Annotated in this window: 101 protein-coding genes (2 of these 101 cut by a window edge); 51 read left to right on the plus strand and 50 right to left on the minus strand. The window is 61.3% G+C overall.

Features of this window, described 5'->3' with window-relative positions; genetic code table 11:
• A protein-coding gene (ttcA, locus tag MLD24_RS04690; RefSeq protein ID WP_425562296.1) for a tRNA 2-thiocytidine(32) synthetase TtcA crosses the window boundary here: on the plus strand, positions 1 to 500 show its 3' portion. It extends 421 nt beyond the left edge of the window; 500 of the gene's 921 nt are visible here — the last part of the coding sequence; its start codon lies off the left edge, out of view; it ends in the stop codon at positions 498 to 500.
• Positions 501 to 575: 75 nt separating this feature from the next.
• Here the strand turns inward: ttcA and MLD24_RS04695 are convergent, their stop codons facing one another.
• The 9 genes from MLD24_RS04695 to ccoN form a co-directional block, all read right to left on the minus strand.
• A complete protein-coding gene (locus tag MLD24_RS04695; protein ID WP_248164627.1) occupies positions 576 to 1259 on the minus strand; it encodes a sulfite exporter TauE/SafE family protein in 684 nt (227 codons plus the stop codon).
• Positions 1259 to 1504: a cbb3-type cytochrome oxidase assembly protein CcoS gene (gene ccoS, locus MLD24_RS04700; RefSeq protein ID WP_248164628.1), complete on the minus strand. Its 246-nt coding sequence runs from the start codon at positions 1502 to 1504 to the stop codon at positions 1259 to 1261. Before ccoS ends, MLD24_RS04695 begins: the two co-directional genes overlap by 1 nt.
• Before the next feature lie 38 nt (positions 1505 to 1542).
• Positions 1543 to 3990, minus strand: coding sequence for a heavy metal translocating P-type ATPase (locus MLD24_RS04705; RefSeq protein ID WP_248164631.1), 2448 nt, complete (start codon positions 3988 to 3990; stop codon positions 1543 to 1545).
• A complete protein-coding gene (locus MLD24_RS04710; RefSeq protein WP_227175634.1) occupies positions 3987 to 4505 on the minus strand; it encodes a FixH family protein in 519 nt (172 codons plus the stop codon). The genes MLD24_RS04705 and MLD24_RS04710 overlap by 4 nt, the downstream gene beginning before the upstream one ends.
• 96 nt (positions 4506 to 4601) lie before the next feature.
• On the minus strand, positions 4602 to 6035 hold the full coding sequence (gene ccoG / locus MLD24_RS04715; protein WP_227175636.1) for a cytochrome c oxidase accessory protein CcoG: 1434 nt from the start codon (positions 6033 to 6035) through the stop codon (positions 4602 to 4604).
• A gap of 148 nt (positions 6036 to 6183) precedes the next feature.
• Positions 6184 to 7074: a cytochrome-c oxidase, cbb3-type subunit III gene (gene ccoP, locus MLD24_RS04720; protein WP_227175637.1), complete on the minus strand. Its 891-nt coding sequence runs from the start codon at positions 7072 to 7074 to the stop codon at positions 6184 to 6186.
• Positions 7071 to 7256 carry a cbb3-type cytochrome oxidase subunit 3 gene (locus MLD24_RS04725; RefSeq protein ID WP_227175639.1) on the minus strand — a complete coding sequence of 62 codons (186 nt, stop codon included), beginning with the start codon at positions 7254 to 7256 and terminating at the stop codon, positions 7071 to 7073. Before MLD24_RS04725 ends, ccoP begins: the two co-directional genes overlap by 4 nt.
• A gap of 5 nt (positions 7257 to 7261) precedes the next feature.
• Positions 7262 to 7870 (minus strand): cytochrome-c oxidase, cbb3-type subunit II, encoded by a 609-nt coding sequence (gene ccoO / locus MLD24_RS04730; protein WP_227175641.1) that lies wholly within the window; start codon positions 7868 to 7870, stop codon positions 7262 to 7264.
• 17 nt (positions 7871 to 7887) lie between these two features.
• A complete protein-coding gene (gene ccoN / locus MLD24_RS04735) occupies positions 7888 to 9318 on the minus strand; it encodes a cytochrome-c oxidase, cbb3-type subunit I (protein WP_227175643.1) in 1431 nt (476 codons plus the stop codon).
• 358 nt (positions 9319 to 9676) lie between these two features.
• Between ccoN and MLD24_RS04740 the strand changes: the two genes are divergently transcribed.
• Positions 9677 to 10357 carry an alpha/beta family hydrolase gene (locus MLD24_RS04740; protein WP_427902071.1) on the plus strand — a complete coding sequence of 227 codons (681 nt, stop codon included), beginning with the start codon at positions 9677 to 9679 and terminating at the stop codon, positions 10355 to 10357.
• Here the strand turns inward: MLD24_RS04740 and MLD24_RS04745 are convergent.
• The gene (locus tag MLD24_RS04745) at positions 10338 to 12221 is read right to left on the minus strand and encodes a sensor domain-containing diguanylate cyclase (protein ID WP_248164639.1); all 1884 of its coding nucleotides are present in this window, start codon (positions 12219 to 12221) and stop codon (positions 10338 to 10340) included. The genes MLD24_RS04740 and MLD24_RS04745 overlap by 20 nt on opposite strands.
• 93 nt (positions 12222 to 12314) lie before the next feature.
• Between MLD24_RS04745 and rlmM the strand changes: the two genes are divergently transcribed.
• Positions 12315 to 13391: a 23S rRNA (cytidine(2498)-2'-O)-methyltransferase RlmM gene (gene rlmM, locus MLD24_RS04750; protein ID WP_248164641.1), complete on the plus strand. Its 1077-nt coding sequence runs from the start codon at positions 12315 to 12317 to the stop codon at positions 13389 to 13391.
• A 40-nt stretch (positions 13392 to 13431) separates the two neighbouring features.
• On the opposite strand, the gene MLD24_RS04755 is transcribed toward rlmM, so the two are convergent.
• Positions 13432 to 13716, minus strand: a complete 285-nt coding sequence (locus MLD24_RS04755) for an antibiotic biosynthesis monooxygenase family protein (RefSeq protein WP_227175651.1) — start codon at positions 13714 to 13716, stop codon at positions 13432 to 13434.
• A 147-nt stretch (positions 13717 to 13863) separates the two neighbouring features.
• Between MLD24_RS04755 and tusA the strand changes: the two genes are divergently transcribed.
• Positions 13864 to 14103 carry a sulfurtransferase TusA gene (tusA, locus tag MLD24_RS04760; RefSeq protein WP_425562294.1) on the plus strand — a complete coding sequence of 80 codons (240 nt, stop codon included), beginning with the start codon at positions 13864 to 13866 and terminating at the stop codon, positions 14101 to 14103.
• A 27-nt stretch (positions 14104 to 14130) separates the two neighbouring features.
• Here the strand turns inward: tusA and dsbD are convergent, their stop codons facing one another.
• Positions 14131 to 16041 carry a protein-disulfide reductase DsbD gene (gene dsbD / locus MLD24_RS04765; protein WP_248164647.1) on the minus strand — a complete coding sequence of 637 codons (1911 nt, stop codon included), beginning with the start codon at positions 16039 to 16041 and terminating at the stop codon, positions 14131 to 14133.
• Between the two features lie 206 nt (positions 16042 to 16247).
• Between dsbD and MLD24_RS04770 the strand changes: the two genes are divergently transcribed.
• From MLD24_RS04770 to pdxB, 3 genes are all read left to right on the plus strand, one after another.
• Positions 16248 to 16775, plus strand: a complete 528-nt coding sequence (locus MLD24_RS04770) for an elongation factor P hydroxylase (RefSeq protein ID WP_425562293.1) — start codon at positions 16248 to 16250, stop codon at positions 16773 to 16775.
• A 77-nt stretch (positions 16776 to 16852) separates the two neighbouring features.
• The gene (locus MLD24_RS04775) at positions 16853 to 18202 is read left to right on the plus strand and encodes a DEAD/DEAH box helicase (protein WP_227175658.1); all 1350 of its coding nucleotides are present in this window, start codon (positions 16853 to 16855) and stop codon (positions 18200 to 18202) included.
• A gap of 20 nt (positions 18203 to 18222) precedes the next feature.
• Complete coding sequence (gene pdxB / locus MLD24_RS04780) at positions 18223 to 19368, plus strand: 4-phosphoerythronate dehydrogenase PdxB (RefSeq protein WP_248164661.1); 1146 nt, start codon at positions 18223 to 18225, stop codon at positions 19366 to 19368.
• Between the two features lie 41 nt (positions 19369 to 19409).
• Here the strand turns inward: pdxB and MLD24_RS04785 are convergent, their stop codons facing one another.
• The 4 genes from MLD24_RS04785 to MLD24_RS04800 form a co-directional block, all read right to left on the minus strand.
• On the minus strand, positions 19410 to 19592 hold the full coding sequence (locus MLD24_RS04785) for a PA1571 family protein (protein WP_227175660.1): 183 nt from the start codon (positions 19590 to 19592) through the stop codon (positions 19410 to 19412).
• A gap of 125 nt (positions 19593 to 19717) precedes the next feature.
• Positions 19718 to 20602: a protease HtpX gene (gene htpX, locus MLD24_RS04790; RefSeq protein WP_227176091.1), complete on the minus strand. Its 885-nt coding sequence runs from the start codon at positions 20600 to 20602 to the stop codon at positions 19718 to 19720.
• 180 nt (positions 20603 to 20782) lie between these two features.
• Positions 20783 to 21244 (minus strand): hypothetical protein, encoded by a 462-nt coding sequence (locus MLD24_RS04795; protein WP_248164663.1) that lies wholly within the window; start codon positions 21242 to 21244, stop codon positions 20783 to 20785.
• Positions 21245 to 21254: 10 nt separating this feature from the next.
• The gene (locus MLD24_RS04800; RefSeq protein WP_227175662.1) at positions 21255 to 22469 is read right to left on the minus strand and encodes a pyridoxal phosphate-dependent aminotransferase; all 1215 of its coding nucleotides are present in this window, start codon (positions 22467 to 22469) and stop codon (positions 21255 to 21257) included.
• A 252-nt stretch (positions 22470 to 22721) separates the two neighbouring features.
• Between MLD24_RS04800 and MLD24_RS04805 the strand changes: the two genes are divergently transcribed.
• Positions 22722 to 23207: a glutathione peroxidase gene (locus tag MLD24_RS04805; protein WP_248164666.1), complete on the plus strand. Its 486-nt coding sequence runs from the start codon at positions 22722 to 22724 to the stop codon at positions 23205 to 23207.
• A gap of 92 nt (positions 23208 to 23299) precedes the next feature.
• Complete coding sequence (locus MLD24_RS04810) at positions 23300 to 23683, plus strand: MarR family winged helix-turn-helix transcriptional regulator (RefSeq protein ID WP_248165025.1); 384 nt, start codon at positions 23300 to 23302, stop codon at positions 23681 to 23683.
• Positions 23684 to 23929: 246 nt separating this feature from the next.
• Here the strand turns inward: MLD24_RS04810 and MLD24_RS04815 are convergent, their stop codons facing one another.
• Entirely contained in the window at positions 23930 to 26167 is a 2238-nt protein-coding gene (locus MLD24_RS04815; protein WP_427902072.1) for a hybrid sensor histidine kinase/response regulator, read from the minus strand.
• A gap of 114 nt (positions 26168 to 26281) precedes the next feature.
• A complete protein-coding gene (locus MLD24_RS04820) occupies positions 26282 to 27052 on the minus strand; it encodes a hypothetical protein (protein ID WP_248164672.1) in 771 nt (256 codons plus the stop codon).
• Between the two features lie 251 nt (positions 27053 to 27303).
• Between MLD24_RS04820 and MLD24_RS04825 the strand changes: the two genes are divergently transcribed.
• Positions 27304 to 28299 (plus strand): LysR family transcriptional regulator, encoded by a 996-nt coding sequence (locus MLD24_RS04825; RefSeq protein ID WP_248164674.1) that lies wholly within the window; start codon positions 27304 to 27306, stop codon positions 28297 to 28299.
• Between the two features lie 18 nt (positions 28300 to 28317).
• On the opposite strand, the gene MLD24_RS04830 is transcribed toward MLD24_RS04825, so the two are convergent.
• From MLD24_RS04830 to MLD24_RS21525, 8 genes are all read right to left on the minus strand, one after another.
• Positions 28318 to 29283, minus strand: a complete 966-nt coding sequence (locus tag MLD24_RS04830; protein ID WP_248164679.1) for a GNAT family N-acetyltransferase — start codon at positions 29281 to 29283, stop codon at positions 28318 to 28320.
• Entirely contained in the window at positions 29280 to 30431 is a 1152-nt protein-coding gene (locus MLD24_RS04835; protein ID WP_248164681.1) for a cupin domain-containing protein, read from the minus strand. Before MLD24_RS04835 ends, MLD24_RS04830 begins: the two co-directional genes overlap by 4 nt.
• 3 nt (positions 30432 to 30434) lie before the next feature.
• Positions 30435 to 31802, minus strand: coding sequence for an adenylosuccinate lyase (gene purB / locus MLD24_RS04840; RefSeq protein ID WP_227175669.1), 1368 nt, complete (start codon positions 31800 to 31802; stop codon positions 30435 to 30437).
• 79 nt (positions 31803 to 31881) lie between these two features.
• The gene (gene hflD, locus MLD24_RS04845; protein WP_248164684.1) at positions 31882 to 32523 is read right to left on the minus strand and encodes a high frequency lysogenization protein HflD; all 642 of its coding nucleotides are present in this window, start codon (positions 32521 to 32523) and stop codon (positions 31882 to 31884) included.
• Positions 32520 to 33662, minus strand: a complete 1143-nt coding sequence (mnmA, locus tag MLD24_RS04850) for a tRNA 2-thiouridine(34) synthase MnmA (protein WP_227175671.1) — start codon at positions 33660 to 33662, stop codon at positions 32520 to 32522. Before mnmA ends, hflD begins: the two co-directional genes overlap by 4 nt.
• Before the next feature lie 48 nt (positions 33663 to 33710).
• Positions 33711 to 34160 carry an NUDIX hydrolase gene (locus MLD24_RS04855; protein ID WP_248164687.1) on the minus strand — a complete coding sequence of 150 codons (450 nt, stop codon included), beginning with the start codon at positions 34158 to 34160 and terminating at the stop codon, positions 33711 to 33713.
• Positions 34157 to 34813, minus strand: coding sequence for a pseudouridine synthase (locus MLD24_RS04860; protein ID WP_248164689.1), 657 nt, complete (start codon positions 34811 to 34813; stop codon positions 34157 to 34159). Before MLD24_RS04860 ends, MLD24_RS04855 begins: the two co-directional genes overlap by 4 nt.
• Before the next feature lie 424 nt (positions 34814 to 35237).
• Positions 35238 to 35537 carry a cold shock domain-containing protein gene (locus tag MLD24_RS21525; protein ID WP_282450458.1) on the minus strand — a complete coding sequence of 100 codons (300 nt, stop codon included), beginning with the start codon at positions 35535 to 35537 and terminating at the stop codon, positions 35238 to 35240.
• A gap of 415 nt (positions 35538 to 35952) precedes the next feature.
• Here MLD24_RS21525 and clpS point away from each other — a divergent pair, with 415 nt between their 5' ends.
• The 3 genes from clpS to MLD24_RS04880 all read left to right on the plus strand — a co-directional run bounded on the left by clpS (position 35953) and on the right by MLD24_RS04880 (position 39879).
• Positions 35953 to 36312: an ATP-dependent Clp protease adapter ClpS gene (gene clpS / locus MLD24_RS04870; protein WP_227175674.1), complete on the plus strand. Its 360-nt coding sequence runs from the start codon at positions 35953 to 35955 to the stop codon at positions 36310 to 36312.
• Between the two features lie 18 nt (positions 36313 to 36330).
• Positions 36331 to 38601 (plus strand): ATP-dependent Clp protease ATP-binding subunit ClpA, encoded by a 2271-nt coding sequence (clpA, locus tag MLD24_RS04875; RefSeq protein WP_227175675.1) that lies wholly within the window; start codon positions 36331 to 36333, stop codon positions 38599 to 38601.
• Positions 38602 to 38847: 246 nt separating this feature from the next.
• Positions 38848 to 39879, plus strand: coding sequence for a putative solute-binding protein (locus MLD24_RS04880; protein WP_248164692.1), 1032 nt, complete (start codon positions 38848 to 38850; stop codon positions 39877 to 39879).
• A gap of 87 nt (positions 39880 to 39966) precedes the next feature.
• Here MLD24_RS04880 and infA read toward each other — a convergent pair whose 3' ends face one another.
• From infA to MLD24_RS04925, 9 genes are all read right to left on the minus strand, one after another.
• Positions 39967 to 40185, minus strand: a complete 219-nt coding sequence (gene infA, locus MLD24_RS04885) for a translation initiation factor IF-1 (RefSeq protein WP_014421226.1) — start codon at positions 40183 to 40185, stop codon at positions 39967 to 39969.
• Between the two features lie 155 nt (positions 40186 to 40340).
• Positions 40341 to 41057, minus strand: coding sequence for an arginyltransferase (locus tag MLD24_RS04890; RefSeq protein ID WP_248164694.1), 717 nt, complete (start codon positions 41055 to 41057; stop codon positions 40341 to 40343).
• Positions 41058 to 41771 (minus strand): leucyl/phenylalanyl-tRNA--protein transferase, encoded by a 714-nt coding sequence (gene aat / locus MLD24_RS04895; protein ID WP_227175678.1) that lies wholly within the window; start codon positions 41769 to 41771, stop codon positions 41058 to 41060. It lies immediately after the preceding gene.
• Between the two features lie 80 nt (positions 41772 to 41851).
• Positions 41852 to 42805 (minus strand): thioredoxin-disulfide reductase, encoded by a 954-nt coding sequence (trxB, locus tag MLD24_RS04900; RefSeq protein WP_227175679.1) that lies wholly within the window; start codon positions 42803 to 42805, stop codon positions 41852 to 41854.
• Between the two features lie 193 nt (positions 42806 to 42998).
• A complete protein-coding gene (locus MLD24_RS04905) occupies positions 42999 to 43910 on the minus strand; it encodes an AAA family ATPase (protein WP_227175680.1) in 912 nt (303 codons plus the stop codon).
• Positions 43911 to 43962: 52 nt separating this feature from the next.
• Positions 43963 to 44898: a carbon-nitrogen hydrolase gene (locus MLD24_RS04910; RefSeq protein ID WP_248164697.1), complete on the minus strand. Its 936-nt coding sequence runs from the start codon at positions 44896 to 44898 to the stop codon at positions 43963 to 43965.
• Positions 44899 to 44900: 2 nt separating this feature from the next.
• Positions 44901 to 45944, minus strand: coding sequence for an agmatine deiminase family protein (locus tag MLD24_RS04915; RefSeq protein ID WP_227176093.1), 1044 nt, complete (start codon positions 45942 to 45944; stop codon positions 44901 to 44903).
• Between the two features lie 95 nt (positions 45945 to 46039).
• Positions 46040 to 46351, minus strand: coding sequence for a hypothetical protein (locus tag MLD24_RS04920; RefSeq protein ID WP_227175682.1), 312 nt, complete (start codon positions 46349 to 46351; stop codon positions 46040 to 46042).
• 34 nt (positions 46352 to 46385) lie between these two features.
• A complete protein-coding gene (locus tag MLD24_RS04925; protein ID WP_227175683.1) occupies positions 46386 to 46961 on the minus strand; it encodes a PilZ domain-containing protein in 576 nt (191 codons plus the stop codon).
• A 115-nt stretch (positions 46962 to 47076) separates the two neighbouring features.
• Between MLD24_RS04925 and MLD24_RS04930 the strand changes: the two genes are divergently transcribed.
• Complete coding sequence (locus MLD24_RS04930) at positions 47077 to 48318, plus strand: lipoprotein-releasing ABC transporter permease subunit (RefSeq protein ID WP_248164699.1); 1242 nt, start codon at positions 47077 to 47079, stop codon at positions 48316 to 48318.
• Entirely contained in the window at positions 48311 to 49021 is a 711-nt protein-coding gene (locus tag MLD24_RS04935; RefSeq protein WP_248164701.1) for an ABC transporter ATP-binding protein, read from the plus strand. Before MLD24_RS04930 ends, MLD24_RS04935 begins: the two co-directional genes overlap by 8 nt.
• Positions 49022 to 49036: 15 nt before the next feature.
• Here MLD24_RS04935 and MLD24_RS04940 read toward each other — a convergent pair whose 3' ends face one another.
• A complete protein-coding gene (locus MLD24_RS04940; RefSeq protein ID WP_227175686.1) occupies positions 49037 to 49555 on the minus strand; it encodes a DUF2062 domain-containing protein in 519 nt (172 codons plus the stop codon).
• Positions 49556 to 49661: 106 nt separating this feature from the next.
• Between MLD24_RS04940 and MLD24_RS04945 the strand changes: the two genes are divergently transcribed.
• The 9 genes from MLD24_RS04945 (at position 49662) to murB (ending at position 58513) form a co-directional block, all read left to right on the plus strand.
• A complete protein-coding gene (locus MLD24_RS04945; protein WP_345799671.1) occupies positions 49662 to 52022 on the plus strand; it encodes a DNA internalization-related competence protein ComEC/Rec2 in 2361 nt (786 codons plus the stop codon).
• Between the two features lie 82 nt (positions 52023 to 52104).
• Entirely contained in the window at positions 52105 to 52731 is a 627-nt protein-coding gene (locus MLD24_RS04950; RefSeq protein WP_227175688.1) for a MotA/TolQ/ExbB proton channel family protein, read from the plus strand.
• Between the two features lie 5 nt (positions 52732 to 52736).
• On the plus strand, positions 52737 to 53159 hold the full coding sequence (locus tag MLD24_RS04955) for an ExbD/TolR family protein (protein WP_227175689.1): 423 nt from the start codon (positions 52737 to 52739) through the stop codon (positions 53157 to 53159).
• Complete coding sequence (gene msbA, locus MLD24_RS04960; RefSeq protein ID WP_248164705.1) at positions 53146 to 54915, plus strand: lipid A export permease/ATP-binding protein MsbA; 1770 nt, start codon at positions 53146 to 53148, stop codon at positions 54913 to 54915. Before MLD24_RS04955 ends, msbA begins: the two co-directional genes overlap by 14 nt.
• A complete protein-coding gene (gene lpxK / locus MLD24_RS04965) occupies positions 54912 to 55937 on the plus strand; it encodes a tetraacyldisaccharide 4'-kinase (RefSeq protein WP_248164715.1) in 1026 nt (341 codons plus the stop codon). The genes msbA and lpxK overlap by 4 nt, the downstream gene beginning before the upstream one ends.
• A 16-nt stretch (positions 55938 to 55953) precedes the next feature.
• Positions 55954 to 56142 (plus strand): Trm112 family protein, encoded by a 189-nt coding sequence (locus MLD24_RS04970; RefSeq protein ID WP_227175692.1) that lies wholly within the window; start codon positions 55954 to 55956, stop codon positions 56140 to 56142.
• Positions 56143 to 56173: 31 nt separating this feature from the next.
• On the plus strand, positions 56174 to 56935 hold the full coding sequence (gene kdsB, locus MLD24_RS04975; protein ID WP_248164717.1) for a 3-deoxy-manno-octulosonate cytidylyltransferase: 762 nt from the start codon (positions 56174 to 56176) through the stop codon (positions 56933 to 56935).
• A gap of 52 nt (positions 56936 to 56987) precedes the next feature.
• Positions 56988 to 57485 carry a low molecular weight protein-tyrosine-phosphatase gene (locus MLD24_RS04980; protein WP_227175694.1) on the plus strand — a complete coding sequence of 166 codons (498 nt, stop codon included), beginning with the start codon at positions 56988 to 56990 and terminating at the stop codon, positions 57483 to 57485.
• Positions 57482 to 58513, plus strand: coding sequence for a UDP-N-acetylmuramate dehydrogenase (gene murB, locus MLD24_RS04985; protein WP_248164722.1), 1032 nt, complete (start codon positions 57482 to 57484; stop codon positions 58511 to 58513). The genes MLD24_RS04980 and murB overlap by 4 nt, the downstream gene beginning before the upstream one ends.
• 90 nt (positions 58514 to 58603) lie before the next feature.
• Here murB and MLD24_RS04990 read toward each other — a convergent pair whose 3' ends face one another.
• Positions 58604 to 60340 (minus strand): proline--tRNA ligase, encoded by a 1737-nt coding sequence (locus tag MLD24_RS04990; protein WP_248164725.1) that lies wholly within the window; start codon positions 60338 to 60340, stop codon positions 58604 to 58606.
• A 235-nt stretch (positions 60341 to 60575) separates the two neighbouring features.
• On the opposite strand from MLD24_RS04990, the gene MLD24_RS04995 reads away from it, so the two are divergent.
• Together MLD24_RS04995 and MLD24_RS05000 are read left to right on the plus strand one after the other, a co-directional pair.
• Positions 60576 to 61007 (plus strand): PaaI family thioesterase, encoded by a 432-nt coding sequence (locus MLD24_RS04995; RefSeq protein WP_228752869.1) that lies wholly within the window; start codon positions 60576 to 60578, stop codon positions 61005 to 61007.
• Positions 61008 to 61017: 10 nt separating this feature from the next.
• Positions 61018 to 61635: a TetR/AcrR family transcriptional regulator gene (locus tag MLD24_RS05000; protein WP_248164728.1), complete on the plus strand. Its 618-nt coding sequence runs from the start codon at positions 61018 to 61020 to the stop codon at positions 61633 to 61635.
• 36 nt (positions 61636 to 61671) lie between these two features.
• Here the strand turns inward: MLD24_RS05000 and MLD24_RS05005 are convergent, their stop codons facing one another.
• Positions 61672 to 62169, minus strand: a complete 498-nt coding sequence (locus MLD24_RS05005) for an Lrp/AsnC family transcriptional regulator (RefSeq protein WP_227175699.1) — start codon at positions 62167 to 62169, stop codon at positions 61672 to 61674.
• 204 nt (positions 62170 to 62373) lie between these two features.
• Here MLD24_RS05005 and MLD24_RS05010 point away from each other — a divergent pair, with 204 nt between their 5' ends.
• Complete coding sequence (locus tag MLD24_RS05010) at positions 62374 to 64053, plus strand: 2-isopropylmalate synthase (RefSeq protein WP_248164731.1); 1680 nt, start codon at positions 62374 to 62376, stop codon at positions 64051 to 64053.
• A gap of 106 nt (positions 64054 to 64159) precedes the next feature.
• On the opposite strand, the gene MLD24_RS05015 is transcribed toward MLD24_RS05010, so the two are convergent.
• The 3 genes from MLD24_RS05015 to xseA all read right to left on the minus strand — a co-directional run bounded on the left by MLD24_RS05015 (position 64160) and on the right by xseA (position 68170).
• Positions 64160 to 64369 (minus strand): cold-shock protein, encoded by a 210-nt coding sequence (locus MLD24_RS05015; RefSeq protein ID WP_227175701.1) that lies wholly within the window; start codon positions 64367 to 64369, stop codon positions 64160 to 64162.
• Between the two features lie 315 nt (positions 64370 to 64684).
• Positions 64685 to 66559 (minus strand): propionyl-CoA synthetase, encoded by a 1875-nt coding sequence (locus tag MLD24_RS05020; RefSeq protein WP_248164734.1) that lies wholly within the window; start codon positions 66557 to 66559, stop codon positions 64685 to 64687.
• A gap of 249 nt (positions 66560 to 66808) precedes the next feature.
• Complete coding sequence (xseA, locus tag MLD24_RS05025; RefSeq protein ID WP_248164736.1) at positions 66809 to 68170, minus strand: exodeoxyribonuclease VII large subunit; 1362 nt, start codon at positions 68168 to 68170, stop codon at positions 66809 to 66811.
• Between the two features lie 216 nt (positions 68171 to 68386).
• Here xseA and guaB point away from each other — a divergent pair, with 216 nt between their 5' ends.
• The 5 genes from guaB to MLD24_RS05050 all read left to right on the plus strand — a co-directional run bounded on the left by guaB (position 68387) and on the right by MLD24_RS05050 (position 75591).
• Positions 68387 to 69850, plus strand: coding sequence for an IMP dehydrogenase (gene guaB, locus MLD24_RS05030; RefSeq protein ID WP_248164739.1), 1464 nt, complete (start codon positions 68387 to 68389; stop codon positions 69848 to 69850).
• Between the two features lie 80 nt (positions 69851 to 69930).
• Positions 69931 to 71508: a glutamine-hydrolyzing GMP synthase gene (guaA, locus tag MLD24_RS05035; RefSeq protein ID WP_227175705.1), complete on the plus strand. Its 1578-nt coding sequence runs from the start codon at positions 69931 to 69933 to the stop codon at positions 71506 to 71508.
• 168 nt (positions 71509 to 71676) lie between these two features.
• Positions 71677 to 72024, plus strand: coding sequence for a hypothetical protein (locus tag MLD24_RS05040; RefSeq protein ID WP_248164742.1), 348 nt, complete (start codon positions 71677 to 71679; stop codon positions 72022 to 72024).
• Positions 72025 to 72225: 201 nt separating this feature from the next.
• Positions 72226 to 73500, plus strand: a complete 1275-nt coding sequence (locus MLD24_RS05045) for an ATP-grasp domain-containing protein (protein ID WP_248164744.1) — start codon at positions 72226 to 72228, stop codon at positions 73498 to 73500.
• Between the two features lie 75 nt (positions 73501 to 73575).
• Positions 73576 to 75591 carry a hypothetical protein gene (locus MLD24_RS05050; protein ID WP_248164746.1) on the plus strand — a complete coding sequence of 672 codons (2016 nt, stop codon included), beginning with the start codon at positions 73576 to 73578 and terminating at the stop codon, positions 75589 to 75591.
• A gap of 27 nt (positions 75592 to 75618) precedes the next feature.
• On the opposite strand, the gene MLD24_RS05055 is transcribed toward MLD24_RS05050, so the two are convergent.
• Positions 75619 to 76563 (minus strand): DUF4880 domain-containing protein, encoded by a 945-nt coding sequence (locus tag MLD24_RS05055; RefSeq protein ID WP_248164749.1) that lies wholly within the window; start codon positions 76561 to 76563, stop codon positions 75619 to 75621.
• Positions 76560 to 77078, minus strand: coding sequence for a sigma-70 family RNA polymerase sigma factor (locus MLD24_RS05060; protein ID WP_248164752.1), 519 nt, complete (start codon positions 77076 to 77078; stop codon positions 76560 to 76562). Before MLD24_RS05060 ends, MLD24_RS05055 begins: the two co-directional genes overlap by 4 nt.
• 246 nt (positions 77079 to 77324) lie before the next feature.
• On the opposite strand from MLD24_RS05060, the gene MLD24_RS05065 reads away from it, so the two are divergent.
• The 4 genes from MLD24_RS05065 (at position 77325) to MLD24_RS05080 (ending at position 82645) form a co-directional block, all read left to right on the plus strand.
• A complete protein-coding gene (locus MLD24_RS05065; RefSeq protein ID WP_248164755.1) occupies positions 77325 to 78479 on the plus strand; it encodes an efflux RND transporter periplasmic adaptor subunit in 1155 nt (384 codons plus the stop codon).
• Positions 78476 to 80422, plus strand: a complete 1947-nt coding sequence (locus tag MLD24_RS05070; RefSeq protein ID WP_248164758.1) for a MacB family efflux pump subunit — start codon at positions 78476 to 78478, stop codon at positions 80420 to 80422. The genes MLD24_RS05065 and MLD24_RS05070 overlap by 4 nt, the downstream gene beginning before the upstream one ends.
• A gap of 3 nt (positions 80423 to 80425) precedes the next feature.
• Positions 80426 to 81823 (plus strand): efflux transporter outer membrane subunit, encoded by a 1398-nt coding sequence (locus tag MLD24_RS05075; protein ID WP_248164761.1) that lies wholly within the window; start codon positions 80426 to 80428, stop codon positions 81821 to 81823.
• Positions 81824 to 82051: 228 nt separating this feature from the next.
• Positions 82052 to 82645, plus strand: coding sequence for a PEP-CTERM sorting domain-containing protein (locus MLD24_RS05080; protein ID WP_248164764.1), 594 nt, complete (start codon positions 82052 to 82054; stop codon positions 82643 to 82645).
• Between the two features lie 101 nt (positions 82646 to 82746).
• Here the strand turns inward: MLD24_RS05080 and MLD24_RS05085 are convergent, their stop codons facing one another.
• Both MLD24_RS05085 and MLD24_RS05090 read right to left on the minus strand, forming a co-directional pair.
• Complete coding sequence (locus tag MLD24_RS05085) at positions 82747 to 84714, minus strand: methyl-accepting chemotaxis protein (protein WP_248164766.1); 1968 nt, start codon at positions 84712 to 84714, stop codon at positions 82747 to 82749.
• A 105-nt stretch (positions 84715 to 84819) separates the two neighbouring features.
• Positions 84820 to 86715 (minus strand): ATP-binding protein, encoded by a 1896-nt coding sequence (locus MLD24_RS05090; RefSeq protein WP_248164767.1) that lies wholly within the window; start codon positions 86713 to 86715, stop codon positions 84820 to 84822.
• A 497-nt stretch (positions 86716 to 87212) separates the two neighbouring features.
• Here MLD24_RS05090 and MLD24_RS05095 point away from each other — a divergent pair, with 497 nt between their 5' ends.
• Positions 87213 to 89321, plus strand: a complete 2109-nt coding sequence (locus MLD24_RS05095) for a putative bifunctional diguanylate cyclase/phosphodiesterase (protein WP_248164769.1) — start codon at positions 87213 to 87215, stop codon at positions 89319 to 89321.
• Here the strand turns inward: MLD24_RS05095 and MLD24_RS05100 are convergent.
• Genes MLD24_RS05100 through MLD24_RS05110 form a run of 3 tightly spaced genes read right to left on the minus strand, consistent with a single transcriptional unit; the run spans position 89302 to position 94075 of the window.
• Positions 89302 to 90864 carry an FGGY-family carbohydrate kinase gene (locus MLD24_RS05100; protein ID WP_248164772.1) on the minus strand — a complete coding sequence of 521 codons (1563 nt, stop codon included), beginning with the start codon at positions 90862 to 90864 and terminating at the stop codon, positions 89302 to 89304. The genes MLD24_RS05095 and MLD24_RS05100 overlap by 20 nt on opposite strands.
• Positions 90861 to 92465, minus strand: coding sequence for a glycerol-3-phosphate dehydrogenase/oxidase (locus tag MLD24_RS05105; protein WP_248164775.1), 1605 nt, complete (start codon positions 92463 to 92465; stop codon positions 90861 to 90863). The genes MLD24_RS05100 and MLD24_RS05105 overlap by 4 nt, the downstream gene beginning before the upstream one ends.
• Positions 92462 to 94075 (minus strand): FAD-binding oxidoreductase, encoded by a 1614-nt coding sequence (locus tag MLD24_RS05110; RefSeq protein ID WP_248164777.1) that lies wholly within the window; start codon positions 94073 to 94075, stop codon positions 92462 to 92464. Before MLD24_RS05110 ends, MLD24_RS05105 begins: the two co-directional genes overlap by 4 nt.
• Before the next feature lie 177 nt (positions 94076 to 94252).
• Between MLD24_RS05110 and recC the strand changes: the two genes are divergently transcribed.
• The 3 genes from recC to recD are packed head-to-tail and all read left to right on the plus strand — an operon-like array spanning position 94253 to position 103778.
• The gene (gene recC, locus MLD24_RS05115) at positions 94253 to 97837 is read left to right on the plus strand and encodes an exodeoxyribonuclease V subunit gamma (RefSeq protein WP_248164780.1); all 3585 of its coding nucleotides are present in this window, start codon (positions 94253 to 94255) and stop codon (positions 97835 to 97837) included.
• On the plus strand, positions 97834 to 101571 hold the full coding sequence (gene recB / locus MLD24_RS05120; protein ID WP_248164782.1) for an exodeoxyribonuclease V subunit beta: 3738 nt from the start codon (positions 97834 to 97836) through the stop codon (positions 101569 to 101571). The genes recC and recB overlap by 4 nt, the downstream gene beginning before the upstream one ends.
• The gene (gene recD / locus MLD24_RS05125; RefSeq protein ID WP_248164785.1) at positions 101568 to 103778 is read left to right on the plus strand and encodes an exodeoxyribonuclease V subunit alpha; all 2211 of its coding nucleotides are present in this window, start codon (positions 101568 to 101570) and stop codon (positions 103776 to 103778) included. Before recB ends, recD begins: the two co-directional genes overlap by 4 nt.
• On the opposite strand, the gene MLD24_RS05130 is transcribed toward recD, so the two are convergent.
• Both MLD24_RS05130 and MLD24_RS05135 read right to left on the minus strand, forming a co-directional pair.
• A complete protein-coding gene (locus MLD24_RS05130) occupies positions 103729 to 104385 on the minus strand; it encodes a transglutaminase-like cysteine peptidase (RefSeq protein WP_248164788.1) in 657 nt (218 codons plus the stop codon). The two genes, recD and MLD24_RS05130, sit on opposite strands and share 50 nt — an antisense overlap.
• Positions 104386 to 104394: 9 nt before the next feature.
• Entirely contained in the window at positions 104395 to 105060 is a 666-nt protein-coding gene (locus MLD24_RS05135; protein ID WP_227175726.1) for a type II secretion system protein N, read from the minus strand.
• Positions 105061 to 105345: 285 nt separating this feature from the next.
• Between MLD24_RS05135 and gspE the strand changes: the two genes are divergently transcribed.
• The 11 genes from gspE to gorA form a co-directional block, all read left to right on the plus strand.
• Positions 105346 to 106848: a type II secretion system ATPase GspE gene (gene gspE / locus MLD24_RS05140; RefSeq protein ID WP_248164792.1), complete on the plus strand. Its 1503-nt coding sequence runs from the start codon at positions 105346 to 105348 to the stop codon at positions 106846 to 106848.
• 6 nt (positions 106849 to 106854) lie between these two features.
• On the plus strand, positions 106855 to 108066 hold the full coding sequence (gene gspF, locus MLD24_RS05145; RefSeq protein ID WP_227175728.1) for a type II secretion system inner membrane protein GspF: 1212 nt from the start codon (positions 106855 to 106857) through the stop codon (positions 108064 to 108066).
• Between the two features lie 68 nt (positions 108067 to 108134).
• A complete protein-coding gene (gspG, locus tag MLD24_RS05150; protein ID WP_227175729.1) occupies positions 108135 to 108587 on the plus strand; it encodes a type II secretion system major pseudopilin GspG in 453 nt (150 codons plus the stop codon).
• A gap of 18 nt (positions 108588 to 108605) precedes the next feature.
• Positions 108606 to 109187 carry a type II secretion system minor pseudopilin GspH gene (gene gspH / locus MLD24_RS05155; RefSeq protein ID WP_282450460.1) on the plus strand — a complete coding sequence of 194 codons (582 nt, stop codon included), beginning with the start codon at positions 108606 to 108608 and terminating at the stop codon, positions 109185 to 109187.
• A complete protein-coding gene (gene gspI / locus MLD24_RS05160) occupies positions 109187 to 109588 on the plus strand; it encodes a type II secretion system minor pseudopilin GspI (RefSeq protein ID WP_248164808.1) in 402 nt (133 codons plus the stop codon). The genes gspH and gspI overlap by 1 nt, the downstream gene beginning before the upstream one ends.
• Positions 109588 to 110349 (plus strand): type II secretion system minor pseudopilin GspJ, encoded by a 762-nt coding sequence (gene gspJ / locus MLD24_RS05165; RefSeq protein ID WP_248164811.1) that lies wholly within the window; start codon positions 109588 to 109590, stop codon positions 110347 to 110349. The genes gspI and gspJ overlap by 1 nt, the downstream gene beginning before the upstream one ends.
• The gene (gspK, locus tag MLD24_RS05170; RefSeq protein WP_248164814.1) at positions 110346 to 111344 is read left to right on the plus strand and encodes a type II secretion system minor pseudopilin GspK; all 999 of its coding nucleotides are present in this window, start codon (positions 110346 to 110348) and stop codon (positions 111342 to 111344) included. Before gspJ ends, gspK begins: the two co-directional genes overlap by 4 nt.
• A 35-nt stretch (positions 111345 to 111379) precedes the next feature.
• Positions 111380 to 112687 carry a type II secretion system protein GspL gene (gene gspL, locus MLD24_RS05175; RefSeq protein WP_248164817.1) on the plus strand — a complete coding sequence of 436 codons (1308 nt, stop codon included), beginning with the start codon at positions 111380 to 111382 and terminating at the stop codon, positions 112685 to 112687.
• A gap of 3 nt (positions 112688 to 112690) precedes the next feature.
• A complete protein-coding gene (gene gspM, locus MLD24_RS05180) occupies positions 112691 to 113215 on the plus strand; it encodes a type II secretion system protein GspM (RefSeq protein WP_227175735.1) in 525 nt (174 codons plus the stop codon).
• Positions 113216 to 113304: 89 nt separating this feature from the next.
• Positions 113305 to 113970, plus strand: a complete 666-nt coding sequence (locus MLD24_RS05185; protein ID WP_227175736.1) for a GNAT family N-acetyltransferase — start codon at positions 113305 to 113307, stop codon at positions 113968 to 113970.
• A 46-nt stretch (positions 113971 to 114016) separates the two neighbouring features.
• Positions 114017 to 115343, plus strand: partial view of a glutathione-disulfide reductase gene (gene gorA, locus MLD24_RS05190; RefSeq protein WP_248164829.1) — the 5' portion only. 38 nt of this gene lie beyond the right edge of the window; 1327 of the gene's 1365 nt are visible here — the first part of the coding sequence; it begins with the start codon at positions 114017 to 114019; its stop codon lies off the right edge, out of view.

Raw genomic sequence — 115343 nt, forward strand, 5'->3', positions numbered from 1 at the left:
GGCTTCGGCGCGGCATTCTCTATAATTTTGCGGAAGAGCACGGCGTTACCAAGATCGCCCTCGGTCACCATCGTGACGACATGCTGGAAACCCTGTTCCTCAACATGTTCTACGGCGGCAAGCTGAAGTCGATGCCGCCGGTGCTGCACAGCGACGATGGCCGCAATATGGTGATCCGCCCCTTGGCTTACGCTCGAGAGAAGGACATCGCCCGTTATGCCGCATTGCGGGAGTTTCCCATCATTCCCTGCAACCTGTGTGGTTCCCAGGAGAACCTGCAGCGTCAGGTGATCAAGGACATGCTGCAGGGCTGGGACCGGCAGCATCCCGGCCGGCTGGAGACCATGTTCCGGGCCCTGTGCAACGTTGAGCCGTCCCATCTGGCGGATACCGAGCTGTTTGATTTCCGGAACGGGGAGCGCCGGACAGGATCGGCTGCGGTTGGCAACGTTGAGCCGGAAGCACCAGACTTCGGTCGCCTGGACGTGCTCAACATCTGATTGTGCTGCCGTTTCGCTGGCGAAGTAACGGCAGCACTGAGTGGAAATGCGGAATAGCCGCTGAACGGTAGTTATCTAGACCAGGCCAGCCAGTGGCAGTGTCCAGACTCCGAAAGCAATCAGCAGGATGCCGGAGAGCTGGCGGAAGGTGCGTTGTTGTTTCAGTCGTCGCAGGCTGTTGGCGGCAAAGCCCGTCGCCAGCATGGAAGGCAGTGTCCCCAGACCGAAACAGGCCATGGTCAGTGCCGCGGTGGTAACTGTCGGTTGCAAGGCCGCCCAACCCAGAGTGCTGTAGACCAGGCCGCAGGGCAGCCAGCCCCACAGTGCGCCAAGAGCCAGGGCCTGGCCGGGGTGATGAACTGGCAGGAAGCGCTTGGTCAGCGGCGACAGCCGGTTCCAGATCGGTCCTCCGAGTCGTTCGACGTAGCGGATGCCCTGCCACCATTGCCCCATCGACAACCCCATCACGATCAGTAGCAGCCCCGCCAGGGTTCGCAGGACCGGTGCCAGCTGTGCCCACTGGGCGGCGGCGTTGGTGCTGAGCAGCGCGATCAGTGTGGCCAGCAGCATGTAGCTGCCGATGCGGCCTGCGTTGAATGCCAACAGCATCAGGGTCTGCCGCCAGCGAAAGCCCTGGCCCACGGGCAGCGCCATGGACAGGGACGCACTGATTCCCCCGCACATGCCCAGACAGTGGGTGCTGCCCAAAAAGCCGATCAGAAAGGCGCTGGAATAGCTGAGGTACAACTCTGCCGCCATCAGCTTTTCGGTTCCTCCTCGGAGGAGTCGGTGGCATCGTCCCTGGCCTCTCGCTTGGCGGCCTGGCTCTTGTCGTCGGGACGGACATCCTCGGGAATCATATCGCGGTCGTCATCGTAGAGTATGCGGTGGGCGGGGCCCTCCAGATCGTCGTACTGACCGTTCTTGACCGCCCATGAGAACAGGATCGCGCCCACGGCGACGATGATCAGGGTCAACGGCACCAGTATCAGCAGGATTTCCACACTATCACCTCGTATTCAAAGCCTCTTCCGGGACGGTATCAGGCTGCAGGGTTAACGCCAACCAGCGTGGTTTCGGTGTTGCCGGAATCGTCCTGGCGGCCCAGTCTCAGGGCATTCATTACCACCACCAGTGAACTCAGGGACATGCCAATGGCGGCCAGCCAGGGTGGAATCAGACCGGCGGCCGCCAGTGGCAGGGCACACAGGTTGTAGCCAAGGGCCCAGGCCATGTTCTGACGGATTACCCGACGGGTCTTGCGACTGGTATCGATGGCCTGCTCCAACTGGCTGAGCTGGCCGTTCAGCAGCACAGCGTCTGCCCGCAGTTGGGTGAGGTCGGCGGCATTGCCCATGGCGACAGCCACTCCGGCGCCGGCCATGGAAGGCAGATCGTTGAGACCGTCACCCACCATCATGATGTTGTGGCCGTCGGCGCGCAGTTGCTCCAGGCGGGCCAGCTTGTCCTCAGGTGTGGCCTGGCCCTGGGCTTCATCAATGCCCAGCAATTGGGCGATATGCTCGACATGGCCGGAGCGGTCCCCGCTCAGCAGCAGGGTGCGAATGCCCCGTCGCTGCAGGCTGGCGATGGCGGCACGGGCGTCATCACGGGGCTGGTCGTCCAGCACGAAGCGCCCCAGCACCTGGGTGTCTGAGGCCAGCCAGATCTCGATGCCCTGGTGGGAAGCAACTTCCGGCAAAGGGGCCGATGTGTGGTCCTGTACGAACTCGCGATGGCCGATGGCGACGGACTGCTGTTGCCATTGGCCGGTCAGGCCGCCGCCGACGTGGTTGCGGATGTCGGTCACGGGATACGGGCGGAAGCGGTGGAACACCTTGGCAATGGGATGCTCTGAGGCCTGCTCCAATCCGGCGGCGACACCGTTCAGGGTATCCCGGTCCAGGGCGGCCATGGTTTCGCTGTGTACCAGTGACAGCTCGCCCTGGGTGAGGGTGCCGGTCTTGTCAAAAACAACGGTATCGATGTTGTTCAGGGATTCCAGGGTGTGTCCCCGGGTGGGCAGGAATCCCAGCTTGCGAAGTTTGACCGTTGCACTGGTAATGGCGGTCGGTGTCGCCAGTGAGAGGGCACAGGGGCAGGTTACCACCAGCACCGACAGGGTGATATCGAAGGCCCGGTCTGAACCGGCCAGCCACCAGCCGATCCATACCAGTGGCGATATGATCAGGATGCGGCTGACAAAAACGCCGGCCACCCGGTCAGCCATGCGGGCAATGGCCGGCTTCTCTGACTGAACCCGGTCGAGAATGCGCAGTATGCCCGACAGACGGGTATTGGCGCCGGTTTTCTCGACCCGCACGGTCAGCGGATTCTCGCCATTCACGCTGCCGGCATGGACCGCATCACCCGGCTGACGGGTTTCCGGCAGATACTCGCCGGTGAGCGCGGCTTCGTTGAGGGTGGAGTGGCCGCTGACGATGACGCCGTCCACCGGCAGGGTTTCGCCGGGCTTCAGCCGAATGATGTCGCCGGTGGTCAGGTCATGGGTGGCCACCAGTTCGCTCTGGCCATCCGCTTCGCGGGTAGCGACGGACGGCTGGACCCCGGCAAGGGCATTGCCGGTGAGACCGGCCCGGTAGCGCGCCTGCATTTCAATGTACCGTCCCAGCGACAGCAGGAAGGTAAACATGCAGACCGACTCGAAATACACTTCCTCACCGCCGACTACCGTTACCCAGGCGCTGGCGGAATAGGCCAGGCCGATGGCGGTCGCAACGGGCACGTCCATGGTCAGATGGCGACTGCGGATGTCCCGCAGGGCATTGCGAAAGAACGGGCGGGCACTGTAAAAGACGACCGGCGTGGCGACCAGCAGACTGAACCAGCGGAAGAACTGGACAAACTCGGGAGAGAGGTTGTTGATCAGCTCAAAGTAGAGCGGGAAGGCCAGCATCATGCTTTGCATGGTGGCGATGCCAGCGACACAGAGCCGGATCAGGGCGGAGCGCTTTTCCGCCTTCAGGGCCTGTTCGGCCTCGTCAGCCTGGTAGGGGCGGGCGCGATAGCCCAGCTCGTTGATGGCAATCAGCAGATCGCTCAGCGAGGCCTGGTCGGGGGACCACACCAGCCGGGCACGTTGGGTGGTGTGGTTGACGGTGAAGGACTGCACCCCCGGCCGCTGGCCAAGGTGGTTCTCCAGCAGCCAGATGCAGGCGGCACAGGTGATCCCTTCGATCAGCAGCTGAGCCTCGCGCCCCGCCTTGACCGAAGCGACAAAGCTTTGCTGCACCAGCGGGTGATCAAACTCCCGCAACTGGGCAAGCTCGGTCTGAGACAGAATCCGTGGTGTGACGGCGGGCGCGGTCCGGTGCTGATAGAAGCCGTCCAGACCCTCCGCACGGATGGTCTGGCAAACCGATTGGCACCCCAGGCAGCAGAAGTGCTGGGTCTCACCGTCCAGTTCGAGGGTGATCGGCGGGTCGCCATCAGCTGGCTCGCCGCAGTGGAAGCAATCCAATGGAATCACCCGTCCTCGCTGGCTGCCGTCCCCAGGGCCATTGGCATTGCGGCGGGCAGCAGAATCTCACCCTTCAGGCGCCAGTCGTTATCCGGGCTGCGCAGGTCGAGGTACCAGCGACCGTTGATGTCGCGAGGCATGGCGGTGGTGTAGGCATGCTCAGACACCGGGTTGAGCTGAATGGTGCGGTCTTTCTCTTCCAGTGTTGGGTGAAACAGCTTGAGGATCAGATAGGGGTAGGACACCGCTGACTTGTCGCTGGACATGGTTACCCGGATCTCCTGCTCGCCGGAGAAATCGAGAACTGCGCCCAGGCCCAACTCCACCGCCTTGGTGTCGCGGGCCAGTTCCAGGTTGATGCTTTTTCCTTCCTTTGAGTAGTCATCCGTCACCATGGCGTTTTCACTGGTAATTGCCATGGTGATCATGAATATGCACCAGATGATGGCGGCGGCGGGGAAGAAAAGAAGGAACCAGAGCCAGGGTTGGCGGTACCAGGGGGCGACTGGGGTGTCATTGCTCATAACGAATTCTCTGTAGTGACGCGTTTACCGGTAAAAATCAGGCCGCCGGCACTAAGGCCGGCGGCGGTGTGACCAGGATTCTACCGGAAGGTTCGATTACTGGCTGGGTCCAACGAACCGGCTCTCGGTTTCAATGGTCAGCGATTCGTCCGTGAGCGACCGCATGGTGAAGGTGATGGTGCTGTTGGTGTCGTGGATGGATTCAGGGTCCACTTCCACGACCGCAGGCAGCGACAGGTGTTCACCACTGGCGACGTTAACTTGTGCCTTGCTGGTCAAGGTCAGGGTGTCCAGCCCGCTGACCGACAGTTGGTAGGTTTGGGGAACCTCCGACATATTGGCTATTTTCAGGGTATAGGAATTCTCGATCAAACCCCGGCCGTTGTAATTGAACAGGGCCCCGCGATCACGCAGTACGTCGAGTTCCGCCGGTACCCGTGTGGACAGGGTAAAGATAATGGCGGAAACCATCAGCGAAAGCACAATGCCGTAACCGAAGGTCCGGGGACGGAGCAGCTTGGAGGTTTTGCCCTCCAGCTCATTTTCGGTGGTATAACGGATCAGCCCGCGGGGGTAGTTCATTTTGTCCATGACGTTATCACAGGCGTCGATACACAGGGCGCAGCCGATGCACTCGTACTGCAGGCCGTCGCGGATATCGATGCCAGTGGGGCAGACCTGTACGCACAGGCCGCAATCGATGCAGTCGCCAAGCCCCAGTTCCTCTTTGGCCGCGGTTTTCTTGCGGCCGCCGCGGGGTTCACCCCGGCTCGGATCGTAAGACACGATGCGGGTGTTGGGATCAAACATCACGGACTGGAAACGGGCGTACGGGCACATGTAGAGGCACACCTGCTCCCGCAGCCAGCCGGCGTTGAGGTAGGTGGCGACCGTGAAGAAGGCCACCCAGAAGTAGGCCCAGCCGTTGGCCTGCAGGGTAAACAGGTCTGCAATCAGCTCGCGGATGGGGTAGAAGTAGCCCACAAACGTCAGGCCGGTTGCCAGGGCAATTAACAGCCATGCGGTGTGTTTCAGGCTTTTCTTGACCACCTTCTCACGGGAGTTCTCGGACTTGTCCAGCTTCATCCGCTTGTTGCGGCTGCCTTCAATCCGCTCTTCCACCCACATGAAAATGAAGGTCCAGACGGTTTGCGGGCAGGTGTAGCCGCACCAGACCCGGCCAAACAGTGTGGTAATGAAGAACAGCCCAAAGGCGCAGATGATCAGCATCCCCGAGAGCAGGAAGAAATCCTTCGGATAGAAGGTGGCGCCGTAGAGGTGGAACTCGCGGGCGGGCAGGTCGAAGTGGATCAGGGGCTGCCCGTCAATGGTGATCCAGCAGAACAGGAAATACATCCCCATCAACCCCATCAGGCTGAAGAAGCGTATTCGCTGGAACAGGCCCTTTACTTCTTTGACGTAAATTTTCTTACGTTCGGCGTATAAATCGACGGTCTCTGCTTTTTTCTTGTTGTTGTCGGAGGCATCAGTCGAAGGATCGATTTGCTTAACCGGAATCTGACTGCTCATCATGACCTCCCAATCAGGGGCATGCCTCTTTTGGGCATTCTGTGGAATCCTCTCAAGCCTGGGCCTGCGATCGCCGGACTCAGGGTTCAAAAGACTCGGAAGGAGGGGAGGGCGCTGCCCCTGGGATCAGGGACAGCGACCGTTAGCCTTAGTTCGACAGGCTGTAGACGTAAGCGCCCAGAATATGGATCTGGTCTTCGCTCAGACGTCCTTTCTGGGCCGGCATCTGGTTCTGGCGACCGTAGAGCACGGTCTCCTCAATACGGTCATAGGTGCTACCGTAGAGCCAGGTATTGTCGGTCAGGTTGGGGGCGCCCATGGCCTGCATGCCTTTGGCATCCTGGCCGTGACAGGCGGCACAGGCTTGCATGAAGACCTGCTCGCCAGCCTTGGCGGCTTCCGGATCGCGGGCGCGATCACTGAAGCTCAACACGTAGTTGACCACCTGGTCGACCTGCTCGGAGTCCATATTCGGCATCATGCCCTTCGCTGGCATGGCGCCCTGGCGGCCGTGAGTCAGGGTCTGGACGATGGTGTCAGGATCGCCACCGTACAGCCAGTCGTCGTCGGTCAGGTTGGGGAAACCAACCGCGCCGCGGGCGGCGGAACCGTGACAGACTGCGCAGTTGTTGGCGAACAGACGCTGACCCATCTTCATGGCATCTTCGTTCTGGGCCAGTTCGACGATCGGGGTGCTGCCGTACTGGGCGTAGATCTCGCCGTACTTGGCTTCCGCGACCTGAACTTCCTTCTCCCACTGGTTGTGTTGCGTCCAGCCGAGCAGACCCTTGAAGTTACCCAGGCCGGGGTAGAGCGCCAGGTAGCCAAGGCTGAAGACACAGGTGCCGACAAACAGGTAGAACCACCACTTCGGCAGAGGGTTGTCGTACTCTTCGATGCCATCGAAAGAATGGCCGGTGGTACGCTCGGTTTCGGTGTCGGTGGTCTGGCTCTTGCGTGTTGCCCAAAGCAGCCACCAGCACCCAAAGATGGTACCGAGCACGATCGCACTGATCCAGATGCTCCAGAAGGTACTCATTGTTTCTTCTCCGTTCTGTCTTTCTCAAGGGTACGGCGATCGATCTCATCATCGTCGAAGGGCAGGTGTGCCGCTTCGTCATTCGACTTCTTGCGGCGGGCGCTGTACGCCCACCAGCAGATGCCGAGGAAAGCGATCAAGACCAGCAACGTATGGATGCCGCGTACCTCGTTAATATCCATCGGGATCACCGTTTGGTTGAAATCACAGTGCCGAGCTGCTGCAGATAGGCGACCAGCGCTTCGATCTCGAACTTGCCTTGTACCTGGTCAGCCGCGTTGGCGATCTGCTCATCGGTGTAGGGCACGCCCAGAGTCTGCATGGTCGTCAGCTTGGCTGCAGTGCCTGTGTGGTCGACCTTGTTCTCAAACAGCCAGGGGAATGCCGGCATGTTGGATTCAGGTACCACGCTGCGCGGATCAAACAGGTGCATCCGCTGCCAGGCGTCGGAGTAACGACCGCCAACCCGGGCCAGGTCCGGACCAGTCCGCTTGGAGCCCCACAGGAAGGGACGCTCGTAGACGAACTCGCCAGCCACGGAGTAGTGGCCATAGCGCTCGGTCTCGGCACGGAACGGACGGATCTGCTGGGTATGGCAGACGTGACAGCCTTCACGGATGTAGATGTCACGGCCTTCCAGTTGCAGCGGCGTCAGCGGTTCCAGGCCAGCCACGGGCTCGTTGGTTTCCTTGAGGAAGAACAGGGGCACAACCTCGACCAGGAAGCCGCCGCTGATCACCAGTACGATCAGCAGGGCCATCAGGCCGACGTTCTTTTCAATAATGTCGTGTCTCATTGGTCTCTCTACTCCTCTCAGGCAACCTGGGCCGCAGCGTTATCCAGGGCAACCGCGTCTTTCTGCTTGATGGTCTTGCGTACGTTGTAGGCCATGACCAGCATGCCAGAGACGAAGATCACACCACCCAGCCAGCGCACGAAGTAACCCGGGTAGGAGGCTTCCAGGGACTCGACGAAGCTGTAAGTCAGAGTGCCGTCGGCGTTTACCGCGCGCCACATCAGACCCTGCATGATGCCGTTGACCCACATGGCAACGATGTACAGAACGGTGCCGACAGTGGCCAGCCAGAAGTGCAGGTTGATCAGGGCGGAGCTGTACATTTCACGAACGCCCCACAGTTTCGGGATCAGGTGGTACATGGCACCGATACTGATCATCGCAACCCAACCCAGCGCACCGGAGTGTACGTGACCGATGGTCCAGTCAGTGTTGTGGGAGAGGGCGTTGACGGTCTTGATAGCCATCATCGGGCCTTCGAAGGTAGACATACCGTAGAAGGACAGGGAAACCACCAGGAAGCGCAGGATCGGATCGGTACGCAGTTTGTGCCAGGCACCGGAGAGGGTCATCATGCCGTTGATCATGCCGCCCCAGCTCGGAGCCAGCAGAATCAGGGACATAACCATGCCTGCGGTCTGTGCCCAGTCAGGCAGGGCGCTGTAGTGCAGGTGGTGACCACCGGCCCAGACGTAAGTGGCAATCAAAGCCCAGAAGTGAACGATGGACAGACGGTAGGAGTAAACCGGACGGTTGGCCTGCTTGGGAACGAAGTAGTACATCATGCCCAGGAAGCCGGCGGTCAGGAAGAAGCCTACCGCATTGTGACCCCACCACCACTGGATCATGGCGTCGGTGACACCCGCGTAAGCGGAGTAAGACTTGAAAGCGCTGACCGGAAGCGCCAGGTTGTTACCAACGTGGAGTACCGCAACCGTGATGATGAAGGCTCCGTAGAACCAGTTGGCCACGTAGATGTGAGGCGCTTTGCGCTTCATCACCGTGCCGAAGAAGACCGCGGCATAGGCCACCCAGACCAGGGTGATCAGGATGTCGATCGGCCATTCCAGTTCGGCGTATTCCTTGGTGGAGGTCAGACCCTGGGGCAGGGTAATAACCGCCGCCACCATAACAGCCTGCCAGCCCCAGAACGTGAACTGTGCAAGGCCATCCGAGAACAGGCGTGCCTGACAGGTCCGCTGGACCACGTAGTAGGAAGTTGCAAACAACGCACAACCACCAAAGCCGTAGATTACAGCGTTGGTATGCAGCGGCCGTAGACGGCCGAAGTGGGTAAAGGGCAGATCCAGGTTAACAGAGGGCCAGACGAGTTGTGCTGCAATCAGCACACCCAGGCTCATCCCGATAATACCCCATACCACTGTCATGATGGCGAACTGTCTCACCACCTTGTAGTTGTATGTCAGGTTTGGATTTACTGTGCTCATAGCCTTACCAATGGGTTTAGAGTGGGGAAGTATGCGGGCGCAAGTATGGAGAAAGCATGACATCATTGCAATGACTCAGGTCAAGTCACGACAGGCTGCCAAAGGTCTCTCAAATCAGCCACATGGCCGAATATTGCCAACCGGTATCGGCAAAAATCCGGACCTGTGAAAGCACCCCCTATATAGATGCACTACGGATTTAATCCGGTGATCTACAGGTTCGTTCTGGAGCCCATAAAAAAACGGCCCTAAGCCTTTGAAAACACAAAACAGCTCCATCTGGTCGAACCCGGTGGGCCGCCATGGGGCGCGTTTTCAAAAGCGGGGCGTTATTCTTAGGCTCCTTATTAGAACCCACATGATAGTCGCTAATGGAGGTCAGGTGAACTCTACTGAAGCATATACAACCCGCGGCCGTGGCCCGAACTGCCATGGTACGCTGCTGTTGGCTCACGGTGCTGGAGCACCCGCTGACTCCTCTTTTATGACTACGCTGGCTGAGGCGATGGCGGATCAGGGGGTTACCGTCGTGCGGTTCGATTTCCCGTATATGCAACGGCGCAAGGCCGATGGTCGCAAGCGGCCGCCGGATCGGGCAGAGAAGCTGCTGACGTTCTTCAGGGAGCAGGTTGACCTTGCTCGGGAGGTTTCGAAGGGCGGTCCATTGTTTATCGGGGGCAAGTCCATGGGTGGGCGGATGGCCAGCCTGTTGGCCAGCGAACCTGAGATGGAGGGCGCGTTCAGCGGAGCAATCGGTTTTGGCTATCCATTCCATCCTCCGGGCAAGCTGGATCGCTGGCGAACCGATCACTTCCCGGCGCTTTGGACGAAGCTGTGCATCATCCAGGGTACACGGGACCCGTTCGGCAAGTTGGACGAGGTGGTGGAACATCTTGGCCGGAATCTACCGCTGGTGTTGCATTGGCTCGATGGCGGTAACCACGATTTTCAACCGCTCAAGTCGTCCGGGCGAACGCAGCAGCAATTGATCGAAGAGGCAGCGAGCCACGCTGCCCGCTTTATTCGTGGCTGCGATTAGTTGCCCTGTCGATCGATGACGGTGTGTTATCGGCGACCGCCAGTTGGTTTCGGCCGGCAGCCTTGGCCTGGTACAGAGCGTCGTCGGCCCGCTGGAACAGTTGTGCCGGTGTCTCGTCGTCTTGCAGCACGGCGACGCCGGCGCTCAGTGTCAGTTGAATGTGCAAGCCTTCCCGCTGGCCGGCGGGGCAGGATGCCAGACGTTGCAGGAACTGGTTGGTCACCTGCTGAGCGCCGGCAAGGTTGGTGTCGGGAAGCAGCAGCGTGAACTCCTCCCCGCCAAAGCGGGCAACCACATCCTGGGGCCGGTGGACGGCGTGCTTCAGTTCATCTGCAATGTGGCGAAGGCAGAGATCACCCACCGCGTGGCCATAGTGGTCATTGATGCGCTTGAAGTGGTCTGCATCCAGCACCACCAGCGCCAGCGGGCGGAGGTGCCGGTGAGCCTCGCGTATCAGTTCAGTGAGGCGCCCGTCGAGGTAGCGGCGATTGTGCAGGCCGGTAAGACTGTCCCGGGTAGACAGTGCCTCCAGTCGCTGATTGGCGGCCTCTAGGTCACGCATGGCTTCCTGCAGTTGGGTCGTGCGTTCGGCAACCTCCCGTTCCAGGCGCATCTTGGCACGGTTTTCCGCAAGCCAAAGGCGTTTTTGCATATCACGCCAGCGCTGCACAATGGCGTAGTTCAGCAGCAGTACCTGGCCGCCTATCGCACTTTGCATGATCATCTCGTGCTGCAGGAAATCCGGGATATAGCCAAACGCCGCGAGGGCATAGGTGAGGGTGCCAAGCACCATCAGCGACCAGGACAACACATACCATTTGGCGTGGCTGTGGCCCTGCCGCCAGCGAATAACGCCGATAAAGAACAGACTGAAGATCAGTGCCAGGGCTGCAACCGTTATAATGGCAATGGCGTGGTTGTAGGGCAGAACCAGAGCCAGCACCAGCAGAGCACAGGCGATGCCGGTCTGGGCGGTCATCAGCCGCGAGGTAAGCGGGCTTTGCCGACGCACCTGCAAAAAGGAGCGCCCGAACAGATTGATCGCCAGGGCGCACAAAGCCATGGACAGGGGGATGGCGGTATTGGCCAGCCAGGGACTGCCGGGCCACAGGTGCTGGTAAGCAAACCCGCCCATGGCAAACAGGAAAAGCCCCAGGGATGCCATATAAAAGGCGTTGAAAAAGTAGTAGCGGGTACCGGAGCTGATAAACAGCAGCAGGTTAAACAGGGCGAAGATAATCAGGGCGCCGTAGAACAGCCCATGTGTGAGAGTCAGCGTGTTGCTCTGCGCCACCAGTTCGTCGGGGGTAAGCAGTGACAACGGCAGGTTCAGTGCGCCCTGGCTGCTCAGTCGGACGTAGAGCGTAGCGGCTTCGCCCGCGTTGAGGCTGATCGGTACCAGGTAGTAACGGTAGTTGATGCCCCGGGCGTCAAAGGGGCGCTGGTCACCGGTTTCAATGATTGATCTGCCATTGGCTTTGTGCAGGGTGAAGGAGACATAATCCACCGGTGCATAGTCCAGTGCCAGGTACCAGAAGCCAGGGGTTGGGCCATCATTCCTCAGGTTCAGCCGAATCCAGTATTCCAGTTGTGAGCGGGGGAATGCCAACTGCTCACCATTGGACGCTTGCCACTGCAGTTGGGCGGGGAGTTGGGCGGGCGTGATTTGCCGCCAGTCGCCCAGATCTGTCGGTTGAGACAGATAGCAGGTATGGTACAGCAGCCGATCACGCTGGACCGGATCGTTGACCGACAGCAGGGGGCAGGGCGTGCTCTGGTTCCCTGTCGATAAAGGGTGATTGCCGGCACTTTGGCCGGATACCAGGCAGAGGCTGAGCAGGACCAGCCCGCGTAGTAGGGTCATAGCGGAAATGCCGTCGAGCAAAAACGCGCAGCGTATCAGGCGACCGTCAGCTTGTTCTGTTGCGCAGTATTCAATTATCAACATAGGTATGTCATGGGCCGCTTAGTATTGTTTTGTCGACCGGGTTTCGAGACCGATGCCGGACGTGAATTGACGGACATGGCCGCCCAGCGCGGTTGTTACGGTTACTTCAGTGTAGGCCCTGCCGGCGGCATCGTGGAGTTCCATCTGTCCGGTGGGGAGCGGGCGTCGGATCTGATGGCGCGGGTGTCGATTGACGAGCTGGTGTTCACCCGGGACTGGATCGAGGTGTTGACCGTGCTGGAGTTGCCGGCGGAGGATCGTGTCGGCGCGGTGATTGAGGCCCTGCGCTTGCCGGATGTGGCACTGCCACCCTGTGGGCGGCTGGAAGTGCGCTTGCCCGAAGGCCACGACGATGGTGATCTGGGGCGGTTTGCCCGCAAGTGGGTGGCGCCGCTGTCCAAAGGGTTGCGTGGTGCCGGCCTGATGCCCGCCGACCAGGACGGCCATGGTGACTACCGTCTGGAGATTCTGCTAACCGGCTTTGACCTGGCATGGGTGGGCATCAGCCGTGCCGCCAATCGGTCCCGCTTTCTCGGCGGTATTCCGCGCCTGCGGTTGCCGGCGTCTGCCCCCAGCCGGTCTGCATTGAAGCTGGAAGAAGCCTGGAAGGTTTTCTTTCCTGAGGAGCAGGCGCTGTTCTACCTGGGGGGAGGCAAGAAAGCGGTGGATCTCGGGGCCGCCCCGGGAGGTTGGAGCTGGCAGCTGGTCCGCCAGGGCATGATGGTGACTGCCGTGGACAATGGTCCGATGCAGGCGGAGTTGATGGCCACCGGCCAGGTTCAACACGTTGAAGCCGACGGCTACACCTGGCGACCTAAGCGGGGTGTGGACTGGATGGTCTGCGACATCGTTGACCATCCACGGCGAACCGCCAAAATGGCCGTTTCCTGGATCGTGGACCGGATGTGCCGTTACACCATCTTCAATCTCAAATTGCCGATGAAGAAGCGCTACGACGAGTGGCTGATCTGCCGTGAGCTGATTGAAGAGGCGTTATCGGAAACCGAGTTGAACTGGTTCTTCAAAGCGAGCCATCTGTATCATGACCGTGAGGAGATCACCTGTTTCATCGAGCGGCGGGACTGATTGCCTGGGTGGCGACGGGGAGGAGCCCCCTGAGGGCTCCCTAGCTTTGCATCAGGATGGTAATCTTTTCGTCCTGATCCATCATCGGGATAATCTCCGCCAGTAGATCCTTGCGTTCGTCGGAGTGGTACCAGCGGTCCCAGTCGGCGACCGAACGCCAGTTGGCCAGGGTGAGGCGATGATTGGGGTCGGTGGCATCGACCAGGGTCTCCCCGGAAATAAAGCCCGAGGCTCCGACGGCGTGTTGCAGGATTCGGCGGGAGCGTTCTTCGTAGGCGTCTTCGAGCGATTCAGCGATGTGGCGTTCAATGATGACTCGTATCATGGGCGTACCTCAGGTCTGGCCAACAAAAAAGAACCTATACCTCTAACTTAGCACGGATTTTCTGCCTCAGCCCGGGAGCTTGGGCCAACCTGCCGGCGGTGGGTTGTGGGCATGACGGCTCGCTGGCAGATCAATGGGAGAACTCACTTGGAAACACCAGCCTTTGCCGCTGAACTCGATGCACGCGGACTGTTCTGTCCTGAGCCGGTCATGATGCTGCACAACCGTATCCTGGACGTCGCTGCCGGCGAGGTTCTGAAGGTAGTGGCCACGGACCCGTCGACCACCCGGGACATACCCCGCTTTTGCCAGTTCCTGAGCCACGAACTGGTGTTGCATCAGGAACTGGGCGGGGAATATGTCTATTTCATCCGTCGGGGGCAGTAGTTGGTTCCTGATTCCAACCGCTGGCACCTAGCCCTGCCGGGCTAGGCGAACCTTCTGCAGGTGAGCCAGGAACTGGTCCCGGTCCATTTCACCCAGTACGCGAAGGGACTGGGACTCCTCGCCGCTGGCTTCGTAGAACAGGATCGCTGGCGGACCAAACAGCCCCAGTTCGTTCAGCAGAGCCTGCTGTGACGGAGTGTTGTCGGTCAGGTCAATCTGCAGCAGGGTGTAGTCCGCCATGGCGCGGTGCACTGCGGGATCGCTGAACACTTCCCGCTCCATGACTTTGCAGGAGATACACCAGTCGGCGTAGAAATCCAGAATCACCGGGCGATCGCTGGCTGCAGCCGAGGCCAGCGCCTGACGAATGGCATCGGGGTCTTCCATGCGTTGGAAGCTGGATTCGGCCGGAGCTTCGATGGTGGTAGTCGCAGCGCTGGCGGTGAATGGCGACAGCGGCTTCAGGGGATCATGGGCGCCGGCCAAAGCGCCCGCCAGCAGTGCAATGCCATAGCTGAACAGGATCAGGCCGCAGCCTTTCCAGGTGCGCTGCCAACCGGCTTTGGCGCCATCGAAGGCCCCCAGTTGCACGCCTGTTACCGCTGCCAGAGCGCCCCACAGTGTCAACGTCAGCCAGGCTGGCACCAGTCGCTCGACCAGCCAGATGGCAACCGCCAGCAGCATGATGCCATAGAACGACTTCACCACATTCATCCAGGGCCCAGTTCCGGGCAACAGGCGGCGACCGCCGACGGCGACCAGAATCAGTGGTACGCCCATGCCCAGGCCCAGCGCGAACAGCGCCAGCCCACCGACCACCGCGTCCTGGGTGGTGCTGATGTAGAGCAGGCTGCCAGCCAGGGGAGCCGATACGCAAGGTGAGACCACCAGGGCCGACAACGCGCCAATACCGAAGATGCTGGCGACCCGGGACCCGGTCAGACGATGGCTGGCCTGATTCAGACGATCGCGGATGACAGCCGGCAATTGTAGGTCGTAGAGGTTGAACATGGACAGTGCAAACAACACAAACAGGGTGGCGAACACCCCGAGTACCCAAGGCGACTGCAGTTGCGCCTGCAGATTGAAGCTGGCGCCAAGCAGCCCAGTCACCACGCCGGCGGCGGCGTATGTCAGCGCCATCCCCAGCACATAGCTCAGTGACAACAGCAGGGCATGTAGGGTGGTCTGGGTGTTCTGGCTGGAGACCAGTGATGAGATGATCGGCACCATTGGCAGCACGCAGGGCGTGAAGGTCAGCCCCAGTCCCAATAGCAGGAACAGTCCGGCAATGGCCCACAGCGGCTGGTTGGCCAGTACGCTGGCGAGTCCGGCCGCCGATTCGGTATCGCTGGCGCTCGGTTGAGGGGGCGTGGGCACCGCTGTTGAGGCCGCGGTGCTGGTTGCACCGCCGGGGTAGTAGAGCACGTCCTGGGTTTGCGGAGGATAGCACAGGCCTGCCTCGGCACAGCCCTGGTAGCTGACCTTGAGGTTAGCTTCCTGCCGGCCTGCCGGCAGCGTGACCGGAACGGTCACCGTAATCGGCTGGTAGAAGACGGTGACCTCGCCGAAATACTCATCCTCGGTGGCGGTGCCAGGCAGCGAGTAGCTCGGCTCGCCCAGAATCACACCGTCCTCCACCGCCTGGATGCTGATTCGATCCTTGTACAGATAATGCTTGGGCGCGATGTCCCATTGCAGGGTGATAGCGCCTCTTTCGCTGGAAAACCCGAACGGCAGCGCTTGATCGACCGGGAGGAAATCCTGGTTGCTGGTTTCGAACAGGGACGAGCCTCCCAGATCCAGCGCCCGAACCGGCAGTGACGCCAGTAAAAGCATAAATGCCAGAGTCAGGGTGCGGGTGAGCGAATGGGTCAGCGTCCGAAAGCCGGTTGCTGTGGCGGTGCCTGTGTTGATTGAAGGAGTTGCCGGGGACATATCAGCTGCTTAGTCTGCCTGTTCCATGAATGTAGGGGCGTCAGGGTGGGCCTGCCCATGGGAATCGACCGGTGGACCCGGTGCCGGTCGGAAAGTTCCGCGCGGGGATTGTTGCGGGTTTCGGTGTTGCTGTCGAGGCACTGGTATTGTGTCGGTTAAAGTCGCACAATAGCCGTCGCATGAATCACCACCCGAACGATCTTATCATGCTGTTCAACGACCTGTTCCGGGAAACTTACCGGACAACCCTGGTCCGGGGCAGCGACGAACCCGAATACCTGCCGGCCACCGGCTCTGATCAGCCGGCCCAGGTTATCTTTGCCCATGGCTACTTCGCCAGTGCGCTCCATGAAATCAGTCACTGGTGTATTGCCGGCGAAGAACGTCGCAGACAGGTTGACTACGGCTACTGGTATTGCCCTGATGGGCGCACTGCCGAACAGCAACAGGCGTTCGAAAAAGTGGAGATCAAACCCCAGGCGCTTGAGTGGCTGTTTTCCGTGGCCGCCGGATTCCGCTTCCACATCAGTGTTGATAATCTGTCAGGAAATGGCGCCGCGGATGAGCTGGGGTTTCAGCGCAACGTAAGGGAACAGGCCAATCGCTACCTGATCCACGGCCTGCCTCGAAGGGGCGCGGCCTTTTTCGACACACTTTTGAACTTCTACGGTACCCGACCGACGTTTGACGCCGCCTGGGAGGCGGCTCTTCCTGAGCGGTTGCGGGATGCCTGAGACCCGACCTCCAACAGGCGCGGCCAACAGGCCGGCGCTGGCCCGGGTTCTCCCGACTGCAAGGTATTAGTACGCATATGACAACATCCAATCCGCAACCGGCCGCTGAGGCCAGTGTTGAACCTGAAACGACAACCCCGGCCAAACCCGGTAGCGACAAAGGCATTGCCTTCAAGGATCTCAAGCTTGATCAGCGCCTGCTGGATGCCATCACCGAAATCGGCTTCTCTCACTGTACCCCGATCCAGGCCGAAACCCTGCCGTTTACCCTGGCCTGCGAAGACCTGATCGGTCAGGCGCAAACCGGCACCGGCAAGACCGCCGCCTTCCTGATTACCGCGATCCAGAGCATGCTGGAAGTACCCATCGACAAGAAAGACCGCTTTGCCTCCGAGCCCAGGGTGCTGGCGCTGGCACCCACCCGGGAGCTGGCAATGCAGATCGCCAAGGACGCCGAGCAGTTGTGCGCCCATACCGGCCACAATGTGGTGACGGTGGTCGGTGGTATGAACTACGACAAACAGCGGGATCAGCTGCAGAACGAGATTGTCGATATCCTGGTGGCAACGCCGGGGCGGTTGATCGACTTTCTGGGTTCCCAGGATGTGTTCCTGGACCAGCTTGACCTGCTGATTCTGGACGAAGCAGACCGCATGCTGGACATGGGGTTCATCCCGGATGTGAAACGCATTATCCGCAAATGTACGCCGAAGGAAGAGCGCCAGACCCTGTTGTTCAGTGCCACCTTCAACCAGGATGTGCTCAACCTGGCGTCGATGTGGACCCGCAACGCCGAGTTCGTCGAGATTGAGCCGGAGCAGAAGACTGCGGAGCGGGTCAAGCAGACCGTGTACCTGGTGTCGGAAGATGAGAAGCTCACCGTGCTGGTGAATTACTTCAAGCGGGATGGCGTTGACAAGGCCATTGTGTTTGCCAACCGCCGTGACCAGTGTCGGGATCTGGAAGAGAACCTGCGCAATCAGGGTGTGAAAGTGGCGATGATGTCGGGCGAGATTGCCCAGAACAAGCGCCTGAAAACACTGGACCAGTTCAAGCGTGGCGCGATCCAGGTGCTGGTCGCGACCGATGTCGCAGGCCGGGGGATTCACGTCGATGGGGTTACCCACGTGTTCAACTACAACCTGCCGGAGAACGCCGAGGACTACGTTCACCGCATTGGCCGCACCGGTCGGGCGGGGCAACACGGCATCTCCGTCAGTCTGGCGGGGGAGGACGATTCCTTCTCGTTGCCGGCCATTGAAACCTACATCAGTCAGAAGCTGACGGCGACCGTGCCGGAAGAGGATCTGACCACGCCACTGGAGAAGCCGCCGCTGGCGAAACGTCGAGGTCGTCGACCATCCGGAGGTCGCCCCTCGGGCGGACGCTCGTCCGGTGGCCGTAACTCGCGTCCACGCAGGAACTGAGACCCAGGGAAGACCATCGCATGTTGATCGTAGCCGACGAGAATATTCCGTTACTCGACTCGTTTTTCGCCGAGGTCGGGGAGATCCGCCCGGTGGCCGGTCGGGCCATGACCGCCGACGATGTGCGGGATGCCGACATCCTGCTGGTGCGTTCGGTCACCCAGGTCAATGAGGCATTGCTCGCTGGCAGCCGGGTGAAGTTTGTCGGTACGGCAACCATCGGCACCGATCACGTTGATATTGACTGGTTGGCGTCCCAGGGCATTGCGTTCTGTGCCGCGCCAGGGTGCAACGCCAACAGTGTGGTGGAGTACGTGCTCAGTGTAATTTCCCTTCATGCCGAGCGGCGGGGTATGGCGAACTGGTCTGACCTGAGTGTGGGCATTGTCGGTGTTGGCAATGTTGGCGGTGAGCTGGCCCGCAAGCTGGAACGGCTGGGGTTCTCGGTCAAACGCTGTGATCCGCCCCGGGCGGAACAGGAGGAGGGGGATTTTGACTCCCTGGAGGAAGCTCTGGCCTGTGATGTGGTGAGTCTCCACACGCCACTGACGGACCAGGGCAAGCACCCGACCTGGAAACTGATTGATCGAGCGCGTTTGAGCCTTCTGGCTGAGCATCAACTGTTGATCAACAGCGGCCGTGGCGAAGTCATTGATGGTGAGGCGTTGCTTGAGTGTCTGGATCGGAGTGAGGCGCCGACCGTGGTTCTGGATGTCTGGCCGAATGAGCCGCGGATTTCCGTTGAGCTTGCCAAGCGCGTATGGCTGGCAACGCCTCACATCGCGGGCTATAGCCTCGAAGGTAAAGTTCAGGGCACCGAGACCATCTATCGGGCTGTCTGCCGTTTCCTGGGTCTGCCTGCCCGCAAGAAAGCGGGGCAGTTCCTGCCCGAGCCGGCCATGAACAAACTGGCTTTCACCAGTTCCGCAGAGGCAGTGCCGGCGGCCTATACCGCGATCCGTGCCTGCTACGATCCACGCCGGGATGATGCCAATCTCCGCCGAGCCCTGGCGTTACCGGAGAGTGAGCGTGCGGTGGCATTCGACAACCTGCGCCGGGACTATCCGGTGCGGCGGGAATTCTCCAGCGTTAAAATCCAGCTCAAAGGCACCAGTAAATCCCTGCAGGACACCTTCAAGGGATTGGGCTTCAAGCTGAAGCTGTGATGGACGCTCCCGATACCGAGAGCGTTTCAGATCCCCGGCCCTCAGGCGCTTTTTCGGGGGCGGTGCAGGGTGGCCTCGGCCGATTGCAGGAGGGTTTCCAGTGCGCGCTGGACCATGCGATCAGTGATGGGCACTTCGCGTCCGTCTGACAACACCAGTGCCGCGCCATTCATCCAGGGTTCCGGATTCTGTTTCTGCTGTATCACCGTTTTGCCCTCTCTCATCGTGGTGTCTACCGACAACCTATCGAGGCAAGATGACGTTGTTATGACGGCATGACTGTTTTGGCGGTTATGACGGGCGCCGGGCCGACGCCGTTGCCGCCGGGGCGGCAACGGCTCAGATGAGGTTACAGTTTGGCGTTCTGCAACGCCGCGATGCGTTCCTCCAGTGGCGGGTGCGTCATGAACAGGGCCGAGAGGCCGCCGCGCTGCCCCTTGTTGATGGCAAAGGCCTGGAGCGAATCCGGCATCTGGTCCGGTACTTCGCTGTCGCGTTTCAGCCGGTTGAGGGCGTTGATCATGGCCTGGCGTCCTGCCAGTTGGGCGCCCGCAATATCGGCCCGGAACTCCCGCCGTCTGGAGAACCAGAACACAATGGTGCTGGCGAGAATACCCAGCACCACCTCAGCAATCATGCTGACCACGAAAAAGCCAATACCATGACCGCCTTCGTTGCGGAACACCACCCGGTCCACCACCGAGCCGATGACCCGGGCGGCGAAGATCACAAAGGTGTTCACCACTCCCTGAATCAGTGCCAGGGTCACCATGTCGCCATTGGCCACGTGGCCAATCTCGTGACCGAGAACGGCGCGAATCTCATCCTGATCCATGCGTTGCAACAAGCCCTGACTTACCGCCACCAAGGCCTGGTTGCGATTCCAGCCAGTGGCAAAGGCGTTGGCCTGACTGGCCGGAAAGATGGCAACTTCCGGCATGCCGATGCCGGCTTTGCGGGACAGCTCGGCGACGGTCTCTACCAGCCAGCGTTCGGCCGGTGAGCGGGGCTGTTCAATCACCTTGGCGCCGGTGCTCCATTTTGCCATGGGCTTTGAGATCAGCAGTGACACGATCGAGCCGGCAAAGCCGAACACGGCCGCAAACGCCAGCAAAGAGCCGTACTGAATGCCGTTGTGGGCCAGGTAGCTGTCGACCCCAAGCAGTTTCAGGGTGATGCTCGCCACCACGATGACCGCCAGGTTGGTCGCCAGGAACAACAGAATTCTCATCAGGATTTCCTCAATAGGACAGATCGTTTCTCTGACCGGATATCGGGGTCCGGGTTTCCGGCTTCAAGGGGCCTTACGGGAATTTAAGCAGTGTTTCGCAAGAGGAGCGGGGAGCCGGGGAAGGACTCCCGGAGGGGCTGGTGTAATTCGCTCAATAGATCGGCGAATAAGCCGCAAGGGACACTAGTGGCTGTCCTGGAAAAAAACAGCCTGCATCACCTGGCTGACCTGGGCGGAGTTACCGCCGCGGATGGTTTCGCGAATGATGTGGACGTGGGTGGAAAAATCCTCCCGCACGGACGGGGGGATGGATTCGTCAGCCACCTGTTGCGGGGCAAACCGGTCGATCAGCTCGGCACTGGCCTGGGCGGTCAGCCGGGTGAAGGCCCGGTGACTGAGTACTGCCTGATCCAGGGCTTCCTGGCGGATGGTGTCGACGTAGCGCAGGTAGCCCTCTTCCGCCAGCCACAGCAGGCTGCCGAAGCAGGCCATGTGGCGGCGGCTGTGAAGCCCGAATTCATCGGCCTGGTCCGGCCCGGCAATGTCTTCGACAAACAGGTTCACCCGTCGCGGGAAGGCATTGTAGAGCTGGACCAGCGCAATCGCGGTGTCTTTGTAGAATTCCTCGATGTGAATATCTGCCATGCCGAATCCGTTACTGGCTGTATTTGGACAGGAAGTTCGCCAGCCGCGTCATGGCATCTTCCAGCGCATCGGCCCGGGGCAGGAACACGACACGAAGGTGCTGCTTGTCGTCGACATTGAAGGCGGAACCCTGCACCAGCAGGATACGTTCCTGCAGCAGCAGGTCCAGGACCAGCTTCTCATCGTTGGCAATCGGGAACCGCTTCGGGTCCAGTTTCGGGAACAGGTAGAGCGCGCCCATCGGTTTGACGCAGCTGACGCCGGGAATGTCGTTGAGCATGCGCCAGGCGATTTCCCGTTGTTCGTAGAGCCGGCCACCAGGCACCACCAGATCGTTGATCGACTGGTAGCCGCCGAGGGCGGTCTGGATGGCGAGTTGTGCGGGTACGTTCGAACACAGCCGCATGTTGGACAGCATGTCGATGCCTTCGATCAGATCCTTGGCCCGGTGTTTGGCGCCGGAGATGATCATCCAGCCGGAACGATAGCCTGCAGCGCGGTAGTTCTTGGACAGGCCGTTGTAGGTGAAGAACAGGACGTCGTCGGCCAGCGAGGCGGGTGATACATGGACGGCGTCGTCATAGAGGATCTTGTCGTAGATCTCGTCACACAGCACGATCAGGTTGTGCTGGCGGGCCAGCTCGATCACCTGTTCCAGCAGCTCGCGGGAGTAGACCGCCCCGGTAGGGTTGTTGGGGTTGATCAGAACGATTGCCCGGCTGCGGGGAGTGATCTTTTTCTTGATATCGTCGATGTCCGGGAACCAGTTCTGGGACTCATCGCAGTGGTAGTGTACCGGTTTGCCGCTGGACAGGGTCACGGCTGCGGTCCAGAGCGGGTAGTCCGGCGCCGGAATCAGGACCTCATCACCAGTATTGAGCAGCGCCTGCATCGACATCACGATCAGCTCCGACACGCCGTTACCCAGGTAGATATCGTCAATATCGACCTTGTCGATGCCGCGCTGCTGGCAATAGTGCATCACCGCCTTGCGAGCGGAGAACAGCCCTTTGGACTCCACGTAGCCCTGGGCCTGGTGCATGTTGTAGATGACGTCCTGCTGGATTTCCTCCGGTACGTCCAGTTCGAAGGTGGCCGGGTTGCCAATGTTGAGTTTCAGTACCCGGTGGCCTTCTTCTTCCAGTCGACGCGCTTCACGCAGAACCACGCCACGAATTTCATAACAGACATTATCGAGCTTGGCGGATTTCTGGTAGTTCTGCATAGCGATCGGATTCCCGTTGCTGAGAGTGAAAGTATCTATTCTATCGGAGCGGAACAGCCCGGCAATAGGGGGATAGTGATCAATTGTGGCAAAAAAAGTACAGATGCCAGGAAGTTAACCGGAACAGTCGGCAAAACTGGCCCAAAATGCATTGTGCGCAATATAATAGTGCGTAATATGGGCGTGGAGTTGCCGGGTACTCCGGTTGTCTGCCGGAGCGCCTGACACATCAAAACCAACAAGGAGGCCGCCATGGGCGTCGCATCGATCTACGATATTGAAGTACAGGACATCAAGGGCCAGAGCCATGCCATGTCTGAGTTCGAAGGCAAGGTAATGCTGATCGTCAACACCGCCAGCAAGTGTGGTTTCACGCCCCAGTTTGAGGGACTGCAACAGTTGCATGATGCCCTGGCGGACCGGGGGCTGGTGGTACTGGGCTTTCCCTGCAACCAGTTCCGCAACCAGGACCCCGCCGATAACGACGCCATCAGTCAGTTCTGCAGCCTCAACTACGGTGTCGATTTTCCGATGATGGCGAAGATTGACGTCAATGGACCCGATGCCCACCCGCTGTACCAGTTCCTCAAGTCCGAGGCCAAAGGTTTGCTGGGGTCGGAGCAGGTGAAGTGGAACTTCACCAAGTTCCTGGTGGATCGCAAGGGCCGGGTGGTTAACCGTTATGCGCCAACCACCAAGCCGGATGCCATTCGCCAGGACATTGAGAAGCTGCTGTGAGTGAGCCGCCAGTTACGCCCGAGGGGGTCGAGAACACCGTGCTGGCGCTTGATAATCAGCTCTGCTTTGCACTCTACGCCGCCAACCGGGCCATGACCTCGCTCTACCGGCCGCTGCTGGCGGAGCTGGGCCTGACCTACCCGCAATACCTGGTGATGCTGGTGCTTTGGGAGGCGGAAGCGGCAGGGCAGGAGGTGAGTGTCAGCTGGCTGGGCCAGCGTCTGCGGCTCGACAGCGGAACCCTGACGCCCTTGCTGAAACGTCTAGCGGCGGCGGACCTGGTGACCCGCCAGCGTTCCGGGGCGGATGAGCGTGTGGTCACCATTGCCCTGACCACCCAGGGACGAGGCCTGAAAGCCCGGGCGAAGGATGTGCCGGTACGACTGCTGTGCCAGTCCGGCATGGCCCCGGAGCGGCTTCAGGCGTTGCGGGAGGAGCTGAAGACGTTGCTCAGCCTGATGACGCATGGTGGCTAGTGTCCCGTCTGGTTAATTCGTTGACTTACTGCTTGTCTCTGAGGGTTCTGACCAAGGCGCCGCTGTGCCGATGTGGTGGTTCCACATCAAACAGTGGCAACACAGGCTCAGAGCCCTCAGAGACAAGCCCTTCGGGAGCCACTGACAACCCGAATAGCGTCGTTGTACTGTCTCGATTTGGAACCACCAAACCGTCACCAGTACGCCTAGCTCTTCGGGTTGTCAGTGGCTCAGTAAGTCAACGAATTACCCAGACGGGACACCAGTCCAGCGACGAATGACGGCTTCCAGGTCTTCTCGGTTGTAGGGTTTGGAAATGTAATCGTTCATCCCCGCCGCCAGGCAGTCGTCTCGGTCACCCTGCATCACGTTCGCGGTGACCGCGACAATAGGCAGCTCCCGCCACGCCGGCACTTCCCGGATACGGCGGGTTGCGGTGTAGCCATCCATCACCGGCATCTGACAATCCATCAACACCAGATCAAAGCGTTGGGCTTCCAGGGTGCTCAAAGCGGCCTGGCCATTCTCCGCGACGGTCACCTGGTGCCCCAGCTTCTTGAGAATCGCGCTGGCGACCAGCTGGTTGACCTGGTTGTCCTCCACTAGCAACAACCTGAGTCCATGTCGGGATGGTTGGAGCTCTGGCCTTGCGGCTGGGCGGTGCTGCATCTGGGTGGGTTCACGTAGTCGCTTGCGCAGAACCTCCCGCTGCAGGGGAAGGGTGAGCGTGACCGGGTATTGCGTTGGTGGCAGGTTGCCACTGCGATCAAGCCAGATCACGCCAAGGCCCTCCCAGCTCTGGGCTGTCGCTCGGATGGTGCTGTCTTCCGGAGCGGCGAGAAGAATGCCGGTGCGGTGGACGAAATCATTGTGGACCGGAATGCCCCAGGCCAGCAGCTGGTTCTCAATGGCCGATTGATGGGGGTATCCTTCCGGGATCAGCAGTGTGACGCCCTGTTGGAGCAGATGTTCGGGGAAGTGTGTCTCCGGTTCAGCGGCTTCCTGGGCGGCCAGTGGCAGCTGTACGGTGAAGTGGGTGCCCTGGTTGGGCTCCGATTCCAGCTTGATATGGCCATGCATGCGCTCTACCAGCTGCCGACACAACGTAAGGCCAAGCCCGGTGCCACCGTATAGGCGAGTGGTGTCGTCATCGGCCTGGGAGAAGGGGGAGAAGATCCGGTCCAGGCCCTCGGCGGACATGCCAATCCCGGTGTCGATAATGTCCAGTTGGACCTTGCCTTTGCCCTGATGCGCACTGATCCGCACGCTACCGGTTTCGGTGAACTTGATGGCATTGGACAGCAGGTTGTTGATCACCTGGCGGGTGCGGGTGGGGTCGCCCAGAAACTGCTCGGCCAGCGCCGGCTCGATTTCCGCTACCAGGTCGATACCCTTGCGGCGTGCCTGCTCGGCATGCAGGGTGGCGCATTCCTCAATCAGCCGCCGAAGGTTGAAGGGGATAATCTCCAGGTTCAGCTTGCCGGCTTCGACCTTGGAGATATCGAGGATGTCGTTCAGCAGTCCCAGCAAGCTGGCACCGGCGTTATGGGCGATCTCCAGGCGATCCCGCTGACTGTGCTCCAGCTCTCCTTCCAGCGCCAGGTCCAGCATGCCTAGCACGCCGTTGAGCGGTGTGCGGATTTCGTGGCTCATATTAGCGAGGAAGCTGGCGCGGGACCGGGCCCGGCGGACAGCATCCTCCTTGGCCTTGATCAGCGCCCGGTTGCTGCGCTGGAGTGCTTCGTTCTTCTCGGATATCTCCCGGGTGCGGGCGTCCACTTCGGATTCCAGCTGGCTGGAGTAGTTCTTCATCGCGCTTTCGGCGGCCTTGAGCTGCGCCAGGCTGTGGTCGATGGTGTCCAGATGCTGGTTGATGATTGACACCATCAGACCGATCTCGTCCTCATTGTGCTTAGGCGGTACCGGCAGGCGGACCTTCTCCGGTGAGTCGGTGTCCACGCGCCCCAGGGCATTGACCACCCGCAACATCGGCTTGGTGAGCATGAAATAGAACACGAACAGCAGGATGACTGACAGCACCAGGCTCTTGATAAACCCGCTGATCACCGTGTAACCCGCGCGCTCCAGGAAGCCCAGGCCGTAATGGTAGGTGTCGATGGTGATGGCAAGCTGGCCCAGGGGGATTTCGGCCAGTTGGGGAACGCTCAGGTCGCTGGCGTAGAAGCGGCTGGCTTCGAACAGACTGTCACTGAGCCACCGGTACCCTGAATCCGGGCTGCTGCGGCTGGAGGCGGCCAGGGTGAAGCCTTCCGGGTCGATGATGCGGGCATCGATGATGGCGGGATGCTCCAGCAGGCCATCGAGCAGTTCCTCCGCCAGGCGAACATCCAGATTGTAGGCGATCTGGGAAGCCGGGCTGCGACTGATCTCCAGCAGCGCGCGAATATCCTCATCCATGGCCTCGCGGGCGTTGAAGTAGTCCAGAGTCACATGGGCAAGATTCAGCACCAGCCCCAACGCCATCGCCAGCAACACAGTGTTGCGGGTGAGGCGAAAGGAAAGGCGTTTGGTTAGCTGGGTGCTCAAAACCTGATCATTCCCTGTGCTCGACGTTCCATGGCACTGCGCGGGCCGGTATCAGTCGTAGTCGGTGCGTTTTTTCCAGCTGTCGTCGTCGAGGAAGGAGTCCCACTCTTTGTCCAGGCGGTGCTGCTCCTCGGTGCTTTGTTTGGCCTGACCCTCGGTGGCCATACTCTCCAGTTCCTTGATCCGGGTGCGCAGGCTCTTGATGACCTTGGCGGCCAGGGGGTTGTCTTTGGACTTACCCATCTCGGTACTGGCCATGTGGTACTCGTGGATGGCCTTGCGGAGTTCATTCTGGCGGATGTATTCCCGGGCCCGGAAAATGTGCAGGTCCGCATGGGTCTTGTGCACCAGAAACAGAACGTACTTGAGTTGTTTCTTTGCAATTTTGCCATCGACCTGACCAGCTTTATGCATGATTTCAATCAGTTTGAACAGGTTCTTCAACTGTTCTCTGATCTGCTTGGATTTGTCGGGAGAGTCAATCTTGACCGGTGGGCGCTTGTCCTGATCCGACTGGATTTTGGGCTTGAGCTGTTCCAGTTCCTGCAGCCATTCCTTTACCGGTTTCTCGGACTTCATTGCTACTAGCTGCTTGCAGGCGCTCTCCATCCGCTGCACCAGCAACAGTTTCAGTTCTTTGGTCAGATACTGTCCGGGCAGCTCATGGAACAGGGCATTGGCCCGTTTGTAGCTGTCCTCCAGGGCGGTCATCCTGCGGGCCCGTTCAATCCTCGCCCGTTCGCGCATCTGGGAAATGACGATGGCAACAATGGAAAGCGCGACGACACCGGCCAGGACAATAACGATGGTGGTGGTATCCATGGTGACTGACGATACTCCTGCAGTTGGCAACGTTGGCGGTGTCAGTGAAAGCAGGGCTTTCAAAGCGCCCCTCAACTTACCGGAAGATTAGCAGAAAAGACATTCCCGGTGGGGCTGGTGTCAGAGGATTTCGAAGCCTTATCATTGGCTGTTATCGCCATTCGCCATTTCATTTAGTTTGTGAATGGTTGAATATTGCATGAGATGGGCTGGTTGCTCCGGGCCCGGGGCGGAAACCTGAGGTGTGTTAGATGAATATTTCCCGTGTTGACCTGAACCTGCTGGTGTATCTGGATGTGCTGCTGCGGGAGCGAAATGTCACCAAGGCGGCCAATCACCTGGGGATCACCCAGCCGGCGATGAGCAATGGTTTGCGGCGGTTGCGGGATCTGTTTGGTGATCCACTGTTGGTGCGCACCAGCGAAGGCATGACCGCGACGGAACGGGCAACGGAGCTGCAGCCTCTGGTGCGGGCAATACTGTCTGACATCGAACAGGCGGTGCAGGAAAAAACGCCATTCTCGGCAGCGGACAGTCAACGGGTGTTCCGCATCATGGCCAGTGACTACGCCGAGTCCTGCCTGATGCCGCGGGTGTTACGCCGTATCCGTCAGGAAGCGCCCCATGTCACGCTCGATGTGCTGACCCCAAGTGACGTCAGTTTTCTCGATGTCGAGCAAGGGCGGCTCGATATGGCTATTAACCGGTTCGACAAACTGCCTCAGTCGTTCCACCAGAAAACCCTCTGGACTGAACACTTCGCCTGCCTGATGAACGCCCGCAACCCGATCCTGCGGGAGCCGTTCACGTTGTCGACCTATCTCGATGCCAGTCACATCTGGGTCAGCAAGACCGGATTTGGCGTGGGTGTGGGGGTGAACCCGAAGGACGTCCAGCGCCTGGGTTGGGTGGATGAGGCACTGGATCTGATTGGTCACAAGCGCCAAATATCGGTGTTCACCCGTCACTATCAGGTGGCCATGCTGCTGGCCGAGCAGCACGATCTGATTGCCACCCTGCCGTGCCGGGCGGCGTGGCTGCAGAAGGACAACCCCAATCTGGTGGTCAAGGTGCCGCCCTTCGATATCCCGGCCTTTGAGCTCAAGATGGCCTGGAGTCCGCTATTGCAGCACAACTCCGATCATCAGTGGCTGCGTCGCCTGATCATCGAAGTTGCCCAGGAAGTGGACACCGAATTCGCGCCGTTCGGACGGCAGTTTGAGGCCGAGGAGGAGGCCTCCGGGTAAGCGGAGGCGCTGACAGGGTCAGATTGACAGCTGACGGAATTCTTTGGATGGGATGGCGTTCTCCCACATCCTCAGAAAGCTCTCGGACAGCAGCTTGTTGCGGCGGGCGCTGGCGAACTGGGCATAACCTTGGGGCTTGTCGAACTCGTGACGGACCAGCACGCCCTGGCGCTCGGCCAGCAGGAACGGGAAGTCTTCGATCGGATAATCCTGGTTGACCAGGCGCAGTTCGATCTTGCTGGGCAGGCGCTTCATCAGTTCGACAATCTGGTGACGTTTCTTGACCAGCGGCCGGTCGTCGTGGACTAGCAGGCGGATGTCACAGTGGCGATGCCCCCGTGCCAGCGCGGACACAATCTCGCGGAATCGCAGGCGGTCGTAGAGATCGTGCTCCAGCTCCCGGTCGTAGAGCCAGAGTTGCTTGCGGGCCTGATTGGCCAGGGTGTCGAGGTTGGCCACCAGATCCGCTTCGGTACCGATCAGCCAGCGTTCCTCGTCCTGGCCCAGCACCATCGGTGTGGCGCGCTGACTCAGTTGGTCCGAGACCTGGCGGGGGGCCAGACAGCGCATGTCCACATGGGGGATGCCGACGTCGTCGTAGGGCTCCGAGCACACATGGAAGCCACAGCGCTGATAGAAGGGAATGGCGTACGCCTGCGCCGACAGGTATAGGTCCTGATACTGGTCGGCAGCTTCCTCGACCATGTGCTCCAGCAGGCGGGCGCCGACGCCCTGACCCCGGAATTCCGGCAGCACCGCCATGCGGCCGATGTGGGCGGTATCGGTCACCGACGGAAACAGCCGGGCCACGCCGGCGGGGCGGTTGTCATGGCTGACCGCGAGGTAGTGATCGGCGATCTCGTCGGTATCATCCCACTCTTCGTCCGCCGGCACGCCCTGTTCGTCAATGAACACCTGCTGGCGTATCTCCCGCACGCTGTTGGGAGCCAGCTGCCAACTGTATTTACGGACTCTGAAACTCATTCGAAATACAGGCTGCCCTGGTTGTAGAGTACCGTCACCAGATCGGCGAGGGCCTCATCGGCCAACAATCTGATCAGTGCCTCGCTGTCGATACGGGCGCCCTGGCACAACAGGGGTGCCAGGCTCTGGGCATCGCCTTTGAGCAGGTAGCGCTCGCCGTCCACGAACAGGGCGGTCTCGTCGTTGAGGGTATGGAACGCAAACCGTGAGCCTTCATTCCAGCGCAGTGATGAGCCCTGCTTCAGGGTGGCCAGCACGGTGGCGGTATCCAGGGGCTCTTCCGCGGGCACCACGATATCCAGGCTTTTGGGCGCCGTGGTGTACTGACCAAACCAGAACGCCAGTTGACGCCGGTCACCGATGCGTTCGCGAATCAGCTGGTCGAGCTGATCAATAACAGCCGGCTGGATGGCGCCGGGATTGTCCTGGCGCTGAAGATCCGGGTCGGTCAGGTGCTGGCTGGCATCGGTCTGGCTGCACAGGTGATCGGTGAAGCCGGTGAGAATGTCGTCAACCGTCGGTGCTCGAAAACCGACCGACAGGGTGATGCAGTCATTCCTGGCGACACCGTGATGGCCTACGCCTGGCGGCAGGTAGAGCATGTCGCCGGGCTCCAGCACCACGGTTTCCTCGCCTTCCCAGTGACTGAGAATGCGCAGCGGTGTGCCTTCAACCCGCGGTGAGGTGTGGTCGCACTGGCCACCGAAGGTCCATTCGCGCTGACCCAGGCCCTGGATCAGGAAGACGTCGTACTGGTCGTAATGGGGACCGACACTGCCGCCCTTGGGGGCGTAACTGGCCATGATGTCATCCAGCCGCCAGTTGGGAATGAAGCGGAACGGCTCAAGCAGATCGGCAATCTCCGGAACCCAGTGGTCCAGACCCTGCACCAGCAGCGTCCAGTCCTGGCCGGGCAGGCTCTGGAAGCGGTCCGGCGCGAAGGGCCCGTTGTAGAGCTGCCAGGGCTTGCCGTCCTCGTTCTCGAGGATGATGCGTGATTCCACCGCTTCCTCGCAGGCCAGCCCCGCCAGTTCATCTGGCGATACCGGGCACTCGAACCCCGGCAGGGCCTGGCGGATCACCAGTGGCTTCTTCTGCCAGTAGTCCCGCAGGAACTCATCGACACTGAGACCGCCTAGTAGGTTCATGGGTCAGATGGCTCCCGCCTGATCGCTGGCATTGCCGATGTAGCTGGCGGGTGTCAGCGCCCGCAGTTCGGCTTTTGCCTGTTCTGGAATATCGAGGGTTTCCACGAACTGCTGGATCACCTCGGGGGTCATTGCCTTGCCGCGGGTCAGCGCCTTGAGCTTCTCGTAGGGCTTCTCGATGTTGTAGCGGCGCATCACTGTCTGGATCGGCTCGGCCAGTACTTCCCAGGCCTGGTTCAGGTCGTCGGCCAGCCGGGCCGGGTTCACTTCCAGCTTGCCGAGGCCTTTGAGGGTAGCCTCGTAGGCGATCAGGCTGTGGGCGAAGCCGACACCCAGGTTACGAAGTACGGTGGAGTCGGTGAGGTCGCGCTGCCAGCGGGAGATCGGCAGTTTGGCCGACAGGTGGCTGAACAGGGCGTTGGCGATGCCGAGGTTACCCTCGGAGTTCTCGAAGTCGATGGGGTTGACCTTGTGGGGCATAGTGGAGGAACCCACTTCGCCTTCGACGGTCTTCTGCTTGAAGTAGCCCAGTGAAATATAACCCCATACGTCCCGGTCGAGATCGATCAGGATGGTGTTGAAACGCGCCACGGCGTCGTAGAGTTCGGCGATGTAATCGTGGGGTTCAATCTGGGTGGTATACGGGTTCCAGCTCAGGCCCAGGCTCTCGACGAATTCTTTGGCGTTGGTCGCCCAATCAATGGTGGGGTAGGCGGACAGGTGGGCGTTGTAGTTGCCAACGGCACCGTTGATCTTGCCCAGTAGTTCGACATTCTGGATCTGCTTCAGCTGGCGGCGAAGACGATGCACCACGTTGGCCAGTTCCTTGCCAACCGTGGAGGGCGACGCGGTCTGTCCGTGGGTGCGGGACAGCATTGGCAGGTCAGCATGTTCGCGGGCCAGTTCGGCCAGCTTGTCGATCACCCGCTCAATCGCCGGCAGCAGGCCTTCGTGCAGCCCCTCGCGCAGCATCAGGGCGTGGGACAGGTTGTTGATGTCCTCGGAGGTGCAGGCAAAGTGCACAAACTCGGTGACCGCGTGCAGTTCGGGGACCTCGGCGATCTTTTCCTTGATGAAGTATTCCACCGCCTTGACGTCGTGGTTGGTGGTGCGTTCGATGTCCTTGATGCGTTCGGCGTCGGCGACACTGAACTCGTTCACCAGGGCGTCTAGGAACTGATGTCCCTGCTCGGAAAAGGCGGGGACCTCGTCGATGGCCGGGTGCTCGCTGAGTTTCTGCAGCCAGCGGATTTCGACGGTGACTCGGTTCCTGATCAAGCCGTATTCACTGAAAATGTTACGGAAGACGCTGACTTTGCTGCCATAGCGTCCGTCGACCGGTGAAATGGCGGTCAGGGCATTGAGTTCCATCGAAAACCTCACAAGTGATCAAAGATAACGAAACAGTTTGAATGGGGATGATTCATGGTACACCAGCTGGGGTGATGAATCAGTCGTAAACCGAGCGGTTCGCCTGTTCAGCCAGCAGCCGGGCGCTGTGTACGGTCTTCCGCCGTGTGAATATCAGATGCCAGCGGCGGCCGCCGGTTTGTCGCCACAGAACGGCGGCCCGAATGCCGGCCAGCAGTAGCGCACGGATGCGGGCGGCGTTCTCATCCTGCTGCAGGATGGCGGGATCGCCGACCACCTGAATCCGGGGCTTCAGAGTGCTGATGGTGTCGCTGTAAATCGACGCCAGGTTGCTGACCAGATTGCCGTGGGTGTAACCAAAGTGCTGGGCCGTGTGGCGGGCCTGATCGATTCGGCTGCCGATGATGTCGAGCATGTCGCGGTTGCGGTTCAGCCGGCTCTCAAGGTGAATCAGGTTGAGGGCGTACTTGAGGATCTCCAGATCCTGCGGCTTGCTTTGGTCGTTGAGCACGCTGGCCAGAGTTGCCAGGCCCTCACGAAGATCCTTCAGCTCGCCATAGACCGCCAGAGTGGAGTTCGGGTTGGTTGCGAACAGCGAGCGGATGCAGGTCTCAAAGCTGGAGTCCTCGCACCGCCCACTGTGGGCAATCTGCTGGACCAGGGCGGTGCACTGGAACACGCCGGCCAGTGCCAGGGTTTGATCCTGCCGGGACTGGCTCATTCTGCCGGCTCCGTTTCCGGGGCTTGCTGGTCGTCGCGCCAGGTCTGCTCGATCACGCCGCCGCCCAGGCAGTTGTCATCGATGTAAAACACCACGGATTGGCCCGGGGTCACCGCGCGTTGCGGATCGTCGAACACCACGGTCACCCCGCCGTTCCGGTTCACGACAACGTCACAGTCCTGATCGGGCTGGCGATAGCGGGTCTTGGCCTTGCAGCGGAAAGTGCCGGCCGGCGGTTCGCCCGCCACCCAGTCGATTGGGCCGCTGACCAGGCCTCGCGAGAACAGCAGCGGATGGTGCTTGCCCTGAACTGCGATCAGCACGTTGCGGTCCAGATCCTTGCTGGCGACATACCAGGGGTCGTCATTGAAATCTTTCAGGCCGCCAATCCCCAGCCCCTGGCGCTGACCGATGGTGTGGTACATCAGCCCCTGATGGCGGCCAATGACCTGGCCGTCCGGGGTTTCGATGTTGCCCGGTTGGGCCGGCAAGTATTGTTGCAGGAAGTCCCGGAACTTGCGTTCACCGATGAAGCAGATGCCGGTGGAGTCCTTCTTGTCATGGGTGACAAACGCCTGCTCTTCGGCAATGCGACGGACTTCCGGCTTCTCCAGCTCGCCCACGGGGAACAGCGTGCGGTTAATGCGTTCGCCGGAGACCGCATGAAGGAAATAGCTCTGGTCCTTGTTGGGGTCCAGGCCCTTCAGCAGTTTTGCCGGCTGGTCATCGCTGGCGGCGGCGCGGCGACAGTAGTGGCCGGTGGCAATGTAGTCGGCTCCCAGGGTAATGGCGTAGTCGAGGAAGGCGCGAAACTTGACTTCCTTGTTGCACAGGATGTCCGGGTTCGGCGTACGGCCGGCACCATACTCGGAGAGGAAATGCTCGAACACCCGGTCCCAGTACTCCGCCGCAAAACTGGCGGTGTGCAGGGTAATGCCAATCCGGTCGGCGACAGCCTGGGCATCGGCGAGGTCGGTCATGGCCGTGCAATACTCGGTGCCATCGTCCTCGTCCCAGTTCTTCATGAACAGGCCTTCGACCTGGTAGCCCTGGGATTTCAACAGCCAGGCCGCTACGGACGAGTCTACGCCGCCGGACATGCCGACGATGACGCGGGTGTTTTCAGGTACTTGGGTCATGTCTGTGCCGATTTCGGTAAAGCCCGCCATTCTACCACTGATGCCCGCTTACGTCTGCGCATCGGCAATGATATCAAGCGGGAATCGCCGCCCCTCGCGGTAATCCTCTATGCATTGCAGAACCAGCGGGCTGCGCAGTTGCTGGTGGCGGCGATGGATCTCCTCCAGGCTCAGCCAGTGGGCGGCGATAATGTCGGCATCCAGTTCGTCGGTAACCTTGCGCAGGCCCTTGGCTGCAAAGCAGAAGCGGTAATAGGTCACCTGGTTGGCGGGCGCCTTGTAAACGTAAAACCCGACCAGGGCGGTCAGTTCAACTTCCCAGCCGGTTTCTTCCAGGGCTTCCCGCAGGGCGGCAGCGGGAATGGATTCGCCTTCTTCCACATGGCCTGCGGGTTGGTTGAAGACGATCTCGCCGTGACTGCGTTCCTCTACCAACAAGAACCGGCCCAGGTCATCTTCGACGACGACAGCCACGGTGGCATGGGGTGTCCAGGTCATGATTGCGGGTTTCCTTTCTGCCCGGGATTTCGGCACTGATGGCGTTTCTGGCCAAGCGGGTAGCGGCGGTTGTCCGCAGGGGAGGGCCGGCGATTGGGGGTGCTCTGGGGCAGGTGAACCACCTGACTGCTGGCTTGTCCAGGCCCCAGCCCCTCCAGACTCCACTCGCCAATCCGGACCCGGATCAGTCGCAAGGTGGGGTGCCCCACAGCGGCAGTCATCCTGCGTACCTGTCGATTGCGTCCCTCGGTGAGGGTGAGTTCGAGCCAGGACGTTGGTTGCTGGGCGCGATCGCGAATGGGCGGGGTGCGGGGCCAGACGTCGGGGGAGGCGATGGCCGATACCTTGGCCGGCCGGGTCAGTCCGTCCTTTAGGTGGACGCCTTGCGCCAGTTGCTCCAAGGCGTCTGCCGGCGGTTCTCCCTCCACCTGGACCCAGTAGGTCTTTGGCATTTTGTTGCGGGGAGAGGCAATACGGTGTTGCAGTTGTCCGTGATCGGTCAGCAACACCAGTCCCTCGGAGTCGTAATCCAGGCGGCCGGCCGGGTAGACGTTGGGTGAATCGACATAATCCGCGAGGGTGGCTCGTCCCTGATCATCGGTAAACTGGCACATTACCTGAAAAGGTTTGTTAAGCAGTATGAGTCTGGCCATGATCCCTTTGCTGTATGTTGCAGCGTCCATGGGGTGCTGCGTGAGGAATGGATAGCGTGGCGCCACTATAACCCAGCTCATTGAGTGGTAAAAAGGTGATCGGCATGGAGCCCCAGGCGTCGTCGTTGGTGACCGGTGGTTGAATTACCGAACGGACCCCTGAGCTGTCGGGGTGGGGGCAAATGGAATACCGGGGAATTATGATAAATCGAAAGGTTATATGAAGTGCTGGACGTGCTTTTTACGGGCAACGCATTGCACGCACCCGGTGTGTTGTTCAAAACAGGCTGCAAAGCCTCTCAGTATTAGTGAGATGGCAGCATTAGTGAGCTGGCAGCAGCGCCGCCCATCTGACATCAGAGCCGGCGAGTGGTCCGGTACCGGTAACGCCAGCAACCACTGCCTGACCCTGGGGCAGCCCTGGTCAGGCGTTGACTGCCCGCGGGTGGTGGTGATCGGCGTCCTGATCCTGAGATTCGGATGCGGCCTGAGTCTCGCCATCCGCCTGCTTGGCAGGCTGATCAACCGGTACGATATTGACCGCGTGGATGCCTTTGTCACTTGGCTTCTTGTCGAAGGTGACGGCCTGACCCGCCTTCAGGGTCTTGTAGCCCTCCATCTGCACAGAGGAAAAATGTGCAAACAGATCATCGCTGCAGCCTTCTTCGATAATAAAGCCGTAGCCTTTGGCGTTGTTAAACCACTTCACTTTGCCTTTAGGCATTTTGAACTCCCCTGTTCCGTCATTCTGTGCCGTTATTTTTAGGTACCGCGCACCCGATCCAGCCAGTCCATTTTCCCCCTGAGCGCGTCCTTCGTTCTCTGCGGAAGGCCGGGAATCAGGGGCTCCAGATACCACTGCGGTGCGCCGGTTACATTATTTACTCGGCGTAACATATTTTTACATAGCAGGGGATACTCTCGTCCAATATTCGGTCATAGTCAATAGTCAAGGGGCAGGAATGACTGGTTGCGGAAGGCGTGTCAGCGTTATTATGCGGGTATTGATAACCAGCTCACGCTGTCTTCGAGACCATCATCCGGATCGGCCCGGGTGGCCGTATCTTGGCAGGTCTGCCTTGAAAAGCGCGTGAGGCGAATCCACCTACTATCAAGGCATCGATTTCCGGATACGAATCATGCGGACTATCCAAGATTCTCTACTAGTATTAAATCAGGGGGAGGACGAAGAACCTGGGCGTCAGGATGACCTCAGTGTCGCTCCCGAGAAACCCGCCCTTAAGCGCCCCGCGCGGTTTCGGGTGGTGCTGTTGAACGACGACTACACCCCGATGGACTTTGTGGTGGATGTGTTGATGAAGTTCTTCGGTATGAATGAGGAAAAGGCGACGCAGGTCATGCTGCTCGTCCATACACAGGGAAAGGCGGTGTGCGGGGTCTATACCCGTGACATCGCGGAAACCAAAGCTGCACAGGTGAACCAGTATTCCTCGGAATGCGAGCATCCGCTGCTGTGCGAGATTGAACGTGCGGACTGATAGACCTTGGGGTGGCCCATGCTGAGCAAAGACCTTGAACATACGCTGAATACGGCCTTTAAGAACGCCCGCGACAAGCGCCACGAGTTCATGACTGTGGAGCACCTGTTGCTTGCCCTGCTGGATAACGATTCGGCGGTCAATGTCCTCAAGGCGTGCGGTGCGGACCTGCAGCAGCTGCAGGACGAACTGGTCGAATTCGTCGACTCCACAACACCGCTGATTCCCAGCTCCGACAGTGAGCGGGAGACTCAGCCCACCCTGGGATTCCAGCGCGTGCTCCAGCGCGCGGTCTTCCATGTGCAGTCCTCTGGCAAGAAAGAGGTAACCGGCGCCAATGTGCTGGTGGCCATCTTCAGCGAGCAGGAAAGCCAGGCGGTGTATGTACTGAAGAAGCAGAACATCGCCCGAATCGACGTGGTCAACTATGTGTCCCATGGCATCTCCCGTGTCCAGGGCGCGGAAGACCAGGAGGGAGGTGAGCAGGGAACTCATGAGGAGTCCTCGGAGGAGGGCGGCTCCAACAAGCCTCTGGAGAGCTACGCCACTAACCTCAATGAGCAGGCGCGGCAAGGGCGTATTGATCCGCTCATTGGTCGCGAACATGAGGTGGAGCGGGTGGTCCAGATTCTGGCCCGCCGCCGCAAGAACAACCCGTTGCTGGTGGGTGAGGCTGGGGTTGGCAAGACTGCCATCGCCGAAGGTCTGGCCCGTCGCATCGTTGATGGCCAGGTGCCGGAGATTATCTCCGACGCGGTGGTTTATGCGCTGGACCTGGGGGCACTGCTGGCCGGCACCAAGTATCGGGGCGACTTTGAAAAGCGCCTCAAGGGCCTGCTGGCCGAACTCAAGAAAGAGAGTCACGCCATCCTGTTCATTGACGAGATCCACACCATCATTGGTGCCGGATCAGCGTCTGGCGGGGTTATGGATGCCTCCAACCTGCTCAAGCCAATGCTGAGTTCCGGGGAAATCCGCTGCATCGGTTCCACCACCTTTTCCGAATTCCGCGGCATCTTCGAAAAGGACAGCGCCCTGGCGCGGCGTTTCCAGAAGATCGATGTCAACGAGCCAAGTGTGGAGGATACCTATCAGATCCTCCGCGGCCTGAAGCCGCACTTCGAGAAGCATCACGATCTCAAGTACACCGACAAAGCCCTGCGGGTGGCGGCAGAGCTGGCGGATCGCTACATCAGCGACCGTCACCTGCCGGATAAGGCGATAGATGTAATTGATGAAGCCGGTGCCCGCCAGCGCCTTCAGCCTGCTACCAAGCGCAAGAAAGTGATTGGTGTGTCGGCGATTGAGGATGTGGTGGCGACCATTGCCCGCATTCCACCGAAGAACGTGTCCACCTCCGACAAGGACCTGCTGCGCAATATGGAGCGGGACTTGAAGATGGTGGTGTTTGGCCAGGATCGGGCGATCGAGTCGCTGTCGACAGCGATCAAGCTGGCCCGTGCCGGCCTCAAGGCGCCGGAGAAGCCTGAAGGGGCGTTCCTGTTCGCCGGCCCGACCGGGGTCGGTAAGACTGAGGTGACCCGTCAGTTGGCCAAGGTGCTGGGCATTGAATTGGTGCGCTTCGACATGTCCGAGTACATGGAGCGGCATACCGTGTCCCGCCTGATCGGTGCGCCTCCCGGCTATGTTGGCTATGACCAGGGTGGTCTGCTGACCGAAGCGGTCAACAAGCATCCACACTGCGTGTTGCTGCTGGACGAGATCGAGAAGGCCCACCCGGAGGTGTTCAACCTGCTGCTGCAGGTGATGGACCACGGCACGCTGACGGACAACAACGGCCGCAAGGCTGACTTCCGTCACGTCATCCTGGTGATGACCACCAACGCCGGAGCGGAGAACATGGCCCGCCGTTCCATTGGTTTCAGTGAGCAGGATCACAGCACCGATGGCATGGAGGTCATCAGCAAGACCTTTACTCCGGAATTCCGCAACCGTCTGGATGGCATCATCCAGTTTGGCGATCTGGAGCAGGACACCATCACCTATGTGGTGGACAAGTTCCTCACCGAGCTGCAGGCCCAGCTCGACGAGAAACACGTGGTTCTGCATGTGGATGACGCAGCGAAGCGCTGGCTGGCAGAGAAAGGCTATGACGTCACCATGGGGGCCCGCCCAATGGCCCGTCTGATCCAGGACAAGATCAAGCGTCCGCTGGCGGAGCAGATCCTGTTTGGCAGCCTTTCCGAGAATGGGGGCGAGGTGAACGTCCACCTGGAAGGCGACGAGCTGGTCTTTGAGTACGAGGACGAGCCCGCCGAAGCCGTCTGATTCAACCTTCAGGCCTGTCAAAGCCGCGCCGGGAAACCGGGGCGGCTTTTTTTATGGCTGCGGCACTGCGGTTTGGCACTGGGGTTCCTTTCCCCCGGGGCTGGTGGTGGCCTGTTGACCGGTCAGCGTCATACGCCGGTTCCTGCTGTCAATTTCTTTCGTCGGACAATCTGCCAATGTGGGATCGATCCTGAGATCCCTTACACAATCCCCGAAACGCCTGACAACAATAAGGAGATAGGTCGAATGAGAGGGTTAATCCTGCTGGTGCTGCTGTTCGCGTGGCCCTCATTCTCAACCCCTGCGCTTGCCGCTGAGCGCAAGGAATTCTGTGTCTTCGACGTGGCTGGTGCCAATGGCTTTGTCTACAAGACCCTGGAAATCTACAAACGCCAGGCGGTGGCCAAAGGCGTACAGCTCCATATGCGCCCCTACAATAATGAGCAGAAGGCGGTTGAGGACTTCGAAGCCGGTGACTGCGACCTGGTGGCTGTCACCGACATGGGGGTGCGCCGCTACAACGATTTTACCGGCTCCATCAGCGCGATCGGCGCAGTTCCCCGGTACGAGGACCTCAAGGTGCTGATGTACATTCTGGCGAGTCCCCGGGTGGCCGATCACCTGGAGACTGAGGCCTATCAAATCCTGGGGGTAGCGCCGATGGGGGCTGCCTACCTGTTCGTCAATGATCGCCAGATCAATCATGTCGACGCCCTGAAAGGCAAGCGAATCACGGTGTTTGATGGTCATCACGACGCCCGCCACATGATCGAATATGTGGGGGCTGAGCCCGTGGATGCGCGCATCTCCAATTTCCATACCCTGTTCAATCGGGGTGATGCCGACATCAGTTACGCACCAGGAGCGGCTTACGAGGTGCTGGAAATGTTCCGTGGCATGGGCGAGAGCGGTGGCATTGTCCGTTACCCGGTGGGACAGGTGACCATTCAATTGGTGGCCCGTAAGGGCGCGTTCGAGGAGCGCTTTGTGCGTCAGTCGCGGCGGTTGATCAGTCGCTTGTACCCTGAAGCCATGCGGGTGATCCGCCAGTACGAAGACGCAATTCCGGAGTCCCGCTGGATCGACATTTCGACCGACGATGTGCGGGCCTACCAGGCCATGCTGCGTGGCGTGCGGCTGGATATGCAGTCATCGGAAGACGCGCAGGTTCAACTCGCAGCCCGCGCCTACAACGATGACATGATGACGATTTTGCGCAAGGTGCGTTGTTACACCAATCCCGGGGCGGACGAGTGTTCGGCCGTTGATAGGGAGTGACTGATCCTGGCCCGGCGATCCGTACTGGTCGTCGGGCCAGAAACGTAAAAAGCCCCGCGAGCGGGGCTTTCGGAAGTCACTGAAGGCTTAACGGGCGCGGTAGACGATGCGGCCCTTGCTCAGGTCGTAAGGAGTCAGTTCGACCTTGACCTTGTCGCCGGTGAGGATGCGGATGTAGTTCTTGCGCATTTTGCCAGAGATGTGGGCGGTGACAACGTGACCGTTGCTCAGCTCAACCCGAAACATGGTGTTGGGAAGGGTGTCGATGATAACGCCTTCCATTTCAATGACATCTGACTTCGCCATTCAGTAGAAACCTCGTTTGGATGGACTTTCCGTAATTTGAAAATGGCGCAATTCTGCCTGAATTATAGTCGTTTGGCAAAGTCAGCCGGGACAAATCGATAAAAATAGCCATTTTGGCGTGTGTGGCCGCCGTTTTGAGGGCCGGGCGCGGGATGCTAGCGGGTCTCTGGCAGTTCCTGCCAATGGCCGTCCACCAGCGCCTCAATGGGGCGGAACCGGGTCTTGTAGTTCATCTTGCGGCATGCCTTGATCCAGTAGCCAAGGTAAAGGTAGGCCATGTCGCGGCGACGGACTTCCTCGAGCTGCCAGAGGATCGCAAAGCTGCCCAGGCTGCGGTGGTCCTGGTCTGGATCAAACACCGTGTAGATCGCCGAGAGGCCGTCTTCCAACGCATCAACCACCGCCAGTCCGATCAGCTGGTTGTCCAGTCGCATTTCCAGGAACCAGGTGTCGGTTGCACCCTCCACCAGGAAGGAGGTGAACTGCTCCCGGGAGGGCGGGTACATGTCGCCGTCGGAATGGCGCAGTCGGATATAGCGTTCGTAAAGGGCGTAATACTCTTCGGAGTAGCGTCCGGGCACCAGTTCGCACTGCAGGTCGCTGTTGCGCTTCCAGACCCGTCGCTGGCTGCGGTCCGCCACGAAGCGTTCGGCATTGAGGCGTACCGGTACACAGGCTGAGCAGGCCTCACAGTGTGGCCGGTAATAGTGGGAGCCGCTGCGGCGGAAGCCCAAGGTGGTGAGTTGGCTGTACAGCCGTTTGCTAATATCCGCCCGCGGGTCAACGAACATCGTCGTTGCTTCCCGGTCAGGCAGGTAGCTGCAATCGTGTGGTGGCGTGGCGAAAAACGCCAGGGTTCTGAGATTGGTCATTCACACCTCCGGCCCCGGCCAGCGCCACTGGAAGTTCCAGTCCCCGTGGTCTGGCGGTCTGTCGACACTTGCTCCCAGTATAGATAAAAACGCCTGTCTTGAAATGCAGCGTGCGCCCATTCGTAACAGGTGTCCACTTTCAACCTGACAGTCCATGATCCGGTAGCCCCAGGCGCCGAGCTGATTGGCCAGATGTACCATCAATACCTTGGAGGCGTTGGTTTGTGCCGAGAACATGGATTCGCCGAAGAAACAGCGCCCCAGGGCGATGCCATACATGCCGCCGGCCAGGTTTCCGTCGCGGTCCCAAGCCTCGATGGAGTGGGCGACGCCGAGGTCGTGCAGGCGCCGGTAGGCCTGGATCATGTCGCTGGTAATCCAAGTGCCTTCGCTGCGGCTGTGGGCGCATTGGCGGATGACAGCGTCAAAGTTGTGGTCGGCTGTGATGGAAAAGCGCTGTTGGTTCAGCGTTCGGCGCAGGCTGCGAGAAACATGAACTTCGTCGGGAAACAGCACGCAGCGCGGGTCCGGTGACCACCACAGGATCGGCTGTTCGTCGCTGTACCAGGGGAAGATGCCATTCCGGTAGGCCAGGATGAGACGCTGCGTGGACAGGTCGCCACCGAGGGCAAGCAGGCCATCGGGGTCATCCAGGGCCTGATCGGCGGGAGGGAACCACAGGTGGTCCGGGTCAATCCAGGGAAGTGAGGCCATCCGGTTCTTCAAGCGGGTTGCGTGGACGGGGCGATCTCAATGACCGGCCCCGTCTGACAGTGTAGTTGTTCCCGGGCGCCCTAGTCCTGCTGATCCAGGAAGCGTTCTGCGTCCAGGGCCGCCATGCAGCCGAAGCCGGCGGAAGTAACCGCCTGACGGTATACGTGGTCAGCCACATCGCCGGCGGCGAACACGCCCGGCACGCTGGTTTCGGTGGCCATGCCTTCAAGCCCGGAGCGAATCTTCAGGTAGCCGTTTTCCATATCGAGCTGATCAGTGAACAGGTCGGTGTTCGGCTTGTGGCCAATGGCAATGAAGACGCCCGCCAGATCGATGTCCTGGGTGCTGTCGTCCTTGGTGCTCTTGATGCGCATACCGGTGACACCGGTGTTGTCGCCAAGGACCTCGTCCAGGGTGTGATCCCAGACAATCTTGACGTTGCCGTTCTTGGCTTTCTCGAACAGTTTGTCCTGGAGGATTTTCTCGGCCCGCAGGGAGTCCCGGCGATGAACCAGAGTGACTTCCTCGGCGATGTTGGAGAGGTACAGCGCCTCTTCAACGGCGGTATTGCCGCCACCGATCACCGCGACTTTCTGTTTGCGGTAGAAGAAACCGTCACAGGTGGCGCAGGCGGATACACCCTGACCCTTAAACGCTTCTTCGGATTCCAGTCCCAGGTACATGGCGGAGGCGCCAGTGGCGATGATCAGGGCATCACAGGTGTACTCACCGCTGTCACCCTTGAGGCGGAAGGGGCGGCTGCGCAGGTCGGCTTCGTTGATGTAGTCATACACTACGTTGGTCTCGAACCGCTCGGCGTGCTTGAGCATGCGCTGCATCAGTTCCGGCCCCTGAACACCATCATTGTCGCCTGGCCAGTTGTCGACGTCGGTGGTGGTGGTGAGCTGGCCGCCCACTTCGATGCCGGTGATCAGGGTCGGGTTCAGGTTGGCGCGCGCGGCGTACACGGCGGCGGTATAGCCGGCCGGGCCGGAGCCCAGAATAATCAGGCGGGAATGCTTGGTTTCACTCATAGCGCATCTCTCGGTAACGGTACGTGCAAAGTCGTTGGTGGTCAGGGAGCCCCTGCATCAAACAGGTTGTGGGGGCGGGCTGACGTATTTAAAGGCGCCAGCCTACCATGTTCCTGTTCGGGCGCCAGTCGAATCCCCCAATCCTGCTGATTGCGGGTGACTATGGTGAGGGCTGTTGCGGTCAGGTTGGGGCCTAATCCAGCACCGACACGCTGGTCAGCAGTTCCCGTACCCGCTCGGTGCCCTTGCCGGCCTCTCCCTGTTCCAGTCGGTGCCCTGCGACCGCGGGGAACACCGCCTGAATGTCATCGGGCAGGACATGATGACGTCCTTCCATCAGTGCCCAGGCTTTGGCGGCACGCAGTAAGCCCAGCCCGGCTCTCGGCGATAGACCGTACATCAGTCCGGGTGTGCGCCGGCTCTGTTCCAGCAGGCGCTGAATGTAGTCCAGCAGCGCCGGGCTGGTGCTGACCCGCTCGACCCCGTCCTGCAGGGTCTTCAGATCGCGTTCGGTAAGGTGTGGGGTCATGCGATCGGTCAATGCACGACGATCCTCACCTTCCAGCAGCTCACGCTCGGCCCGCGGATCGGGATAGCCAAGGTGGAGGCGCATCAGGAAACGGTCAAGCTGGGACTCCGGTAGCGGGTAGGTACCCCCTTGTTCCACCGGATTCTGGGTGGCAATGACAAAGAAGGGCTTTGGCAGCGGCCGGGTTTCCCCTTCAATGGAGACCTGGCGCTCCTCCATGGCTTCCAGCAGTGCGCTCTGGGTGCGTGGCGAGGCGCGGTTGATTTCGTCCGCCAAAACCAGCTGGGCGAACACCGGGCCAGGATGAAACACCAGGGTGCCTGCCTCTTTGTCGTACATCGAAAAGCCCAGTACATCGGCGGGCAGCAGGTCGTTGGTGAACTGGATGCGCTGGTAGCTCAGTCCCAGTGCCTGGGCGAGGGCGTGGGACAGGGTGGTCTTGCCCATCCCGGGAATGTCTTCGATCAGCAGGTGACCACGGGCGAGCAGTCCGCAGAGTGCCAGGCGTACCTGATGCTCCTTGCCCAGCAGGATGTTGTTAAGTTCGCCCACAACACTGTCGATCAGTTTCTTCATGCCTTGAAGGGGTCCTTGTGGCTGGCTGGTTTAAGTGGCGGTGATGCCGGGATCAGTCCCGGACGCGCTTGAGCAGGTCGCCGTAGGCATCAATCCGTCGATCTCGCAGGTACGGCCAGATCCGGCGGATGGCTTCGCTGCGCTGTCGGTTGATGGTGGCGGTCAGAACGGCCTCGTCGCTGTCCCCGGCACGGGCCAGAATTTCGCCCTGCGGTCCGCAGATGAAACTGTTACCCCAGAAGCGGATGCCGTCGCTGTGACCCGACGGATCGGGTTCAGTTCCCGTTCGGTTGGGCGCGATGACCGGCAGGTTGTTGGCGACCGCGTGTCCCCGTTGCACGGTGACCCAGGCGTCAAGCTGACGGCTGCGCTCGTCGTCATCGTCGGTCATGTCCCAGCCAATGGCGGTGGGGTAGATCAGCAGTTCCGCACCGGCCAGCGCCATTAGGCGGGCTGCTTCGGGGTACCACTGGTCCCAGCACACCAGCACGCCGAGGGTGCCGACGGAGGTGTGGATTGGCGTAAAGCCGTTGCGGCCATCATTGAACTCGGCATCGCCAGGAGTGAAATAGAACTTCTCGTAGAACCCCGGGTCGTCCGGTATGTGCATCTTGCGATACAGGCCGGCCAGACTGCCGTCGCGCTCAAAGACCAGTGCGGTGTTGTGGTAAACCCCGTTCATGCGGCGCTCGAACACCGATCCGACCAATACAATGCCGAGTTCCCGGGCCAGGGCGGACAGCCGCTCACTGGTTGGTCCGGGAATGGGTTCTGCCAACTCGAACACCGCAGTGTCCTCGGTCTGACAGAAGTACAGGGTGGCGTGCAGTTCCTGCAGAACCACCAGTTCCGCGCCGTCGGCAGCGGCCTGGCGGATCAGCCGTTCACTGGTGTCCAGGCTGGTGGTCTTGTCGGCACTGCAGGTCTGTTGGATGGCGGCGACGTGGAGTGATGCAGTGTTCTGGCTCGACGTAGTGGTCTGGATCATTGTCAGGCGACTCCGCCGGACGGCAGGTCGTCCGGAATTTGCATGGTTACGCAGTGCAGGCTGCCGTGCTGCCGGATCAGCGCCCGGCAATCAATCGGGACGACCTCTCGCTGCGGAAACAGGTCCGCCAGGGTCTTGATGGCGGTGCCATCCTGAGGTACGCCGTATACCGGCAGGAGCACCGCGTCATTGATGATCAGGAAGTTGGCGTAGGTCGCCGGCAGCCGGTTGCCGTCCTCGTCGTGAATCGGGTCGGGCCAGGGCAGGGGAGTCAGGCGATAGGGCTCGCCATTGCTCTGACGGAACTCGCGAAGATCTTCCTCCATTGCCTTGAGGGCCGGATAGTGCTCGTCGTCCGGGTCGTTGCAGGCAACGTAGCAAATGCTGTCTGGCGCACAGAACCGGGCCAGGGTATCGACGTGGCTGTCGGTGTCGTCACCGGCCAGATAGCCGTGGTTGAGCCAGAGAATGCGCTTGGCGCCCAGATGCTGACACAGCGCCTCTTCCAGGCCGGTGCGGTCCAGTGAGGGGTTGCGGGTAGGAGTCAGCAGACATTCGCTGGTGGTCAGCAGGGTACCGGCGCCATCCGATTCGATGGACCCGCCTTCCAGTACCAGGTCAATTGGTACCAGCGGCAGGTCGCCAAAGCCGCCGGCTTCGACCAGTCGCTGGTTCAGCTGATCGTCGTTGTGGTAGTCGAATTTGCCGCCCCAGGCGTTGAAGCGGAAATCCAGCAGTCTGGTCTGGCCGTCAACGACAACGGTAATGGGGCCGTGATCCCGCGCCCAGGTATCATCCGCAGGCGCTTCGATCACGGTTACCTTGCCGATCAGACCGTGGTCTGACCCGGCCTGACTCAGCTGATGTCGAAGCTCCTCAGCCCGTTGGCGGTCCTGACAGCTGATCAACAGATCCTGGCGTTGCAGAACAGCTCTGGCGATGGCCAGGAAAACCGAGTCTGCCTCTTCCAGCTGGGTCTGCCAGTCAGTTCCGGAATGGGGCCAGGTCAGCATGACGGCCCGTTGACGGGCCCACTCGGCAGGCATCAGGACAGATGTAGAGCTCAAGGTTTCGCGACCCCCATGGGTTGTTCGTCAGAAAGTGGCCATTCTAGGCGCGGCGCCCGGCAATTTCATTACTGTTACTTGCTTTTGGGCTTAAGCACGGCGTGAATTACGTGATCGCCCTCAAAGTAGATGACCATGGTTGGATAGTGCCACTGACTGATCGGGGGATTGCCAACCGGGCCCCGTACCTGTCGCGGGTCGCCCAGACGGGAACGGACGTCGGCCTGGCTCTGCCCGGTGCGGGGCAGTTCTGCCTGGGCCCGGTCGGCCTGGTTCATGACCGGGACGACGACCTGATCGGCGGCAGCGCCGGTCGCCAGGGTGAGTCCGAACAGGGCTGAGAGCGCCAATACGGCGGGCCGGAAGGCAAGTGAAGGTTTGGTCATCGCGGTACTCCTTGGGTCAATGATATGTTTCCGTTCAGTTTTTCTGACGTTGTCGAACCTGCCAACGCATGACGTGGCGGGCAATCTGTTGGCGGTCACTGTCGTGGATGCTGGTGAATTCGGCGTGGACCCGCCAGTTGCCTGCGTCATCGGCTTTGGCGTCGACCACCTCGGCGATGGCCTGGGGGCGGAACAGCTCTGGTGGCAGCGTCATGCGTACGGCCAGGCGGTCACCACGCTGATAGCTGGCGGTGGGCGTGACGAAGGCGATACCGCCCTCGCTCAGGGTCACCTGCTGCCACTGGTCCTGTTGCAACGGATTTTGTTCAAAGGCCATAATGCGCGCCAGCGTATCGAGCTTCCCATTCAGGGATTTGATCAGGGTTGTCATCAGGCGGTCCCGCTCCGCCAGGCTGGCCAGGTGCAGGCGTATGTCCTGATCCAGCCGTCTCAGCTCGGCTCTCAGGTCGTCCAGATGATCGCCATTGAAGGGATCGTTGGGCGTTGGGGTGTCGGCGTCCAAGCGGCGGATTTCCAGCCCAATCCTGTCTTCGATGCGAAAGTAGTCGCGTCGATCGGGCGGGTTAGCAGATGATGGCTCCAGGGCCATGATGTCTCCGTCAGTCACGTGTTTTTTGTTATGTTACACAAGTTTAGCAGCTTCCTGCCGGTCTGTGAGCCGTCAGCAGGTTTGGCCCACTGAAGGTTTAGGCAGACTCGCCCCCATGTTCAGACCCCTATCGCTCTATATCGGCTTGCGGTACACCGCCGCCAAGCGCCGCAATCACTTTATCTCGTTCATTTCCATGACTTCCATGATCGGCCTCATGCTGGGGGTGGCTGTCCTCATTATTGTGCTGTCGGTCATGAACGGTTTTGACCGGGAGCTGAAACAGCGCATCCTCGGCATGGTTCCCCACGCCGTCATTCGAGGCGATGGCCCGATTGATGACTGGATGGCGGTCGACCAGCAGGTGACGGATCATCCCCACGTGCTGGCTGCTGCGCCTTTCATCCAGGGGCAAGGCATGGTAACCGGCGGCGGCAACGTTCGCGGCGTCATGCTTAACGGTATCCTGCCGGATCAGGAACGGGAAGTCTCCATTATCGAAAACCACATGAAAGTTGGTGCTCTGGAAGACCTTCACAGTGGTGAGTTCGGCATCATTATCGGCCAGTTGATGGCCAGCAGCCTGAGGCTCCAGGTGGGTGACCGGGTTACGGTTGTGCTGCCGGAAGCCTCGGTGACCCCAGCCGGCGTGTTGCCGCGACTCAAGCGGTTTACCGTTAAGGGAATATTCAGTGTGGGAGCGGAGCTGGATGCCAGTTACACCCTGATCCACATGGACGATGCCGCCAAGCTGATGCGCACCAATGGTCGGGCAGAAGGCGTACGGCTGCTGGTGGACGATCTGTTCAAGGCTCCTAAGGTGGCCGAGGAGGCTGCCATGCAGCTGAACGGCCGCTACTACATTTCCGATTGGACCCGCACCCACGGCAACCTGTTCCAGGCCATTCGCATGGAGAAAACCATGATCGGCCTGCTGCTTATGTTTATCGTGGCGGTCGCCGCGTTCAATATTGTCTCCACCCTGGTGATGGTGGTGACCGACAAGACCTCGGACATCGCCATTCTGCGGACCATGGGGGCCACGCCCGGCCGGATCATGCGGATCTTTATTGTCCAGGGGGCCGTCATCGGCATGGTGGGTACCCTTGTCGGTACCACCCTGGGTGTATTGGGGGCCTGGAACATCAGCGCCTTCATCAGCTGGCTGGAAGGGGTGCTGGGGCACCAGTTCCTGAATGCCAATGTCTATTTCATCAGCTACCTGCCGTCCCAGCTGCAGTGGTCTGACGTGTTTGTTATCAGTGGCTGCGGGCTTGCCATGAGCCTGCTGGCAACCATCTATCCGGCATGGCGGGCGTCCCGTGTCGATCCTGCGGAGGCGCTGCGCTATGAGTAATTCGGCCAACGGAAACGGTTCGGTACCGGTCATTCACTGTGAACAGATTACCCGCACCTACAGTGAGGGACCGACCGAGCTGACTATCTTCTCGGACATCTCGCTCACCGTCGATGCCAGCGAAACCGTCGCCATTGTCGGCAGCAGCGGGGCCGGCAAAACGACCCTGCTGAACCTGCTCGGTGGCCTGGACCGGCCGTCCTCCGGGCACATCGCCATCTGTGGTGAGGAGATTCATCGCATGGGGGAGGCGGCCCGGGCCCGCTTCCGCAACCACCATCTGGGGTTTGTCTACCAGTTCCATCACCTGTTGCCGGAGTTCAGTGCCCGCGAAAACGTCATGCTGCCGTGTACCCTGGGCGGGCTGTCGGTAAAGCAGGCGGCTGCCAAGGCGGATGCGCTGCTGGAGCGGGTGGGCCTGAAGGAGCGGTTGGGGCACAAGCCCGGGGAGCTGTCTGGCGGTGAGCGTCAGCGCGTTGCCATCGCCCGGGCGCTGGTCAACGAGCCAAACTGTGTGCTGATGGATGAGCCTACCGGTAACCTGGATGAGCAGACCGCCGGCGGCGTGCGGGAGCTGATCGAATCCCTGCGGGACCAGTTGGGAATTGCCTTTGTGATGGTCACCCACGACATGGGCATGGCGCGGAGTCTGGGCCGGGTCCTACGGTTGGAGCAGGGTCGCCTGCATCCGGAAGCTGGCTAGCCTTTGGCGCTGGCGTCAGCTGCTGCGTTCGAGTTGCCGCTGGCGCCAGCTGATCCGTACCCGGCGCCGCCACAGGTACTGGATCGCGAGATAGCACAACACGCTGGAAACGGTGGCGACAACCACGGAGCCGAAATACAGCGGAATGCCGATATCGACCAGGCGCTCGCTGAGCCAGTCGATGGACAGCTGGAACTCGAAATCCAGCACCGGCCGGTCCAGTAACCAGGCCCCCACCTTGTAGTTGAAGTAGAACATGGGCGGCATGGTCAACGGGTTGCTGATCCACACCAGGGCCACCGACAACGGCAGATTGGCATTCATCCAGATGGCACAGAAGGCAGCGGCCACCATCTGCAGCGGCATCGGAATACAGCACAGGAAAACCCCAACCAGCACTGCCCGGGCGACGCCGTGGCGATTGATGTGCCAGAGGTTGGGTTCATGCAGAATGTCACCCATGAAGTGCAACGCCTTGATAGACCGGATCTTGTCCGGCGTGGGCAGGTGGCGTTTCATGAACTTCTTGGGCATTGGGACGTTCTGCCTGTTGCTGTTTAGAGGCTGATGGAGTCCGGGGCCTGTGGCTGACCGGGCCTTTCAACGTCTGTTACGGACAAGGATTGTCCGGGGAGTCATTGTGCGGGCAGGGATTACCGCTTTTTCATGCGGCGTTATCTTACTGTATAGCGTCGGAACCATTCCAGCGCTTCCATGGCTTGTAAGTGGAATTGCGGTTGTCTGGGGCGTGGCCTGGTTCACATCCCGGGCGCTGATTGCCCGAATTGGGGTGCTGGCCGGCTGGTTGCTGTTGGGATTGGCCTGGTCCGGTGGCTGGTCCGAGGAGCGTCTGGCGACGGTCCTGCCGGCTGCGCTGGAAGGGCGAGAGCTCACCGTTCTTGGCCATCTCTGCGAGTTGCCTGCGCCCGGCAGTTACCACAGCGTACGCTTCAGCCTCTGCGTTCAGCAATGGGGGGCGTCGGTTTCCCCGAAACCTGAGGTGTTACCCACCCGTCTGCGTCTGGCCTGGTATGGCGACAACGCCACGCTGGACCTTCCTCATCGATTGCAACTGACGGTCGTACTCAAGCAGCCCCATGGTTCGCTCAATCCGGCCGGGTTTCGCTATCAGTCCTGGTTGTTCCGGCACGGTTATGGCGCAACCGGCACCGTTCGTTCGGTTGCTGCAGCGCCCCAACTGGAGTGTGATCTGGGCTGTCGATTTCACCGCTGGCGTGGCGGCATCGCCCGTGCCCTTGGGGCCGCGCTTGAGCCGGGCGACTATCGACGCCTGGCCAAGGCACTGCTGCTGGGGGATCGGGGTGAGCTGACTCCGGCGGACTGGCAGGTGCTGGAAGCCACCGGCACCATTCACCTGATGGCGATCTCCGGTCTGCATCTGGGCCTGATCGCGGCCGTCGTCGGCCTGCTGGTGCGCTGGTTGCTGCTGGCGCTGCCGTTGCACTGGCTGTCTCCCCGGCAACACCGGCTGCTGGTTGCCGCCTCGGTGGCTTCTGCCAGTCTGGCCTACAGCCTGCTGGCGGGGTTCACCGTACCGACCCGGCGGGCTCTGATCATGGTGCTGGTCGGCTGCTGGTTTCTGGTGCGGGTGCGGCAGACCGGGCTCTGGCTGGCCTGGGTGATCGCCCTGGGGCTGGTGTTGCTGCAGGACCCGTTCTCGCCGCTGGATCGCGGCTTCTGGTTATCCTTTTTGGCCGTAGCGGTGCTGATTCTGGTGTTTGCCCGACGGCAGCGTCCACCCGGGGTGCTGACCGCTCTGGTGCTGGCGCAGGTGGCGGTGTTTTCTATGTTGTGGCCGGTGCTGCTGTGGCTGGGGGAATCGCCGTCGTTGGTAGGCATGGCGGCCAACCTGTTGGCGATTCCCTGGCTGTCTTTGGTGGTGATGCCAGCGTTGTTGTTCTTGGGGCTGGTACTTTGGCTGTTTCCGGTGTCCTCAAGTTGGGCGGTGGCAGGCATTGATGTGGTATTGATGCCGCTCTGGTTGACGCTGGAGAGCATGGCCGCCTGGCCTGTTCCGGAGCTGCCGGAGGTCGGCTGGCCAGGGGCGTTGGGCCTGGCGTCAGTGGTGTTTGTCTGCCTGCTGCTGCCGGTACGCCGGTTGCGGCTCGTTGGTGGCCTGATCATCGTGGTGTCGGTTGCGGCCGGTGCATGGCCTGGCCCTTCCCACAACCGCGCGGTGGCAACGCCTGAAGTGTGGATCTGGGATGTCGGGCAGGGCTTGTCGGTGCTGGTACGGCACCAGGATCAGGCGCTGTTGTACGACACCGGGCCGGCGACCCCGTCAGGGCTGTCAGCGGTCGATAGTGTGGTGCTGCCCAGTCTGCGCCGATTGGGCGTTGCTCGATTGGGCGTTGCTCGATTGGATCGGTTGCTGCTCAGTCATGGTGACAGCGATCACGCCGGCGGGCTGCCTCAGTTGTTTGCGGGCATTGAGGTTGCTTCGGTTTACAGTGGCGAGCCGGCCCGGGTTGCCCGCCGCTTGCCCCCAGCGGCGCCGGCGGTACAGCGCTGTGAGGTGGGTCAGGTATGGCAGGTCGGCGAGCTGGAAGTCGCATTCTGGCGGGCGCCGGGTGAGCTGGCGGGAAACGATGCATCCTGTGTGGCGACAGTGTCCTGGCAGGGGCAGCAAGTGGTGTTGCCGGGCGACATCACCACAGAGGTTGAGGCTCGTTGGCTGGCAGAAGGTGGTCCGGCGCCGGCCCGGTGGCGCGCGGTGGTGGCTCCTCACCACGGCAGCCGCACGTCTTCCGGCCCGGAATGGGTGAGCGCGCTGGCGCCGGAGTTGGTGGTGTTCAGTGCGGGTTATCGCCACCGCTTTGGCCATCCACACCCTCTGGTCGAGACCCGCTACCGGGAGGCGGGCAGCCGGGTGCTCAATACGGCCCATCACGGCGCCATCACCATACGCTTCTCAGCGTTCGGCCCGACGGTGGAGTTCCAGCGGGCAGACGCGCCGTTCTGGCTGCGTCAGCAACTGTAAAATACCGTGACATTCCCGCTGTAGCCCACCTCCCCAGCTATGCTAAAGTAGCGCGGCTTGCAAACAATCAGGGAGATCAAGCGTGTTCGAGCTGTTAAAAGCCGGTGGCATCCTGATGGTGCCGATCGTTGCCTGTTCCATTCTGGCGCTGGCCATCATTCTGGAACGTTTCTGGACGTTGCGGGAGTCGCGCATCGCACCGGAGCACACCATCAACGAACTCTGGCGTTGGATCAAGAAGAAAGAGCTGAATAGCAAAAAGCTCAAGGTCCTGCAGGGATCATCCCCCCTGGGTCGCATCCTCGCGGGTGGCCTGATGAACGCCAAACATGGTCGCGAGATCATGAAGGAAAGCATCGAACACGAAGCCAGCCAGGTGATCCATGAGCTGGAGCGCTTCCTCAACCCACTGGGAACCGTCGCCACCATCACGCCGCTACTGGGTCTGCTGGGAACGGTCATCGGGATGATCAAGGTGTTCGCCGAAATCCAGGTTGCCGGTGTCGGCAATGCGGGTAATCTCGCCGGAGGTATTTCCGAAGCGCTGATCACCACCGCTGCCGGCCTCAGTGTCGCCATTCCCGCGCTGATCTGTCACCGCTACTTTATCCGCCGCGTGGACGCTCTGGTGGTCAACATGGAGCAGGAGGCGATCAAGCTGGTGGAAGTGGTCCACGGTGATCGCGAAATCGACGTCGAAGGAGCCTGAGCGTCGTGAAATTCCAACGTCAGCGCAGCCAGGAAGTCGGGGTCGACCTTACACCGTTGATCGACGTGGTGTTCCTGCTGCTGATCTTCTTCATGGTGTCCACCACCTTTACCCGGGAAAGTCACCTCAAGGTGGAGTTGCCTGAGGCCAACGGTGTAAAGGCGGAATCGGCTGTTGAACAGATTGATGTGGTGATCAATGCCCAGGGTCAATACACCCTGAATGATCGCGCCCTGGTCAACAATCGTCTGGAGACGCTGGAGCGTGCCGTGCGGGAACTGGCAGCCGGCGACAGCAGTCTGCCGTTCGTCATCACCGCGGATGCCAACACCGCCCACCAGTTCGTGGTGCGGGCGATGGACGTCGCGGGCCGTCTCGGCTTTGCCAAACTGAGCATTACCACCGAGCAGAGCAGTGAAGACAACTGATCCGGCGGAGACGTCGCAACCGGAATCGAACTGGCAGACCTACAAGCGGCTGCTGGCGTATGTCAAACCATTCTGGCTGGCATTCTCCATGGCCGTTATTGGAAACGTCATCTACGCGGCCGCCTCCACCGGGATGGCGGCCGCGATGGAATACGTCATCGAGGCCATTGAAAATCCCACCGACCAGAACCGTGTTCTGCTGACCCTGCTGATCGTGGGGGTCTTTGCGTTCCGTGGTCTGGGCACCTTCATGAGTCAGTACTTCATCAGCTATGTGGGGCGGAACGTGATTCACGCCCTGCGTATTGAACTGTTTGATCGTCTGCTGACCCTGCCATCTCGGTATTTCGACGACAACGCCTCCGGGCGCCTGGTGTCGAAGCTGACCTTCAATGTGGAGCAGGTGGCCGAGGCTACCACCAACGCGGTGACCATCACTCTGAGGGAAGGGCTGACCATTGTCGGGCTGCTGGGCTTCATGTTGTACACCAACTGGAAGCTGACCGCGGTGTTCCTGGTTGTCGGCCCGCTCATCGGCGCGGTGGTCAGCTACGCCAGTAAGCGGTTTCGTCGTCTCAGCCAGCGTATCCAGGGCTCGATGGGGGACATTACCCATGTCGCCTCAGAAAGCATCTCCGGCTACCGGGTCGTGCGCACCTTTGGCGGTGAGGATTACGAACGGGACCGGTTTCATCAGGTCAGTCGCCATAACCTGACCCAGAGCCTGAAAATGGCCTCCACCCAGGCCATCAGTGTGCCGGTGATCCAGGTACTGGTTGCCATCGCCATTGCCACCCTGGTGTGGCTGATGCTGGCGCCTGAGATTCGTGGCGCCATGAGCACCGGCGAGCTTATTGCCTTTATCACCGCGGCCACCACCATGGCCAAACCCATTCGGCAGGTGACGTCTGTGCACGCCAAGATCCAGAAAGGGGTGGCGGCGGCGCTGGATGTGTTCAGCACCATGGACGAAGAGACCGAGCGTGACCGGGGCACGTTCGTGCCGGAGCGGGTCAAGGGTGACATCCGCTTTGATGGTGTCTGTTTCCGGTATCGCGATCAGCTTGATAACGTCCTGGAGCAAATCTCCCTGAGTATTCCGGCCGGCCAGAGTGTCGCGCTGGTGGGGCGCTCCGGCAGCGGCAAGTCGACACTGGTAAGCCTGTTGCCCCGGTTCTACGACTACCACGACGGCAATATTCTGATTGATGGCCATTCGCTGATGGATTTCCGCCTGGATGCCCTGCGGGCCCAGATTGCGCTGGTCACCCAGAATGTCGTGTTGTTCAACGACACCATTGCGGCCAACATTGCCTATGGCTCCCTCAAGGACTGCAGTCGGGAAGCGATTCGGGAGGCGGCTGCCAAGGCCCACGCCCTGGAATTCATCGACCGCATGCCGGATGGCCTGGATACGGTGATCGGCGACAATGGCGTGATGCTGTCCGGTGGTCAGCGTCAGCGACTGGCGATTGCCCGGGCCTTGCTCAAGGACGCGCCGATCCTGATTCTGGACGAGGCCACCTCGGCCCTGGATACCGAATCCGAACGCCATATTCAGGAAGCCCTGGAAACCGTCATGCAGGGACGGACCACTTTGGTCATCGCCCACCGCCTGTCAACCATCGAGAAGGCTGACCGGATACTGGTGATGGAGGCCGGACAGATCGTGGAATCCGGGGCACACGATGAGCTGCTGGCCGCCGGCGGTGCCTATGCCCAGTTGCATCAGAAACAGTTCAGCGAGGTGGAATGACGGCCCCCGTTGAGCGGCTGTGGTATGGCCAGGGCCGCCCGCTCTGGCCGCTGTGGCCGCTGGCCTGGCTCTATCGCTCCATTGCCCGTCGGCGGCGTCTGAACGCCCGGGGTGAGGGGGCCAATCCCTCCCTGTCGCAGCCGGTGATCGTGGTTGGCAACATCACGGCCGGCGGTACCGGCAAGTCGCCGTTGACGGCGTGGCTGGTGGCGTTCCTTCGTGATCAGGGCTGGTCCCCGGTGATCCTTACCCGCGGCTACGGCGGACGCAGCAAACACCATCCGCTGACGGTTCAGCCTGACAGTGATGTCCAGCTGGTGGGTGATGAGCCGTTGATGCTGGCGCAGCAGTGCGGTTGCCCGGTGGTGGTCGACCCCAAACGGTGCCGTGGCGGGCAATGGGCCATTGATCAGAAGCTCGGCGATATTCTGGTGTGTGACGACGGCCTGCAGCATTACGCCTTGCCCAGGGATCTGGAACTGGCGGTGTTCGATGGTGAGCGGGGTATGGGCAACGGTGCGCCGATTCCGGTCGGGCCGCTGCGGGAGCCGCCGGAGCGGCTGGCCACGGTGGATGCCGTGGTGACCAATGGCCATGCGCCCCTGGAGCTGGACCACCCCCATCAGTACTGCATGACCCTGGCGCCAACCCGGGTGCGTCATCTCCATTCCGGCCAGTGTCACGACGTCGCCTGGCTGGCGGGTAAACGGGTGCGCGCCGTCGCCGGCATTGGCAATCCCGAGCGCTTTTTCAACACCCTTCGCCATCTGGGCGCAAAGGTACGTGGCCAGCCATTTGGCGACCATCACCATTTTCACGCCGGGGATCTGGCGGTTGAGCCGGGCGAGGCTTTGCTGATGACCGCCAAGGACGCCGTCAAGTGCCGCCAGCTGGCGCCGGAGGAAAGCTGGGTGCTGGATGTCGAGGCCCAGTTGCCGGAGGCCTTCGGCGAGTTTCTGCTTAAACGGCTGGCAGGGTTGCAGGCTTGCACCTCTGGCACCAGAATTAACCCTTCCGATTAACCTGTGAGACATCAAGATGGACAAGAAACTGCTGGCGATGTTGGCCTGCCCGGTGTGTAAAGGCGACCTCAAGCTCGACTCCGACAAGCAGGAGCTGATCTGTTACAACGACGCCATGGCCTTTCCCATCCGTGAAGGCATTCCGGTGATGCTGGCGGTGGAGGCTCGTACCCTGACCACCGACGAGCGCCTTCACAAGGCCTGATTACCTGATCCACCACCGCGACGAATAAATCATGTCCTTTACTGTTGTCATTCCTGCCCGCTATGCCTCCACCCGCCTGCCGGGAAAACCGCTGGCGGATATTGCCGGCAAACCGATGATCCGTCATGTCCATGAGCGCGCCTGCGAAAGTGCTGCCGACCGGGTCGTGGTGGCGACTGACGATAATCGCATCCGCCAGGCCTGTGAGGCGTTTGGGGCCGAGGTGGTGATGACCTCCCCGGACCACGCCAGTGGTACCGATCGCCTGGCAGAAGTGGTGGCGACGCTGGGGCTGTCGCGGGAGCACCGGGTGGTGAATGTTCAGGGCGACGAGCCGCTGATTCCCGCCGCCCTGATTGATCAGGTCGCCGCTAATCTCGATGCCCATCCCGAGGCTACCATTGCGACCCTGTGCGAACCGATTGATGACGTCGCCAGTGTCTTCAATCCCAATGTGGTCAAAGTGGTGTTCGACCAAGTGGGCATGGCGGGCTATTTCAGTCGGGCGCCGATTCCCTGGGCCCGGGATCTTTGGGCGGCGGGGCAGGCGGGTGAGGCATTGCCCACAACCACCCGCTATTTCCGCCACATCGGCATCTATGGTTACCGGGTAGGGCTGTTGCAGGACTTTGTTACCTGGCCGCCGGCGCCAGCCGAGCAGACCGAGTCGCTGGAACAGCTGCGGGCACTGCACCATGGTTCCCGCATTCATGTCGAGGAGGCCGTGGAGCCACCGCCGGCGGGTGTTGATACCGAGGCGGATCTGGATCGCCTGCGGCGACAGATGGCGTGACGAACGACATCCGCCGTCAGCAACCAACAGGATAGGGAGCAGCAGAATCGTTATGGCAGCCAACCAGGAAGAAAACAGGGTATCGGTGTTGTTTGTGTGTCTGGGCAACATCTGCCGTTCGCCCACCGCTGAAGGCCTGTTTCGTGCCTGTGTGCAAAGGGCGGGGCTGGAGGACCGGATTGAAATCGACTCCTGTGGTACCGGCGGGTGGCACGTGGGTAAATCGCCGGATGAGCGTGCGACGGCTGCCGCGGCCCGCCGCGGCATCGATCTGACGCCCTTACGGGCCCGCCAGTTTAACGCCGGCGATCTCGATCGGTTCGATTTCATCCTGACCATGGATCGCCAGAATCTCGCGGACATCAAGGACTTCTGGCGCCAGAACGGTGGCACCGAGCCGGCGCTGTTTCTCGACTACGCGCCTGAAGCCTCCGTTCGCGAGGTGCCCGATCCCTACTACGGCGGTGACCAGGGGTTTGAACACGTTCTGGATCTCATTGAGGCGGCAAGCGACGGCTTGTTGGCGACGATCCGGGAGCAGCTCCGGTGAGCCTTTCGCCGGTGATCGAAGAACACGTCGAGTTATCTGCCTACAACACCCTGAAGGTGTCTGCTCGAGCACATCATTACACTGAGGCGGCCAGCGTTGACGAGCTACGGGTGGCCCTTGGCTGGGCGCGTAACCAGGGGCTGGATACGCTGGTGCTGGGTGGTGGCAGCAATCTGGTGATTGCCGGTGATGTGTCCGCCCTGGTCATTCGGATGACCATTCGCGAGCGCAGCTGGTGTGATGTGGCGGGTGATGAGGCAACCCTGGTATTGGGCGCCGGAGAGAACTGGCACGAAGCGGTGCTGTACGCCGCCGCTGCCGGCTATCGGGGCATTGAGAATCTGGCGCTGATTCCCGGCACGGCCGGGGCCGCGCCCGTTCAGAACATCGGTGCCTACGGCGTTGAGCTGGCAGATACGCTGGTATCTCTTGCGGCGCTGGATACCCGCACGGAGGAAGTGGTTGAGCTGCAAGCCAGCGATTGCCGCTTCGGTTATCGGGACAGCCTGTTCAAGCAGCAGCCCGGTCGTTATATCATTCTGGAGATTCGTCTGCGGCTTGGTCGCAGTTATCCCTTCTCGTTGGTCTATGGTGAGCTGGCAAACTACTTCCCCGACCAGCCCGGGTCTGAGCCGTTGACACCCCTGGCGGTGGCCCATGGTGTCGAAGCCATTCGCCGTCGCAAGTTGCCTGATCCGTCGCAGCTTCCGAATGCTGGCAGTTTTTTCAAGAACCCCGTGGTTGATCGTGATACCTGGCAGCGCCTGCGGGCGTCTCATCCGCAGTTGGTTGCCTACCCGGCTGGTGATTCGATGAAGCTGGCCGCCGGCTGGCTGATTGATCAGTGCGGCTGGAAAGGGTACCGCAACACCCACGTGGGCGTGCACAATCACCAGGCTCTGGTGCTGGTCAATCATGGCGGCGGTTCCGGGCGTGATGTGCTGGAGCTGGCGGAAAGAATCCGCAGCGATGTGCGGGAGACATTTGGCGTCGATCTGGAAGTGGAGCCGAGGATCGTCTCGGCTTAAGACTCGCGGTGGGTCAGGCTGGTGCGGCCCGCCCGTGACGATGCGATGACTGGAGCAGCCCCCGACTATGCGGGGGCTGCGGTTTTGCGGTCAGTGGCTGTTGCGGGGCGCGGCGTTGGCCAGGAACGGCAGCGCCTCTTCGATGTTCAGGTCCTGCTTGTCGGCATCGCGACGGCCCTTGTACTCCAACGTGCCGGCGGCGAGGCCGCGGTCGGAGACCACAAACCGGTGCGGGATGCCGGTCAGTTCCATGTCCGCGAACTTCACGCCCGGGCGTTCGTTGCGGTCGTCCAGCAGGACGTCGTAGCCGGCCTGGCGCAGCTGGTCATACAGCGTCTCTGCCGCTTCCATAACGGCGGGGGATTTGTGGGCGTTTAGGGTCACGATGGCCACCTCGAACGGCGCAATCGCTTCCGGCCAGATGATGCCGCGATCGTCGTGATTCTGCTCAATGGCGGCAGCCACGATCCGTGACACGCCAATGCCGTAGCAGCCCATTTCCAGCACCGCTTTCTTGCCATTCTCGTCCAGTACGGTGGAGTCCATCGCCTGGCTGTATTTGTTACCCAGCTTGAAGATGTGGCCGACCTCAATGCCGCGACGGATCTCCAGGGTGCCCTGGCCGTCAGGGCTGGGGTCGCCTTCTTCAACGTTGCGCAGATCTTCGACGCGGGGCAGTGGCAGATCGCGTTCCCAGTTAACGCCAGTCAGGTGGAATCCCTCACGGTTGGCGCCACAGACGAAATCCGCCAGATGGGCCGCGCTGCGATCAACAATCACGGGCAGATCCAGTTTGACCGGACCGATGGAGCCGGCCTTGCAACCAACCGCCTGCTCAATCTCTTCGTCACTGGCCATGGTCAGCGGAGACGCTACCCCGGGCAGGTTCTCGGCCTTGATCTCGTTGAGGGTGTGGTCGCCGCGCAGGACCAGGGCCACCAGGCCGCCGTCTTCACCTTCCTCTGTGGCTTCGGCCTTGACGATCAGCGTCTTGACGGTCTGGCTGGGCGCCAGGCTGAGGAACTGGGCCACAGCATCGATGGTGCGTTGCTCCGGGGTGGCCACTTCGGCCATCTCCGCGCCGGGAGCGGGTCGATCGCCAGTTGGGGCAACCGCTTCGGCCTTCTCGATATTGGCGGCGTAGTTGCTGCCGGTTGAGAATACGATGTCATCCTCACCAGAGGAGGCCAGCACGTGGAACTCGTGGGACGAGCTGCCGCCAATGGAACCGGAATCGGCCTGCACCGGGCGGTAATCCAGGCCCAGGCGATCAAAGATGGCGCAGTAGGTGCGGTGCATGACCTGGTAGGTCTCATCCAGCGACTCGGGTGTGATGTGGAAGGAGTAGGCATCCTTCATCAGGAACTCGCGGGCCCGCATCACGCCGAAACGGGGGCGGCGCTCATCACGGAACTTGGTCTGGATCTGATAGAAGTTCGCCGGCAGTTCCTTGTAGCTTTTCAGCTCATTGCGGACCAGATCGGTGATGACTTCTTCGTGGGTCGGACCAAAGCAGAAATCCCGGCCATGACGATCGTTGAGGCGCAGCAGTTCGCCACCGTATTGCTCCCAGCGGCCGGATTCCTGCCACAGTTCGGCCGGCTGTACCGCTGGCATCAACACTTCCTGGGCGCCACTGCGGTCCATTTCTTCCCGTACAATCCGCTCGACCTTGCGCAGCACGCGCAGCCCCATTGGCAGCCAGGTATACAGGCCCGCGGCCAGTTTGCGGGTCAGGCCGGCCCGTAGCATCAACTGGTGGCTGATAATCTCAGCGTCTGCGGGGGTTTCTTTGAGGGTGGCAATCAGGTAACGGCTTGCTCGCATCGTGTCTTCCGTATGCTTTGTGTTCGGGAAATGTCACCGGGTACCGGTGGAGCCGGTTTGCTTCAGCAGGGCAGCGTGTTGCCAACCCGGGTTGAAGCTATTCGACCAATGGCTAAGAGCCTTGGCAGACGGGGCCTCCAAACCGGTTACTGGTTCCTTTATTTGTCGATTCGTGGGGGGTATTGTACGGAGCCTGCGGGATAAGGTACAGACGACAGGAGTAGTGCCTATGGGATTGTCTGCGAACGAGGTTGAGTGCCTGATTCGTGAAGGTGTGCCAATGGCGGACGACATTGGTTTCAAGGTCGATGAAGTGAGAGATCATTTCGCGCGGACCCGGATTACCTTTACAGATCGTTTTGTACGGCCCGGTGGTACTATCTCGGGTCCTGTCCAGATGGCCCTGGCGGATGCGTCCATGTACGCGGCGGTTTTGGCCTCGTTGGGCAAGGTGGAAATGGCAGTGACCAGTAATCTGTCCATTAACTTCCTGCAAAAACCCGCGCCCGGAGATTTGAGGGCTGAAGCAGTGGTTCTTCGCTTGGGACGACGTCTCGCTTTCTGCGAAGTTCGACTATTCTCAGGAGGAGGAGACGAAGAAAACAGCGAGGAGCAGCTGGTGGCCCACGTGACTGGCAGTTACGCACTGCCCGCCAAACGTGACTGACAGGTTGAGCATGACCGACGACAATATTGATGTAACACCCCGACGCAAACCCGTTCAGGCCCGGAGCCGCGAGCGGGTCAACAGTATTCTTAAACACGCCGCCGAAATCTTTACCGAAGTCGGGGTCGACAGCACCAGCATGTCGGCGATAGCCCGTCGTTCGGACATGTCCCTGGCGTCGCTGTACCGTTACTTTCCCAACAAGGCCGCGATCGTAAAGGCGATTGCCGAAACTCACGTCGAGAAGATGGAAGACGTGATGCGGGCGCGGCTGGCGGACACCGACATCTACGAAGTCATCGACGTGCTGGTGGACTTCTATTACGACTTCTACCGCAATGAGCCTGGCTATGCCGCCATCTGGAGTGGGGTTGAGGCCATGCCGGAACTGCGGGAGCTGGATTTCCAGGAGCTTTACCACAACGCCCGCGATGTTGATGCCCGACTCAAGCAGGTGTTTCCCCATCTTTCGGATACCCGCCGCTGGAATGCCAGTCTGTTGTTGCCCCGGTCCACGGGCTCGATGCTGCGACTGGCAGTCACCTTGCCGGAAACAGAGGCCGCCGCACTGGTTGCCGAGATCAAACGGATGGCCAGGGCATACCTCAAGGAACTGGCGACCGCCTGAGACGGAAGCGCCGAAGCCCCGGGCTGTCCGGGGTTTTCAGGTGGTGCCCAGATACCCCAGGGGTAGGGCGGTGCTGTCCAGCACCCGCCTCAATACGAAGCTGGAGTGGACACCGCTCACACCCTGAATCCGGGTAATCTGATTCAGCAGAAAGTGGTGGTAGTGGTCCATGTCCGGTACCACCACCTTGAGCATGTAGTCGGCATCCTGGCCGGTGATCAGATAACACTCCTGCACCTCGGGGTACCCGATAACCTTCTCTTCAAATGCCGCAAAGCGTTCCGGGGTGTGGCGATCCATACTGATCAGGATGATGGCGGTCAGCGTCAGCCCTAGCTTCTTGTGATCCAGCACCGTCACCCGCCGCAGTATGATACCGGCGTCTTCCAGCGCCTTGACCCGTCGCAGGCAGGGCGACGGTGACAGTCCCACCTGTTCGGCCAGCTGCTGGTTGTTGAGGGTGCCGTTCTGCTGCAGGGCTTCGAGAATGCGGCGGTCGGTGCGGTCAATCTTGACCAGATTCTTTGTATTCATGAGCAATTTTATTCTATCAAGATGCCATTGGCTGGAATATTGTTGCTACATCCTTGGCTAACTGCTGCCAAATAGCAAGCATCTGCCTGCCGCATTGACGTAACATGGTTCTCCTCATGGGAGATCCCCATCCGTCATGGTGTGCGGACTGCTTACCCGGGACCGCGCCCAACGACCGTATAACTGATACAAGGAATCATCGTCATGGCTTTTGATCATCGCAAATACTCAGCGTTTCCGGTTATTCGCAAGACTGACCGCCGCTGGCCGGACCAGGTTATTGAGAAATCGCCGCAATGGTGTGCGGTTGACCTGCGGGACGGCAATCAGGCGCTGGTCAAGCCCATGTCGGTGGCTCAGAAGCAGCGCCTGTTTGATTTGCTGGTCAAGCTCGGATTCAAGCACATTGAAATCGGCTTTCCCGCGGCCAGCCAGCCAGACTTCGATTTTTGCCGCAAGCTGATTGAGGAAGAGCGGATTCCGGAGGATGTGACGGTTCAGGTGCTGACCCAGGCCAGGGCGGAACTCATCGAGCGTACCTACGAGGCCCTCGAGGGCGCCAAGCGGGCGATTGTTCACGTCTACAACTCTACCTCCACTGTGCAGCGGGAGCAGGTGTTCGGCATGGACCGGGACGGCATCCGTGATATTGCTGTCAACGGTGCTCGCCTGGTGAAAGCGGGCGCGGAGCGGTATCCCGACACTGAGTGGACCTTCCAGTACTCCCCGGAGAGCTTCACCGGCACGGAGCTCGATTTCGCAGTCGAAGTTGTCGATGCGGTTAACGATATCTGGCGTCCGGATCAGGGCCAGCCGGTCATCATCAATTTGCCGGCCACGGTTGAGATGGCGACCCCCAATGTCTTCGCCGACCAGATCGAATGGATGTGTGACAACCTGCGCTATCGTGAGCACATCAGCATCAGCGTTCATACCCACAATGACCGCGGCTGCGGTGTGGCGGCAGCGGAGTTGGCGGTTATGGCAGGCGCTGACCGGGTTGAGGGAACCCTGATGGGCAATGGCGAGCGTACCGGCAACATGGACCTGGTGACCATGGCCATGAACCTCTATTCCCAGGGGATTGACCCTGAGGTGGATCTGTCCTGTATGTCGGAGATCACCGACGTGGTGGAGGCCTGCACCGAGATTGCCACTCACCCCCGCCACCCATACGCCGGCGAGCTGGTGTTTACGGCCTTCTCTGGCAGTCATCAGGACGCGATTCGCAAGTGTCTGGCCCGCCGCAGCGACAGTGATCCCTGGAATGTGGCGTACCTGCCCATTGATCCCAGCGATCTGGGGCGGCGTTATGAGGAAGTGGTGAGGATCAACAGCCAGTCCGGCAAGGGTGGAGTGGCGTACGTGCTTGAGCGGGACTATGACATCACGCTGCCGCGCTGGTTGCAGATTGAATTCAGCAAGCTGGTGCAGCGGGAGGCCGAGGTGAACGGCGGTGAAATCGATTCTGACACCATTCACCGGTTGTTCAACGAGCACTACCTGCAGGTCGCGGATCGCTGGCGCCTGCAGTCCTACGATCTGCATCGCGGGGATGACGGTGTTCAGGCCCGTGTTGAACTGGGGCAGGGAGATACGCTCCAGGGTCATGGCCTGGGGGCTGTGGAGGCCGTGGCGGCGGCGATCCGTCAGCATTATGGCGTTGAGATTGCCGTGGAGGCCTACGACGAGTTCGCGCTGAGTGAAGGCACCAGTGCCAACGCCATGGCCTGTATCCGGGTGTTGGCGGATGGTGAGCATCGCAGTGCAGCGGCGCTGGCAGAAGACACCACCTCGGCGACCATTCAGGCATTGCTGTCGGCGGTTTCCGGCCTTTTGGCCCAAGCAGCGGCGCGGCAGGAGGGTGAGGTGGCGGAAGCCTGAGACAAGGCCTTCTCCGGCACCTTTGCAGACAATAAAAAAGCCGGCATCAGCCGGCTTTTTTATTGTCCATTACCCGTGAGGGGCATGGGGCAGAGTGCGCTCATCGTTAAACGACCGTTACGTTCTCTGCCTGGGGACCTTTCGGGCCCTGGGTAACGGTGAACTGCACCTGCTGGCCTTCAGCCAGGGTACGGAACCCGGATGAGTTGATTGCACTGTAATGAACAAATACGTCACTACCGCCTTCCTGTGCGATGAAACCGAAGCCCTTGGCCTCGTTGAACCACTTGACGTGGCCAGTTTTTGTATCTGACATCGATCTTTCCTGTATTTCCGAAATTGTGCCCTCACGGGACCATCCAATATCCCTTGCGGAATATCCTTTGCTGAGAAATCCAGGAGTACCGAGGAAGGAGCAACGCATAGCTGACAAGCGGGACGTTGAAGCGCATTCACACAGACTGCTGCATTTTCACAGCAAATTCAGTATAGACCTTGATCAAGGGGCGTCAACGCCTTTTTTGTTCTTTCTGGAAGGAATTTTAAGGATAAAAAACAAGGTGTTGTAACGCTTTTGTCACGAGCGGCCACGCGCCCGCTAAAACGCGGGCGGGGCCGGCGGTGAGCCGCCTCAGGGGCTGAACTGGTGGCTGATCTCCTCCAGTATTGCCGGGTCGTCAATGGTGCTGGGCACCGAATACTCTTCGCCGTCGGCGATCTGGCGAATCACCCGCCGCAGAATCTTGCCGGAGCGGGTTTTGGGTAGGCGATCCACGACCATGGCCTGTTTGAAGCAGGCGATGGCGCCGATCTGGTCCCGCACCATTTCCACCAGCTCATCTTCCAGTTCTTCGTGGGCGATGGTGGCGCCGTCCTTGACCAGCACCAGGCCGATCGGAATCTGACCCTTGAGTTCGTCACGGGCGCCTACCACGCAACATTCGGCGACCGCCGGGTGCGAGGCAATGATCTCTTCCATCTCGCCAGTCGAGAGGCGGTGACCGGCCACGTTGATAACGTCGTCGGTGCGGCCCATGATGAACACATAGCCTTCTTCATCGATGTAACCGCCATCTCCGGAGGTGTAGAAGCCCGGCAGTGGCTCCAGATAGGTACGGCGGAATCGGTCATCATCTCCCCACACCGTGGACAGGCAACCCGGGGGCAGGGGAAGTTTGATGGCAACCTGTCCCTGGGTGCCAGCGGGCTGTGGCCGGCCCTCGGTGTCGACGATCTGAACGTCGTAGCCGGGGGACGGGAAGGTCGCGGAGCCGGGTTTGGTGGCGGCCATCTCGATACCGGCCGGGTTGCAGCAGATCGCCCAGCCGGTCTCGGTTTGCCACCAGTGATCCAGCACCGGCAGCCGGGTGTGTTCCCGCAGCCATTCATAGGTGGGTGGATCGAGCCGTTCCCCCGCCAGGAAGATCCGCTTCAGTGAGCTGATGTCGTAGCGATTGAGCTGGTCGGCTTCCGGGTCCTCCTTGCGGACGGCTCTGAAGGCGGTGGGTGCGGTGAACAGCAGGTTGACCTTATGCTCCTGGCACACCCGCCAGAAGGCGCCGGCATCGGGGGTTTTCACCGGCTTGCCCTCGTAGAGCACGGTTGTGCAGCCGGCGAACAGGGGCCCATAGACGATGTAGCTGTGGCCGACCACCCAGCCGACATCCGATGCGGCCCAGTAGACATCGCCGGGTTTGGCGTCGTACACCAGTGACATGCTGTAGCGCATGGCGACCGCGTGGCCGCCATTATCCCGTACCACGCCTTTCGGTTTGCCGGTGGTGCCCGAGGTGTAAAGGATATAAAGCGGATCACCGGAGGTCATGGCAACGGGGGCTGCCGGCGTGGCGCCGGCTTCTGCGGCTTGCCAGTCCAGGTCGCGGCCGGCTTCGAGGCTGGCGGTGGCTTGCGGGCGTTGCAGCACAATGCAGCATTCCGGCTTGTGCCGGGCTTGGCGGATGGCGTTGTCGACCAGCGGCTTGTATTCGATGACCCGGTTGACCTCAATGCCACAGGAGGCGGTGACAATGGCCTTGGGTGTGGCGTCATCAATACGGACCGCGAGTTCATTGGCGGCAAACCCGCCAAAGACGACTGAGTGGATGGCGCCGATTCTGGCGCAGGCGAGCATGGCAATGGCGGCTTCCGGTACCATCGGCATGTACACGATGACCCTGTCACCCCTGCCAATTCCCTGGTTGATCAATGCGCCCGCAAACAGCGCCACCCGGTCTCGGAGTTCGGTGTAGGTAAAGGTTGCCCGGGTATCGGTGACCGGAGAATCGTAGATCAGTGCGACCTGATCGCCGCGGCCGGCACGAATATTTGCATCCAGCGCCAGATCGGAGCTGTTGAGCTGGCCATCGGGAAACCATTGGCCGTGGCCCTGTCCCCGGTCTTCCCAGATGATCTCCGGGCTCTTGATCCAGTCGATTTGGCTGGCCTGCTCCCGCCAGAAGTCCTCTCTCTGGTGAATGGAGCGATCAAACTCTGAACGATAGGTCATTCGTCCACCTCTATCCCCAAGCTGTTGTATTTGTTGTTGGCTGTGTTGGAGCGTCTGGACAGTGTCGGCGGTCGCTACAGATGCGACTCCCGCGTCGTGATGATGGGTATTGATGTGCCTGACTGTCTTCAGAGGCTCATTACCAGACTGTAGGCAGTTTCCTGGCGAGAACTACTAGACCATAGGCTAAGCCGGTGCCGGGGCGGGCCCGGAACCGGTTGTCAGGGGGCGTCAGGGGAGGTCGCCGGGCTACTCCGACGCTTCCGGGGCGTGGGTTGCGGTGACCACGGCTGATACCGAGCCCTGGGCAAGGCGGGCGTGGATCTGATCACCGGGGCTGAGATCTCCGGGATTGCGAACGATCCGCTCCTGCGGGTCCTGGACGATAGCGTAGCCCCGGCCCAGCGTGGCCAGAGGGCTGACCACATGCAGGGTCTGGCCAAGGTGTCCGAGTCGATCCCGGGCGTGGTCCAGGCGCTGTCCAAAGGCCTGTCGCAATCGCTGGTTCAGTTGGTCGACGTCGCGATGCTTCTGGCTGACCTGTTGCAGTGGCGAGCGCCCCTTCAGGCGTTGCCCCAGGTTCTGCAGTCGTATCTGGTCCCGTTCTGCCCGTTGGCGGATGGCGCTCTGAAAGCGCAGTTCGAGTTCGTCCAGTCGCTGGGCCTTGTCCTGCAGTTCCCGCCGAGGGTCTCGCAACCGCGCTGCGAGGTGGGCCAGTTGCTGCCTTTGACGCTGGATGGTGCGACGGGCTGCGTGTTGCAGGCGTTGCTGGTGCTCGTCGAGTCGCATCAGCCACTGCTGCTGGTCGGGTGACACCTTCTCGGCGGCGGCGGATGGGGTCGGCGCCCGTAGGTCGGCGACAAAATCGGCGATGGTGACATCGACTTCGTGGCCGACCGCGCTCACCGTTGGAATCCGGCAGTTGGCCAGCGCACGGGCAACCCGCTCCTCGTTGAAGCACCAGAGATCTTCCAGCGAGCCGCCGCCGCGTCCGACGATCAGGACATCGGCCTGGTTATGGGCCTGGGCGGCGTTCAGGGCGGCGACGATGTCGTCGGTTGCGGCCTGACCCTGGACGGCGGTGGGGTAAAGCGTCACCGGTATTGCCGGGCACCGGCGGGCCAGTACCGTCAGGATGTCATGAATGGCAGCACCGGTGGGCGAGGTCACCACGCCTAAGTGGCGGGGCGGAAACGGAATCGGGCGTTTGCGGTCGGCGTCGAAGAGGCCTTCCTGGCTGAGCTTTGCCTTGAGGGCTTCAAAAGCCTGCTGCAGTGAGCCCTGGCCGGCCGGCTCCATGTGTTCGACAATGATCTGGAAGTCGCCGCGGTTCTCATACAGGCTGACCTTGCCGCGAAGGTGCACCTGATCGCCTTCCCGCGGAATCTGCCGCAGTCGCTGGTTGAAGCCGCGGAACATGGCGCAGCGCACCTGGCAGCGACTGTCTTTCAAAGTAAAGTACCAGTGACCCGAGGAGGGGCGCGACAGGCTCGATAGCTCGCCTTCGATCCAGGCCTGCATAAAGCTGGTTTCCAGCAGGTGGCGGACCTGATGATTCAGTTCGCTGACGGTCAGCGCCCGGGGGCGGGTGGTGAGCGGTGGGGTGTCCATGACGGGCCTTATACGTGAATGCCGAAAATACAGGTGGCTAAAACTAACCGAAATTCAAAAAGATGCAATCAAGACTTCAAAGAAGGACGGTTTACTGTCCTCAGGAGCGGCTTTATAATGGATCGATTAAGGATTTTGCTTTGCAACACTGCGGGTGAATCCACCCTGTAGGCGGCAGTAAATCCTCAACTTAGCACGTTCAAAAGGCGGGTCCCAATGCTGCGAATTGCCGAAGAAGCCCTCACGTTTGATGATGTCCTGCTTGTTCCCGGACACTCCGAAGTTTTGCCCAAGGATGTCAGCCTGAAAACCCGGTTGACCAAGGACATTTCCCTCAACATCCCCCTGTTGTCTGCCGCGATGGATACCGTAACCGAGGCCGAACTGGCGATCGCCATGGCTCAGGAAGGTGGCATCGGCATCATGCACAAGAACATGTCTGTTGAGCAACAGGCAGCAGCGGTTCGCAAGGTCAAGAAATTTGAGAGCGGCGTGGTGAAAGACCCGATTACCGTGTCGCCCAGCACCACCGTTCGTGAACTGCTGGACATTACCACTGCCAACAACATTTCCGGTCTGCCGGTGGTGGACGGTCGTGACCTGGTGGGGATTGTCACCGGTCGCGATATCCGCTTCGAGAGCCGTCTCGACACGCCGGTGTCTGACATCATGACGCCGAAGGAAAAGCTGGTCACTGTTCAGGAAGGCGGCGATCTCGAGGAAGTGAAAGAACTGCTTCACCGTCACCGTATTGAGAAAGTGCTGGTGGTGAACGACAGCTTCGAACTCCGCGGTCTGATCACCGTCAAGGATATCCAGAAGGCCAAGGACTACCCGCTGGCAGCCAAAGATGAGCAGGGCCGTCTCCGCGTCGGTGCCGCCGTCGGTACCGGTGGCGACACCGAAGCCCGGATCTCTGCGCTGGTGGAAGCCGGTGTTGATGTGATTGTTGTCGATACTGCCCATGGTCATTCCAAGGGCGTTATTGATCGGGTGCGTTGGGTCAAGCAGACCTATCCCCAGGTTCAGGTTATCGGTGGCAACATCGCCACTGCCGAAGCGGCAATTGCCCTCGCTGACGCCGGCGCTGACGCCGTCAAGGTTGGCATCGGTCCTGGCTCCATCTGCACCACCCGCATAGTGGCGGGCATTGGTGTGCCCCAGGTCACCGCAGTATCCAATGTTGCTGAAGCTCTGAAGGATCGCGGTGTACCGCTGATTGCTGATGGCGGTGTACGGTTCTCCGGTGACCTGGCCAAGGCCATCGCCGCCGGCGCGCACTGTGTCATGGTCGGCAGCCTGCTGGCCGGTACCGATGAGGCGCCGGGTGAAGTGGAGCTGTTCCAGGGTCGAAGCTATAAGGCCTACCGCGGTATGGGCTCCATCGGTGCCATGGGACAGGGCTCCAGTGACCGTTACTTCCAGGATGCCAGCGAAGGCGTCGAGAAGCTGGTGCCGGAAGGCATTGAAGGCCGGGTTGCCTGTAAGGGACCGATGCGCAACATCGTTCATCAGCTGATGGGCGGTCTGCGGGCCTCCATGGGCTATACCGGCAGCGCCAACATGGATGAGATGCGCACCAAGCCGCAGTTCGTTCGTATTACCAACGCCGGGATGCGGGAAAGCCACGTCCACGACGTGACCATTACCAAGGAAGCACCCAACTACCGCGTTGGCTGATCGCGACCGCCTAGGGCCGGCCCAGTGGGTCGGCCGTTTTCGTTTAACCGGTCGTTGACTTTACTTGCATTGAGGAACCCATGGCCCAGAACATTCATGACCACCGCATCCTGATTCTTGATTTTGGCTCCCAGTACACCCAGTTGATTGCCCGCCGCGTTCGGGAAATCGGTGTGTACTGTGAAATCCGTCCGTTCGACATTTCCGGTGACGAGCTCAATGAGTTCAATCCCAAGGGAATCATTCTGGCGGGTGGTCCGGAGTCAGTCACGGAGCTGGGAGGCCCACGTGCACCGGAAGGCCTGTTTGAGCGTGGTATTCCGGTACTGGGCATCTGCTACGGCATGCAGACCATGGCCGAGCAACTCGGTGGCAAAGTGGCCAGCTCCGACAAGCGCGAGTTCGGCTATGCCCAGGTCAAGGTGCGTGCCGAAGGGCCGCTGCTGAAAGACATCAAAGACCACCTGACGGCAACCGGTGACGCCCTGCTGGACGTGTGGATGAGCCATGGCGACAAGGTCGTCACCATGCCTGAAGGCTTCGAGCTGCTGGCGTCCACCGAGAGCGCACCGATTGCTGCAATGCAGGATCTCAGCCGCAACCTGTACGGTGTCCAGTTCCACCCGGAAGTGACTCACACCCTGCAAGGCAAACGCATTCTGGAGCATTTCGCACTGAACATCTGTCAGTGTGAAGCGCTGTGGACTCCGGCCAAGATCGTTGATGACGCCGTTGCGCAGATCAAGCAGCAGGTGGGTGATGACAAGGTGTTGCTGGCACTGTCCGGCGGTGTGGACTCGTCGGTCACCGCGGCACTGCTGCACAAGGCGATTGGCGACCAGCTGACCTGTGTGTTTGTCGACAATGGTCTGTTGCGCCTGAACGAAGGCGAGCAGGTGATGGACATGTTCGCCCGCAACATGGGTGTGAAAGTCATCAAGGTGGACGCTGAGGACCTGTTCCTGGGTAAGCTCAAGGGTGTGTCTGACCCTGAACAGAAGCGCAAGGTTATCGGCAACACTTTCATCGACGTGTTCGATGACGAAGCCGCCAAGATCACCGATGTGAACTGGCTGGCCCAGGGCACCATCTACCCGGATGTGATCGAGTCTGCCGCCTCCAAGACCGGCAAGGCACATGTGATCAAATCCCACCACAACGTGGGTGGGCTGCCGGAAACCATGAAGATGAAGCTGGTTGAGCCGCTGCGGGAACTGTTCAAGGACGAAGTTCGCAAGATCGGCCTGGAGCTGGGCCTGCCGTACGACATGGTCTACCGTCACCCGTTCCCGGGGCCTGGTCTGGGTGTACGTATCCTCGGTGAGGTGCATAAGGAGTACGCGGATATCCTGCGTCGCGCCGATGCCATCTTTATCGAGGAGCTGCATCGCGCGGACTACTACCACAAGACCAGCCAGGCGTTTGCTGTGTTCCTGCCGGTGAAGTCGGTCGGTGTGGTCGGCGACGCCCGACGCTACGAGTACGTGGTGGCACTGCGCGCGGTGGAAACCATCGACTTCATGACCGCTCGCTGGGCGCATCTGCCTTACGACCTGCTGGAGACCGTATCCAACCGCATCATCAACGAGATTAGCGGTGTGTCCCGGGTGACCTACGATGTGTCATCCAAGCCGCCGGCGACGATTGAGTGGGAATGATCGCGCGTTAGGCAGTAACTGCCAATAATCGGTAAGTAGAAAAAGCCCATGCTTTCATGGGCTTTTTTGTATCTGGCAGTATCGGGTCACCACTGGCCGAGGGGAGCCGGTCAAGAAGGGCTGCCTCTTGCCCGGTTTGGACCTCACGATATGAGACGGAGCATTCAGGTGAAATGGATAATCGCTTTTTTGTCAGTAGCCTTGATTGGGAGCAACCTGTTCTGGCTTGCTATTGTCGTGGATCAGGGGGTGACTTCGGCTTATCGTGACCAACAGATCCAGGAACTGGATGAAACGCGGAAGCAACTGATGGCGGCGTTGCCGGAGTTGGCTGGGCATCTCGGTAAGGAGGAGGTAGTCTCGATTGTTAGCAGGCACACAGAACTGGGTGTATATGAAAAATCAGGGTGCACCTGGGCTGGCTGGGTTGCTCTGAAGTTCCACGAACAGGGCACGTTGCAGGCGGCGATGCCGGTTTGGGATTACGGTGGTAACCCCTGCCTTGAAAGCTTTTGATTGGGCGGGGCTTGTCAGAGGCTCCTTAAACGTTTTCTTATTTCTATAAAATATAAGCATCGCTGCGTACTCCCTGAAACCCGCATGTTTCTTGGTACTGCGCTCCACAACGGACTGACCAGAATCTGGTTGCGAATTATCCAAACGCTGACTAAGCCTGTAGGGTGGTGTTAACCACAGTCGAAAAGGAGGTTTTGCGTAATGGCTCAGTACCAGGCAATACCAGATTCGCAGGGGGGCAGTCGGCAGCAGCGGCCGCGTGATCCGAGCAAGGGGTACGTTGCCCTGTTGGGATGGTCGTTGAACGCGGTGGAGGCGGCGGACCGTTTTGATCGCCGTTACGTGGTGGTGGCGCCCGAATGGGCGGAAGACTACTGCAAGGAGCACGACATTCCCTACGTGCCCTGGAATTTCGAACGCATCAATGACCGTTCCATGGAGATTGCCCAGACCCTCAAGGAGATGGGGGTGAATGTGGCGATTCCACTGTTCGAGGAAACGGTGGAATGGGCCGGTGCGATCAACTCCGTATTGCTGAACAACCCACGATTGCTGGGGCAGGCGATGCTGTTGCGGGACAAGGCGTTGATGAAACGTCGGGCCCAGTTGGGTGGCATTCGTGTTGGCATTTTCGAGGAAGCCCATGACAAAGAGGACGTGATCCGCTTCCTCAAACGGGTTAACCAGACCCTGTTGAAACTCGATGGCGATCCCAATGATCCCATCCATCTCAAGGCCTTCGACAAGGCCGGCTGTCTCGGCCATCGGGTGATCCGGTCACCGGATGAGGTGGATGCCATTCCCGATGAAGAGTTCCCGGTGTTGATGGAATCCCATCTGGACGGCTGGGAGTTTGCGGTCGAAGCCTGGATTCACCAGGGCAAGATCCGCTTCCTGAATATTTCCGAGTACGTCACCCTGGGCTATTCGGTGTTTGTGCCGGCATCGCCTGAGCTGGAGAAGTACCGCGACCAGATCCGTACCCAGATCGAAAAACTGATCAAGACCTTTGATATCGAATTCGGTTTCGTTCACCCGGAGTATTTCGTCACCAGCGATGGCGAAATGTACTTTGGCGAGGTGGCGTACCGTCCGCCCGGCTTCAAGGTGTTTGAGTTACTGGAGCGGGCGTATGGCTTCAATGCCTACCAGGGTCTGATCCTGGCCTTTGATCCAAAGACCACGGAGGAGGAGATTGCCGCGTTCTTCCCCCGCGAGGTGGTGGATGCCAAGGGCTATGCCGGGTGTTTCGGGGTTTACCCGCGGCGGCGGGTGGTGAGCCGGCTGGAAATACCGGAAGAGACTGAGGACCACGACTACTTCGAGTCCCATGAGCTTACACCACCACTTGAGGAAACCGTCACCAAGCGCACGGCGTTCGGTACCCATTGGGGTCTGGTGTACTTCTTCGGTGACGAGCCCCACACCCTGCGGGACCTGCTCAAGCACCAGGAGGACCTGGATTTCTATGTATAATGGCGGTGGCCGTGAATGCGGCCGCCACTGCTGGCGCTGAGGATCGATCACACCAGCCCCTGTGCAAGGAGTCCAATGAGTACCATTGATACCGGTGATGGCAGTAACGATGCCAAGTTGGCCAAGCTTTCCTGCCAGCTGCTGGATGCCGTCCAGAGCCTGGCGGAGGCGCCTTCGTTCACCCGCGCCGCCAAGCTCCAGCGGCTGTTCGACCTGGGGCGCCGGCTGCTGCTGAACGATGGTGGCTGTGCGGTTCTGGAGCAGTATGCGCCGCAGCTGGAGCAGGCCGGCGTATTCGCCGGGACCGACTGGGCTTACCCCCAGATCCTCATTCCTGCCCTCAGCGCTTCCTCCCTCAAGAGCGCCAACAGCGACACCGTGGTAATCGAAGCCCTGAGCGACCTGCGTTTGCTGGCGGTGGCGATGGGGGATTACAGCCACGTGTCGGTGTCGTCGGAGCAGGCCCACCATTTCCTGACCCAGGTGCTGGCAGCCAATCTGGACATGCTGTTCAGCCCGCCCACGGAGGCTGAACGCACCCAGCAGGGGCGGATGGCCCTGGCCAGCCGGGCGCTGGTCCGGTACCTGGCTGAGCGGGTTGGCTATGAGCACATCATTGACCGATTGATCGACGAGATCTGGCGCATCCTGCAGCAGCGCCCCATTCAGGTTGACGGCGTTAAACGCATGGTGACCCAGATCGCGGTCTGTCGCGCAGATCCGACGATCAACCTGGGGGCCAGCGGACATGGCGCTGATCGCCTGATCAGCGCTTTGTTTGCCCCGTCGTCAGCCTGCCGCGAGGACCCGGGGCTGGCGGTTTACCAGGAACGGCTGGAGGCAATGGATTCGGCGGCCCTGCAGTCCGAGGCGACCGGGTTCGCCCGTTCCATGCACGATACCGGGCTGGTATCGCCGTATCACGCCACGTTGCTCCGTTTCCTGCTGGATCAGAGCGATTACCTGATTGCCGAGGCCCTGGGGTTGTCCAGTACCGGTCGCGAATGCCTGTTGTGTTACGACCAGCTGGTTCGGGCGATGATCGAGTTCGGTATCTATCCGGAAACCGGGCAGGGGATCTACGGCCTGGCGCTGATGCTGGAACGGGGCATTCTGTATCAGCCTCCGGTGGCGCCCGCGCTGTGGCGGCAGATTGCGCTGCCGATTTCTGACTATTGTCGGCAGCGGCTGAGCCTGGTGTTTGGTAACAGTCCGTCGCCGGAGGTCCGGTTGATGGAAGGTGTGTTGTGTATTCTGGGGCTGCCGTTGGGCGTCGGCCAGGGCAACAACCCCACCTGTCAGTCGGCCCGGGCGCTGTCGATGTGGGCTTACAACGATCCCGATTATCTGTTGCAGATGGTGGTGTGGGCTGCCCGGGATGACGAGATTGTGATGCACTTTGAGGGACAGGCCATTTCTTCGCGGGAGAGTCAGTCCGGCGTGGCGACGGAGATGTCGCTGGATCTTGATCCGGTGTCCTTGGTGGTGGTGCCGCACCTGGACCGGATCTACGCCGAGATGGGACGCCGCTGTGCCGATCGCGAGGGCGATCCCCACCGCTGGATCAACCCGGAATTCCACGGCTGGTGGGCCGGTCGCGGGTTCCGCATCAACGTCGATGTTGCCACCGGCCTGCTGCAGGATCTGGAAGGGTTTCTCAGCCACTTCTATGCCTGCTACCACCCGTTCTACAACGGCAACCAGCCGGTGATCCATCCCCAGCCGGCAGGGATCGCCGTCACCGACAGCGCAGCCCGTTTCATTGGTTGGCATGCCATCACCATTGTGCGGGTGGCCCTCGACCCCGAGGAGCAGATGCGTGTGTACTTCTTCAATCCCAACAATGACAGTGGCCAGAACTGGGGCGATGGCATCCTGGTCAGCACCTCAGGCAAGGGCGAACGTTTCGGCGAGGCGTCACTGACCTTTGAGGAGTTCGCCTCCAGGCTGTACATCTTCCACTACGACCCGCTGGAGCGGGGCGTGCTGGCCAATGTGCCCGCCGAACAGCTACAGGCAGTGATCGACCGGATTCACCGCAGTTGGGGCGACAACCGCCTGCCCGCCAGTGGCTTGCAAGCTCAGGAGTAAATAGCGCTAGCGGCGGACAGACTGTGCTCAAACGGCCTCAATAAACGTCAGCAGTCCAGTCAACTGGCGCACCTGCACCGGCAACGTCTGGGGCAGGGCGGTCAGGGTGTGATCGAGCCGGGCCAGCTGGAAAGCGCCGGAGATCCGCAGGTGGGCAATGCCGGGGGCTAATCGCACATAGCCTCGCCGGTAGCGTTGCAGCTCCGCCACGAACTCGTCCAGCCTCAGGTTATCGGCTACCAGCACCCCACGGGTCCAGGCGTCGGCGTAGGGCTGGACTGGCGCCTGTTGGAGCAAACCGTTGGCGTTGTAGTCGTATCGAACACCCGGATCGGCGCTGATCACCGAGCTGGATTGGCCTGGTGCCAGTGTGGCGGTCCCGGTCAGCATGTTGAGGCGACAGTATTGGCTGTCCACGGCACGAACGTGTAAACGACAGGCGCTCTGTGGCCGAATGCTCCCCTGAGGAGTGGCGATAAGAAAATCTGGTTCGTCGCTGCCGACTGCGGTTTCAACCACAAGTTCCCCGGCCAGCAGCCGCAACTTCGGGGAGGTGCCATGCTCCTCAACCACCGCCCGGGTGTTGGTGTTCAGATGAACCTGAATACCGTTGGGCAGGCGCAGTTGCCGTTGTTCACCGTGGCCTGCGGTGAGGTAGCCCGGCTCCAGGTGGCGCCACCACTCCCGCTCTGTCACCTGGTAACCGAGTCCGCCGGCCGCGGCCATCACGGCGAGCGCCTTGAGAGCATCCCGCCGTTGCAGGCGTGGTCGTCCCAGTGTGGCATGCGCTACCGGTTTGGGCATCAGTCCGAGTTTCTGGCGGACCGCCTCGGCCTTGCTCCAGGCCTGCTCATGCCTGGGGTCGGCCTGGCGCCAACGCAGACAGTCTGCTTCGTCCTGCGCGGTGGCTTCACCGCTGCACAGCAAGCTGAGCCACTGCGCCGCCTCCCGGGCGACATCCCGATCGATCATGCCATCACCATGATGCATTCCTCGAACGCCGTTGCCATATAGCGCTTGACCGTACGCAGGTTGACCTCCAACTGTTCGGCAATGGCGGCGTAGGTCAGCCCGTCGAGCTGGGACAGCAGGAATGCCTGGCGGACTTTGGGCTTCAGCCGATCAAGGATGGTATCCAGTTCGTACAGGGCCTCGCGAATCAGGTGCTGGGTTTCGGCAGAGGGGTAATGTCGTTCTGGCAGCGCGGCGAGAGCCTCCTGGTAGGCGGTTTCCAGGCTCTGGCGCCGATAATGGTCCTTTACCAGGCGGCCAGCCACCGTGGTGAGGTAGGCCCGGGGTTCGCGGATGTCCAGTGGCTTGTCGTGCCGCTGGCGATGGTTCAGCAGTTTGATGAAGGTGTCCTGGGCAAGGTCTGCCGCCTGCTGACGGCAGCCGAGCTTGTGACGTAGCCAGTTCAGAAGGTAGCCGTGGTGGCCGAGATAGAGTTCACCGATGGCATCGTGTGAGAGGGTGTGAGGCGTCGACATACTTCACCATGAATGATAATGCGTATCATTTTATTCATTTACTTGTTACTTTCAACCAGTCGGCACACGGTTGCCGAAAAATGTCCTGTCCGGTGTGCGAAGGGTAAATCTTTTGCAAAGCCGCGCGCCTAGACTGTTCCTGAGAACCGCTTTCATTTAGTTTGTCATCCTGTCCACTGCGACCTGTCTGGCTTCTGGCCGTCGGGTTGTGGCGTCCATGGTTTTACCGGAGGTAGCAGTCACCGCATGTCCCCCACCACAGTCCGCCCCGGTCGTCGGCGGCGTTTACCCCTGTTGTTGATTCTGATAGCGGCTCTGGCCATTGCGTCGGTTGCCGGCTGGTTGTTGGCCGATGACGGCGAGTCCAAACACCCCTTACCCACGGCGAAGGCGGATCGTGGCGATGTCCAGGTGCTGGTCAGCGCCACCGGCGTGCTGGAACCCAACACCTACGTGGATGTCGGCGCGCAGGTGTCCGGCCAGCTGGATGTGATCCATGTGCGGGTCGGGGAGCGGGTAAAAGAGGGGCAGCTACTGGCCGAGATCGACCCAACCATCTACACCGCACGGGTGGATGCCACCCGCGCCCAACTGAGGAACCAGCAGGCCCAGCTGGAGGACCGCAAAGCCAGCCTGAAACTGGCGCAGATACAGTACCGCCGCCAGGGCAATCTGATGGCGGAGGATGCCACTACCGAGGAAGCCCTGCAGAGTGCCGAGGCGGGCCTGGCGTCGGCGCGGGCCCAGGTGGCCATGCTGGAGGCGCAGATCGAGCAGACATCCTCGACCTTGCGGGCGGAGGAGGCCAACCTTGACTATGCCCGTATCTACGCGCCCATGGATGGCACCGTGGTGTCCATCTCCGCTCGCCAGGGGCAGGCGTTGAACGCGGTCCAGCAGGCGCCGGTGTTGATGCGCATCGCCGATCTTCAGACCATGCGGGTGCGGGCCCAGGTGTCTGAGGCGGACATTGGCCGGCTTATGCCCGGCATGGCGGTGTATTTCACCACCCTGGGCAATCCGGACGACCGGATCGAAGGCAATCTGGATTACGTTGAGCCAACGCCCGAGGTCACCAACAACGTCGTGCTCTACAACGCGCTGTTTCGTGTTCCCAACAGCGAAGGCCGGCTGTTGCCGCAGATGACGGCGAAAGTGTTCTTTGTGGTGAAAGAGGCGCTGGATGTGGTGCGGGTTCCGGCGACGGCGATCCACAACGGCGAAGTGCAGCTCGCGACCGCAGCGGGCAGTGAACCCCGCAAGGTCGAAGTCGGCATCAGCAACCGGGTCCATACTGAGGTTCGCCAGGGCCTGGCTGCGGGCGACGAGGTGCTGCTGAAAACACCGGGCCAGGCTGGAGCAGACGGGGATCGGCCCAGGTTCCGGGGAGTCTTGCGGTGACCGCGCCAGTACCATTGATCCGGCTGGAGGGCATCACCCGCACCTTTGGCGAAGGCGAACTGGCGGTGCCGGTGCTCAAGGGCATTGACCTGACCATTCACCCTGGTGAGTTCGTCGCCATCATGGGACCTTCCGGTTCGGGAAAATCCACCCTTATGAACATCCTGGGATGCCTGGATGTGGCAGACAGCGGCACCTACACCTTCGATGGCCGGGATGTGTCCGCCATGGATCGGGACGAGCTTGCCCATCTGCGCCGGGAAGCCTTTGGCTTCGTGTTCCAGAGCTATCATCTGTTGCCCGGTGTGAGTGCGGTGGGCAACGTGGAGGTGCCGGCCATTTACGCCGGTGTGGCGCCTGATCAGCGTCGGGCCCGGGCGGTTCACCTGCTTGAGGAACTGGGGCTGGCGGAGCGCTTGGCCAATACACCGTCGCAGTTGTCCGGCGGGCAACAGCAACGGGTGTCGATTGCCCGGGCTTTGATGAACGGTGGCCAGATCATCCTCGCGGACGAGCCCACCGGTGCCCTGGACAGCGCCAGCGGGCGGGATGTGATGCGGTTACTGGCATCGCTGTCGGAGCGGGGCCACACGGTGATCCTGATTACCCACGATCCCGACGTGGCAGCGGTTGCCCATCGCCAGATCACCATTGCTGATGGCGAGATCACCGGCGACTCTGGCCTCGATGAACCATTGCCCACGTCTTCCGCAGCCGGGGCCAAACCGCTCGCCAACCGGCGGACGTCCATGCTGGTTGACTGGCAGGAGGCCTTCCGCAGCGCCTTGCGTTCCCTGCGTTCCAATGTCTTCCGCACCGCGCTGACGCTGCTGGGCATTGTCATCGGGGTTGCCTCGGTGATCACCATGCTGGCGATCGGGGAGGGGGCCAAGAAGGATGTGGTGGATCGCATCAGTGCCATGGGCAGTAACCTGCTGCTGGTGCGACCCGGTGGCCCGGAGCAGCGCCACGGTCGCTGGAATGTGACCACGTTGGTGCCTGGCGATTTCAAAGCAATCAATGAATTGCCGGGGATTCTTGCTGCAGTACCTGAAGTAACGGGTACCCAGGTGATGCGGTACGGCAATCTCGATCACCAGGCCGAGATCAACGCCACCTCGCACCAGTTTGTGCGGGCCCGGCAGTGGCAGGTGGCCCGGGGCAGCTTTTTCACCGAGGCGGATGAGGACCGCTACGCCGCGGTGGCGGTGCTTGGGCAGTCGGTCGCCAAGGCCCTGTTTCCGGACCAGGACCCCTTGGGACGTTACCTGATGGTGAACAACGTGCTGTTTCAGGTGATCGGGGTGATGACGGAGCGGGGCGCATCCCCGATGGGGCACGACCAGGACGATGTAGTGCTGGTGCCGTACACCACCGGCAATCTGCGTATCTTCGGTCAGCAACACCTGCGTAATGTGACGGTGGCGGTGTCTGACACCGGCCGCATGGACCAGGTCCAGGACAGCGTGCACCAGTTGCTGTTGGCCCGCCATGGCACCGAGGACTTCCAGATTTTCAACATGGCGTCGCTGATTGAGGCGGTGTCCGAGACCCAGAACACGCTCACCTGGCTGCTGGGTTCCATCGCGGCTATCTCCCTGTTGGTGGGTGGCATCGGGGTGATGAACATCATGCTGGTCAGTGTTACCGAGCGTACCCGGGAGATTGGCATCCGCATGGCCACCGGCGCCCGCAGCTGGCATATCCTGCAACAGTTTCTGACCGAAGCGTGGCTGGTGTCGTCCATCGGTGGTCTGATCGGGGTGGGGCTGGGGTTAACCGCGACCCAGGCGGTGGCGTCGTTCGATACGCCGGTGGCGGTCACCTGGCTGCCGGTGGTGCTGGCCTTCAGCTGTGCCTTCGCCACCGGATTGTTTTTCGGGTACCTGCCGGCCCACAAGGCCGCCAAGCTGGACCCGGTTCATGCATTGGCGTCGGAGTAGCCTGTGAAGTTGCTGTTGTCTGTTGTCGTGGTGTCCGCCGCGTTGGCATTGCCTGGGTGTGCCACCTTTGAACCCGAATCCGTCGAACCGCCGTTGCCCCTGCCAGAGCAGTGGCACCTCGGCGAAACTGACACCACCCCAGCCATGGACACCCGGTGGTGGCAGGCGTTTGGTGACCCGGTCCTGATCTCGCTGGTGGAACAGGCGCTGGAGCATAATCCCGATCTTGCGGCGACTGCCGAGGCGGTGATCCAGGCAGATCTGCAATTGCGCAATGCGGGGGCGTCGCTGCTGCCGGAGGTTGGTGGCAGTGGCAGCACGGGTAAGCAGATCAGCCGTCGGGACGGTACCACCAGCAATGCCGGCTCGACTCGGCTTGGGCTCGACATCAGCTATGAAGTGGACCTGTGGGGGCGATTAAGGGCCAGCGAGGCATCCGCCACGGCGACACTGGCGGCGACGCGCTATGACCTGTCCGGCGCCCGGCTGACGCTGGTGGCGTCGGTGGCTTCTACCTGGTTTCAGCTGCTGGACGCGCGGGAGCGGCTGCAGGTGGCGGAGCGCAATCTGGACATCGCCCGCCGCACCCTGACGCTGGTGGCCGCGCGCCATCGCCTGGGGGCAGCGGACCGGTCGGAGTTGGCCCGTCAGCGTACCGAAGTGCTGAGCCGGGAAAACGCCATCCCGCCCCTGCAGTACCAGGTCCAGGCCCGTGAGGCTGCGTTGCAGGTGCTGACGGGGCGAATGCCTTATCAGCAGGCCCTGCCGGAGGCCGGGTTGATGGCGGTGTCGGTGCCGGCCATTGCCAGTGGCCTGCCTGCCGAGGTGATTCGGCAGCGGCCCGACATTGCCGCGGTGGAGGCACGGCTGCAGGCGGCGTCTGCGGACGTCGCAGTGGCTCGAGCTGCCCTGTTGCCTTCGCTGTCATTAAGCGGTGCGGTGACGTTGACCAACACCAGCCTGCTGAGCCTGGCGGACCCGGTGACGGGCGCCAATGGTCTGTTGAGCCTGGCCCAGACCCTGTTCGATGGAGGCCGCCGGGACAATGCGGTGGCGTTGTCCCGGTCCCGCCAGGTGGCGTTACTGGCCCAGTATCGCAGTGCCTTGCTGACGGCGGTGCAGGAGGTGGGTGACGCTCAGGAGCGGGTGGCGCTGTATCGGGGGCAGGAACTGCGGCTGGAGCGCATTCGCGAACAGGCTGAAGAGGCCCTCCGGCTGACCGAGGTGCGCTATCGGGAGGGTGCCGATGATCTGCTGACGCTGTTATCCGCCCAGGAATCGGTGTTCAGCGTTCGCAGCCAGCTCAGCCAGGCGCGCCTCGAGCGGTTGCAGGCGGCGGTGGATCTGTACAAAGCGCTGGGACGCTGGCCAGAGGCTCCAGCGGCGATAGCGGGAGGTTAGGGCGCCTGGAGCCGCGGGTTGCCTGTCGGCGCTGTACCCTCGTCGACGGGCTTTACAGTTTGATGAAACACACACCGTCGTGGCGCCTGTGAATCGCCGGTTTTATTGGCGTTTTTGGTGATTGGTCGTTTTCTTGCTGTGTTCGGGGCAACGCCTTGCCCAAGGACTGGAGGCATTGCAGGGCGGACACCCCATTCAGGTAGAAAGGGACTCACCATGGAAACAATAATGAAACGGGCACTGGGCGCACTGCTCCTGATCTCGGCATGTATAACAATCAACGCAGCCCAGGCTGCAGCCATCGATTTTCGTGATGGAGGCTGGAGTGGTGCCAACAACCAGTCCGGCCACACCTCCGGGGGCGTTAGCGCCAGCGCCCAGAAGCTTTTCCAGACATCGCTGCTGGGGGTTGGCATCAGCACGCTCAGTTGGTGGGCCGATGGTTCCGAACCTCCGGGATTTGAGCGCCTGACAATTGATCTGGGCGCCCAGCGCCAGGTCGACAGTTTTATCCTCAGCAATTTTTTCTCTGGCGAAACCAGCACTTTATGCGGCTGTACCTACGACGATCAGGTGTTTTTCCGTCTCGACAACGGGGCCTGGCAGAGTGTTACGGCGGATGATGCCCTGACCGGATTGTTCGATGTGACGGTTGCCCAGAGTTTCCGGGAAATCGAGTTGTATTCCCCGTATCACGAGTTCTCGGTGCAGCAGATATTGCTGGCGGAGGTGCCTGAACCGGCGGCGTTGATGCTGTTGTCCCTCGGCTTGATTGGCATGGGGCTTCGGCGTCGGAGAAAGCAGCCAGGGCAACTGTTATAAGTCGATAGACCTCCCTTGCGAAGTGATACAACGCCGTTGCGGTGATGCTGCAACGGCGTCAGTTTCTTTTACATGCCAATCAGGGTTCCTTAACGACCCCGCTATTGCTTGCTGATCTGTTCCAGCCGGTGAGCCTGTTCGGTGGATGCCGAGCTCATGTCTTTCAGCTCCGAGGCGTCCTGGGCGTTCTGTTCCGAGATGGTCCGGATACGTTCCGCCAGCTGGCTGATCTCCTCGGTCACGCTGGCCTGTTCCTCTGAGGCCGCGGCGATGCTGACCGTGCGCTCCTTGATGTTGTCAAACGCCGCCACGATTCCCTCGAAGCTCTCGCGAACTTTCTGGGCCCGCTCAACGGAGGACTCCGAGAGCCGGTGGCTGGATTCAATCACCTGGACACCCTGACGGGCAGCGTCCTGGAGCTGCTGGATCATGCCGTCGATCTCATTGGCGGATTCCTGGGTCTTGGCGGCCAACGAGCGCACCTCGTCGGCGACCACAGCAAAACCCCGACCCTGTTCACCGGCCCGTGCCGCTTCAATTGCCGCGTTCAGGGCCAGCAGGTTGGTCTGTTCCGAAATGGCTTTGATCACCTCCAGTACCGACCCCACCTGCTGGGAATCCGAAGCCAGTTTGTCGATCACCGAGGAGGCTTCGCGAAGCGCCTCGGCCAGCTGGGCGATCGCTTCACCGTTCTCGCTGACCGCGACCTGGCCTTCCTGCACCAGCTGCGACGCGTCCTCTGCCGTATCCGCTGCGTTGTTGGTGTTGCTCGCCACTTCCGAGGCGCTGGCGGACATCTGATTGATGGCGGACGCCAGGGTGAGGTTTTCCTTCATCTGATCGCTGGCGCGGTCATTGAGGGTATGGCTCAGGGCCTGGAGGTTGTCCGCGCCGGTCTTGACGCTGCTGGCCTCGGTGGCGACCCGGGCCAGGATGCTTTCCAGGTGGGTGCCGTAGTCGTTGACCGCCGTTCTCAGCTCGCCCACCTCATCGGCACGGGCGATGGTCAGCTTGCTGCCGTGCTGGCCCTCGCTGAGGGCATCGATCTGCCGGGTTGTCTCCTGAATGCTCCTGATCAGGCTCCGACCGAACAGCAGCACCACGGCGGCGAAGAGGGTAACCAGCGGCAGCAGGGTCAGGTAGAGGCCGGAACTCACACGCTGCAATGCCGACAACGCAGTCGATTCAGGAAGAATCATGGCCACTGTCCAGCCCTGCTGTTCCAGCTCGGACTGCACCAGCACCGCGCGATCCGAACCGGTGACTTCGTCAGACAGATAGGACGGTTCTGGCTCGCGCAGTGCGGTCTTGAGCGGGGCCAGTCCGGGGTGCGAGCGGATGGCGTCGTCCAGGGTCTGCATGTTCAGGTTTTCTGAGCGAATGCCTGGAAACGAGACAATACGCCCGGTCTGGTCGATGACCAGGCTGTAGCCACCGGTCATGTCGTTCTGGGTGGTCATCAGGTCATTGAGCCCCGACAGCATCAGGTCAATGGTGGCGACACCCCAGAATTCGCCCTGTCGCCGGATTGCCGCAGTGCAGGTGACCATCGGGGTGCCCGACACCGCATCTTCATAGGCTTCCGACCAGGCGCACTGGCCCGGTGCCAGGCTCCGTCCTGCGGTGTACCAGCCTTCGTTGTGGTAGCCGCTGCCCTGGGGGTCGTTGTAATCATCCAGCAGGTCCAGGCCTCCCTGGCCATTGCGGGCCCAGAACAGCGAATCCCGGCTTTTACCCGGTGTCAGCTTGCCCGGCTCCGGCCAGATGCCGCCACCGGCGATGGCGGCGTTGCCGTAGTGGTCGACCACCGGCGCCAGTTCGCTGATGAATCGCTGTTTTTCCAGGGGGAGCGTTTCGGCCAGGGCGGCCAGGGTGCTTGTCAGTACCGCTGCTTCCGTGAGCGTCTTCTCGATTTCGCTTCGGCTGTTCTCCACGGCCTGGCCGGCATTGGCGATTGCCTGCTGCTCCAACTCGGGGTGAGCCACAAACGTCATAACCAGGTAGATTGTCAGGAAAGAACCGGCAAGAAGGCTGATGCCCAATACTTTGATTTTTTGGTTCAACGTCAAAATTTACATCCTCAAAATATTTGTACAGCGTGGACCTCCCCGCCAGTATAGATACGAATCCCCGGCTTCGCTCAAGGCTCTGTGCCCGATTTTTTCGCTGCTCGCTTATGACTCCTCCCGGTTCGGGGCGGTGACCGGCAGCGTCAGGGTGAAGCAGCTTCCACTTCCGGGGCTGCTGCTGACATCGATCCGGCCCCCGAGTATGCCCGTCACCAGATTGAAGGTGATGTGCAGGCCGAGTCCTGACCCTCCCTGGCCCAGCCGCGTTGTGTAGAACGGATCAAAAATGCGTTTCTGCAGCTCTTTCGGAATGCCGCAGCCATCGTCGCTGACACTCAGCGACAGCCAACCCGGCGCTGCCGCCCGGGCGGTGATTCGAATGGTTCCCGGCTCATCCTCGTTGAAGGCGTGAATCACCGCGTTGTTGATCAGGTTGATCAGCACCTGTGACAGTGAGCCCGGGTAGCTGTCCAACGAAAGCGAGGCCGGCACATCGATCTCGAGCCGACAGGGGGTGCGTTGCAGGGTGGGGCGCATCGACAGGTGTACTTCGTTGACCAGCTCCTGAAGCTCGAATACACGTCGATTGGAACTGGCCTGATCGAGGGCGATCTGTTTGAAGGCGCCGATCAGTTCCGCGGCCCGAGTCATGTTCCGTTCAATGATCTGAGCACCCTCATCAACGTCCTCGATGAAATGCTCCATGTCGCTGCGGGTGAGTTGTCCGGCCAGTTTTCTGGTGAAGTCCTGCTTCGCGTCCAGGATGGCCGTCGAGGACATCAGCGCGTTGCCGACCGGCGTATTGAGTTCATGGGCAATGCCGGACACCAGTGAGCCCAGGGACGCCAGCTTCTCACTTTGCACCAGTTCGTCCTGAACCTCCTCCAGATGTTTAAGCAGCGATTTCAGCTTGTCACCATAGGCGTTGACCGCCAGTCGCAGTTCGCCAATCTCGTTGAGCGGGCCGGTATCGAGTACGCGGGTGCTTTCACCTTCCGCCAGCTCCTGGACCTGCCCGGTGGTTTGTTGAATCTTCTGTAGTAGTTTACGCAGGCTGATAGCCGCCACGGTGCCCACCGCCGAGAGCAGAGCGCCGATTGCCAGCATCAGGAACAGACCGGTGCTCTTGGCAGCTGCTATCATCCGGCTTTTGGGAACCACTAGGCCGATGGCCCAGCCGGTTTGCGGGACGCTGATAAGGTGGACATAGGCGGCCTCGCCGAGGATTTCGTCCTTCGGCAGTTCGATCATATCGGTGTCCTGGAGGGCGGTTGCATGCTCAAACGTCGTCTTGAGCCATGGCAGTCGCTGGCCAAGCGCGGTTGCGGTGATCAGTGAGGTCGCCCTGTCGTCCGCTCGAATTGCTGTCGACGGGAAGCTGATCATGTGACCGACGTTGTCGATGGCAAACGCGTAGCCTTCGTTCTCTGCGCCATACTGGGACAGGATGTCTGTGATGCCATCCAACCGCATGTCCACGGTGGCGACGCCAACGAAGCGGTTGTCGTACATGGGGATGGTGCAGGTGACCATCGGGGTGAGGGTGAAGGGATCGGTGTAGGCATTCGACCATTGGCAACGATCGGCGGGGGCGTCGCGGCCGGCCAGGTACCACACCCGGTTATGATAGCCGGCGCCATCGGGGTCGTTGTAGTCGTCTACAAACCGCATGGCGCCATTTGCACGACCCCAGAAAAAGCTCCGACGGGTGACTCCTTCTGCAAAGGTACCCGGTTCCGGCCAGATACCACCACCGGCGATGGTGGCGTCACCGTGGTTGTCGATCACCCGGGGAAAGAGTTCTTTGAACAGGGCTTCATCCTTCGGCAACCGGGTGGCGGCAATGGCCAGGGTGCTGGTGAGAAACTCCGTCTGGCTCAGCTTGGCGCCAAGAAGTTCCACAATGCCCGCCTGGTTCAGCGCTATCTGTTGTTGTTGCTGTTGGGTCAGCTTGGGTTTCACGATCAACTCGACGACCATGAATATGAGGAGCAGGGCCATGACGAACACGAGGGAGAAACCAAGGTTTATCTTGTGGCGAATCATGAGTCGAGGCGTGGCCATTGGTTCCCCTGGCAGTGTCTTTATCGAACCGGTAAGGCTCCCTGTTGTTCAGATTTTTCAGGGTCTTCACCAGCCGCTGGCTGAAGAATAGTCAAACCGGCGTCGGCCTGCTACGTTGACGTCCCAGGCCGAATCTGATGCCGGTTTCCGCCCTGCCAGCCCAGGTGTGCGGCCGTCGTAGCGGGCCGCCAGCGCCCTTGTAAAGGTGTTCAATTGACCTATGCTTAAAAGGGTAGTGCTGTGTTAGTCTGAGGCTTTTCAGTGTGTTATCAGGGTCGTCGAGGAAGTGAGGTATGGCAGAGAGTGGCGATGATCTGATGGTGTTTGCTGACGAAATAAAGTCAGAAGACACTAGGACGCCAAAGCCATGGAAGATACTTGTTGTTGATGATGATCCCGATGTTCATGCAGCGACCAGGTTGGCGCTCAAAGGATTGACAGTCGAGGGCCGTTCACTCGATGTCATTGATGCCTATTCCGCATCTGAGGCACTTGCGATCCTGAAGCAGGATGGAGACTATTCCGTCGCCCTGATTGATGTCGTCATGGAAAGCGACGATGCCGGTCTCGGGTTGGTTCAGGAGATACGGAACACCTTAAACAACCACAGTATTCGGCTGATTTTGCGTACGGGGCAACCGGGCTTTGCGCCCGAGAGCGAAACTATACGCCTGTATGATATCAACGACTACAAGACCAAGTCAGAACTCACCAGGGTTCGGTTGTTTACCAGTATTGCGATCGCCATTCGCTCCTATTCCCAGATAAAGCAACTCGAAGCCAACCAGGATGGGCTGGAGCGGATTCTGGCGGCCGCTTCGGAACTGGGGCGACTGTCGGATATGGACCGATTCGCCGCAAGCTTGATCCGGCAGCTGTGCGACCTGTTGAAAGAGCCGCGGTCCGGCTTCGTTGTCTCCTGTTCCGGAGCAAAGGGCGCCGAGGCTTTTATTGTGTCCGCCGCTGGGCGATTCCACGACGCCAAAGGGGGCTTGCTGGAGGACTTGCCAGACACCGGGGTGCGTCAGCAGGTCCAGCAGGTTCTCAGGGAGAAGCAGCTCCTGTTCCAGGCCGGGCTTTGTGTCTATTTTCCCGGCACCGACGGTCAGGCTATTGCCGCTTATGTGGATCTTGACCACGCCCTCTCCACCGAAGAACAACGCCTGCTGGAGGTGTTTTGCAGCAACGTGGCGGTCGCTTTCGAAAACCTCCAGCTGTACCACTCCATTGAGCAGCTCGCCTACCAGGACCCACTGATTGGCCTGCCCAATCGCAACGGGTTTGTCGCCGAGATCGAGCAGCGAATCAGCCTGAATGCGCTGCAGCCCCAGGCGGTGGTGCTGGTGGACCTGGATAACTTTTCGTACATGAACAGCGTGCTGGACGAGGCGTTTGGCGACGACATCCTGCGAGCAGTTGTACAACGCATGCGGTCTCAGCTCGATCACAGTGATTTCATTGCCCGGGTGGGTGGGGATGTGTTCGGCGTGGTCGGCAATGCCTGCGATCTGACCCCGGAACGCATCGCCGGCATCTTTGCCGAACCTTTCACGCTGCATCAGAACGAACCGCTGCGGATTTCTGCCACCAGCGGCCTGATTCTCCTGAAGAGCGAGTTTCGCTGCGCCACCGAGATTCTCAAGAACGTCGGCGTGGCGCTGAAACACGCCAAGCATTTCTACCGCGGAAAAACCGTTCTGTTTACCACCGAACTGGCAGACGCTGCCCGTGATCGCATGCATCTGCTAAGCCGATTGCGAACGGCCTTCTCAAGAGAGCACCTGAAGCTGCATTTCCAGCCTTTTATCCGTTTGCGTGACGGCGCCGCCGTGGGAGCTGAGTGCCTGTTGCGCTGGGAGGTCGAACCGGGGCAGTTCATCTCGCCGGATCAGTTTATCCCGCTGGCGGAGCAGGCGGGCATGATGGTCGCCCTGGGAGACTGGGTGACCAGCGGCGCGCTGCGCTGGCGCGCCGGCCTGCAGGGGCAGGTGGCGGATGACTTCCGGGTTGCCATCAATATGTCACTGATGCAGCTGCGGGAAGCGGATTTTGTGGAGAACTTGATTGGTAACGTTCAGCAGCATGGACTGAAAGGGCAGCACGTCGAGATCGAGTTAACCGAGTCCATCGCTGCAGACGACGTGGACGGTATCATCCAGAAACTCACGCAACTTCGGGATTTCGGCATCAGCATTGCCATGGACGATTTCGGGACCGGCTATTCATCCCTCAGTATCCTGAACCGGCTGCCGATTGACCGGCTCAAGATCGACCGCAGTTTTGTCAGCGGCGCGGCGGCCAGTCAGCCGCGATTCGATATGGCCCACACCATTATGGAGATCGCTGACAATTTCCAGATGAAGGTCATCGCCGAAGGGGTGGAGACCGACCACCAGCGGGATGTGCTGAACGGCATGGGTTGTCAGGAAGGTCAGGGGTATCTGTTTTCCCGGGCCCTTGATGCGGCGGCGTTCAGCGACTGGCTGATGTCAAACACGCCAGCCCGGCCGGATGCCGGACGTATCACCGGGGGTAACCGGTGATGTCCTTGATTCGGTGGTACAGGGGCTGGAGCTGGCGATACATGTCCAGATAGACCTCGCGGTAGAGCCGGTCATACAGCTGGCTGGTTTCGGCGGCAGGCTCGAACACATCGCCGACCCGGGTCATTGCGGCAACGGCGGTCTCGAAATCCGGATGCAGTCCCAGGCCCACGGCCGCATCGATGGCGGCGCCGAGGCCGGACGTCTCGTAGGTGTGGGGGCGCTCTGCGGGCAGGCCGAACACATCCGCCGTCAACTGCATGGCCGCATCACTCTGGGAACCGCCGCCGGCAACCCGCAGGCGGCGAATCGCGACACCGCTGCGCTTCTCGATGCGTTCCTTGCCCTCGCGCAGGGCGTAGGCCAGCCCTTCCAGTATCGCCCGATAGATGTGGGCGCGGGTGTGGACATCGCCGAAACCGATGATGGAGCCCTTGGCTTCCGGCCCCGGATTGCGGACACCGGGAGACCAGTAGGGTTGCAGCATCAGCCCCATGGAACCGGCGGGAACGGAGCGCACCAGTTCGTCAAACAGGGCCTCTGGCTCGACGCCCTGCTGCTCGGCGATTTTCTGCTCCCGCAGCCCGAACTCCCGCTTGAACCAGCTCACCATCCAGAAACCGCGATAGATCATCACTTCCGTGGAATAGTGCCCGGGCAACGCCGACGGGTAAGGGGGCATGAAGCGGATGGGCTCGACGTAACGCTGGCTGGTGGTGTTGATGGTGGCGGTGGTGCCGTAACTCATGCAGCCGATGTCCGGGGTCAGCCCGCCGGAGCCCAAAATCTCACAGGCCTTGTCGGAGGCCGCTGCCACCACCGGCAGCCCCACCGGTACACCCAGGTGATAACCCGCTTCCGGTGTCAGGTGGCCAATGGGGGTGCCCGGCGGTACCAGTTCCGGCAGCATTGATTGGGTGATTGGCATGGTCTGCCATTTGAAGTCCCGGGGGGCGGCCCAGGTGTGGCGCTTGTAGTCGAACGGCAGATAGCCGACCTGGCTGCCGATGGAATCCCGGAATTCGCCGGTCAGCCGATAGTTCAGGTAGCCGGAGAGCAGCAGATAGTGGGCCGTATCCTGCCAGATTTCGGGCTGGTTCTGGGCGATCCAGTTGGCCTGGGTTTTCTCCCGGAAGCGATCGATGGTGTCTTCCAGTCTCAACAGTTTGAACAGCCAGCCCCAGGGGCCGGTCACGGGTCCGTCGACCCGGGCGTGGCGCTGATCCAGCCAGATGATGGCCGGTCTCAGGGGCTGGCCCTGGCGATCCAGGTTGACCACGGTGCCCCGCTGGGTGGTCACGGTGACACCGGCGACTTGAGAGGGCGACACCTCGGTGCTGTCCCACAGCCGTTGGCAGGCCTTGCCGAGGTTGTCCCAGAAATACTCGGGTTGCTGCTCCGCCCAACCGGGCTGCTGGGAAAAGTAGGGTTCGATCTCCTGTTTGCCCTTGGCCACCAGGTTGCCCGCCAGATCAAACAGCAGTGCCCGCACGCTTTGGGTGCCGTTGTCGATCGCGAGAATGAGCGGATCGTTGCGGTTCATGAGGTCTGGCTCCGTTGCGCTGGCAGGGCGTAGGCGTTGCGCCAGAGCGCAAGGTAGCGCTGGACCTCGGCGTTCCAGGTGTCGTCATCCCAGCCCAGGGCGCCTGCGCAGTGCTCACGAATGGCCGGCAGCCAGGCCTGGGCACCGTCGGGCAGGATCTGGCCGAGCCGGCTGCGGCGCAGCAACAGGTCATCCAGGTGGACCACGTCGGCCTGAGCAGCAGCCCAGGTCAGCTCGCACCACAGGGTGTCGGTGTCGGCAATGTGGGTTGTTGCTCCGGCATCCAGAACCCTGGCCAGGGCCGGGCCGTAGCTGCCGGTCAGTCGGCGCCAGGTCTGATGGCCGATGTGATCCGGTCGCGCCAGGGTCGGGGCCGGGCGAAACAGCGGGGCTGAGGCCGGGCGCCACTGCACGGAAGGCAGGTAATTCTTGCCATGTTGCAGCGTCTCGCGGGCAATCAGCCGGAAAGTGGTGAGCTTGCCGCCGGCCACGGTGACCAGGCCCTGCTGATCCCAGATGGCGTGCTCACGGTTTTCCTGGGATGCGGATTTGCCTTCACTACGGCTGACCACCGGCCGCACACCGGCCCAGGTGGACAGGATGTCCGCTTCCTCAATGGCCCGGCCGGGAAACAGTTCGTCAACGATCCGCAGCAGGTAGTCCACTTCCGCCTGACTGATGCCCGGCTCCTCGGTAAGCGGTGTCTCGTGATCCAGGTCCGTGGTGCCCAGGACGGTGGCGCCCTGCCACGGGAAGGCAAACACCGGGCGGCGGTCCTGCGGGTGCAACAGCGATACGGAACAGGTCACCGGCAGGCGCGACCAGGGCACCACCAGGTGGCTGCCCCGCAGGGGGCGGATGCGCATAGGGGTTCCGTCGTTCCGTTGCAGCTCTCCCGCCCAGGCGCCAGTGGCGCTGATCACCAGCGGTGTCGAGATGGTGAAGGCGCTGGTGTCCTTGCTGCTGTCGCTGTTATCGCGGACGGTCAGGCCGGTCACCCGGCCGTCCTGATCCCGTAAAACCTGTTCGGCGCGCACGTAGTTGAGGCAGTGGGCGCCGGCGAGGCGGGCCTCGTCAATCACCCGCAACACCAGGCGGGCATCGTCGGTCACGGCGTCGGTGAAGCCGCTGGCGGCCACCAGGGATTGCGGGTTGAGCCCGGGCACCCAGTTCAGCGTGTCGGCCGGTGTGAGGCGACGGCGGGAGCGCACCCCTGCGATGCGGTCGTAGGCCCGCAGCAGCATGCCGAACAGCCGTGGACCGGGGAACTGGCGGCGGTAATGGGGCATGATGAACTGCAACGGCTCGATCAGCCCGGGTACTTCCGCCATCAGGCGCTGGCGCTCAGTGACCGCATCCCGGGTCAGCCCCAGCTGGCCGCTGCCGAGATACCGCAGGCCACCGTGCACCATCTTCGACGAGCGCGAAGAGGTGCCCCAGGCGAAGTCCCGTTGCTCGATCAACAGCACCTTGAGCCCGCTACCGGCTGCCTCCGCGGCAATGCCGGCACCGGTAATGCCGCCGCCGACGACGATCAGATCGTAGGCCGGGGTGTCGCTGGCAAACCGCGACAGCCAGTCCGCACGTTGCTGAGTGTTCATTCCGCTGAGTCCGTATCGGTGGCCAGCAGGGTGCCCGGGTTGAGCCGCTGTTGCGGATCGAAGGTGTGACACAGCCCCCGGATTACCCGCATCCCCAGTGCCCCTTTTTCAACCGGCAGGTAAGGCGCGTGGTCTTTGCCAACGCCGTGCTGGTGACTGATGGTGCCGCGATTCTCGACGATCAGCTTGGAGGTGCTGTGCTTGAGGGCGTGCCAGCGGGCCAGGGTACCGGCGTAGTCGGTATCTGTGCGGAACACGTAGGTGGTGTAGATGCTGCAGCCCTGAGGATAGAAGTGGGACAGATGGGTGAACACATGAACCCGTTCGCCCAACTCTGCCAGGCCGCCGCGCAGGTTGTTCTCAATGGTCGCCAGCAGGTGGTCGACGTTGTCCCAGTCGGTGGCGGTTTCCAGGGTATCGACGGCGTACCCCATCTGCCACAGTGCCTCTCGCAGGTAAGGCATGGTGAAGCGTTTTTCAGCCCATTTGCCGCCCAGGTAGGTACCGGTGTAAACGCCCTCATGCTCGCCGCAGATCCGCCGGGTTTCCTTCAGCGCGGTGCGGCACTGGGGACGGGTGCCGGTGAGGCCGAAGGTCATCATGCATTTGCCGTCGCGGGCACCACGGAAAGACAGAAACGATTCCAGCATGCGTATCTGGGTCGGATGACCGGCCAAAGCCAGCTGGGTTTCGGTCTCGGTGGCGTTACTCAGCCGCAGCATCGACAGCTGGGTGCGGTTCTGTACCAGGCTGCGGGCGGCGGTCCGGGCCTGTTCCCAGCTGGGGAAGAACACCACATGGAAGCTTTCCTGCGCCGGCAGCGGCGTCACCCGCACCTTCACCTCGGTGATGATGCCCAGTCGGCCCTCCGATCCCAGCACCATTTCGCGGATGTCCGGGCCGGCACTGGAGGCGGGCAGGGTGGGCAGTGACAGGGTGCCTTGCAGCGTCTCCACTGAGCCGCCGGCAAACAGCTGTTCAATGCGCCCGTAACGCAGGGACTGCTGGCCACTGGACCGGCTGGCAACCCAGCCGCCGATGGTGGACAGCTCGAACGACTGCGGGAAGTGGCCGAGGGTGTAGCCCTTGGCCCGAAGCTGGGATTCCACCAGGGGGCCCGGGGTGCCGGCACCGAATGTAGCAATCTGGCTGTCAGGGTCCAGATCCAGCAGGCGGTCCATCTGTGCCAGACTGATGGTCAACACCGGGCGTTTGCCCGCTTGGGGGTTGATGTGGCCAGCGACGCTGGTGCCGCCACCATAGGGGATCACATCGATATCGTGCTGGTCGGCGTAGGCCAACAGGCTGCGGACGTCCTCGGGGCTGGTTGGGCAGGCGACGCCATCGGGAAAGCGTCCGAAGTCGCCACTGCGCATGGCCAGCCAGTCCGGCAGGCTCTGGCCGCGGGCATGGCGGACCCGGATGTCGGCGTCGGTGGCTACCAGTGGATGGTCGGGCAGGTGGCTGTCCGGCACCTGCTGGCAGACCGAGGCCAGGTCGGCGTCCGTCAGTGGCTCGGCAGCGCCAATGCGCTGTGAGAGAAAGTCGGTGCCCTGTGCGGGCAGCTCCAGGCTGAACTGATCGTCGCCCCATCCGTTCCATCGTCTCATGTTCGGTGACTCCGTGGTTGGCTTTGCTGCTGGCTCCCGTGTCTGTCATAACGGCAAGGCACGGATTCCCGGGGAAAAGATTGGATAGCAGGGATTGTAAAGGTATTCTCAGGGGACACATTATCGAATCGCGACAACCCCACTGGCCTTTTGCGTCACCCTGCCACAGGTATCTCCATGCTCGAACCATCCCGTCCCGCCGCGCCGGACGTTCCCACAGGTTTTCAGGTGATCCATGCCAACCGCCTCGAAGACCTGCGGGCCTTGGTGGTGGAGGTGCTGCGACGTTACCCGTTGGCACCGTTGGCGCAGGAAGTGTTTCTGGTGCACTCCAACGGCATTGCCCAGTGGCTCAAGCTGGCGCTGGCGCGGGACCCGGACGACCCGCAGCTGCCAGGGCTGGGCATTGCGGCGGCGATGGACTTTCTGCTGCCTTCGCGATTCCTGTGGCAGGTGTACCGTGCCGTATTGGGGCCAGATGCGGTTGCCACCCGTTCGTTCTACGACAAGGACCAGCTCACCTGGCGACTGTTCCGGCTGTTGCCGGTGTTGAAAGACGAGCCGGTGTTCGCACCGCTGGGCCGTTTCCTGGCCGGAGCCGAGCCGGAGCGTCGGCGTTTCCAGCTGGCCGAGCGTGTGGCGGATCTGTTCGACCAGTACCAGGTCTACCGCGCCGACTGGCTGGAATTGTGGCGTCAGGGGCGCGACGAAATCCTGGTGCGGGGACAGCAGGTTCGGGAACTGGCGGACGACCAGCGCTGGCAGCCGGAACTCTGGCGCCGTCTGATGGCTGACATTGCCGATCAGGCTGAGTTCAGCGCTGGGCTGGATGTCAGTCGGGCGGACGTCCACACCCGTTTTCTGGCCGCCGCGGAGTCGCTGACCCCGGCCACCCGACCCGCCGGAGTGCCCGCGCGGCTGGTGGTGTTTGGTGTGTCCTCGTTGCCACAGCAGACCCTCGAGGTGCTCAGCCGTCTGGGGCAGTGCAGCCAGGTGCTGCTGTGCATCCACAATCCCTGCCAGTTCTACTGGGCCGACATCATCGAAGACCGCGAGCTGCTACGGGCCCGTCACCACCGGGGTCAGCTGCGCCAGGGGATGCCGGCGCAGCTGGACGACCACAACCTGCACCTGCACGCCCACCCGCTGCTGGCGGCCTGGGGCAAACAGGGGCGGGATTACATCCGGCTGCTCGACGAGTACGACGACCAGACCGGTTACCGCCAGTGGTTTGATCGCATCGATCTGTTCGAAAGCCCCATCGACAGCGCAGGTAATACCTTGTTGGCGCAGCTGCAGGACGACATCTTTCAGCTCCGCCCGGTCCATGAGGCCACCCGTTCGGTGACGCCAGAGCAGGCACAGGACGGTTCCATCGTGTTTCACTGCGCACACAGTCCCCAGCGGGAAGTGGAGGTGCTTCACGACCAGTTGCTGGCGGCCTTCAGTGCCGATCCCGACCTTAAACCCCAGGATGTGCTGGTGATGGTGCCGGACATCGACGCCTACGCGCCCCACATCCAGGCGGTGTTTGGCCAGCTGCCCCAGGACGACGACCGCTTCGTACCGTTTACCATTTCTGACCAGGGTCAGCGCCACCAACTGCCGGCGCTGATTGCCCTGGAGCAGCTGCTGTCGCTGCCGGAAGCCCGCCTCGGGGTGAGCGACATACTGGATCTGCTGGACGTGCCGGCCCTGCGCCACCGTTTTGGCTTGCAGGAATCGGATCTGCCCCAGCTCCATGCCTGGATTCGCGGCGCCAACATTCGCTGGGGGCTGGATGGCGGCCAGCGGCAGGCCCTGGACCTGCCCGCGGGCATGGACCACAACACCTGGAGTTTCGGCCTGCGGCGCATGTTGCTGGGATACGCCGTCGGCGATGGCGAGGCCTGGCAGGGCATTGAGCCCTATGGCGAGGTGGGTGGCCTGGAGAGCCGTCTGGCGGGCCAGCTTGATGCTCTGCTGGCGCAGTTGGACGGGCTTTGGCATGCGTTGGCCGAGGCTCACACTCCGTCAGCCTGGGCGCATCTGCTGCACGATCTGCGGAGCCGGTTTTTTGAGGACCTGGAGGAAGAGGACGCCCTGGTGTTCAGCCGTCTGGACCAGGTGGTGGAAGACTGGGTGACCGCCTGTGACGATGCCGGCCTGACGGATACCCCGTTGCCGTTGGCCATCGTCCGTGAGGTGTGGCTTGGCGGCCTCGAGCAGGGCGGTCTGAGCCAGCGCTTTCTGGCCGGCAAGGTCAATTTCGCCACTCTGATGCCGATGCGGGCGATCCCGTTCCGCCATATCTGCTTGCTGGGAATGAACGATGGCGATTACCCCCGCAGCCAGCCGCCGATGGATTTCGACCTGATGGCGGAGGACTACCGCCCCGGCGACCGGTCGCGGCGGGAGGACGACCGCTACCTGTTTCTGGAAGCCATGCTGTCGGCCCGCGAGCGGCTGTATCTGAGCTGGGTGGGGCGCAGTGTCAACGACAACAGCGAGCGGCCGCCGTCGGTCCTGCTGGCCCAGCTGCGGGACCATCTGGATGCCATCCGGGTGTTGCAGGATGATGAAGGCCATCCCCAAGATGGACCTGGTCTGAGTGCAAGGCTGACCACCGAGCATCCGTTACAGCCGTTCAGTCGCCGCTACTTTCCTGCCGGGGGGGATGACGAGGCTGGTCTGTTCACCTTTGCCAGGGAATGGCACCAGGCGCACGGCGAGGAAGGGCAGGCAGAAGCGGTCGACGAGGTGCCTCCGGGCCTGCCTCCGGGGCTGCTGGATGACCCCATCGACCTGGCCACCCTGGGGCGATTCCTCAAGGCGCCGGTGGATGGCTTCTTTCGCCACCGGCTGGGGGTGAACTTCAGCGAGCTGGCGGAGGCGCCGCCGGATGAGGAACCCTTCGTGTTGGATGGGCTTGGTAACTGGGCCCTGAGCAATGAGCTGATCCAGCAGGTGGTGGCTGAGCCCCTGCCGCCGGACATGGCAGAGCCGGAGGCCGAGGCCTGGCTGAGCGCCCAGCTGGAGGCCTGTATCGCCCGCCAGACCGCCCGTGGTGACTACCCGGCCGGTGGCGTGGGCGAACTGCTGCGCCAGCGTATCCAGGCCGACCTGCCGGCTCTTCACCGGCGCTACCATCAGCAGCTGGCGGGTTTTCCTGACGACGTCGAGCCGCAGCCCATTGCCGAGCGCTACGTGGTGGCAACGCCGGATGGCCAGGTCACCGTGGCGCTGGAGGACTGGGTCCAGGGACTGCGGTCTGCGGATGATCACAGCTGGGCCCGGGTAACGCTGTCCAGCTCCAACCTGACGGACCGTCGCAAGCGCTATCGCTGGCAGCATTTCCTGCAGCCCTGGGTGCAGCATCTGTCTGTGAACCAACTTGAAGATGTAATGGTAACAACCTGTTTATTAAGCAAAGCTGGCGATATCAATCTGATGCCTATGGCGGCAAGTGAGGCCCGCGACTATCTGCAGTCCCTGGTTCGGGCGTGGCTGGCGTCGTTGCAGGCGCCGTTGCCGGTGGCGCCAATGACCGCGTTCGCCTGGCTCACCGGGCAACAGAAATCCGATGACAAGGCGCTGGCGGATGCCCGGGCCGCCTACGAAGGCAGTTTCGGCCAGTCGGGGGAAGTGGAGCGCTCGCCAGCGTTGCAGCGCGCCTACCCGAGTTTTGATGCCCTGGTGGCCGACGGTCAGTTCCAGAGCTGGACGGAGACCCTGTATCGTCCCCTTTGGCAGGCCATCAAACAGCCGGAGGGCCGCACATGAGCACGGCTCCTGCCACTGCCAAGATCACCGCGCTGGACCCGCTGGCGTTGCCGCTGTCGGGCAGCCGGCTGATAGAGGCCAGCGCCGGTACAGGTAAAACCTTCACCATCGCGCTGTTGTACGTGCGGGCGGTGCTCGGCCACGGTGAAGGCCCTGCGGAAAGCCGTCCGCTGACGCCCCGGGAACTGCTGGTTGTGACCTTCACCGAGGCCGCCACCAAGGAACTGCGCGACCGGATTCGGGCCCGACTGGCGGAGGCTGCGGATGTATTTCGCCAGCCAGAGCAGGCAGAGCCGTCGGCCGATCCGCTGTATCAGCTCCGGGCCAGCTACCCCGATCCGGAGCGCTGGCCGGCTCTGGCGCGGCGGCTGCAACTGGCGGCGGAAGCGATGGATGAAGCGTCAGTGCACACCATCCATGGCTGGTGTAACCGCATGCTCAAGGAGCACGCCTTCGACAGTGGCGGTCTGTTTAACCAGAACCTGGAGACCGATCAGAGCGAGCTGCTGGCGGAGGTGGCCAGGGACTACTGGCGCAGCTTTGTGAACGCGTTGTCCGCCGAGTCTGCGGCCATGTGGCTGCAGGTGGTGCCGTCTCCCGATGACCTCGCCAACGAATTGCTGGGATTGCTGCCCCTGCGGGACCAGCTGCCCGAAATTGAGGATGGGCCCCAGAGTCTGCTGGATAAGGAGGTGGCGGCCCGCCTTGAGGTGTTCAACGCCGTGCGTCCCGGACTGGAAGAGGTTTGTGACCGGTTCCTGGCGCTGCTGGAAGACGCAAAGAAAACCAAGGCCTTTAATGGCACCAAGCTGCGACTGGCCAATGTCGGTAAATGGCTGGACGAGCTCAAGGACTGGGCCGGGCAGGGCGAGCTGGTGCCGCCTGCGCTCACCGAGGCGGCCTGGAACCGGCTGACGCCGGACGGGTTGGCGGATGCCTGGAAGCAGGGCCCGGTGCCGGATGATCACGAGCTGGTGCGCCGGGTCGGCCGGCTGGCTGAGGTGCGGGAGCGGCCGATTCCGGCCCGGTCACTGCTGTTGCATGCGTGCCACTGGGTGGCCGGGCGTCTTGAGCGGGAAAAGCAGCGTCGGGCGGAGATGGGATTTGACGACCTGCTGCACCGGCTGGACCGGGCGTTGCAGGGTGAGGGCGGCGCACGGCTGGCCGAGACCATCCGGCGCCAGTTTCCGTTGGCGATGATTGACGAGTTCCAGGACACCGACCCGGTGCAGTATCGCATTTTCGATGCCGTCTACCGGATTGCGGACAACCATCCGGAAACCGGATTCCTGATGATTGGTGACCCCAAGCAGGCGATCTATGCCTTCCGTGGCGCCGATATCTTCACTTACCTGCGGGCGCGGCAGGCGACGGCAGGGCGCCATGTCACCCTGCCCAGGAACTTCCGCTCCGCGGTGGCAATGGTGACGGCGGCCAATCGGGTTTTTGATTACGCCGAAGCCCAGCATCCCCGAGGCGCCTTCCTGTTCCGCCAGGGTGACAGTAATCCGGTCCCGTTCCTGCCGGTAACCGCCCGGGGGCGGGACGAAGTCCTGGAAATTGACGGAAAACCTGCCCCGGCAATGACGTTCTGGACCCGGGACGGCGGCGACAACAAGGGCGATGCCCTGGCCGAGACCGCTGAAGCCTGTGCCTCGGAAATGGTGCGCCTGCTCAACCTGGGCCGCCAGGGCCGGGCGGGCTTTCGGTCCGAGAACGACGCCCTGATTCCCCTGTGTTCCTCGGACATGGCGGTGCTGGTCAATACCGGCCGCGAGGCCACCCTGGTGCGCGACGCCCTGGACGCTCGTGGGGTCAAGAGCGTCTACCTGTCGGATCGGGCGTCGGTGCTGGAGACGCCCCAGGCGCGGGATCTGCTGTACTGGCTGGAAGCCTGTGCTGAGCCGGAACGGGATGCACTGGTGCGGGCGGCCCTGGCCACCGCCACCCTGGATCTGCCGTGGGCCACCCTGGACCAGTTGCGCAACAACGAGCTGGCGTGGGAGGCGGAGATTGAACACTTTCGTGAGCTGCACCGGATCTGGCGTCGCCAGGGCGTATTGCCAATGCTGCGGCGTCTGTTGAGCCGGTTCGGTGTGCCGGCGAGATGGCTGGCCAGAGCGGAAGGTGAACGGGTGTTGACAGACGTGCTGCATCTGGCGGAACTGCTGCAGCAGGAAAGCCAGCAGGTGGATGGCGAGCAGTCGCTGATCCGCCGCTACAGCGAGATGCTGGCGGGCCGCCAACGCCGGGCCGAGGCCTTGCAGGTACGGCTGGAGAGCGATGCCGATCTGGTACAGGTGGTGACCGTGCACAAGTCCAAGGGGCTGGAATATCCGCTGGTGTTCCTGCCGTTTGCCACCGCCTGTCGGCCCGCCAAGGGCGATCGCCTGCCGCTGCAGTGGCACGATGACCAGGGCCGTCGCCAGTTGTCGTTCGATGTCGACGATGAGCTGTTGCAGCGGGTGGACCAGGAGCGTCTGGGGGAAGACATCCGCAAACTCTACGTCGCCCTGACTCGGGCACGTCACGCCACCTGGGTCGGCGCGCCGGCATTGAAGGGCGAAGAGAATCGTTCTGCGCTGGCCTACCTGGCGGGGCAAGCGGCGGGCGGGGATCTGGCCGCCGCCTTAAACGCCATGGCCCGGGACTGCCCGGAGATGGCCGTGGGCGCACTGCCGGCCATCGCCAACGACCATTACCAACCACCACCGCCATCACCTCTGGGGCCGCCGCGACATCCCACCCGACTGGCCCGGGAAGACTGGTGGATTGCCTCCTATTCCGCCATCCGCTACCGCGCCGGTGAGCGCCCGGGTGATGACCGGTTGCCACCGTTGCCGGAATCGGAAACCCCCCAGGCCGAGCGCCTGCGTGAAGATGCCGAGCCGGAGAACCAGACGCTGCCGCCACCGATCCGCCAGCCCCGGGCGGACACCGACCGGCTGCACGGATTCTATCGGGGGGCCGGCCCCGGCACCTTCCTCCACGGGCTGCTGGAGTGGTGTGCCCGGGAAGGGTTTGCCAATGCCGTGGCTGATGATGAGGGCCGCCGCCAGATGATTGATCGCCGTTGCCAGGCCCGCGACTGGCAGGCCTGGGCCGAGCCCCTGGATCGCTGGCTGGTTGACCTGCTGCAATCGCCGTTGCCGGTCGCCGTGGACGGTGACGATTCCGAGGTGCGCTTGAGTGACCTGGGTACCGCGATTCCGGAAATGGAATTCTGGTTCGCCAGTGACGATGTGGACGCCGCCGAACTGGACCAGACCGTTCGGCAGCACACCTTGCAGGGGGCGGCGCCAACCATTCGCCAACGCCGTCCGGCGGCGGACCACCTGCGCCTCAATGGCATGCTGAAGGGCTTCATCGATCTGGTGTTTGAGTACAACGGCCGCTTCTATGTGGCGGACTACAAGTCCAACGTTCTTGGCGTTGGTGATACCGCCTACACCCGGGAGGCGATGGCCCTGGCGGTCGCGGAAAAACGCTATGACCTGCAGTACACCCTGTACCTGCTGGCGCTGCATCGGCTGCTGCAACTCCGGTTGCCGGATTACGATTACGATCGCCACATTGGTGGCGCGGTCTACCTGTTCCTGCGGGGGAACCGGTCTGGCAGCCGCGGGGTGTTTACCGAGCGGCCACCACGGCTGCTGATCGAGTCGCTGGACCGGATGTTCCGCCCGGCCAGGCCCAGCACCGATGGCGTCATGCGACAGGAGAGCCTGCTATGAGTGATCAGCGGACTGACGCCCGGGCTGTCCTCGGCCAGACCGAATCCCTGATGGCGGTGCTGGAACAGTGGGTAGCCCTGGGTTGGCTACGCCCCCTGGATTCAGCCCTGGCGCGTTTCCTGGACGATGAGGCCCGTGCTGCAGGTCAACCGGCATCGCCCCTGCTGTTACTGGCAGCGGCCCTGACCTCGCACCAGTTGGGCCGTGGTCACGTCTGTCTGGATCTGGCCCTGATGGCCCGAGAGGGCTTCAACGATGCCCTGTCGCTGCCGCCGGAAGACGATGACAATCCCCACCGACACTGGCTGCCTTCCGAGCTGCTGGCCGGCATTGGCGACCGCGACTGGGCCCAGGCGCTGGATCATCCATTGCTGGTGTCGGTGGATGACCAAGCCGACGGCCAGCGACCGCTGGTGCACCATGGCAGCCGTCTGTACCTGAAACGCTATTGGGATTACGAGCAGGGGGTATTCCAGCAGTTGGCCACCCGGCTTCGCCCGCTGGCGACGCTGGCGGACCCCAACGGCTCCGGCGCCAGGGTGCTGGCGCAGGCGCTTGCGGCGCTGTTCCCGGGTACAGCGGCGGCGGTAGACTGGCAGCGGGTAGCCTGTGGCAATGCCGCCCGCCAGGGCTTCAGTGTCATTACCGGCGGTCCCGGCACCGGCAAGACCACCACCGTCGTCAAACTGCTGGCGGCGCTGCAGGCCGTAGCCATTGCCGGCGCGGATGGCAACGCTGCCGGTCGCGCCCTGCGCATCCGGTTGGCGGCGCCAACAGGCAAGGCCGCCGCCCGGCTCAACGAATCCATTGCCGGCGTGGTGTCACGTCTGGATCTGACGGGGCTACCCGAGGGCGAGGCGGTGCGGGAGACGATTCCCTCCGAGGTGACGACGCTGCATCGGTTGCTGGGCAGCATTCCCGGTTCGCGCAAGTTCCGGCACCATCGCGACAACCCGCTGTTGGTGGATGTGCTGGTGGTGGATGAGGCCTCCATGGTGGATCTGGAAATGATGGCCCGCACCCTGGAGGCACTGCCTACCGGCGGTCGCCTGATTCTGCTCGGCGACAAGGATCAGCTGGCGTCGGTGGATGCCGGGGCGGTGCTGGGCGAGCTGTGTCAGCGGGCTCGGCAGGCCCACTACACCCCGGCGACCGTGGCCTGGTTGCAGGCGGTGACTGGGGATCGGGTAGACCACTCACTGGTGGATGACGCGGGTTGCCGGCTGGATCAGGCCATTACCCTGTTGCGGCACAGTTACCGCTTCGATGCCGCCAGTGGTATTGGCCAGCTGGCGCGGGTGGTGAATGACCCGGAACCGGGCAGCCCCGCCATGGCTCAGGCCCGACGCATACTGGATGCTGGCTATGCCGACCTGGCGTGGGTGCCCCTGGGCCAGGACACTGACGAAAGGATGGCACGGCACTGCATCAATGGCGGTGCCGAGCAGTTTCCCAACGACGGCCAGGGGCGGCGACAGCGCGATCAGCCGATGCCGCCACCGGATGGCTACCGCCACTACCTGGAGGTCATGCGCGACCAACAGCCGGCGGCTGAGGCGGGAATCACCGCCTGGGATGATTGGGCTGCCGGCGTGCTGGCGGCGTATGGTCGTTTCCAGCTGCTGTGCGCGCTGCGGCGGGGCCCTTTCGGGGTGGAGGGGCTCAACCCGTTGATTGCCAATGGCCTGCGCCAGGCCGGGTTGATTCGTTCCGCGGAAGGCTGGTTCCCCGGCCGGCCGGTACTGGTCACCCGCAACGATTACAGCCTGGGGCTGATGAACGGGGATATCGGTATTGCCCTGGAACTGCCAGCACGGCAGTGGGTTGCGGGCCAGGAACGGGTCGATCCGGCTCACCTGGTCACCCGGGTGGCGTTTCCGGCGATGGATGGCGGCGTTCGCTGGGTGCTGCCAAGCCGTCTGCAGGAGGTGGAAACCGTGTTTGCGATGACGGTGCACAAGTCCCAGGGCTCGGAGTTTGAGCACACCTGCCTGGTGTTGCCCGACCGGCTCAACCCGGTATTGACCCGGGAGCTGGTCTACACCGGCATCACCCGGGCCCGCAGTTGGTTCAGCCTGTTGCTGCCGGATCAGCAGGTGCTGGCCGAGGCCCTTGAGCGCCGGGTAACCCGCACCTCCGGGTTGGGTGAGTGGCTGCTCAGCGCATCGAGTCTAACAGACGTTCGTTCAGGTCCTGCCAGCGACTGAGGCGGCCGGCGTCGCCGATGCGCTGGTTGTCGCCGCCCATACGGTTCAGCCAAAGGCCTTCACCGTTGAAGCTGTAGACCGGCTCCAGGTCGGGCCGCTGGGAAGCCGGCCGGATGTCGTTGATCAGGTTGTCGAGAATCATCGGATCGGCATCCGGGGTCGGGTACCAGGCCAGCACCATATGGGCCTGGTTCAGTTCAAGAGCCTTGACGTAGGTGATGCGGAGCTGGTCGTCTGGCACCCCCATGGATTTGAGGGTGAGGTACTTGGCGATGGAGAAGTCTTCACAGTCGCCGCCGTTGGTCGCCAGCATCTCGATGGGGGTGGCCCAGTAGTCCTCCTCGCCCCAGTGCTTGATGTCGTTGACGAAACGGACCCGGTTGAAGAAGGAGTTGACCAGCTTGAGCTGGCGCTCAACCGAGCCGGACTGGGCCATGTCCTGTAGTCCCTGCCAGGTTTCCAGGCGGCCCCGGGCCTCGTCGCCGAATTCCTGCTGGACGTATTCCAGAACCCGGTTGCTGACCTCGAAGGCCGCCACGCTGGAGACCAGGACAAGCACGGGGAGCAGGGCGGTACGACTGGCTGTTGGCCTGATCCCTGTCCCCATGGCGTGACCTCAGTTGCTGTTGTTACGCAGCCGTTGGCGAAGTTCTTCCAGACGCTGGCGGATCTCTGTTCGCCGCTGTTCCGATGCTGCCGGCGTGGTCACCACCGGTGGAGATGATGATGGCCCACTGGCTGTAGGGTAGCTGCTTGTCGGTGCTGAGTCCTGGCTGTCGCCGTTGTCGGAGGCGGTAACGTCCAGGCCTTCGCTCTCGGTCAGTTCGGGAAACTTGAGGTTCTCCAGCCGGCCGGAACGATCAATGATGACCCGGTTGGGGTGTACCGATCGCAAGGTAACGTTGCCGGGCAGTTCGCTGCCCACCAGGTAAGCGTCGGTATCGCCGCTGGCGTCTTCGATCAGGGCGCTGCCGGGGAAGTCGCCGTCGGCTGCCATCACACCGCGAAGCACCAGGCGCAGATTGGTGTCAGGCAGGTTCTCCGTTTCCTGCTCCCGGGGCTGGGCGGCGGGATTGGCGCTGCCAAACAGCTCGATCTCTGCCACACTGATATCAGGGATCTGGCTGACCGGTTCGCTGGCGACCGGGGCGCCCGCCGCCGTGCTCAGCGGCTGCTGCTCCTGTTGCCAAGTTTGGTAGCCCTGCCAGCCGAGGGCGGCCACCATGGCAATGGCCAGTAGCAACGTCAGCAGAAGTGGCAGGCGGGATGAAAGAGCAGACATTGGTATCCTTATCCGGTTTGCACATGGGTGGCCGTGGCCAACGGGTGAGCTGGTCTCCTTAAACAGCAATCCCGGGCGTTGGCGTCCCGCTCCGTGCGGGCACTCCGTAGAGTGTGACAGACATGCCAGAGATTTAATCCCAGGGTCACCAATTCGCAGTATAGTGTATAGAGTTATTCAGCGGTTCCATAACCTGTGTTAGCCTTTCTGAATTAATTGAATCGAAAGGAAAACTTCCAGGGAGCCGTTGAATGGGGACGTTTTCTACAGGCAGCGAGGAACATCTTGAACACTGATCTTGCCGATCCGGTCCACGAGGAACCTTTGGGTCGTCTTCCCTTTGCCTTCGCCAAACGCAATGGCGTTATCCTGACACGGGACGATCAGGGCGCGCCGCTGATTCTGGTGCGACCGGATGCCGTCCACTCCGCGATTGCCGAAGCCAACCGCATCAGCGGTGGTTCCGCCCGTTTTCAGCCCATCGAGTCGGATCGCTTCGATGCCGCCCTGAACGCCGCCTACCAGAACGATTCTGCCGAAGCCATGCAGATGGTGGAAGGCATCGGCGACGACATGGATCTGGCTTCGCTGGCCGATTCTGTGCCGGAAACGGAAGACCTGCTGGAGCAGGAAGACGACGCGCCGATCATCCGCCTGATCAATGCCATCCTTACCGAGGCGGTCAAGACCAACGCCTCGGACGTGCACATCGAGACCTATGAGAAACGGCTGGTGGTGCGTTTCCGGGTGGATGGCGTACTGCGGGAAGTGGTCCAGCCCAAGCGGGCCCTGGCGCCGCTGCTGGTTTCCCGGATCAAGGTCATGTCGAAAATGGACATTGCCGAGAAACGGGTGCCCCAGGATGGCCGTATCGCCCTGCGGGTCGCCGGCCGAGAGGTGGATCTGCGGGTGTCGACCATGCCATCGGCCAACGGCGAGCGGGTGGTTCTGCGTCTGCTCGACAAGCAGGCGGGCAACATCAAGCTGGAATCCCTGGGGATGGCAGCTGGCGACTTGCAGACCCTGCGAAAGCTCATTTACCGACCTTACGGCATCATGCTGGTGACTGGGCCGACCGGTTCCGGTAAATCCACCAGCCTGTATGCCTCGCTGCTGGAGATCAACGACCGCAGCCGCAACATTCTTACGGTGGAAGACCCCATCGAATACAACCTGCCCGGTATCGGCCAGACTCAGGTCAACCAGAAGGTGGACATGACCTTCGCCCGCGGCCTGCGGGCAATCCTCCGTCAGGACCCGGATGTGGTGATGATCGGTGAGATCCGTGACCTGGAAACCGCCGAGATCTCCGTGCAGGCCAGTTTGACCGGTCACATGGTGCTGTCGACGTTGCATACCAACACCGCCGTTGGCGCCATCACCCGGTTGATGGATATGGGCATTGAGCCGTTCCTGATTTCCTCAAGTCTGGTGGGCATTGTCGCCCAGCGCCTGGTGCGGGTGCTGTGTGACTGCAAAGAGCCCACGGTGGCCACCGCCGAGCATTGTGAGTTCATGCAGCAGGACCCGGCGAATCCGCCCACCATCTATCGGCCCAAAGGCTGCGAGCACTGCAATCAGTTGGGTTATCGGGGCCGGATTGGTATCTACGAGGTGGTGGAAGTCACCGAGGAAATCCGCGGCCTGATCCACAAGCGCGCCGGCGAACTCGACCTGGAGCGCGAAGCCCGCAGAAACAGCCCCAGTATTCATGCCGATGGTGTCGACAAGATTCTCCGCGGCGTGACCTCGGTGGAAGAGGTACTTCGTGTGACCCATCGGAGCTGATGACCCATGCCAGCATTCGATTACAAGGCACTCGATGCCCGTGGCAAGCAGAAACAGGGCGTGCTGGAGGCAGACAGTGCCCGCGCGGTACGTCAGCAACTGCGCGAAAAAGGCATGGCGCCGCTGGAGGTGTCACCGGCTACCGAGAAGCAGACCAAGAGCAACCCCCTGAGCAGCCGGGGTGGCCTCAGTGCGGCGGATCTGGCCCTGGTGACGCGACAGCTGGCAACACTGATCCAGTCTGGTATCCCTATTGAGCAGGCGCTGAACGCCGCTGCCCAACAATCCCAGAAACCGCGCCTGAAAAGCATGATGATCGCCATCCGCGCCAAGGTGATGGAGGGCTATTCTCTGGCGGACAGCCTGGGCGAGTTTCCCCGGGCGTTTCCGCGGCTGTACCGCTCCACCGTTGCTGCCGGCGAGCACGCGGGCCACCTGGATCTGGTGCTGAACCGGTTGGCGGATCACACTGAGAGCCGTCAGGAGGCCCGTCAGAAGATTCAGTTGGCGGCGATCTACCCGATCATCCTCAGTTTTGTCGCCATCGGCATCGTGGTGTTCCTGCTGACCTACGTGGTGCCGGACATCATCGAAGTGTTTCTCAAACAGGGCCAGGAACTGCCGGCGTTGACTCAGGTGATGCTGACGGTGTCCGAGTTCCTGTCCAGTTATGGCCTGTTCCTGGGGGTGGCGTTGGCGTTGGCGTTCGTGGGGTTCCGGCTGGCGCTGCGCAAGCCGGCAACCCGGATGCGCTTTCACCGCTCGCTGCTGAACATGCCGTTGCTGTCTGGCATGGTGCGGGGGGTGAATACCGCCCAGTACGCCAGTACCCTGAGCATTCTCACCACCAGTGGCGTGCCGCTGGTGGAAGCCATGCGGATTGCCGGCGAGGTGCTGTCCAACGATTTTCTGCGACAGGAACTGCGCGGTGCCGCCCAGAAAGTCAGCGAGGGTGGCTCCCTGCACCGGTCGCTGGACCAAACCGGCTATTTCCCGCCGATGATGCTGCACATGATCGCCAGTGGTGAGGCCAGTGGTGAGCTCGACAGCATGCTGGAACGGACGGCACGGATGCAGGAAAACACCCTGCAGGCGAAGATCGCCGCCATTGTTGGCCTGTTTGAGCCAATGATGCTGCTGGTGATGGGGGTGGTGGTGTTGATCATCGTATTGGCCATCATGCTGCCCATCCTCAACATGAGTAATCTGGTGGGCTAGTCCCGTCATCATCGGGACTCCGGACCCTTCTGAAGAACCCATCAATCCGACCTAAAGAGACTTGGAAAATGAACACACAGGTAACAGCAAAAGGACACGCCCAGGCGGGTTTTACCCTCATCGAGATCATGGTGGTGATGGTTATCCTCGGGTTGCTGGTGGCCATCGTCGCGCCCAATATCATGGGCCGCAGTGACCAGGCCAAGGTCACCGTCGCCGAGACCCAGTTGAGCAATATTGCCAACGCGCTCGATCTCTACCGCCTCGACAACAGCCACTACCCGTCTACCCAGCAGGGGCTGGAAGCACTGGTGAGCAAGCCCACGGGTAACCCGGAGCCGAAGAACTGGAACCCGGATGGTTACCTCAAGAGCACCCCGGAAGACCCTTGGGGTAACGACTATCAGTACATCAGTCCGGGCGTCGAAGGCCCCTATGACCTGTTCTCCTACGGCTCCGACGGCCAGGAAGGTGGTGACGGCGATGCCGCTGACATCAGCGTCTGGGCCAGTAAAGACTAAGGTTCTGGATCGCCTGGCATGGTACGGACACTGCCTGGACAATCGGCCGAGCCGTCTGGCGCAAAGCTGACGGTATCCCGTTCGGCGTGCGCTCGGGGCTTCACCATGATTGAAATACTGGTGGTGCTGGTGGTGGTCGGCCTGCTGGCAGCGCTGGCCATCGTGAATCTTGGCGGTGGCAGTCAGTTGCGGGAGCTGAAAAATGAGGTCCAGGAACTGTACCTGCTGATGCAGACCGCCAGCGAACAGGCGGTGTTGAACAACCAGGAGCTGGGTTTGGTCATGGAAGAGGAGGGCTACCGCTTTGTCCTCTACGACGACCTTAATGGTGAGTGGGTCGGCCAGCCAGAGCGGCTGTTCCGGCCCCGGCAGTGGCCTGAGTGGCTGGTGGCCACCCTGCAGGCGGAAGGCGATGCCCCCAGGCTTGCCAGCGACGAAGACAAACTGAGGCCCGACCTGGTGTTTTTCTCCAGCGGAGAAACCACCCCGTTCGAGGCCGAGTTCACCCTGGGGAGCGACACCGACCACCGTCACCGCATTGAGTCCGATGGCCTCAATGGCCTCGACTGGCGGGCACCGGGTGATGAGGACGAACTTTGATGGGACCGTCTCCACCCCAGTCCCGGCCGCGGGTATCCGGTTTCACCCTGATTGAAGTGCTGGTGGCGTTGCTGGTCTTTGCGCTGATTGGCACGGCAGCCTCCCAGGTTGGCAGTCAGTACATTTCCAGTTACGAAACCGTTCGCGACCGTACCCTGGCAACCTGGGTGGCGGACAACCGCATGAATGAGCTGCGCCTGGAAGAAAGCTTTCCCGAGGTGTCGGAAAACACCGACGAACTGGATTTTGGTCCCTATCGCTGGCAGGTGCTGACGGCGATCAAGGGTACCGCTGAGCCGAGTATCCGTCGGGTTGACATAACGGTGTCCCGCTTCAACCAGATCGAGAACGATTTCCGCTCCGTGCATACCCTGTCCGGATTCCTCTGGGAGCCGCAGTAATGGCCATTGTGCAATCGCCACGGCCGCGTCAGCCCGGGCAGGGCGGCTTTACCCTGATGGAAGTGCTGATTGCGGTGTCGATCACGGCGGTGATCGGCCTTGGCATCTGGCAGGTGCTGTCCGGCGTCATTACCTCTCGTGATCGGGTGGATGCGGTGGCGGACGAGTTTGATGGTCTGCAGCGTGCCCTGCTGCTGATGGAGCGGGACATCACCCAGGCGGTCAATCGGACCAGTCGCAACATCTACGGCGACACCGAACCGGCGCTGACCAGCCGCAACGAGCAATTTGATCTGATTCTGACCCGCCAGGGCTGGCGTAACCCGCTGGGTACCCGGCGCTCGGAGTTGCAGCGGGTGGCCTATGAATACACCGGTGAGGAGTTGCGGCGGCGATTCTGGCTGACGGTTGACCTGGGCCAGGAAGACAACAGCCGCGACCAGTTGCTGCTGGAACAGGTCAAACAGCTGGAGTTCGAGTTTCTCGACAGCAATAACAACTGGGTCGAGTCCTGGCCAACCCAGGAGATGCTCAACAACGCCATGACATCGGGGATGGCGGCGCTGTCGCTGCCTCGCGCCATCCGCATTCGCCTGGAGCACGAGCGTTTTGGCGACATTGAACGCCTGTTTGTGCTGCCGGAGTTTGATCAGGTGGCGGTGCAGCGCTTTATCCGCGATAGCCAGTCCTCCGGCGATGATGACGACGGTGACGACGACGGCCGGGGCGATGACGGTGCAGCCGCCGAGGGGGCGCAATGAGCCTGAACCGTCGATCCCAGCGGGGCATGGCCCTGATCATGGTGCTGCTGGCGATGGCGTTGGTGGTGATGCTGGCGGCGGGCATGACCCAGAAACAGAGTGTGCGGGTGTATCGGGCGACCCATTACCTTGCCCAGAACCAGGGGTTCAGTATTGCCCTGGGGGCGGAAGAGTTCGCCAAGCAGATTCTGTACAGGGACTACGAGCAGGACAAGGAAGACAACCTGTTGGTGGACTCGCCGGACGAGGTCTGGGCCAAGCATTCTGCGATTTTACCGGTGGACGATATTGGTCTGGTGGAAGTGCAGATCGATGACCTTGGCGGTCGTATCAACCTGAACGATCTGGTTGAGGGCGGTGAGCAGGTCAATGACCTCACCCGTAAGCGATTGGAGCGGCTGTTGCAGGTGCTGGATATCCGCAACGTATCGGTGGATGCTCTGGTGGACTGGATCGACAGCAACGATCAGACCGTCTCCGCCCGCGGTGCGGAAGACGGTCATTATCTGGTGGCAAGTCCATCGTATCGGGCGGCAAATCAGCCCTTTACCAATGTCAGCGAATTGCGGCTGATCGATGGCATGACCGAAGAGTACTACCGTAAACTCCGGCCCCATGTGACGGCGTTGCCGGTGAGCGGGTTGGGTATCAATGTCAATCTGGCAACGGCGCCGGTGCTGCAGTCGCTTGATGAGCGCCTGACGCAGGCCCAGGCGGAGGCTATTCTTGCCAGAGTGGAAGAAGAAAGGTTCGAGGACATCAAGAACTTCCTCGCCTTGGATGAATTTGCCGGGATGGGGCTGAAATCGGACGGTCTGGGCCTCACCACCCGTTTCTTCGACGTTGCGGCGCGGATCACTTACGATGACCGGGAAGTCAATCTGGTCAGCACACTCTATCGTGGCCCGGATGGCAGAATGCAGGTGGTTCGCCGTGACAGTGGCCAGAAAAACCGAATCACAAAAGAGCCGTTCACCGTACCGGACGGCGGATAACACACCGTGCAGCGGGATTAAGGACAACCAACACCATGAGCTATCGTCTTTACGTGCAGCCACTGTGGCCCACGGAAACGCCTGAGGGTGAACTGCCCGAGCGGGTGTTCCATTGGGCGCTGCTGGATGCCGGCGGTGAGATTCAGGCCCGCGGCCAGGGTGATCGCCGGGAGACCATTGAGCAGACCCTGTCTCAGAATGCCCTTGAGAACGTTAACATGGTCGGGGTGGTGCCGGGCGATGAGGTGTTGTTCTGCGTTGCCGACATTCCTGCCAAACAGGCCCGGTACATTCGCCAGGCCCTGCCATTCGCCGTGGAGGAACAACTGGCGCAGGATGTTGACTCGATGCATCTGGCGCTCGGCGAGAACTCGGAACGGGGGTATCAGGTTGCGGCCATTGACCGCCATGCCATGACCAACTGGCAGGCCCTGTTCCGCGGCTGGGCCCACACCCGACTTACGGCGATCTATGCCGATGCGGCCATGCTGCCGGTGGAGAATGAGGGCGGCTGGACCATCTGCCTGGATGGCGATCGCGCCATGGTGGCCAACAACAGCGGCGAGTGGCTGCGCATCCATGCGGCCAACCTGGCGATGTTTATCCAGACCCTGGCATTGCCGAGGGAGGACGAGGTGATCTCGGAGGTTGCCGTTACCCTGTACGGGTCGCCTGCGGACCTGGAGCAGCACCAGGCGCTGGAGGGCGCGGTGGCTTCACAGGGCGCCATCAGCCTGCGCCAGGAAGTGCTGGAGATCTCACCGATCGAGCTGTTGGCCCATGCCCATATCCGCCATCGCTGCCGGCCCATCAATCTGTGTGAAGGCGCCTTCTCCCTCAACGGCGGCAGCTCCGGGGCCCTCAAGCCCTGGCGCCCGCTGATTGCCGTGGCCTGCACCTGGTTTGTGCTGCAGGTGGGGCTGGAAGTGGGGCTGGGAATCTACAAGCAGCAGCAGGCTGATCAATTGCAGGACCAGGCGATGGCGGTCTATCGGGAGGCCTTCCCCCAGGATCGTCGGACCACCGCGAACAATGTCCGACGAGTGATTCAGGGGCAGCTGAGACAGCGGGATTCCCAGGGGCAGGCGCTGGATTTCCTGGCCTTGGTGAAACACGCCGGTCATCAGTACGCCACCTTGCCGGGACGGAGTCAGGTGTCTTTCAGTGCCATGAACTACACCGAATCCCGGGGTGAGCTGGTGGTGGATCTGCGGGCCGACAGCTTCGACAAGCTCAACGCGCTGCGCAGTGGACTGGTCCAGCGGGGCCTGGAGGCCGACATCGGTTCGGTGGTGAACGAAGCCAGCGGTGCCCGTGGCCGCCTGACGATTTCTGGAGGCTAAGTGGTGTTGCAGAAACTGAAACGAAACCCCGCCATCGGCAAGTTGGTGGCGCAGTACGACCAGCTGCCGAAGCGGGATCAGCAGGCGTTGCTGGTGATGAGTGTGGCAATCCTGCTGGCAGTACTGTATTTCGCCATCTGGCGACCGGCGGTCGGCTTTCACCAGCGGGCGGAGTCGTCCCGCGAGAATGCCGCGGAACTGCTGGCCTGGATGAATGCCAACCGCACGTCTATTCAGGCCCTGGCCGAGGGCGGCGGTGGCGGTACCACAGCATCGTCGATTACCGATGGGCGGGCGCTGATGTCTACGGTCACCCGCAGTGCCGGCGAGAGCGGGCTGTCGCTGAACCGATTTGAGCCCAGTGGCGATAGCGCTATCCGGGTGTGGCTGGAGAATGTGTCGTTTCAGAAAGTGGCGGCCTGGCTGGAGCAGTTGTCGGGCCAGCATGGCATTATTGTGGATCAGGCCTCATTCGACCGGGAAGACGCTCCCGGTATGGTCTCGGTACGTCTGACGTTGAAGATATAGTGGAGCCGATCGCAGGGCCTTGCGAATGCCAGGGCCTGTGAAGACTCCGGGGGAGCAACGGATAATTACGGCGGTGAGGGGAGAGAGTGATGGCAACGGCCACTCAGGATAACAAGAACAACCCGCAACCGGTGGTAGTCAGGCTGGACGCAACGGCACTCAATGAGGCCAAGTCGATCCTGTTTCAGGCCTATCGCCATGAACCCACGTTCCAGTATCTGTTCGATCATCGTCGCCCGGGTTATGAACAACGGGTGCGGGCCACCGTACGTGAGCTGATCGGTCTTTATTTCGATCTGGACCAGGAAGCCATCGGCGTGATGGTCAATGAAACCTTGGTGGCGGTGGCGTTCATCGGCGAGCCGGAGTTGCGGCTGAATCTGGCCAATCAACTGAGCTGGCGACTGCGGATGGTGCTGACCACCGGTTTTGCCTGTACCCGCCGCTACCTGGATTACCATGACCGCATTCGCCAGTTGCTACCCCAACCTCAGGCCCATCAGTTGCCCCTGATGGGCGTGCATCCCAAATACCAGAACCGCGGCTACGGTCGGCTGCTGCTGGAAACCGTCCAGCGCCTGTGTGCCGATAACCCCCGTGGTAGCGGCTTGGTGCTGGATACCGGCAACAGCAAATATCTGCATTTCTACGAATCTGAAGGTTTCCGCAGTCTTGGCAAGATCCAGCTGGGGAACTTTGAGGATCACGTCCTGTATCGTGATGTGGATGGGCACTCTGCCGCTCACCCTGTTTAATCCCAATCACTGAACAGCGGTCCACTGGCCGCTTTGAGGAGAGGTTGTGTCTGAGCTCCAGGAATTCGATCTGATCATCATTGGTGCCGGGTCCGGCGGTGTTCGTCTGGCACGCATGTCGGCCCAGCGTGGCGCCCGGGTGGCGGTGGTGGAAGCCCGCTACCTTGGTGGCACCTGTGTGAACGTCGGCTGTGTTCCCAAGAAATTGTTTGTCTATGGCTCCCATGTCCATGAAGACCTGGAAGACGCCGCGGGTTATGGCTGGTCTGTCCCCTCCGATCAGGTCAGCTTCGACTGGCCGACCCTGGTGGCCAACAAAAATACGGAAATTGAGCGGCTCAATGGCATTTACGGTCGCATGCTCGACAACGCCGGTGTCACCGTTATCCAGGGTACCGCCGCCATGGTGGACGCCCACACGGTAGCGGTGGGGGATGACCGCTATCGCGCCAGACACATCACCATTGCCACCGGCAGCTGGCCGGTGGTGCCCGACATTCCCGGCAAGGAATGCATCCTCACCTCCAATGAGATGTTCTACCTGCCACAATTGCCGCGACAGGCGGTGGTCTGGGGTGGCGGTTACATCGCGGTTGAGTTTGCCGGCATTCTCGCCGGCCTTGGCGTGGAAACCACACTGCTGTACCGGGGTGACCTGTTCCTGCGGGGGTTTGATGACGATGTCCGCAAGTTCACCGCCACCGAAATGCGCAAGAAAGGTATCCAGCTCAGGTTTGGTGCCACCATCGAGTCGGTGGAATCGGAAGGTGCCCATTACAACGTGCGCCTGTCCGACGGTTCGACCATGACCACCGGCCTGGTGATGGCGGCTACAGGGCGTCGGGCCCTGACCGATGGCCTTGGGTTGGAAGCGCTGGGGGTCGCAATGACGCGGTCTGGCCACATCGAGGTGGACGACCACTTCCAGACGTCAGTACCGAGCATTACCGCCCTGGGCGACGTGATCGGCACCCCTCAGTTGACCCCGGTGGCCCTGGCCCAGGGGATGGTGCTGTCCCGCCGCTTGTTCGGTGACGGCGGCGGTGAGATGGACTATGCTGCTATTCCCACGGCGGTGTTCTGTCAGCCCAACATTGGTACCGTTGGTCTGACGGAAGCGGAAGCCCGCGAACAGGGCCACGACGTGAAGATTTTCCGTTCAGAGTTTCGCCCGATGAAACATACCCTGAGTGGCCGTGACGAACGCTGCCTGATGAAGCTGGTGGTGGATGCCGACAACGACGTGGTCCTCGGCGCCCACATGGTCGGGCCGGACGCCGGCGAGATCACCCAGGGCATCGCGGTAGCGATCAAGGCCGGGGCGACCAAGGCTCAATTCGATGCCACCATCGGCATTCACCCAACCTCGGCCG

Source organism: Marinobacter xestospongiae, from assembly GCF_023156385.1.
GTDB classification, from domain to species: Bacteria; Pseudomonadota; Gammaproteobacteria; order Pseudomonadales; family Oleiphilaceae; genus Marinobacter; species Marinobacter xestospongiae.

Coding starts and splice junctions, on each gene's coding strand:
- MLD24_RS04695 (WP_248164627.1), bottom strand. CDS start 1,259: ATGGCGGCAGAGTTGTACCTCAGCTATTCCAGCGCCTTTCTGATCGGC.
- MLD24_RS04710 (WP_227175634.1), bottom strand. CDS start 4,505: ATGAGCAATGACACCCCAGTCGCCCCCTGGTACCGCCAACCCTGGCTC.
- ccoG (WP_227175636.1), bottom strand. CDS start 6,035: ATGAGCAGTCAGATTCCGGTTAAGCAAATCGATCCTTCGACTGATGCC.
- ccoP (WP_227175637.1), bottom strand. CDS start 7,074: ATGAGTACCTTCTGGAGCATCTGGATCAGTGCGATCGTGCTCGGTACC.
- MLD24_RS04725 (WP_227175639.1), bottom strand. CDS start 7,256: ATGGATATTAACGAGGTACGCGGCATCCATACGTTGCTGGTCTTGATC.
- ccoO (WP_227175641.1), bottom strand. CDS start 7,870: ATGAGACACGACATTATTGAAAAGAACGTCGGCCTGATGGCCCTGCTG.
- ccoN (WP_227175643.1), bottom strand. CDS start 9,318: ATGAGCACAGTAAATCCAAACCTGACATACAACTACAAGGTGGTGAGA.
- MLD24_RS04740 (WP_427902071.1), top strand. CDS start 9,677: ATGATAGTCGCTAATGGAGGTCAGGTGAACTCTACTGAAGCATATACA.
- MLD24_RS04745 (WP_248164639.1), bottom strand. CDS start 12,221: ATGACCCTACTACGCGGGCTGGTCCTGCTCAGCCTCTGCCTGGTATCC.
- rlmM (WP_248164641.1), top strand. CDS start 12,315: ATGGGCCGCTTAGTATTGTTTTGTCGACCGGGTTTCGAGACCGATGCC.
- MLD24_RS04755 (WP_227175651.1), bottom strand. CDS start 13,716: ATGATACGAGTCATCATTGAACGCCACATCGCTGAATCGCTCGAAGAC.
- dsbD (WP_248164647.1), bottom strand. CDS start 16,041: ATGTCCCCGGCAACTCCTTCAATCAACACAGGCACCGCCACAGCAACC.
- MLD24_RS04770 (WP_425562293.1), top strand. CDS start 16,248: ATGCTGTTCAACGACCTGTTCCGGGAAACTTACCGGACAACCCTGGTC.
- MLD24_RS04775 (WP_227175658.1), top strand. CDS start 16,853: ATGACAACATCCAATCCGCAACCGGCCGCTGAGGCCAGTGTTGAACCT.
- pdxB (WP_248164661.1), top strand. CDS start 18,223: ATGTTGATCGTAGCCGACGAGAATATTCCGTTACTCGACTCGTTTTTC.
- MLD24_RS04785 (WP_227175660.1), bottom strand. CDS start 19,592: ATGAGAGAGGGCAAAACGGTGATACAGCAGAAACAGAATCCGGAACCC.
- MLD24_RS04795 (WP_248164663.1), bottom strand. CDS start 21,244: ATGGCAGATATTCACATCGAGGAATTCTACAAAGACACCGCGATTGCG.
- MLD24_RS04800 (WP_227175662.1), bottom strand. CDS start 22,469: ATGCAGAACTACCAGAAATCCGCCAAGCTCGATAATGTCTGTTATGAA.
- MLD24_RS04805 (WP_248164666.1), top strand. CDS start 22,722: ATGGGCGTCGCATCGATCTACGATATTGAAGTACAGGACATCAAGGGC.
- MLD24_RS04810 (WP_248165025.1), top strand. CDS start 23,300: ATGACCTCGCTCTACCGGCCGCTGCTGGCGGAGCTGGGCCTGACCTAC.
- MLD24_RS04815 (WP_427902072.1), bottom strand. CDS start 26,167: ATGGCGTTGGGGCTGGTGCTGAATCTTGCCCATGTGACTCTGGACTAC.
- MLD24_RS04820 (WP_248164672.1), bottom strand. CDS start 27,052: ATGGATACCACCACCATCGTTATTGTCCTGGCCGGTGTCGTCGCGCTT.
- MLD24_RS04825 (WP_248164674.1), top strand. CDS start 27,304: ATGAATATTTCCCGTGTTGACCTGAACCTGCTGGTGTATCTGGATGTG.
- MLD24_RS04830 (WP_248164679.1), bottom strand. CDS start 29,283: ATGAGTTTCAGAGTCCGTAAATACAGTTGGCAGCTGGCTCCCAACAGC.
- MLD24_RS04835 (WP_248164681.1), bottom strand. CDS start 30,431: ATGAACCTACTAGGCGGTCTCAGTGTCGATGAGTTCCTGCGGGACTAC.
- purB (WP_227175669.1), bottom strand. CDS start 31,802: ATGGAACTCAATGCCCTGACCGCCATTTCACCGGTCGACGGACGCTAT.
- hflD (WP_248164684.1), bottom strand. CDS start 32,523: ATGAGCCAGTCCCGGCAGGATCAAACCCTGGCACTGGCCGGCGTGTTC.
- mnmA (WP_227175671.1), bottom strand. CDS start 33,662: ATGACCCAAGTACCTGAAAACACCCGCGTCATCGTCGGCATGTCCGGC.
- MLD24_RS04855 (WP_248164687.1), bottom strand. CDS start 34,160: ATGACCTGGACACCCCATGCCACCGTGGCTGTCGTCGTCGAAGATGAC.
- MLD24_RS04860 (WP_248164689.1), bottom strand. CDS start 34,813: ATGGCCAGACTCATACTGCTTAACAAACCTTTTCAGGTAATGTGCCAG.
- MLD24_RS21525 (WP_282450458.1), bottom strand. CDS start 35,537: ATGCCTAAAGGCAAAGTGAAGTGGTTTAACAACGCCAAAGGCTACGGC.
- clpS (WP_227175674.1), top strand. CDS start 35,953: ATGCGGACTATCCAAGATTCTCTACTAGTATTAAATCAGGGGGAGGAC.
- clpA (WP_227175675.1), top strand. CDS start 36,331: ATGCTGAGCAAAGACCTTGAACATACGCTGAATACGGCCTTTAAGAAC.
- MLD24_RS04880 (WP_248164692.1), top strand. CDS start 38,848: ATGAGAGGGTTAATCCTGCTGGTGCTGCTGTTCGCGTGGCCCTCATTC.
- infA (WP_014421226.1), bottom strand. CDS start 40,185: ATGGCGAAGTCAGATGTCATTGAAATGGAAGGCGTTATCATCGACACC.
- MLD24_RS04890 (WP_248164694.1), bottom strand. CDS start 41,057: ATGACCAATCTCAGAACCCTGGCGTTTTTCGCCACGCCACCACACGAT.
- aat (WP_227175678.1), bottom strand. CDS start 41,771: ATGGCCTCACTTCCCTGGATTGACCCGGACCACCTGTGGTTCCCTCCC.
- trxB (WP_227175679.1), bottom strand. CDS start 42,805: ATGAGTGAAACCAAGCATTCCCGCCTGATTATTCTGGGCTCCGGCCCG.
- MLD24_RS04905 (WP_227175680.1), bottom strand. CDS start 43,910: ATGAAGAAACTGATCGACAGTGTTGTGGGCGAACTTAACAACATCCTG.
- MLD24_RS04910 (WP_248164697.1), bottom strand. CDS start 44,898: ATGATCCAGACCACTACGTCGAGCCAGAACACTGCATCACTCCACGTC.
- MLD24_RS04915 (WP_227176093.1), bottom strand. CDS start 45,944: ATGCCTGCCGAGTGGGCCCGTCAACGGGCCGTCATGCTGACCTGGCCC.
- MLD24_RS04920 (WP_227175682.1), bottom strand. CDS start 46,351: ATGACCAAACCTTCACTTGCCTTCCGGCCCGCCGTATTGGCGCTCTCA.
- MLD24_RS04925 (WP_227175683.1), bottom strand. CDS start 46,961: ATGGCCCTGGAGCCATCATCTGCTAACCCGCCCGATCGACGCGACTAC.
- MLD24_RS04930 (WP_248164699.1), top strand. CDS start 47,077: ATGTTCAGACCCCTATCGCTCTATATCGGCTTGCGGTACACCGCCGCC.
- MLD24_RS04935 (WP_248164701.1), top strand. CDS start 48,311: ATGAGTAATTCGGCCAACGGAAACGGTTCGGTACCGGTCATTCACTGT.
- MLD24_RS04940 (WP_227175686.1), bottom strand. CDS start 49,555: ATGCCCAAGAAGTTCATGAAACGCCACCTGCCCACGCCGGACAAGATC.
- lpxK (WP_248164715.1), top strand. CDS start 54,912: ATGACGGCCCCCGTTGAGCGGCTGTGGTATGGCCAGGGCCGCCCGCTC.
- MLD24_RS04970 (WP_227175692.1), top strand. CDS start 55,954: ATGGACAAGAAACTGCTGGCGATGTTGGCCTGCCCGGTGTGTAAAGGC.
- kdsB (WP_248164717.1), top strand. CDS start 56,174: ATGTCCTTTACTGTTGTCATTCCTGCCCGCTATGCCTCCACCCGCCTG.
- MLD24_RS04980 (WP_227175694.1), top strand. CDS start 56,988: ATGGCAGCCAACCAGGAAGAAAACAGGGTATCGGTGTTGTTTGTGTGT.
- MLD24_RS04990 (WP_248164725.1), bottom strand. CDS start 60,340: ATGCGAGCAAGCCGTTACCTGATTGCCACCCTCAAAGAAACCCCCGCA.
- MLD24_RS05000 (WP_248164728.1), top strand. CDS start 61,018: ATGACCGACGACAATATTGATGTAACACCCCGACGCAAACCCGTTCAG.
- MLD24_RS05005 (WP_227175699.1), bottom strand. CDS start 62,169: ATGAATACAAAGAATCTGGTCAAGATTGACCGCACCGACCGCCGCATT.
- MLD24_RS05010 (WP_248164731.1), top strand. CDS start 62,374: ATGGCTTTTGATCATCGCAAATACTCAGCGTTTCCGGTTATTCGCAAG.
- MLD24_RS05015 (WP_227175701.1), bottom strand. CDS start 64,369: ATGTCAGATACAAAAACTGGCCACGTCAAGTGGTTCAACGAGGCCAAG.
- MLD24_RS05020 (WP_248164734.1), bottom strand. CDS start 66,559: ATGACCTATCGTTCAGAGTTTGATCGCTCCATTCACCAGAGAGAGGAC.
- xseA (WP_248164736.1), bottom strand. CDS start 68,170: ATGGACACCCCACCGCTCACCACCCGCCCCCGGGCGCTGACCGTCAGC.
- guaB (WP_248164739.1), top strand. CDS start 68,387: ATGCTGCGAATTGCCGAAGAAGCCCTCACGTTTGATGATGTCCTGCTT.
- guaA (WP_227175705.1), top strand. CDS start 69,931: ATGGCCCAGAACATTCATGACCACCGCATCCTGATTCTTGATTTTGGC.
- MLD24_RS05045 (WP_248164744.1), top strand. CDS start 72,226: ATGGCTCAGTACCAGGCAATACCAGATTCGCAGGGGGGCAGTCGGCAG.
- MLD24_RS05050 (WP_248164746.1), top strand. CDS start 73,576: ATGAGTACCATTGATACCGGTGATGGCAGTAACGATGCCAAGTTGGCC.
- MLD24_RS05055 (WP_248164749.1), bottom strand. CDS start 76,563: ATGATCGATCGGGATGTCGCCCGGGAGGCGGCGCAGTGGCTCAGCTTG.
- MLD24_RS05060 (WP_248164752.1), bottom strand. CDS start 77,078: ATGTCGACGCCTCACACCCTCTCACACGATGCCATCGGTGAACTCTAT.
- MLD24_RS05065 (WP_248164755.1), top strand. CDS start 77,325: ATGTCCCCCACCACAGTCCGCCCCGGTCGTCGGCGGCGTTTACCCCTG.
- MLD24_RS05080 (WP_248164764.1), top strand. CDS start 82,052: ATGAAACGGGCACTGGGCGCACTGCTCCTGATCTCGGCATGTATAACA.
- MLD24_RS05090 (WP_248164767.1), bottom strand. CDS start 86,715: ATGGCCCTGCTCCTCATATTCATGGTCGTCGAGTTGATCGTGAAACCC.
- MLD24_RS05100 (WP_248164772.1), bottom strand. CDS start 90,864: ATGAACCGCAACGATCCGCTCATTCTCGCGATCGACAACGGCACCCAA.
- MLD24_RS05105 (WP_248164775.1), bottom strand. CDS start 92,465: ATGAACACTCAGCAACGTGCGGACTGGCTGTCGCGGTTTGCCAGCGAC.
- MLD24_RS05110 (WP_248164777.1), bottom strand. CDS start 94,075: ATGAGACGATGGAACGGATGGGGCGACGATCAGTTCAGCCTGGAGCTG.
- recC (WP_248164780.1), top strand. CDS start 94,253: ATGCTCGAACCATCCCGTCCCGCCGCGCCGGACGTTCCCACAGGTTTT.
- recB (WP_248164782.1), top strand. CDS start 97,834: ATGAGCACGGCTCCTGCCACTGCCAAGATCACCGCGCTGGACCCGCTG.
- recD (WP_248164785.1), top strand. CDS start 101,568: ATGAGTGATCAGCGGACTGACGCCCGGGCTGTCCTCGGCCAGACCGAA.
- MLD24_RS05130 (WP_248164788.1), bottom strand. CDS start 104,385: ATGGGGACAGGGATCAGGCCAACAGCCAGTCGTACCGCCCTGCTCCCC.
- MLD24_RS05135 (WP_227175726.1), bottom strand. CDS start 105,060: ATGTCTGCTCTTTCATCCCGCCTGCCACTTCTGCTGACGTTGCTACTG.
- gspF (WP_227175728.1), top strand. CDS start 106,855: ATGCCAGCATTCGATTACAAGGCACTCGATGCCCGTGGCAAGCAGAAA.
- gspG (WP_227175729.1), top strand. CDS start 108,135: ATGAACACACAGGTAACAGCAAAAGGACACGCCCAGGCGGGTTTTACC.
- gspH (WP_282450460.1), top strand. CDS start 108,606: ATGGTACGGACACTGCCTGGACAATCGGCCGAGCCGTCTGGCGCAAAG.
- gspI (WP_248164808.1), top strand. CDS start 109,187: ATGGGACCGTCTCCACCCCAGTCCCGGCCGCGGGTATCCGGTTTCACC.
- gspJ (WP_248164811.1), top strand. CDS start 109,588: ATGGCCATTGTGCAATCGCCACGGCCGCGTCAGCCCGGGCAGGGCGGC.
- gspK (WP_248164814.1), top strand. CDS start 110,346: ATGAGCCTGAACCGTCGATCCCAGCGGGGCATGGCCCTGATCATGGTG.
- gspL (WP_248164817.1), top strand. CDS start 111,380: ATGAGCTATCGTCTTTACGTGCAGCCACTGTGGCCCACGGAAACGCCT.
- MLD24_RS05185 (WP_227175736.1), top strand. CDS start 113,305: ATGGCAACGGCCACTCAGGATAACAAGAACAACCCGCAACCGGTGGTA.